General features: G+C 66.4%; 87 protein-coding genes and 10 pseudogenes (2 of these 97 running past the window's edge). 49 read left to right on the top strand and 48 right to left on the bottom strand.

The features are described 5' to 3' along the window. The 3 genes from ACFYYF_RS35505 to ACFYYF_RS35495 all read left to right on the top strand — a co-directional run. On the top strand, positions 1-10 hold the end of the coding sequence (locus ACFYYF_RS35505; protein WP_388782184.1) for a hypothetical protein. It extends 266 nt beyond the left edge of the window; 10 of the gene's 276 nt are visible here — the last part of the coding sequence; the start codon falls outside the window, past its left edge; its stop codon occupies positions 8-10. After that, entirely contained in the window at positions 10-408 is a 399-nt protein-coding gene (locus tag ACFYYF_RS35500) for a hypothetical protein (RefSeq protein WP_388782181.1), read from the top strand. The genes ACFYYF_RS35505 and ACFYYF_RS35500 overlap by 1 nt, the downstream gene beginning before the upstream one ends. 339 nt (positions 409-747) lie before the next feature. Beyond that, positions 748-1,779 (top strand): YrhB domain-containing protein, encoded by a 1,032-nt coding sequence (locus ACFYYF_RS35495; protein ID WP_388782178.1) that lies wholly within the window; start codon positions 748-750, stop codon positions 1,777-1,779. 228 nt (positions 1,780-2,007) lie between these two features. On the opposite strand, the gene ACFYYF_RS35490 is transcribed toward ACFYYF_RS35495, so the two are convergent. After that, positions 2,008-2,910: a hypothetical protein gene (locus ACFYYF_RS35490; protein WP_388782175.1), complete on the bottom strand. Its 903-nt coding sequence runs from the start codon at positions 2,908-2,910 to the stop codon at positions 2,008-2,010. A 138-nt stretch (positions 2,911-3,048) separates the two neighbouring features. Between ACFYYF_RS35490 and ACFYYF_RS35485 the strand changes: the two genes are divergently transcribed. Continuing rightward, positions 3,049-3,801, top strand: coding sequence for a transposase family protein (locus ACFYYF_RS35485; RefSeq protein ID WP_388782173.1), 753 nt, complete (start codon positions 3,049-3,051; stop codon positions 3,799-3,801). 989 nt (positions 3,802-4,790) lie between these two features. Then, entirely contained in the window at positions 4,791-5,411 is a 621-nt protein-coding gene (locus ACFYYF_RS35480) for a hypothetical protein (protein ID WP_388782170.1), read from the top strand. Between the two features lie 379 nt (positions 5,412-5,790). On the opposite strand, the gene ACFYYF_RS35475 is transcribed toward ACFYYF_RS35480, so the two are convergent. Next, positions 5,791-5,982: a hypothetical protein gene (locus ACFYYF_RS35475; RefSeq protein ID WP_388782236.1), complete on the bottom strand. Its 192-nt coding sequence runs from the start codon at positions 5,980-5,982 to the stop codon at positions 5,791-5,793. 284 nt (positions 5,983-6,266) lie between these two features. After that, on the bottom strand, positions 6,267-6,725 hold the full coding sequence (locus ACFYYF_RS35470) for a MarR family winged helix-turn-helix transcriptional regulator (RefSeq protein WP_388782167.1): 459 nt from the start codon (positions 6,723-6,725) through the stop codon (positions 6,267-6,269). Positions 6,726-6,795: 70 nt separating this feature from the next. Between ACFYYF_RS35470 and ACFYYF_RS35465 the strand changes: the two genes are divergently transcribed. Further along, positions 6,796-7,437 (top strand): maleylpyruvate isomerase family mycothiol-dependent enzyme, encoded by a 642-nt coding sequence (locus tag ACFYYF_RS35465; protein ID WP_388782164.1) that lies wholly within the window; start codon positions 6,796-6,798, stop codon positions 7,435-7,437. Positions 7,438-7,869: 432 nt separating this feature from the next. Here the strand turns inward: ACFYYF_RS35465 and ACFYYF_RS35460 are convergent, their stop codons facing one another. From ACFYYF_RS35460 to ACFYYF_RS35445, 4 genes are all read right to left on the bottom strand, one after another. After that, on the bottom strand, positions 7,870-8,670 hold the full coding sequence (locus ACFYYF_RS35460; protein WP_388782161.1) for an anti-sigma factor domain-containing protein: 801 nt from the start codon (positions 8,668-8,670) through the stop codon (positions 7,870-7,872). After that, a complete protein-coding gene (locus tag ACFYYF_RS35455) occupies positions 8,657-9,220 on the bottom strand; it encodes an RNA polymerase sigma factor (protein WP_388782158.1) in 564 nt (187 codons plus the stop codon). The genes ACFYYF_RS35460 and ACFYYF_RS35455 overlap by 14 nt, the downstream gene beginning before the upstream one ends. A 47-nt stretch (positions 9,221-9,267) precedes the next feature. Continuing rightward, positions 9,268-9,738, bottom strand: a complete 471-nt coding sequence (locus ACFYYF_RS35450) for a class F sortase (protein ID WP_388782155.1) — start codon at positions 9,736-9,738, stop codon at positions 9,268-9,270. A 412-nt stretch (positions 9,739-10,150) separates the two neighbouring features. Further along, complete coding sequence (locus tag ACFYYF_RS35445; RefSeq protein ID WP_388782153.1) at positions 10,151-11,023, bottom strand: DUF4397 domain-containing protein; 873 nt, start codon at positions 11,021-11,023, stop codon at positions 10,151-10,153. 182 nt (positions 11,024-11,205) lie between these two features. On the opposite strand from ACFYYF_RS35445, the gene ACFYYF_RS35440 reads away from it, so the two are divergent. After that, the gene (locus tag ACFYYF_RS35440) at positions 11,206-11,802 is read left to right on the top strand and encodes a hypothetical protein (protein ID WP_388782150.1); all 597 of its coding nucleotides are present in this window, start codon (positions 11,206-11,208) and stop codon (positions 11,800-11,802) included. A gap of 2,839 nt (positions 11,803-14,641) precedes the next feature. Here ACFYYF_RS35440 and ACFYYF_RS35435 read toward each other — a convergent pair. Then, positions 14,642-15,154 (bottom strand): annotated as a pseudogene (locus ACFYYF_RS35435) (carbonic anhydrase); the annotation flags it as partial. Positions 15,155-15,446: 292 nt separating this feature from the next. Here ACFYYF_RS35435 and ACFYYF_RS35430 point away from each other — a divergent pair. After that, on the top strand, positions 15,447-15,692 hold the full coding sequence (locus tag ACFYYF_RS35430; protein WP_388782147.1) for a DUF3761 domain-containing protein: 246 nt from the start codon (positions 15,447-15,449) through the stop codon (positions 15,690-15,692). 820 nt (positions 15,693-16,512) lie between these two features. Here ACFYYF_RS35430 and ACFYYF_RS35425 read toward each other — a convergent pair. Next, entirely contained in the window at positions 16,513-17,499 is a 987-nt protein-coding gene (locus tag ACFYYF_RS35425) for an ArsR/SmtB family transcription factor (RefSeq protein WP_388782144.1), read from the bottom strand. Positions 17,500-17,625: 126 nt separating this feature from the next. Here ACFYYF_RS35425 and ACFYYF_RS35420 point away from each other — a divergent pair, with 126 nt between their 5' ends. Together ACFYYF_RS35420 and ACFYYF_RS35415 are read left to right on the top strand one after the other, a co-directional pair. Beyond that, positions 17,626-18,582, top strand: coding sequence for a hypothetical protein (locus ACFYYF_RS35420; RefSeq protein WP_388782141.1), 957 nt, complete (start codon positions 17,626-17,628; stop codon positions 18,580-18,582). 178 nt (positions 18,583-18,760) lie between these two features. Continuing rightward, positions 18,761-19,526 (top strand): annotated as a pseudogene (locus tag ACFYYF_RS35415) (IS5 family transposase); the annotation flags it as partial. A 39-nt stretch (positions 19,527-19,565) separates the two neighbouring features. On the opposite strand, the gene ACFYYF_RS35410 reads toward ACFYYF_RS35415, so the two are convergent. Next, positions 19,566-20,033, bottom strand: a complete 468-nt coding sequence (locus ACFYYF_RS35410) for a DUF1348 family protein (RefSeq protein WP_388782138.1) — start codon at positions 20,031-20,033, stop codon at positions 19,566-19,568. A gap of 401 nt (positions 20,034-20,434) precedes the next feature. Between ACFYYF_RS35410 and ACFYYF_RS35405 the strand changes: the two are divergent. The 4 genes and pseudogenes from ACFYYF_RS35405 to ACFYYF_RS35390 all read left to right on the top strand — a co-directional run bounded on the left by ACFYYF_RS35405 (position 20,435) and on the right by ACFYYF_RS35390 (position 24,588). Then, positions 20,435-21,119, top strand: a pseudogene (locus ACFYYF_RS35405) (transposase family protein). 253 nt (positions 21,120-21,372) lie between these two features. Next, positions 21,373-21,876 (top strand): MarR family winged helix-turn-helix transcriptional regulator, encoded by a 504-nt coding sequence (locus ACFYYF_RS35400; RefSeq protein ID WP_388782135.1) that lies wholly within the window; start codon positions 21,373-21,375, stop codon positions 21,874-21,876. Positions 21,877-22,579: 703 nt separating this feature from the next. Further along, positions 22,580-23,971, top strand: a complete 1,392-nt coding sequence (locus tag ACFYYF_RS35395) for an ISL3 family transposase (protein ID WP_388782132.1) — start codon at positions 22,580-22,582, stop codon at positions 23,969-23,971. 29 nt (positions 23,972-24,000) lie between these two features. Next, positions 24,001-24,588, top strand: a complete 588-nt coding sequence (locus ACFYYF_RS35390; RefSeq protein ID WP_388782129.1) for an SMI1/KNR4 family protein — start codon at positions 24,001-24,003, stop codon at positions 24,586-24,588. 172 nt (positions 24,589-24,760) lie between these two features. Here ACFYYF_RS35390 and ACFYYF_RS35385 read toward each other — a convergent pair whose 3' ends face one another. After that, on the bottom strand, positions 24,761-25,135 hold the full coding sequence (locus ACFYYF_RS35385) for an STAS domain-containing protein (RefSeq protein WP_388782126.1): 375 nt from the start codon (positions 25,133-25,135) through the stop codon (positions 24,761-24,763). A 177-nt stretch (positions 25,136-25,312) separates the two neighbouring features. On the opposite strand from ACFYYF_RS35385, the gene ACFYYF_RS35380 reads away from it, so the two are divergent. Then, positions 25,313-25,801, top strand: coding sequence for an ATP-binding protein (locus tag ACFYYF_RS35380; RefSeq protein WP_388782123.1), 489 nt, complete (start codon positions 25,313-25,315; stop codon positions 25,799-25,801). Between the two features lie 143 nt (positions 25,802-25,944). Here the strand turns inward: ACFYYF_RS35380 and ACFYYF_RS35375 are convergent, their stop codons facing one another. Continuing rightward, positions 25,945-26,187: a hypothetical protein gene (locus tag ACFYYF_RS35375; RefSeq protein ID WP_388782120.1), complete on the bottom strand. Its 243-nt coding sequence runs from the start codon at positions 26,185-26,187 to the stop codon at positions 25,945-25,947. Positions 26,188-26,252: 65 nt separating this feature from the next. Then, positions 26,253-26,483 carry a hypothetical protein gene (locus ACFYYF_RS35370; RefSeq protein WP_388782117.1) on the bottom strand — a complete coding sequence of 77 codons (231 nt, stop codon included), beginning with the start codon at positions 26,481-26,483 and terminating at the stop codon, positions 26,253-26,255. A gap of 898 nt (positions 26,484-27,381) precedes the next feature. Here ACFYYF_RS35370 and ACFYYF_RS35365 point away from each other — a divergent pair. Continuing rightward, positions 27,382-27,595 (top strand): annotated as a pseudogene (locus tag ACFYYF_RS35365) (transposase); the annotation flags it as partial. A 387-nt stretch (positions 27,596-27,982) separates the two neighbouring features. Here ACFYYF_RS35365 and ACFYYF_RS35360 read toward each other — a convergent pair. Continuing rightward, positions 27,983-28,555 carry a hypothetical protein gene (locus tag ACFYYF_RS35360; protein ID WP_388782114.1) on the bottom strand — a complete coding sequence of 191 codons (573 nt, stop codon included), beginning with the start codon at positions 28,553-28,555 and terminating at the stop codon, positions 27,983-27,985. Beyond that, on the bottom strand, positions 28,555-30,753 hold the full coding sequence (locus tag ACFYYF_RS35355) for a DnaB-like helicase C-terminal domain-containing protein (protein WP_388782111.1): 2,199 nt from the start codon (positions 30,751-30,753) through the stop codon (positions 28,555-28,557). The genes ACFYYF_RS35360 and ACFYYF_RS35355 overlap by 1 nt, the downstream gene beginning before the upstream one ends. Positions 30,754-31,600: 847 nt before the next feature. On the opposite strand from ACFYYF_RS35355, the gene ACFYYF_RS35350 reads away from it, so the two are divergent. Next, a complete protein-coding gene (locus ACFYYF_RS35350; RefSeq protein WP_388782108.1) occupies positions 31,601-32,122 on the top strand; it encodes a peptide deformylase in 522 nt (173 codons plus the stop codon). Positions 32,123-32,489: 367 nt separating this feature from the next. Then, positions 32,490-32,687, top strand: a complete 198-nt coding sequence (locus ACFYYF_RS35345; RefSeq protein WP_388782105.1) for a hypothetical protein — start codon at positions 32,490-32,492, stop codon at positions 32,685-32,687. Positions 32,688-32,761: 74 nt separating this feature from the next. Here ACFYYF_RS35345 and ACFYYF_RS35340 read toward each other — a convergent pair whose 3' ends face one another. After that, complete coding sequence (locus ACFYYF_RS35340) at positions 32,762-33,082, bottom strand: hypothetical protein (protein ID WP_388782102.1); 321 nt, start codon at positions 33,080-33,082, stop codon at positions 32,762-32,764. Between ACFYYF_RS35340 and ACFYYF_RS35335 the strand changes: the two genes are divergently transcribed. Then, entirely contained in the window at positions 32,981-33,217 is a 237-nt protein-coding gene (locus ACFYYF_RS35335; protein WP_388782232.1) for a hypothetical protein, read from the top strand. The genes ACFYYF_RS35340 and ACFYYF_RS35335 overlap by 102 nt on opposite strands. Before the next feature lie 195 nt (positions 33,218-33,412). Here ACFYYF_RS35335 and ACFYYF_RS35330 read toward each other — a convergent pair whose 3' ends face one another. The 9 genes from ACFYYF_RS35330 to ACFYYF_RS35290 form a co-directional block, all read right to left on the bottom strand. Next, entirely contained in the window at positions 33,413-36,076 is a 2,664-nt protein-coding gene (locus tag ACFYYF_RS35330; protein ID WP_388782099.1) for a hypothetical protein, read from the bottom strand. After that, entirely contained in the window at positions 36,073-36,843 is a 771-nt protein-coding gene (locus ACFYYF_RS35325) for an N-acetylmannosamine-6-phosphate 2-epimerase (RefSeq protein WP_388782096.1), read from the bottom strand. Before ACFYYF_RS35325 ends, ACFYYF_RS35330 begins: the two co-directional genes overlap by 4 nt. Next, positions 36,840-38,618 carry an FAD-dependent oxidoreductase gene (locus ACFYYF_RS35320; protein ID WP_388782093.1) on the bottom strand — a complete coding sequence of 593 codons (1,779 nt, stop codon included), beginning with the start codon at positions 38,616-38,618 and terminating at the stop codon, positions 36,840-36,842. Before ACFYYF_RS35320 ends, ACFYYF_RS35325 begins: the two co-directional genes overlap by 4 nt. Next, positions 38,615-40,219 carry a DUF4127 family protein gene (locus ACFYYF_RS35315; protein ID WP_388782090.1) on the bottom strand — a complete coding sequence of 535 codons (1,605 nt, stop codon included), beginning with the start codon at positions 40,217-40,219 and terminating at the stop codon, positions 38,615-38,617. The genes ACFYYF_RS35320 and ACFYYF_RS35315 overlap by 4 nt, the downstream gene beginning before the upstream one ends. Before the next feature lie 96 nt (positions 40,220-40,315). Continuing rightward, on the bottom strand, positions 40,316-41,257 hold the full coding sequence (locus ACFYYF_RS35310; RefSeq protein WP_388782087.1) for an ROK family protein: 942 nt from the start codon (positions 41,255-41,257) through the stop codon (positions 40,316-40,318). Continuing rightward, on the bottom strand, positions 41,254-42,027 hold the full coding sequence (locus ACFYYF_RS35305) for a GntR family transcriptional regulator (RefSeq protein ID WP_388782084.1): 774 nt from the start codon (positions 42,025-42,027) through the stop codon (positions 41,254-41,256). Before ACFYYF_RS35305 ends, ACFYYF_RS35310 begins: the two co-directional genes overlap by 4 nt. Further along, on the bottom strand, positions 42,024-42,947 hold the full coding sequence (locus ACFYYF_RS35300; RefSeq protein ID WP_388782081.1) for a carbohydrate ABC transporter permease: 924 nt from the start codon (positions 42,945-42,947) through the stop codon (positions 42,024-42,026). Before ACFYYF_RS35300 ends, ACFYYF_RS35305 begins: the two co-directional genes overlap by 4 nt. Next, positions 42,944-43,822: a carbohydrate ABC transporter permease gene (locus tag ACFYYF_RS35295; protein ID WP_388782078.1), complete on the bottom strand. Its 879-nt coding sequence runs from the start codon at positions 43,820-43,822 to the stop codon at positions 42,944-42,946. The genes ACFYYF_RS35300 and ACFYYF_RS35295 overlap by 4 nt, the downstream gene beginning before the upstream one ends. Positions 43,823-43,903: 81 nt before the next feature. Then, positions 43,904-45,214, bottom strand: coding sequence for an ABC transporter substrate-binding protein (locus ACFYYF_RS35290; RefSeq protein ID WP_388782075.1), 1,311 nt, complete (start codon positions 45,212-45,214; stop codon positions 43,904-43,906). Between the two features lie 213 nt (positions 45,215-45,427). Between ACFYYF_RS35290 and ACFYYF_RS35285 the strand changes: the two genes are divergently transcribed. Beyond that, a complete protein-coding gene (locus ACFYYF_RS35285; RefSeq protein WP_388782226.1) occupies positions 45,428-46,762 on the top strand; it encodes a DUF3370 family protein in 1,335 nt (444 codons plus the stop codon). Positions 46,763-47,076: 314 nt separating this feature from the next. Here ACFYYF_RS35285 and ACFYYF_RS35280 read toward each other — a convergent pair. Both ACFYYF_RS35280 and ACFYYF_RS35275 read right to left on the bottom strand, forming a co-directional pair. Further along, a pseudogene (locus ACFYYF_RS35280) lies at positions 47,077-47,277 on the bottom strand (RNA-guided endonuclease TnpB family protein); the annotation flags it as partial. 323 nt (positions 47,278-47,600) lie between these two features. Continuing rightward, positions 47,601-47,900: a WhiB family transcriptional regulator gene (locus ACFYYF_RS35275; protein ID WP_388782223.1), complete on the bottom strand. Its 300-nt coding sequence runs from the start codon at positions 47,898-47,900 to the stop codon at positions 47,601-47,603. Positions 47,901-48,500: 600 nt separating this feature from the next. Between ACFYYF_RS35275 and ACFYYF_RS35270 the strand changes: the two genes are divergently transcribed. Continuing rightward, positions 48,501-49,295, top strand: coding sequence for a MerR family transcriptional regulator (locus tag ACFYYF_RS35270; protein WP_388782072.1), 795 nt, complete (start codon positions 48,501-48,503; stop codon positions 49,293-49,295). A gap of 852 nt (positions 49,296-50,147) precedes the next feature. Beyond that, on the top strand, positions 50,148-50,333 hold the full coding sequence (locus ACFYYF_RS35265) for a DUF6480 family protein (protein ID WP_388782069.1): 186 nt from the start codon (positions 50,148-50,150) through the stop codon (positions 50,331-50,333). A gap of 192 nt (positions 50,334-50,525) precedes the next feature. Here the strand turns inward: ACFYYF_RS35265 and ACFYYF_RS35260 are convergent, their stop codons facing one another. From ACFYYF_RS35260 to ACFYYF_RS35245, 4 genes are all read right to left on the bottom strand, one after another. Beyond that, positions 50,526-52,058: an FAD-dependent oxidoreductase gene (locus tag ACFYYF_RS35260; protein ID WP_388782066.1), complete on the bottom strand. Its 1,533-nt coding sequence runs from the start codon at positions 52,056-52,058 to the stop codon at positions 50,526-50,528. 53 nt (positions 52,059-52,111) lie between these two features. Continuing rightward, positions 52,112-52,843, bottom strand: coding sequence for a class I SAM-dependent methyltransferase (locus tag ACFYYF_RS35255; RefSeq protein WP_388782063.1), 732 nt, complete (start codon positions 52,841-52,843; stop codon positions 52,112-52,114). Between the two features lie 40 nt (positions 52,844-52,883). Further along, complete coding sequence (locus ACFYYF_RS35250) at positions 52,884-54,077, bottom strand: lycopene cyclase family protein (protein WP_388782060.1); 1,194 nt, start codon at positions 54,075-54,077, stop codon at positions 52,884-52,886. 884 nt (positions 54,078-54,961) lie between these two features. Further along, the gene (locus ACFYYF_RS35245; RefSeq protein ID WP_388782057.1) at positions 54,962-55,582 is read right to left on the bottom strand and encodes an RNA polymerase sigma factor; all 621 of its coding nucleotides are present in this window, start codon (positions 55,580-55,582) and stop codon (positions 54,962-54,964) included. Between the two features lie 312 nt (positions 55,583-55,894). On the opposite strand from ACFYYF_RS35245, the gene ACFYYF_RS35240 reads away from it, so the two are divergent. The 15 genes and pseudogenes from ACFYYF_RS35240 to ACFYYF_RS35170 all read left to right on the top strand — a co-directional run bounded on the left by ACFYYF_RS35240 (position 55,895) and on the right by ACFYYF_RS35170 (position 72,053). Further along, positions 55,895-57,244 (top strand): polyprenyl synthetase family protein, encoded by a 1,350-nt coding sequence (locus tag ACFYYF_RS35240; protein WP_388782054.1) that lies wholly within the window; start codon positions 55,895-55,897, stop codon positions 57,242-57,244. Further along, complete coding sequence (locus ACFYYF_RS35235) at positions 57,241-58,785, top strand: phytoene desaturase (RefSeq protein WP_388782051.1); 1,545 nt, start codon at positions 57,241-57,243, stop codon at positions 58,783-58,785. Before ACFYYF_RS35240 ends, ACFYYF_RS35235 begins: the two co-directional genes overlap by 4 nt. Then, positions 58,782-59,819: a phytoene/squalene synthase family protein gene (locus ACFYYF_RS35230; RefSeq protein ID WP_388782048.1), complete on the top strand. Its 1,038-nt coding sequence runs from the start codon at positions 58,782-58,784 to the stop codon at positions 59,817-59,819. The genes ACFYYF_RS35235 and ACFYYF_RS35230 overlap by 4 nt, the downstream gene beginning before the upstream one ends. Beyond that, positions 59,816-60,838 (top strand): DUF5914 domain-containing protein, encoded by a 1,023-nt coding sequence (locus tag ACFYYF_RS35225; protein ID WP_388782045.1) that lies wholly within the window; start codon positions 59,816-59,818, stop codon positions 60,836-60,838. The genes ACFYYF_RS35230 and ACFYYF_RS35225 overlap by 4 nt, the downstream gene beginning before the upstream one ends. Positions 60,839-62,247: 1,409 nt before the next feature. Next, entirely contained in the window at positions 62,248-62,982 is a 735-nt protein-coding gene (locus ACFYYF_RS35220; RefSeq protein WP_388782220.1) for a DUF4142 domain-containing protein, read from the top strand. Then, positions 62,940-63,355: pseudogene (locus ACFYYF_RS35215) on the top strand (IS5/IS1182 family transposase); the annotation flags it as partial. The gene ACFYYF_RS35220 and the pseudogene ACFYYF_RS35215, both read left to right, overlap by 43 nt. A gap of 377 nt (positions 63,356-63,732) precedes the next feature. After that, a complete protein-coding gene (locus tag ACFYYF_RS35210) occupies positions 63,733-64,032 on the top strand; it encodes a hypothetical protein (RefSeq protein WP_388782042.1) in 300 nt (99 codons plus the stop codon). A 488-nt stretch (positions 64,033-64,520) separates the two neighbouring features. Continuing rightward, complete coding sequence (locus ACFYYF_RS35205; RefSeq protein WP_388782039.1) at positions 64,521-65,702, top strand: ATP-binding protein; 1,182 nt, start codon at positions 64,521-64,523, stop codon at positions 65,700-65,702. After that, the gene (locus ACFYYF_RS35200; protein WP_388782036.1) at positions 65,699-66,541 is read left to right on the top strand and encodes a roadblock/LC7 domain-containing protein; all 843 of its coding nucleotides are present in this window, start codon (positions 65,699-65,701) and stop codon (positions 66,539-66,541) included. The genes ACFYYF_RS35205 and ACFYYF_RS35200 overlap by 4 nt, the downstream gene beginning before the upstream one ends. Further along, the gene (locus tag ACFYYF_RS35195; protein ID WP_388782033.1) at positions 66,534-66,917 is read left to right on the top strand and encodes a DUF742 domain-containing protein; all 384 of its coding nucleotides are present in this window, start codon (positions 66,534-66,536) and stop codon (positions 66,915-66,917) included. Before ACFYYF_RS35200 ends, ACFYYF_RS35195 begins: the two co-directional genes overlap by 8 nt. A 3-nt stretch (positions 66,918-66,920) precedes the next feature. After that, complete coding sequence (locus tag ACFYYF_RS35190; RefSeq protein WP_388782030.1) at positions 66,921-67,481, top strand: ATP/GTP-binding protein; 561 nt, start codon at positions 66,921-66,923, stop codon at positions 67,479-67,481. 11 nt (positions 67,482-67,492) lie between these two features. Then, the gene (locus ACFYYF_RS35185) at positions 67,493-68,875 is read left to right on the top strand and encodes a cytochrome P450 (protein WP_388782027.1); all 1,383 of its coding nucleotides are present in this window, start codon (positions 67,493-67,495) and stop codon (positions 68,873-68,875) included. Positions 68,876-68,968: 93 nt separating this feature from the next. Then, on the top strand, positions 68,969-70,216 hold the full coding sequence (locus ACFYYF_RS35180) for a cytochrome P450 (protein ID WP_388782024.1): 1,248 nt from the start codon (positions 68,969-68,971) through the stop codon (positions 70,214-70,216). Further along, positions 70,213-71,007, top strand: a complete 795-nt coding sequence (locus ACFYYF_RS35175; RefSeq protein ID WP_388782021.1) for an enoyl-CoA hydratase/isomerase family protein — start codon at positions 70,213-70,215, stop codon at positions 71,005-71,007. The genes ACFYYF_RS35180 and ACFYYF_RS35175 overlap by 4 nt, the downstream gene beginning before the upstream one ends. Positions 71,008-71,474: 467 nt before the next feature. Next, positions 71,475-72,053 carry a hypothetical protein gene (locus tag ACFYYF_RS35170; RefSeq protein WP_388782018.1) on the top strand — a complete coding sequence of 193 codons (579 nt, stop codon included), beginning with the start codon at positions 71,475-71,477 and terminating at the stop codon, positions 72,051-72,053. A gap of 688 nt (positions 72,054-72,741) precedes the next feature. On the opposite strand, the gene ACFYYF_RS35165 is transcribed toward ACFYYF_RS35170, so the two are convergent. From ACFYYF_RS35165 to ACFYYF_RS35150, 4 genes are all read right to left on the bottom strand, one after another. Next, positions 72,742-73,506, bottom strand: a complete 765-nt coding sequence (locus tag ACFYYF_RS35165; protein WP_388782015.1) for an ATP-binding cassette domain-containing protein — start codon at positions 73,504-73,506, stop codon at positions 72,742-72,744. After that, positions 73,503-74,570, bottom strand: coding sequence for an ABC transporter permease (locus ACFYYF_RS35160; protein ID WP_388782012.1), 1,068 nt, complete (start codon positions 74,568-74,570; stop codon positions 73,503-73,505). The genes ACFYYF_RS35165 and ACFYYF_RS35160 overlap by 4 nt, the downstream gene beginning before the upstream one ends. Next, positions 74,567-75,706: a sugar ABC transporter substrate-binding protein gene (locus tag ACFYYF_RS35155; RefSeq protein WP_388782009.1), complete on the bottom strand. Its 1,140-nt coding sequence runs from the start codon at positions 75,704-75,706 to the stop codon at positions 74,567-74,569. Before ACFYYF_RS35155 ends, ACFYYF_RS35160 begins: the two co-directional genes overlap by 4 nt. A 173-nt stretch (positions 75,707-75,879) precedes the next feature. Further along, positions 75,880-76,827: a U32 family peptidase gene (locus tag ACFYYF_RS35150; RefSeq protein WP_388782006.1), complete on the bottom strand. Its 948-nt coding sequence runs from the start codon at positions 76,825-76,827 to the stop codon at positions 75,880-75,882. Positions 76,828-77,355: 528 nt separating this feature from the next. Between ACFYYF_RS35150 and ACFYYF_RS35145 the strand changes: the two genes are divergently transcribed. Next, positions 77,356-78,429: a hypothetical protein gene (locus ACFYYF_RS35145; protein WP_388782003.1), complete on the top strand. Its 1,074-nt coding sequence runs from the start codon at positions 77,356-77,358 to the stop codon at positions 78,427-78,429. Positions 78,430-78,639: 210 nt separating this feature from the next. Beyond that, a pseudogene (locus ACFYYF_RS35140) lies at positions 78,640-79,337 on the top strand (transposase family protein). 193 nt (positions 79,338-79,530) lie between these two features. On the opposite strand, the gene ACFYYF_RS35135 reads toward ACFYYF_RS35140, so the two are convergent. Further along, positions 79,531-80,304: a pirin family protein gene (locus tag ACFYYF_RS35135; protein ID WP_388782000.1), complete on the bottom strand. Its 774-nt coding sequence runs from the start codon at positions 80,302-80,304 to the stop codon at positions 79,531-79,533. 39 nt (positions 80,305-80,343) lie between these two features. Beyond that, positions 80,344-80,514 carry a hypothetical protein gene (locus tag ACFYYF_RS35130; RefSeq protein ID WP_388781997.1) on the bottom strand — a complete coding sequence of 57 codons (171 nt, stop codon included), beginning with the start codon at positions 80,512-80,514 and terminating at the stop codon, positions 80,344-80,346. A 106-nt stretch (positions 80,515-80,620) separates the two neighbouring features. On the opposite strand from ACFYYF_RS35130, the gene ACFYYF_RS35125 reads away from it, so the two are divergent. Continuing rightward, entirely contained in the window at positions 80,621-81,283 is a 663-nt protein-coding gene (locus tag ACFYYF_RS35125) for a hypothetical protein (protein ID WP_388781994.1), read from the top strand. A 264-nt stretch (positions 81,284-81,547) separates the two neighbouring features. Here the strand turns inward: ACFYYF_RS35125 and ACFYYF_RS35120 are convergent, their stop codons facing one another. After that, positions 81,548-85,201 (bottom strand): S8 family serine peptidase, encoded by a 3,654-nt coding sequence (locus ACFYYF_RS35120; protein ID WP_388781991.1) that lies wholly within the window; start codon positions 85,199-85,201, stop codon positions 81,548-81,550. Positions 85,202-86,218: 1,017 nt separating this feature from the next. Then, positions 86,219-87,193 (bottom strand): helix-turn-helix domain-containing protein, encoded by a 975-nt coding sequence (locus ACFYYF_RS35115; RefSeq protein WP_388781988.1) that lies wholly within the window; start codon positions 87,191-87,193, stop codon positions 86,219-86,221. Between the two features lie 692 nt (positions 87,194-87,885). Here ACFYYF_RS35115 and ACFYYF_RS35110 point away from each other — a divergent pair. Together ACFYYF_RS35110 and ACFYYF_RS35105 are read left to right on the top strand one after the other, a co-directional pair. After that, entirely contained in the window at positions 87,886-88,752 is an 867-nt protein-coding gene (locus tag ACFYYF_RS35110; protein ID WP_388781985.1) for an LLM class flavin-dependent oxidoreductase, read from the top strand. 151 nt (positions 88,753-88,903) lie between these two features. Beyond that, positions 88,904-89,284, top strand: a complete 381-nt coding sequence (locus ACFYYF_RS35105) for a hypothetical protein (RefSeq protein WP_388781982.1) — start codon at positions 88,904-88,906, stop codon at positions 89,282-89,284. Between the two features lie 302 nt (positions 89,285-89,586). Here ACFYYF_RS35105 and ACFYYF_RS35100 read toward each other — a convergent pair whose 3' ends face one another. From ACFYYF_RS35100 to ACFYYF_RS35060, 9 genes are all read right to left on the bottom strand, one after another. Further along, entirely contained in the window at positions 89,587-89,919 is a 333-nt protein-coding gene (locus ACFYYF_RS35100) for an Lsr2 family protein (RefSeq protein ID WP_388781979.1), read from the bottom strand. Between the two features lie 758 nt (positions 89,920-90,677). Further along, the gene (locus ACFYYF_RS35095) at positions 90,678-90,974 is read right to left on the bottom strand and encodes a hypothetical protein (RefSeq protein ID WP_388781976.1); all 297 of its coding nucleotides are present in this window, start codon (positions 90,972-90,974) and stop codon (positions 90,678-90,680) included. A gap of 270 nt (positions 90,975-91,244) precedes the next feature. Continuing rightward, a complete protein-coding gene (locus tag ACFYYF_RS35090) occupies positions 91,245-92,108 on the bottom strand; it encodes a universal stress protein (RefSeq protein WP_388781973.1) in 864 nt (287 codons plus the stop codon). Between the two features lie 164 nt (positions 92,109-92,272). Beyond that, entirely contained in the window at positions 92,273-92,707 is a 435-nt protein-coding gene (locus ACFYYF_RS35085) for an Rrf2 family transcriptional regulator (RefSeq protein ID WP_388781970.1), read from the bottom strand. Between the two features lie 320 nt (positions 92,708-93,027). Then, a complete protein-coding gene (locus ACFYYF_RS35080; protein WP_388782217.1) occupies positions 93,028-95,436 on the bottom strand; it encodes a glycoside hydrolase family 65 protein in 2,409 nt (802 codons plus the stop codon). A 372-nt stretch (positions 95,437-95,808) separates the two neighbouring features. Continuing rightward, on the bottom strand, positions 95,809-97,581 hold the full coding sequence (locus ACFYYF_RS35075) for an MOSC domain-containing protein (RefSeq protein ID WP_388781967.1): 1,773 nt from the start codon (positions 97,579-97,581) through the stop codon (positions 95,809-95,811). 156 nt (positions 97,582-97,737) lie between these two features. Then, a complete protein-coding gene (gene wrbA, locus ACFYYF_RS35070) occupies positions 97,738-98,340 on the bottom strand; it encodes an NAD(P)H:quinone oxidoreductase (RefSeq protein ID WP_388782214.1) in 603 nt (200 codons plus the stop codon). Between the two features lie 385 nt (positions 98,341-98,725). Continuing rightward, complete coding sequence (locus ACFYYF_RS35065) at positions 98,726-101,578, bottom strand: AAA family ATPase (RefSeq protein WP_388781964.1); 2,853 nt, start codon at positions 101,576-101,578, stop codon at positions 98,726-98,728. A 10-nt stretch (positions 101,579-101,588) separates the two neighbouring features. After that, positions 101,589-104,390: an AAA family ATPase gene (locus ACFYYF_RS35060; RefSeq protein ID WP_388781961.1), complete on the bottom strand. Its 2,802-nt coding sequence runs from the start codon at positions 104,388-104,390 to the stop codon at positions 101,589-101,591. Between the two features lie 626 nt (positions 104,391-105,016). Between ACFYYF_RS35060 and ACFYYF_RS35055 the strand changes: the two genes are divergently transcribed. The 7 genes and pseudogenes from ACFYYF_RS35055 to ACFYYF_RS35025 all read left to right on the top strand — a co-directional run. After that, positions 105,017-105,223: a hypothetical protein gene (locus ACFYYF_RS35055; RefSeq protein WP_388781958.1), complete on the top strand. Its 207-nt coding sequence runs from the start codon at positions 105,017-105,019 to the stop codon at positions 105,221-105,223. Then, a pseudogene (locus ACFYYF_RS35050) lies at positions 105,184-105,465 on the top strand (WhiB family transcriptional regulator); the annotation flags it as partial. The gene ACFYYF_RS35055 and the pseudogene ACFYYF_RS35050, both read left to right, overlap by 40 nt. 96 nt (positions 105,466-105,561) lie before the next feature. Next, positions 105,562-105,882: pseudogene (locus ACFYYF_RS35045) on the top strand (transposase); the annotation flags it as partial. A 13-nt stretch (positions 105,883-105,895) separates the two neighbouring features. Further along, entirely contained in the window at positions 105,896-106,891 is a 996-nt protein-coding gene (trxB, locus tag ACFYYF_RS35040) for a thioredoxin-disulfide reductase (protein WP_388781955.1), read from the top strand. Between the two features lie 323 nt (positions 106,892-107,214). Then, positions 107,215-109,530 (top strand): SpoIIE family protein phosphatase, encoded by a 2,316-nt coding sequence (locus ACFYYF_RS35035; RefSeq protein WP_388781951.1) that lies wholly within the window; start codon positions 107,215-107,217, stop codon positions 109,528-109,530. A 582-nt stretch (positions 109,531-110,112) separates the two neighbouring features. Next, positions 110,113-110,376, top strand: a pseudogene (locus tag ACFYYF_RS35030) (IS701 family transposase); the annotation flags it as partial. A 1,428-nt stretch (positions 110,377-111,804) separates the two neighbouring features. Beyond that, on the top strand, positions 111,805-115,343 hold the 5' portion of the coding sequence (locus ACFYYF_RS35025; RefSeq protein ID WP_388781948.1) for a S8 family serine peptidase. Its footprint extends 100 nt past the window's final position; only the first 3,539 of its 3,639 coding nucleotides appear in the window; it begins with the start codon at positions 111,805-111,807; its stop codon lies beyond the right edge, outside the window.

Genomic DNA, 115,343 nt, shown 5'->3' with positions numbered 1-115,343 from the left:
GGCCGCATAGTGGCGGTGATCGCGGTCGTTTTGGACCACACCGCCGCCAGGGCTCTGTACGACCCGAAGGATCCGTTCAACGAGGCGGTCGCCGCGTTCTACGTCCAGGCCTCCGGCGGGCTCGGTGATCTGTATGCGCCGGTGCTGTCGCTGACCGCCGGCGACGCCGAGCGACCCGGGCTGCTCGGCTACATCAAGGGGCTGCGGTTCATCCGGATCGAGGCATTCGACACCGACGCCGCGGTCACCGCGACCGAACTGCTTCGCTTCGGGCACTCCTGGGCCGCCGTCCACGCCATCCACGCCGCCCGACCCTCAGCCACCCACCCCGCCGGACGGTTCCTGCTCACACTGACGCCCAAGGCGTACGCGGGAACCGGCGTCCAAGCCGTCCACCCCGACCAGTAACCGCAGGCGCCTGGACGCTCTCCAGCCCGCCTGCGCCGCCGCGGACCGGGCCCCCCTGAACGCGCAGGGCCCGGCGCTGTCCAGCGGGAGGAGTGCCGCTCGATCAGGGCGGTTGCGATGTCTGTCTGGTATGCCCGGCCCTCCTCTTCCCGTGCCGGAGCAGGCCTTCCTGGTCCGCGACAACTGGGATGACTGCAGCTTCAAGACGACCCTCCAACTGCTCTGTCTCGATCCAGGCGACGAGATCAGGAGGACCGGACGGGGGCGGGCCGGGGCGCTGGGTACGGGGAACGCTGAAATTCGGTGGTGGGTCTGGACCGGGTGCCTGATGCTGTCGGGATGATCAGCCGCGAGTCCGCCATCTCCTGCGCCGAGGCCGAGCTGGAGCGCGCCTACCTCGCCGAGGTCGCGGCATACGGCCAGTCCGTCCCTGCGCAGGTGACCCAGGTCCTGGAACACAAGCTCGGCTGGATCGTCTCCTGGAACGCACAGGAGTACGTTCGCACGCGCGCCCCACGCCACTCGCTGCTGGCCAACGGCCCCTACCTCGTGGACAAGCAGGACGGCAGTCTCCACCAGATTCCGGTCGTGGACGCGGTCACCGGAGCCTGGGAAAACGACTACCTGACCCGGGTGAAGGGGCAAGTGCTGCCCGGTCCGGTCGACGCCCTGCACGAGGAGGTGCGCTCGACCGCCGGCACCCAGGGCAGGGCACACGCCCTACGGCTACTCCGACGACGCATACCCGCTCTCAGCATCCGCGCGGCAACAACCTATGCGGACGCTCTGGCGGCTGGTCAGAGCCCGCCGGCCGACCTCCTCGCGCTGGCCGTCGAAGCCCTGCCACGTCGCAGGGAACCTGTAGCGCTCGGCGTGCGAACCATCACCAAGGCTGGCAGGTCCGCATCAGCGCCTGCTCCACTGTCCAAGCAGTCGAACAGCACGACACCGCGGCGCAAACAAACCCCGCCACCGTGCCCCACCAGGCACCTCGGCGCATACCGTGAACTCGAGTCCGGCCGCCCCGGCGCGCCGAGCATCCATGACTCGATCGCCACCGAACCCCGCCCTGACGAAGGAAAGTTGATCGCCTACCTGCGTGCAGGAACCTGGCTGGCCGTGTGCGGCACAGCCTCCTACGACGAGCTGCGCGGCGACGGCACGACGATCGGGAAGAACTTGCTTCAAACCGACGGAACGTGGTTCTGGAACTCGGCCCTGGCCTACTACGTCAAGACCTACCACCTGGCCCTCGACGACCGCTTCATCACCCACGCCGCCGAATCCGGCTGGAAACCACGCCCCCTCGACGACGCCGAAACACTCGCCCTCGGCGATCAACTCTACGACGCCGACCCACGGCCATGGTGATACCGGAGCCGACCCGCCAGAGCCGGCCATCCCGGCGCAAGAGGGTCCTGCAGCGAACCAAGTAGCCACTGAGCCTTTTCCAACCTCATCCCTGTACTGCTCATCGGCCTGCTGACGACTGAACCGATCTGTAGCGGCGTCATGACCAGCAGATCCGCAGTCTGTCCCGGTGGCCCAGACGCTTCGCCAAGCATGGTCAGCGGCGCTGACAGCCGGGTTAGCAGGGGCTTAGCCCTCCGGCAGCTCCCATGAGGCGAACCAGTGGGGGAACGGTCCGGCGGAGGGCGGGAAGGCGAACGGCGGGGTGCGGTCGGTGAGCAGGCGCAGCACGAACTCGCCGGTGCCGCAGTCGAAGCGCTGCCACTCACCGTCCAGGTACTGCACCAGAACCGGCCAGTCGTTGGGATCGGCCGGTCCGGTCAGCCAGTGGAAGGTCAGCTCCTGCTCGGAGGTCCCCCATATGAGCACGCCGCCGGGCGCGGGGTGGACCGGGTATGGCCGGTACAGGTCGGCGTACCGCGCCATGTCCTGGCCCCAGGAGACTAGATCCGTGCCCAGCGCACCCGGCACCAGCAGGTCCAGGTACTCGTCGAAGCTGCCCGCGCCGAAGGCGTCGACTATGTCCTTGTAGTCACCGGGCAGCGCGGTGCCCAGCGCTGACTCCGTCGCGGCCCAGTCGACGCCGCACCGATCGGGCTCCGCCCACCCGGTGGCCTCCCGCAGCAGCGCCACCCATCCGACCCCGGGCGGGCGGGTGAACGCGCGCCGGGCGAGGATCACGACGCGGCGCGGGCCATCGGTGGTGGCCGTCACGCCGTATCCGAACCAGTGCTCGGCCAGCACCCACCCACGCAGCTCCAGCAGCCCGCCCTCCCCGCCGATGGGGAGCCCACCCTCCCCGCCCACCGGCGGACCGTCGGGCACCCCTGCCGCCCTACCCCCGACGACCCAGGCACGTACCGGCAGACCCGCCCCGTCAACCACGTCCGCAGCGACGCGCTCCAGCTCGGCCAGATCCTCCGCGTCACTGGGCACACAGACATGCCCTGCCCCATGAATGGGCAGCGGGCAGTGCAATTCGGGCGCGCGCCAGGCGTCGTTCAGACGGGCGCGCAGAGCTGATGCGTCCACGCGGCCAAGTGAACAGCACGGCACTGACATTGAGCCTTTTCAACCTGCATCAGCAGTACGCCGTTGGGCTGACAACAGGATGAAGCCCCTGGTAGGTGGGTTTTCAACCAAGATCACTAGTCTGTAAGGAGCTTCCGCGTGCTTGTCTACCCGTCCGGTATCGACCTGTCCAGCCGCTCTCTGCAGCACCTATCCGGTCTCCTCGCAGGCCACCGTCGACGGATCGCCTCCCGCTGGCGTCGCCTGACCTGTGGCCGGCAGGCCGTGCTCGTCCTGGCCCACCTGCGCTGCGGCGACACCTACGCCCGCCTCGCAGCAGGTTTCCGCGTCGGAATCGCGACGGTCCACCGGTACATACGCGAGGCCGTGGACCTCCTGGCCGCTCTCGCGCCCACGCTGGAACAGGCCATAACGATGGTGCGGAAGAAGGCGTACGTGATCCTCGACGGCACCGTACTGCCAATCGACCGCATCGCCGCCGACAGCCCGTACTACTCGGGGAAGAAGAAGCACCACGGGATGAACGTGCAGGTCCTCGCGGATCCAGCCGGCCGCCTGATCTGGGCCTCGGACGCGCTACCCGGAGCCGTGCACGATCTGACCGCGGCTCGGACCCACGGCATACCCGCCGCTCTCGCCACTGACGACGTCAAGTGCTGGGCTGACAGGGCGTATCAGGGCGCAGGCCCTGCTGTCCGCGTCGCGTTCCGGGGCAAGAACCTGCGCGGCTGGCGTCGTCGTTACAACCGCGATCACGCCAAGATTCGCAGCCTCGGCGAACGCGCTATGGCCACCCTCAAATGCTGGCGCCTCCTGAGGAAGCTCCGCTGCAGCACCACCCGGATCACCGCCGTCGTCCGTGCCGTCGTCGCACTCGAACTCGCCGCCTGATCACGATGGAAAAGGCTTACTGTCCACCCGCCCAGTCCACGAGCCAGCCAGGCAAGCGGCTCCGTCGCTGCTTGGCTATTGGGGAACTCTCTGCGCCGCTGAGGTCGCATGCACGGGTAGGTGGAGGTCCTAACCATCCCGTCCTCGCAACCGGCCCCACGCTCCGGCGTGTGGGTGGCATGGTCACACGAGCGGGGCGCTGTGAGTAACGCGGCACGTCTCGGCATACCAGTCCGCCTCGGTGGTGGGCCGATGCGGCACCCCCGGCCAGGCACCGGCACACGTGGCAAGGAGGGGCACCAGTGGCACAACCACGGTCGCCTTGCCAGGGTTACGAAGCGGCGGCTGGCTTGCCTGGTCCCGGGCTGGGTGTGCCGTGCGATGCAGGTAGGCGCATCGTCTGTGCCAGGTGGCGGTGTATGCGGTCGGCTTCACCGCGTACCCCGGCGGGGACGTCGCCGCGCTCGGCAACGAGGCGGCTGTAGATCGGGGTCTCCTGGAACATGGGAAGTCTGCTCTTTTCGTCTGGGTGGGGCGGTTGTTGGGAAGCTCAGGAGCTGCGGTTCGAGGCCGAACTGGCCCATCACGTCCGGGAACAGCTCCTGCAGGGCTTCGGCCTCGTCGACCGGGTCAATGTGGCGGTGACGGGCCGGATCCAGCAGGGGTGGCAGGCGTGGTCGGGAACGTCGGTGAAGCCGCCGAAACCGATAGGGACCGGGACCAGGACCAGCGTCTGCGTCGCGGGAGAGAAGGGCGAGAGCAGCGAGCGTCGCGCCATGCCGAAGTCGGAGGGCCGGGCAGGGTCAAGGTATTCATGCAGTCGTGTCCAGGAACGGGCCATGCCTGGCGCCCTAGAGTGTGACACTGACAACCCGAGCAGACCGAGACACCCCTGCTGCGCACTGTCCGGAGGCTCCACAACCGGGCGCAGCTTTCCGCGGGACCGCTCATGGGTCTTCACCCACTCCCGGTTGTGGCAGGGTGCTCGGATGTCCAACCCGATCTCATATCCCGTCTTCCGTACCACCGACCCGGCAGTGGCTTTGCGCGTGGCGCGAGAGCTTGTGGAGGTCGGTGACCAGCAGGATGTGCGGGTGTCGGTGGACGTCGAGCTTAGGACGGTCCGGGAAGTGCTGCGGATACGCGAAGCGCTGCCCGACTCCTGGTTCAGAAAGGAGGACGCCGAGGACTGGGCACGGGATCCTTCCGACCCGACAGGCCTGCACGTCGGTGTCCATGCGTCCGAACTCTCCGATGACCCGGACTTCCTGTCCGGGCACCTGCCGCTGTGGGCATCGATGCAATATCGGCCCGTGGGCAGCATCGAGGAAGAGTTCACCGCCTCGGTGGGATCGAACATCGGGGAGATCTGGTGGTCCGGTCTGATCTGGCCCGACGCACCCGACAGCAACATCCATGGCGAAGCAAACAACGCCCGGGTTTCACTGCTTTTCCACTGCCGTACCACCGGTCTCGACGAGCGCGCCGATGACCATACTGTGCTCGTCCACGTGCTCCGCAACAGCCACGACAGGGAGTCTGAGAAACGGCATGCCTCCTGGCTGGCGCAGCAGGTCGGCCAGTCCGTCATCGGGCCTCGACAGGAGTAACCGATCAGGACGACCCCATGGGGTCGATCACGCGCCTACCTCGCCTCAAGGGCGTTGGGATTGATACCGGGCGGGGCCAATGAGTGGGAAGGGGCTACGGTAGTTCCTGCCGGTCAGCAACAGGCGCCGTGGCAGGAGGTGGGCGGCCCGCCTGCCCTACCGCCGCAAGGCGGGCCGCCCGCGCCGTCAGGATGTTCAGTCAACAGCCACGACCGGGACGGTAACTCGGGTACGGGGACCGGACGGACGAACCGATGAGCAGGGCGGCGCTGCCTAGGACCACGGCCGAAAATCCAACAAGCCCTGAGCTCTTTGAGAGTGACTACCGATCAGGTGACAGCTTTGGCCCCATGGCCTCAAGCACTCGCCGAGGAGGCAGTCAGTTGAAGGCGTCGGTCATACAGTCCACCCGGCAGTCGGCGGCCCCATAGCGCTGTCGGAGTGCGGCAGCTGCTTCTTCGCGCTCCACGAAGAGGTGTCCGTAGTACTGGCAAGCCACCGTGGTCTCGTCCCCGACCGTGACGATGGCCGGTTCGCCCCGCTCAGCCCGGCGACGCGCTTCGGCGAGCATGCCCGCGCCAGCGTGACCCAATGATATGGCCGTCTCGGACGAAGACATGGTTCCAGGAGCCACTCCTATCGGTCGCGGGGCGGGGGCCCGCTTGCGGAGCAGTGCGAAGCCAGCGCGACCGAACATCTGAGGCTTGAGCATCTTGTTCCGGTTGACGTGTCCTTCGACGACTCTGGTGTGGGGCTGGGAAAGTCGTCCGCTGTGCCCCTTGCCGACGAGTTCGGGGGCCAGGGAACAGCGGACACGGCAGCCGGTCAGGGCCGCGGCTGCTGCCTGGAGGCCGATCAGCGGATAGGTGCTGCGGGACGGTGGGGATCGGTGATCTCCCGTAGCGTTTCGAGCGCCTGCCTCAGCTGCCGGGTGCGCTCGGGGCCCAGGTGGGCCGTCCACTTCTCCTGAATGTCACGGACGACGGGCAGACTCAGTTCGACGAGTTCGCGGCCTTGGGCGGTGAGTGTGACCAGTCTTGCCCGCGCGTCACGCGGGTCGGGCGTGCGCCGGACGTAGCCGGCCCGTTCGAGCTGGTCGACGATCGATCCGATGGTCTGCTTGCTGACTTGTGACGCTTCGGCCAGTTCGGCGAGACGGGAGCCCTCCGGGCCGATCCGCTGGAAGACCCGGGCCTGGGTGAGCGAGATGTCGTGCCCGGCGGACTTGAGGGCGGCCATCACGGCCGACTCCATGAAGCGGTACGGGATGAACATCAAAAGGCCCAGGTTGAGCTCGTCGACGTCGTCGGTCATGTCCCCATCCTTGCAGAAAGTCCGAACCACGGACTAATATGGTCCGAGGTTCGGACCATTGGAGGTTGTCATGGATGACCCGGCCCTTTACTGGTCCGCGGTCCGCGCGACCCGTCTGCGGATCGCCGACCTGCTGGAGCAACTTACCCCGGCCGAATGGGAGCAGGAGTCGCTGTGCCAGGGCTGGCGCGTACGGGACGTCGCGGGACACCTCGCCCTGGTACCCACCGTCACCACCTGGAACATGATCGCCGCCGCGCCGCGCGCACGGTTCAGCCCCGACCGGATCAACACCGCGCTGGCCCGCCGTCACGGCTCCCGCGATCCCGCAGACCTCATTGCCACGATCCGCGCCCACGCCGACACCCGGCGGACGGCGAAAGCATTGGACACCCGCAACGCGCTGTTCGACGCCGTCGTTCACGGTCAGGACATCGCCCTTCCGCTCGCCCGGCAGCTTCCCGTACCGGCCGAACACAGCCGTGACGCACTGCTGCGAGTCTGGTCGATGGGCTGGCCGTTCCACGCCGAGCGCCGTCTGGCAAGTTTCACTCTCCGCGCCACCGACACCGACTGGACAGTGGGCGACGGACCAGAGATCACCGGGCCCGCCCTGGCCCTGCTACTGCTCTCGACCGGACGCACCGCCCGTCTGGACGCCCTGCAGGGCGACGGCATCGACCAGCTCAGGACCTCACCCGCGAACCACTGAGACATCCGCCCGCGAGGAACACCCGAGCCACTGCAAGCAGATGCGCCTGCCATGGTGGAGCTGCCCGCCAAAGACGTCCCAGGGCCCTTCCGCTGGCGTTTGACGAAGCTAGCGGGCCAATCTCGCTGCCGATATCGTCGCTGTGCGGGTCCGTGGAGTCGATCCGCTGCCGAGTGAAACCGTCGTGTCGACGCACCGCATGATGTGCGTGCCCGACCGGAGCGAGGCCCGGCATCGTCGGGCACGCTCGATACGTCCTGCATCGTATGTCATGAGCAACGAGACACAGCGGCCCGTGCCGACAGAGTCCTTCTTGGCCCAGCCTGCCCATGGCCCCCGGCGGACTCCGTACGGCGCAAGACGGAAGGCCGCCAGCCGACCCACCAGGGCAGCCAGGCCCGTTGCTCCCTCTCCGTGGTCGGTGCGGCAATTTCAGCCAGCGTAGGGACCCCGGACGATGCTCTTCCCGGAATGATCGGGTTTCCCGTTGTAGGACTGGATGGAGACGTCGACGACGGAGTATTCGCTCAGGTCGATGTTCTCTGGGACTGGGAGCGTGGCCCGCCCGTCCGGGTCGAGGACGCCCATCGAGACCAGCTTGGTGTGAGAACGGTTCATGAGCCAGACCTCGAAATAGCCCGAGGTTGAGGGAAGTCCCCTGACGTCTATTGTCAGGCTGCGGTGTGTCTGCGTTCCACGCAGGCTGGCATAGCCGGTGGATGCGGACCGAAGCGAGTCGAGCGGTTTGCCGCTGGCCACTGCCGCTGTGCTGTCACTGTGCGTGGCCCACCACGTGACGGCGCTGCCCGCAGCAGCACCGAGCAGGGCAGCACACGCAGCCAGGACAACACTGAAACGCGCCCGTCGATGAATACGCAGCCGCTGCATCGCCCCTGACGTAACTTCAGTGAACTCTATCGGCGAACGCGCTCCGTCGCGCTGGCGGTCGCCTGTGACGATCGCGTGGAAGTCGTCGTCGACCACGGCGGAAGACTCGGAGAAAGGCCGTTCAGAGATGGAGAGCTCGGCTGCGATGTCCGTCCACAACTGTGCGGGCGGCTGCAGCAGCAGGCCTTCGTCAGGTTCCAGGGCCTGGGCCGTTGTTACCACGCGGCGAAGGGAGTCGAGTTCCCTCTGACAGGCAGGACAGTTCTGAAGGTGGAGTTCATCGCTGGCGGCAGGCACCTCTCCGAGGGCCATCAAGACCAACGTCTCCTCGTCAGCGTGCTTCACTGTCCACCTCCAGTCGATGCTTCAAGCGCATCATCCCGCGCCGTGTATGACTTTTGACCGTCCCCAGCGGCATACCCGTCCGCTCGGCGATCTGCGCTTGGCTCAAATCCTCGTAGAACGCCATCCTGAGGACCGCCTGCTGGGGAGCAGGCAGTTGTTCAAGTTCGTCCATGACCACGATGTGGTCAACAACCCTGTCCGCCGTCGTGGCCAAGCTCCCCGCATGATCCGAAACGGTGACGGCGACTACGGCCTGCTGGTCGCGCAGGTGCCGCGAGCGCCGGTCCAGCGCATCGATCGTCTTCTTGTAAGCAATGCCCACCAGCCACGTCTTCAGCGAGCCCCGGTCACGGTTGAAGTTCTTCCGGCCCTTCCAGGCGCCCACAAACACCTGCTGCGTGACGTCCTTGGCCTCTTCCGGATCGCCGAGTTTGCGGGAAGCGATCGTGAAGATCAGCGCTCCCCAGCGCCGGTAGGCCTCATTGAGACATGCCTCGTCCCCGTCGGCGAAGCCGTCGGCGAGCAGGTCATCGGACAAAGGGGTGGTCACCGGCGCTACTGTAGCGGCGAGCACACGGGATCCGCCCCAAAGCGCCGTCATCGGCTCACCAGTTCCGCCGTGACAACCAAATTGTTCTGATATCCACCCTCACCGGCGTCGTACGGCCCCGTGCATGTGATCAGCGTCAGCACCGCCGGCCCGTCAACACGGAATGCCCCCACAGCACCCAGGCCGTCCTTCGCAACCGTCTGGCGAGACACCACCCGATAGTCAGCGATACGGCCAGCAGACCGCGACACCCGCACGACGTCACCGCGGCGGACATCGTTCAGCGCCACGAGGACACCCAAGCCGCGCCCCCGAGAATCGACATGCCCGACGATCACCGACGACCCGGTCGATGCTCCCGGCGCAGGTGAGAAGCGGTACCAGCCAACCCGCTTCGGATCACCCGGCACCTCCACCTGCCCCGCGCTCGTCACCCCCACCGCGTCAATCGCAGCCCTCACCCTCAGCCGGGCAATCGACAACGACAGCGGAACGGAACCGGCAGCCGTCGAGGCCACTCCCCCGCTGCCAGTCGCTGACGCGACGCTCGAGGACTCTGCAACGGACCGATACGGCGACACCGCACGTGAAGCGGGCTCGGACAAGGCGCCGGCCTGTGGTGACACACCGAAGTCGGAAGCGCTGCCCGTATCCGTGACCCACGCTCCAACCGCCCACGCCCCTGCCGCAAGCACACCCACGAGTGCCAGCAAGAGCGCCACCCACACGGAACGCCGCCGCCAGGACCTGCTCATGAAATATCGCCACTTTCACCGTCGGAACGAGAAAAGCTGTACGAAGAAGACGACCGATCAACACCGGCAGGCCGCGCGGATATGGCCTGCGCAGCGAGTGCTGTCTGCTGATGCTCGCGGCGGGGGCGCCAACTACAGACCACACCCCCGCCGCCGCCGTGCAGTGCGTGCCGTTTCAGCTGCTGGTGCGCAGCCTGCGGACAAGCAGGGCAGCAGCCATCGTGGACATGCCGGCCAGGGCGAGTGCGCCCACCGGGACGTTCTCGTTGTGCGACGCGGCCTGCCCGCTCGCACCGGCCGGAACTCCGCCGGGAGCCGAGTGCATACCCGTCAGCGTCTGCATTTTGAGCGCCAGGCTCTTGTCCTTGGCACTGCCCCACGCGTAGACGACCGTGTTCGTGCCCTCCGCGAGGCTGAGGTCCGCCGGACCGATGGCCACAGTGCCGGTGCCCGCCAGAACCACGTCGGCGGAGATCGTTCCGGCCGCGACCTCGCCCTTGGCTTCCTCGGCGTTGACCAAGTCCTTGAACACAGGCTTCTTGCCCGCCCGCACATCGACCGGCGGGGCGGCCGCGACGTGCCGCACCGTCAGGCGGGCCTTGCCCGCCGCAACCTTCGAGACGTCGTTGACGAACGCGTCCAGGACCGGCTTGCCGGCCTCGGACAGGTGCGCGACCAGCGTCGCGTTCGCGCCGGCCGGGACATCGACCGTCTTCTCGATGGCCGGTGTCCCCTTCGGACCGTCACCGTCCTTGAAGATCTTGATGTCGTAGGAGCCGGCATCCAGCTTCATCGGATCGGTCAGCGTGCCCGGCTCGAAGTTCGGGATCAGCTCCTTGCCGCCCGCATACACGTCAACTGTCAGACCAGGCACGGCATGCAGGACCGACACCGTCGCCTGACCGGCGGACTGCGGAGCGGCCGCCGCGGCTCCGCTTCCGATTGCGGACAAGACCAGGGTTGCGGCCGCGACAGCGGCACCCGTAACACGAACGCTCATGACACTTTCCTTCCGACCAGGAGCACAGCGGATGAGTCGAGGACGCATTCCGCCGCCAACTCCAGATCGGTTGCACAAAAACTGATGCCTTCCACGAAGGGTCAAGGACCGCAGCGCGACGCGAAATCGGTGCCGCGGAAGCTGCATCCACTCCCAGGGGAGTGCCGGAATGCGTCCCCGTCACCTGCTCCAACCCGTATCGCTTCGTCTTCCTTCAGGAGTGAACTGCCATGACTCGCACCGTCCTTGCCACCGCCGCCGCGTCCGCTGTCGCGGCCCTGGTGATCGCAGCTCCCACCGCGTCCGCCACCGCCCACCCCGTGCACGTCAAGAGCGGCCACACCTCCGTGACCGTGAACCCGGCGATCGCCAAGGCCCTGCTCTCCAACGGAATCGCCCCCATCGTCACCCGTCCCGGCAAGCCGTCACTGACCACCGTCGGCGACCAGCCCACCCTCAAGGCCACCTACCCCATCACCGGCGGCTCCCTGACCACCAGCCCCCTCGGCGGCACGATCAAGCACAAGGGCGGCCTGAAGTTCACCAACGTCTTCAACGGCCGATCCCTCGAGGTTAAGAACTTCACCATCAACCTCACCAAGGGCCAGCTCACCGGACGCGTCGCCGGCACCACCACCCGCGTCCCTGTCTTCAAGCTCGACCTCACCACCGCCCACGTCAAGCTCACCAAGCACGGCGCCGACGCCACCAACGTCACCCTCAAGCTCACCAAGGAAGCAGCCGGCGCCCTCAACACCACCCTCAAAACCGACCTCTTCACCACCGGCCTGACCGTCGGAACCGCCGACACCTACCCCCGCTTCTAACCCGGGACCAGACCCGACGCGGCGGCACAGGCGGTGCCCCTGTCTGGGGCACCGCCTGTGCCGCGTCGATGCGTACATCGACAAAGACGTCGCCACCCAGCTCGGACGGACCGGCCGCTTCCTCAAGCTGCCGCGCACCCGGCCAGCAACAAGCAGCGAGCCAGACACCGGGCGCCGGCGGCTGCGAAGGATCACCCTCGGAGACCCCTTCGGCTTCCTGGAGGGCGCGCCCGCCCAAGGGCGGGCACCCTGACCCCGGGGGGCAGGCAGTGGGACGTCGCCTGGCGCCGCCGCCGCTTCCACTCGCGGGATCATGGTTTCCAGATGAGCGCCCTTGACCCAGGAGCCCAGCAGGTCGCGGTGGCAGGGCCACGATGCCCTGGGGCGGGCCCCGCCGAGCGCGGTCTTGGTGAACGTGCGGGAGGTGGTGACGAACAAGGCGATGTCGGCGTCGTGTTCGGGGCGGGCAGTGCCGACGAGCTTCTGCACGTCCTGCGAGGGCACGCTTCGGTGCGGGGCATACTTTTTTGCACTGGACGACCAGTTTGCGACCATCAGCCAGGTAACCGACGACGTCCACGCCGAGGTCGCCGCTCTTGCCGCTGACGACGACTTTCGTGCAGCCGTCCCGCCCACAGATCGGCGACATACGTCTCGAATCACGCCACGACAACGCGTCAACCTCGGCCATCGCCAGCTCCCGTGCCCTGGCTTCCCCCCTGAGCTCGCCACTCGCGGTCCTGGCCGACCGCAAGACGGTTCGATCGCAGCAGCACCCATCCGGCCGTGCTTGCCGCAGCTGCGGCAAGCACGGCCACCAGGACGGGCCACACTCAACAGTGCCCGAAGCCGAGGATTCCGAGGCAGCCGGGACAGACGGTGGGGGGGTGCGGTGGGAGGGTTTGCAGGCGGTCGCCTGCGCAGCGGCGACCGCCTGGTCCTGCCGTGGCTGACCATCACGGCAGACAGCCGCCCTTGCCGGAAGCGAGCGAGGGGCGACGTGACGCCTGATCGTCCCTCAGCCCTCTGCCGCCAGGACAGCGACTCGCCCGGAGCCAGTCGCCACCGGCAACAAACGCCCCGTCTGGGCGCAGGAAGACCGCCGCATCGTGTCGTACCCGACGCCGCGTCGTTGAACGGATCGGCGCGCGGACATCGACGCTCTTGAGACCCGTGCGTCCCATTCGAGGGCCCGAAGCACTGAGGAGCCCGCTTCGGGCCCTCACCCCTGTGCGGCACCCGCGCAGCGCTGGCGTCCGCGCTGGTGCAGGATGGCATTGCGGCCCGGCGCCGACTCACCCGCCGATGCCGGGCCGCCTCACCGAAGTCGGTGCACAGCCAACCACCGGCCACGCGGGCCCGCCCGGATCATCTAGGACGGCCCGCGTGGTCACAGACGGTCTCCCCCGCACCGATGACGGAGTCCTCGACCATCCCGCGCACAGAACCCGCCCTTCACCGGCGACCCGGGCTCGTAATTGCGGCTCTGCAGGCCCGGGTCGCACCACCCCTTCAGCAATACCGTCACCCGTCTGGCCCGCCGGTATCGCGGCGCTGGGCCTTCAAGACAAGACTGATCCTGACAGGCGGCCCGGAACGCCCCTCCAGTGCATCCCCGGGCCGCCTCTCCTATGCCGCGCCCGGTGGCGTCTCTTGGTCCGCGCCTAGCGTGACCGGATTCCGGCACATCATGCAGTGGCGGCCAGGGGCGGTCGTCCCGGCGGGGAGACGACCAGACGACCGTCCCGCCTGCCACGACGTACCACACCAGGCCGACCCGCCTCTCTCATACGAGCCCACAGGACGAAAGGCGGATCACCCATTGCGCACGACTTGTTGCCTCAGGTGATGCGGTGGGCCGGCAGCACGTCCCGGGACGCCCGGTAGCCTCAGGGACGGTTCGGCTCTGACAACGCTCTGGCAAGGCCGGACGACCCACCCCTCCCGGGTCGGGGCAGTGAACGGACATCGGGTCAGACATATACGCGATCAAGGACCGCGAGATGATGCGGCAGCGCGGTAGGCAGAAGTGGGAGATGCTGCCGTGCTGCTGCAACGGCGCGATGCTGCTATCCGTGCTGGTGGAGATGTTCGAGTGCCTCCAGCAGCACAGTGGGCCGATACCAGGAGCGTTACGTGGCGCCATCCGGGAGCCGGACCGCCTGCGGGAGGCGCGGGGCGGCTGCGGTGATACAGGTGCTGCTGCTGCCGTTACGGCCGCCGAACCCGACGATTCAGCCGAGCGGCGACCTTGAGCCGTGCTGCCGTATGACTGTTCGCGCCGATCGAATACCCGGTGACGGACCGGCCACGACTGTCACGGTCCGGTGATCAGGAGGCAGCATCGCCCCGAGGAGGCTGGCCTGCGGTGCATGACCGCGTCTACGGCTCACTGAGGGAGGCTTCATGCAGGCGTGGCCCCGAGCATCCTGCGACCGGGCAGGGTGACGCGTGAGGACTGGAAGCGGTGCTGGGCGGTCCCGTCCACGAGCGGTGTCCGGGTGCCGGGCAGCACCCGTCGCACTACGCGCCGGGTGCGGGGATCGTACTCGTCGAGCCGGAAAAGGTCGTCGCCGAAGCCGAGCTCGCCCGGGAGGCCAGGGGGCGTCTTGCTTCCCCCGTACCTCGCCGACGCTGCGGTGAAGGCGCACGCAGTGGTGGCCCTGCCCGGCTGGCTGGACGCCTACTCGCACGTGCTATACGGGTTCGTGCGCGAACTCGACCAGCAGGACCTCATCGTCGCGTCCCTGCCACTAGAGGAAGGCTGGGGCAGGCGGTTGCAACCTTCACCGGGCCGCTGGGCCCCGGCCCTCCGCGTGAGTGTCACGCCCGGGGGCGGTCAGGACGCGGTGGGGACCACCGCGTCGAGGCCGCGGGCGGCGACCAGCTGGGCACTGCCGTCGGACAGCCCCACCACGGCGAGGCAGCCGGCAGCCACCGCATCGGCCAGGACACAGGAGCGTTCCAACAGCAGGTCCACGGTGTGCTCGATGTGCTCGGCCAGAATCTCCTCGGTCATATCGCGTCCGGCGGCGCGGGCCGCCAGCACGCTCGGAGTCACCCGTTCGACAATGTCCCGGACGAAGCCGTCCGGCGTCCGCCCGTTCTCCAGGGCGGAGGCCGCGGCGACCGCGCCGCACGAGTCGTGGCCAAGGACAACGACCAGCGGCGCCTTGAGGACGCTCACGCCGAACTCGATAGACCCGAGGACTTCGCTACCGGCGACGTGCCCGGCAGCGCGGACCACGAACAGATCGCCTAGGCCACGGTCGAAGATGATCTCGGCAGCCAGCCGGGAATCGGAGCACCCGAACACCACGGCGAAGGGCTGCTGGGACGGTGCGATCTCGGCGCACTTCCCCGACTTGACTACTGCCTCCAGCGTTTTGCTTCATGCCGGCTCCGTCAGCCTGCTGTGGTGATAAGGACACCGCCAGCCCTCGGTCACGGTGCGGCTCTCAAGTCGCGAACGCCGAAGCTCAAGCAGCACGCCTCCTCGCGCGTGTTCGTCCGCTTCGAATGTGCGGCAACGACCGGGCCACGTCTGTCACAGACCGGTGACCGCTGACGCCGCCGGGCGCCTCCTGCGGGCCGCCGGATCCATGATCGCCTTCCGACATCAAGACCCGGAGGGGGAAGCTCTCATGCTGACCACATTGCGCAGCGCCATCATGGCGGTCGTCCTGGCGGGCGCGCTTGTTGCCCCGGTTGCGGCAGCGACCGAGGCGGCCGCGGCAACCTGCGCCCGGCACACCACTGGTGTGTGCAAGACCAGCTCGCCCCACCCGCGCGGGGCGACAGCCAAGTGCAAGGACGGCACCTACTCCTACAGCGCCCACTTCCGCGGCACCTGCTCGCACCACCGGGGCGTCAAGTACTGGTACCGCTGACCACCGGCTGCAGCTGCACGGAGTCCGAACCCGTGCGAAGACCGGCGTTCCGTGCAGCCGGATGGGCTCCTCGTGTCCAGTCCTCTCGCACGTCGTTGAACGGGACAGCTCCCGTTTTCCGGCCGTGAACCGGAGGTGGGAGGGCTGAGCACTCGACTTCCGCTGCCCGGTCTAGGATGCTCAGCCGTAGCCCCGGTCCCGGCCGCGCTCTGGACGGAACCGGGGCTGCCTGCTGTGCGATCGGCGCCCGCATTGTGCCTCGCCGCAACGCCGTCAAGGACTGGCGCATGTCATGTGCGGCAGATGGGGGCAGTGTCGGCCCTCTTCCGGCGGGGCGAGCAGCGTGTCGTCCTTCCTTTCGGGGCCGGTGACGGGCTGCCCGCAGCGCTTGCAGGACGACCAGTACTGATCTCGCAGCCGTCTGCCGATGAGCAACGACTTTTTACGGGCAGTCGCCACGCGAGAACTCAGTCGTTTGCCAGCGGGAAGGCAGTGGCCGCGCTCGTACCTGGCCTCGCCATGCCGGCCACCAGGGTTCAGGCAGTGGCCTGATCGCTGTCCGCACCGGCCGCCGCTGATCTGCTCCAGGGCCAAGTCTTCGTCTTCGAAGTGGCCGCACTCAGTAGAACCATCGGCCGAACATTTCTGCTGAACATCGGCAAGGGACGACAGATAGAGCACCTCAAGATAGGTAGCCTGTTCGTTGCCTAAGGGCAGCCGCTGATGTGGCGAGAGCGCCGTACTGGCCGGGAGACCGTACTCACGGTCGTTACGCTCACGCGGCTCGACAAGAAGCTCCTGATGAACGGCAAGCCTTTTTCTACCGGGGCGCGGACTCGCCCTCGAGGAGGGCCAGTCCGAGCGGGGTCGGGCTGTGCAGGACGGATTGCCCCGTCCGAGTGGTGCCGACGAGTCCGGCGGCCCGCAGGACACTGGCGTGCTGACTGGCAGTCGCCAGGGAGATCCCCACCCGTTCGGCGAGGGCGGTCGTAGTGGCCGGGGTACGCAGGGCCAAGAGCACAGCCGCCCGGGTCCGGCCGAGCAGAGGGCTCAGGACATCGGACGACGATAAGGCGTGCGCCTCGCTCGCCGTCATGGGATAGACCAGGGTCGTCGGCCGGTCCGGCCGGTAGACGACCAGGGCTCCCGTGGCGAACCAGGACGGCACGAGGAGCAGTCCGTTCCCGCAGAGCGGGATGTCGTACCGGGCCCTGGAGGGAAGGCTGAGCACCGGTGCCTGCCAACTCCACGTGGGACTGAGGGTGGTGAGCAAGGCGTCGACTCCCCCGCGCAGGAGGGTCTCGGCGCGCACCGCCCGGTCGGCCAGGGCATCGGCTCTGATGCGCGGCCACAACGAGGCCGTGGAGTAGGTGAAGTACTCCTTGAGGTCTCGGTGCAGGGTCCGGCGCGCCTGCGAGGAGCCGCGCGCGAGTTCCCGCACCCACCGGCTCGGGCGATCCGGAAAACCGTTCAGCCCGTGCTCGTCCGCCAGTCCCAGGTCAAGGGCGAGTCGTTCGGCGGGGGCGCCGGTGACGAGGTCCAGTGCGGTGGTGAAGTCCCGTGCATCGGGCTGGTGCAGGAAGTCGGGCAGGAAACCGGCGGAGGGAACGAGGTCGAGCAGCACGCCGGCCCGGGGCCGTACCGTCCTCATGTCCTGGCGCCAGCGGGCGAGGCCGGGCCGGGCGGAAGGAGCGGCGGGCGTGCCGCTCCGTAAGCGGCGCAGGCCAAGGACGGTCTCCAGCAGGACGTCGGGTTGCCGCGCGATCGTGATCCTGCCCATGTCCGCGGCGGAGAAGTGTATGCGCATCACAGCGAGGATTGTCCGGCAGGCTGCGCCTTTTCACGAGGGCCGAAAGGCGGTGCGGTCGGCCCCCGGACGCGGCGAGGCTTGCGGTCGCCACATCGATCCGAGAAGCCCCGGAGGTCCGTCAGGATGCGTGTCAGGCTCCGTACGTCCTGTCTTGTTGCCGCCGTCCTGGCGGCCTTTCCCGTCACTGTCGCTCCCCCGGTGTCGGCGCACGCACTGCCCGACACCTATGTCGTCTCCGACGCGCCGGGCGTCCTGCCCGAGGGCATCGCCGTCGATCGGGACGGCACGATGTACGTGTCCTCGGACGGCACCGGCACGCTGTACCAAGGCCATGTCCGCGATCCGCGGATGAGAGTGTTCCGCGCGCAGGAGGGACAGCACCGTCCCAGCACACTCGGGGTCCACGTCGACAGACGGGGACGGGTGTTCTCGGTGGGCGGCGCGGTCCTGACCGTCCACGACCGTTACGGGAACCTGCTGGCAGAGCGCACCGCTGCGCCCGGTCCCCTCGGAGCACCCGACCTCAACGACCTGGTGATCACCGATGATGCGGTGTACGTCACGGACTGGGCCAACCCCGTAGTCCTACGGGCTCCGCTGCGCAACGGCCGGCCAGGACGCCTCGAACCGTGGCTGGACATGCGGCCGGCGTTTCCCGGATTCCCCGCCCAGTACTGGCTGCTCAACGGAATCGTCGCGGACCGCTCCGGAAGAACCGTGCTGGTGTCGTCCAACGGCACCGAGGCCGTGTGGCGGATCGACACCACCACCCGTGCAGTCTCCCAGGTGGATCTAGGGGGCCAATCGTTCGGCGCCGACGGCATGGTCCTGGCGGGCCAGACCCTGTACGCCGTACTCAACTACGGCGCTCCGCACGGGGTGTACATCGCAAAGCTGGACAGCGAGCTGCGCGCAGGAACGGTGACCAACCGCATCACCGCAGAGCCCTTCGACCTGCCCACCACGCTCGCCCGCCACGGCTGCCGCCTCTACGTCGTCAACAGCCAGCTGGACGATCCGCCGGGAAGGCCGCCCTACACCGTCAGCGCAGTCGACGATCCCAGCTGTCAGCGCCGCTGACGTACCGCTCAGCAATCTTGGGGGCTGTCGATGTCTCTGGGTGGTGGGAGGTTGTGGATGGGGCAGAAACGGTCGTAATCCTGTTTCATCCCAGGACGCCCGGCCCTCGGGGCTGTGTGCTTCGAGCGCCGATTCGGTGCGACTGGGCGCATTCACTTCGGGGCGGTACGCCGGAAGCATGGCCAAGCGGCACCCTTACCCGAGTGATCTGTCCGATGCCCGCTGGGAGTTGGTCGAGCCGGTGCTCTCAGCTTGGCGCTTTGAGTGCCGCGGCAGAGCTCTGGACTTCGGCCAGCCGCCCGAGCACGACCTGCGCGACATCATGGACGCGATCTTGTATGTGGACCGCACCGGCGTCCAGTGGCGCTATCGTCCGCATGACTTCCCGCACTGGAATACGGTCTACGGCTGCTTCGCCCGCTGGCAGCAGGAAGCTGTTTTCGCCCAGCTCAACGGTCAACTCTTACGACATGAGGAAGGACGGGGAGCCGAACCATCGGCCTGCGTGATCGACGCGCAGAGCGTGAAAACCTCCGCCAGCGTGCTGGCCTCCGGTCAGGGTGTCGATGCGGGGAAGAAGATCGTCGGGCGGAAACGGAGCATCGTCACCGACACCATCGGCCTTCTGCTCGCCGCGCTGGTGACCGCGGCGAGCGCGCAGGGCTCCGTCGCGGCACCCGGCTCCTGGACCAGATCGCCGCCGAACATCCCCGCGTCCGCAAAGCGTGGGGCGACGGCGGCTACCGCCAGCACCTCGTCGAGCACGCCGCCACCCTCGGCATCGACATGGAAATCACTCAACGCAGACCCGGGACCAGGGGATCACCACGATCCCGAAACGGCGGGCGGTCGAGCGGACCTACGGCTGGCTCATGCTCCACCGCCGCCTGGCCCGCGACTACGAAACCCTGCCCACCCGATCCGAAGCCATGATCTACATCGCGGGCGCGCCCGAAGCCAGGCGATCCCGCGGATGCGGTCGCTTACAGGCCGAGGTCACTGAGACCGGGATGGTCGTCGGGGCGGCGGCCGAGCGGCCAGTGGTAGAGACGGTCGGACTCGCTGATCGGCAGGTCGTTGATGCAGGCGTGCCGGGTGTGCATCAGGCCGTCGTCGTCGAACTCCCAGTTCTCGTTACCGTAGGAGCGGTACCAGTTGAAGGAGTCGTCGTGCCACTCGTAGGCAAAGCGCACGGCGATGCGGTTGCCTTCCCAGGCCCACAACTCCTTGATCAGCCGGTAGTCCAGTTCCCGGGCCCACTTGCGGGTGAGGAAGGCGACGATCTCATCGCGGCCGGTGGCAAACTCGGCGCGGTTACGCCAACGGGAGTCCTTGGTGTACGCCAGCGACACCTTCTCCGGGTTGCGGGTGTTCCATCCGTCCTCAGCCAGGCGGACCTTCTCGATGGCCGTCTCCCGCGTGAACGGCGGAAGCGGAGGACGTTGGCTCATGCAATCTCCTCAAGACGGGCGCGGCAAGGCCGCACTGGGTTCCGGCCGCACAAGCCGCGGAAGAAGCAGAGGCGGGCGGCCGTTCATGCCGGCAAGGACGTCCCTGCTGCCAGGGAGGTGGGAGCTGTCGGGTACGCCCAGCGGTATCCACCGTAACGCGGGCTGCAGGCGATGGTTGCGTGTGAACGCACGGCGGGTCGACGGTCTGCGCCCGGTCGTGGACGGTCAGATCGGCGCTGGCCTGGTCTGCTTCAGCGCGTACCCGGCCGCTGCCAGGGGGCCAGCACGGCGTGAACAGTCCCGGTTCCTCCACCAGCCAGCCTCGCTCGACCGCCGTTCTACTTTCAACCAGAAGCCTTCCACTTGCTCTTGTCAGTTCCCAGGTTGCCCGGTCAGGCCGGATGCTTACATCGCATGGGCCACTTCTGAGCCGAATCCTTAAAAGCCCGCGCCAGTTCGGCAAGCTGATCACTGCGCTGCGGCGCGAGGGTGCGGATCCGGTGCGCAAGGGCCGGCGGTGGAGCCTGCCGCTGGAGGACCGCGTGCTGCTGGTCGCCGCCTACTGGCGCACCAACCTGACCCTGCGCCCAACTGGCGCCCTGTTCGAGGTGTCGAAGTCCGCGGCCGACCGCATCATCGACCACCTCGGACCCACGCTCGCCCTCCAGCAACGCAAGCGGTTCCGCAAGGACACCGTCCTGATCGTCGACGGAACCCTGGTCCTCACCCGCGACCACACCGTCGCCGAGCAGTCGAAGAATTACCGATACTCCACCAACCACCAGGTCGTCATCGACGCCGGCACTCGGCTGGTGGTGGTTGTCGGCCTCCCGCTGCCCGACAACCGCAACGACTGTAAGGCGTGGGAACTGTCCGGCGCGAAAGCCGCCGTTGGCAAGACCACGGTCATCGCAGACGGCGGTTACCGGGGCACCGGCCTGGCCATCCCGCACCGCCGCGAGAAGGAAAACCTGGAAGATCCTCCGCGACTGCCGCCTCAAGGTTGACGGCGTCTACCACGACCCTCGCCGGGTGACGAGGAAACAAACAGGTCAGCATGCACGTCGTAGATCATTTACGGGATAACGGTCAGACCTGGGGCCAGTCGTAGCTTCTCCGCCCCTGGGCTCCCTCGCCAGGGGAACGGCGTTCTACGTCCGCCGGGGCAGACTGGCAAACAGGTCGTGGAGCGCTCCGTCACCTGACCATGATCAAACCTCACAGGCCTCAGCTTCTCACCGCTTGTCACGCATGAGCCCGTCAGGGCGACCTTCCTCCCGTCTCGCTCGCATTGATGGCGCAAGTAGTTTAAATTTTAAATAATGTTTAGGATACTTCTATGATCCCGCTTTCTCCTGACGAACTACGCGCCTGGCGCTCGTACACCTCTGCAAGCACACTCCTCCAGGACGCTGTCGACCGCAGAGTCCAGGCAGACGCGGGCATGCCCCACCTCTACTACTCCATCCTGGCAACGTTGTCCGAGGCGCCAGAGCGCCGACTACGGATGATTGACCTAGCCGCAACACTCAAGATCACGCGTAGCCGCCTGACGCACGCAGTGGCTCGGTTGGAGAAGGACGGCACAGTACGCCGCGAGAGCTACCCGACCGACCGGCGCGGCCACAAGGTCGTGCTAACTGACGAGGGCATGAGCCTTGTGGAGCGGATCGCGCCCGGACACGTAGCGACTGTGCGGGCTGCGGTCTTCGACCGACTGACCGCAGAGCAGGTAGGCCAATTGGAAGAGATCTGCGATGCAATCACCCTGGCAATCCAGGGTAGCGACCCCGCAGCTGGCGGGGAGGATCTGCCGTGGCAACGGCGTACCCGTTCGACGTGATGGCGCATCAGCCGCACAGGCCGAGTGGTACGCCAGTGCAGAGACGATGCCTCAGCCAGATCATGAGTTGGCCATAAGTCGCCGAACCTTGCCCGGTCTAGCGCGGCGCTCACGCGGCGCGGGTCTACCCATTCGGCCAGTCGCACCGGCGCGTCGGACTGTTCGGCCAGCGGTTATCTACCCCTCGAACGCAAGCAGTGGGCGCAAACGCGCCGAGTCAGCGTGTAAGTAGCGTGGAGGTGGTCGGCCCTCCCCTCCAGATCGCGGCCCCGCTACAGGCCACGGCCGAGCCGCTAGCCGACACGACAAAGGTCGGTCCGGACGATCAGTCGGTGAGGTGGCTTCGTTCACTTCTAAGGGTTCTGGCTCAACTTCTGTGACGCGGCCACGCTGAGTGATGGCTGAGCTTCTCCGGGTAGTAGGTGAAGTCGCCCGAAAATCAGCCGTGGTCAAGGCGGTTGGGATGACAGTTCGGGGCCGTGGAAGAGATTGTGCTCCGGTTGAAGGAGCTGTTGTTCCCGTCGATCGCGGACGTTGCGGTGCTGTCGGCGGACGTGAGCATCGCGATAGTGCGGGTCGACGCGGAATGCACTGCGAATGGTGCCGCTTGCCCGGCGTGCGGGGTCTGGTCGAACCGGGTTCATGGTTCCTACCTGCGGTTTCCCGCTGATGTGCCCAGCGCCGGACGAAGCGTTGTTCTCAGTTGAGGGTCCGCCGGTTCGCCTGCGGGAACTCGGGGTGCACCCGCCGCACCTTCGTCGAGCAGATACCCGGCCTGACCCGTCGGCACGGTAAGCGGACCGAGCGGCTGCGCGCGACGCTGGCCGCGGTCGGTCTCGCCCTGGCGGGCCGTGCCGGCGCCCGCCTGAGCTCCGCGCTCGGGGTCTGCGTCAGCCGGAGCACCGTCCTGCGCCTGGTCGACGCCCTTCCCGAGCCGGAAGTGCCCGCCCCGCGTGTGGTCGGCGTTGACGAGTACGCCACCCGCAAGGGCCGCCACTACGGCACCGTTCTCGTCGACGTCGAAACCCGCCACCTTGTCGATCTGCTGCCTGACCGGGAGGCATCGAGCCTGGCGGCCTGGCTCGCCGATCGGCCCGGCGTCGAGGTCGTGTGCCGGGACCGGGCGCCGTTCTTCGCCGAGGGCGCCACCGCCGGTGCACCGCAGGCCGTCCAGGTCGCGGACCGGTGGCATCTCTGGCACAACCTCAGCGAGGCCACCGAGCGGAGCGTCGCCCAGCACCGTCGCTGCCTCCGCGCTCTGGTCCCCACGGTCCCCGAACCCGAACCCGAGGCTGTTCCGGCCGCGGACTCGTCCGGTTCTCCTTGGCCGCGCGGGCACCGATTCGCCGACCGGACGCGAGCCCGGCATGCCGGCGTCCACGCACTGCTGACGGCGGGACATAGCCGGCGCTCGGTCCAGCGGCAGCTCGGGATGACCTACCGCACCGTCAAGCAGTTCGCCGCCGCCACGACGCCGGAAGAGCTGTTCACCGGTCAGTGGCAGAACCGGCCCTCCGTCCTCGACGACTACAGGCCCTACCTGGACGACCGCTGGAGCGAGGGCTGCACCAACGCCTGGAGGCTGTGGGAGGAGATCGTGCCACTCGGCTACAAGGGCAGCTACCAGCGCGTTCGCGCCTACCTGCACGACAAGCGCACCTCACCGCAGCCGGTGACCGCCCGGCCGCCCTCGCCCCGGACCGTCGCCGGATGGATCCTCCGCCGTCCGGACACCCTTACCGAGACCGAGCAACTCCAGCTCAAGGCTGTCCGGACGCACTGCTCCGAACTCGAGGCCCTCACCGGGCACGTCCGCTCCTTCGCGACCATGCTCACCGAGCGCCAGGGCGAGCGCCTGCCCGACTGGCTCGACGCCGTCCGGCAGGACGACCTGCCTAGCCTCCACACCCTCGCCGCGGGCATCGACCGTGACCGCGACGCCGTCATCGCCGGCCTCACTTTGCCGTGGAGTTCTGGCGTCTGGGCACGTCAACCGGATCAAGATGCTCAAGCGCCAGATGTTCGGCCGGGCCGGCTTCCAGCTGCTGAGGAAGCGAGTCCTGCTCGCAGGATGAGCTCTGGTGCCGTGCGATAGATTGCGGGCGACACGAGAGAAGAGCTCGCATGGACTCCCGCATGCCGCGGTTGCGACGCAAGCTGGCACGCATCCCCTACGCGCCTGACCGAAGCCACTCCTTTGGGGAGGAGCGGCACGAATTTCGTCTCGGCCCCCGCCTCACCAACGGTCAGGCAGATGCCTTTCAGGCCGAGCATGACGTGGAACTCCCGCAGCCCTATCGAGACTTCCTCACCAACATGGGCGGCAGTGGTGCGTCTCCGTACTACGGACTGATCCCGTTGGAGGACTGCACGCTCTTCACGATGAACTCCAGAAACGCCAGCACGGTCTCAAGAGGATTCAGCCGGGCCTACCGCCCCACCCGCCGTGGTGACCTGTTCCTGCACGTCATCGAACGCGGCTGCAGCGATCTCGTCCTCATAGGCATAACCGGCCCTCTCACCGGGCGCATGCTCATCGGCAACGCAGACGGCTTCTGGGGCCCGAACGTCTCCTCAGTCCCGGACTTTCTCACCTGGTATGAACGGTGGCTCGACCACATGGCTGCCGGACAGGACAACCGGGCTCTGGAGCTCACCTCACCCCAGCTCCGGGCGCATCCGATTCGGCAGCGGCTCGCTCACTCGCCGTGACCACTCCACAGAACCTGAGCCAGAACCACTCGGGTTCTGGCTCAACTTCTGTGCAATCGAGCCGAGCCCCGGTGGCCGAGGCCGGCGCTCCGTGAACTGGCAGGTCGGCAGCCCGGCCCGAGGCAGGCATGAACCAAGTCGGCGCCAGTTCACAGAACCTGTGCCAGAGCCGCTACTCGTGAACAAAGCCAGTGAGGGCATGGCGGAGGGTTTCGCGGCAGTCGATGATGGCGTCGACGCCGACGATGTTGATGGTGCGCATAACCGCTTCACCGGCGTCGGCCAGACGCAGCCAGCCGCCGGCTTCGCTGAGGGTGCGGTGGGCGGCGATGAAGATGTTGATGCCGCTGGAATCCATGAAGGTGACCTGGCGCAGGTCGACCACGATCCGGGGACAGGGGGTGTCAGAGGCGTCCAGGGCCTGGCGGAGGGTGTCGCCGGTGTGGTGGTCGATCTCTCCGGCCAGGATCAACACGCGGACGCCGTCGGTTGCGGTGGTTGCGACCGACAGCTGACCGGTCTGCTCAGCATGTTCGGTGTCCGTCATTTTTCCCTCAGACATGCCATCGATCCTGGCACACTCAAGCCCTCGTGCGCAGTGCCGCCCGGCACGGTACAGGCAGCGCCGTGGTGTGGCCCAGTCAACAGAAGAGGCACGACATGATCGGGAGATGTGCGGGTAGACGCAGGCTTGTTGTGGACGGGGAATGAATGGACGGCCGTGATGGAACCAGACGTGGCGCTTAAAGGCGACGCTGTGCCGGACAGGCCGGTCCTCCAGACCAGCGTTGCCCTGGTCGGAGACGGCACGGACATCGCCCAGGGCCGCCACCTGGCAGCCGCCTTTCTCACCCGAGCCAAGGCCGACCACGGCCTGCCCGTCTCACAGCGCGCCATGGATCTTACTCAGCTGGTGGTCAGCGAACTGGTCACCAACGCCCGCAAGTACGCTCCCGGCCCGGTCCTATTGGACCTACGAATCCTCGGCGACCTGGTGGAAGTCGTGGTGTGGGACTGCGAGCCGGTCCTGCCGATCGCCCGGGCCGCGGACGCCGGCCGGGTCGGCCAGCACGGCTTGGAGATCGTCATGGCCGTCGCCCAGGGCTTCGAAGCACACCGAGAGCCAGTCGGCAAACGCATCACCGCACGCATCGCCCTGGCCAGCGACCCCGGCGACACTGTCACCGGACACCAGCCTGTGCACAACGGCTGACCACCGCCGCTCAGCCGGGCCGGGAAACCGGCAACGCGGCAGGTCAGAGCCGCATACAGTTCCCGGACCGCAGAACTGTTCCGAACCTGATCTACCCTGCCGCTAGATACCCTCGCAGTCCCGCCGCCGAACGGCGAGAGCGTTCACGCAGGCGCAACCCAGATCAGGTCACAGATCCTGATCTGCTGTTGTTCCGGATAGACGCTGTAGTTGAAAAAGACGGGCTCGTTGGGCACAGGGAGGCTGTACCAGGTGACACCGCGAATCATCATGGGCAGGCCTGGAGGCGAGTTAGCGGATTCCACTGCGCTGCCTACTTCCAGTGCCAGCGCTTGGAGAAACCGCACGATGTTGTCGTGGAGATCGGCGTAGCCCGCGTCACTCATCTGTCTGAGTACCTTGGAGGCAGTCACCTGGGTGACCGCCGTCCAGCCTGTCGAAGCTGGCTGCATCAGTCGTCCGCCCCCGGGAGTTCGACGAGCCCTACGGCGGCAACGGTGTCATCCAGGCGTTGATCCCGGTCGGGCACAGCCTCGAACATGGCCTCAAGCCACCATGTGCTCATCACCGTATCCAGGGCGTCGCCTTGCTCGGCGTGCGTCACGGCGGCGTGAAACTCTTCGCGTCGCACACGGGGCAGGGCGTCATATATAGCGGCGATGGTGCGGGGAATCGCCGTCACGCAGGGACCGCCGTGCCATGGAGCAGCTCCATTGGCGTTCACTCGAATTCCGCGCCCTTCCGGCTCGAATGGGTCAGATGGCCACGCTACGCGGCAAAACATATCGGCGGGCCGAAACAGATCATGTTGCTCCCGATTCTGCTACGGCCAAAGCTCGTGTCCGATGCTCGCGCTGCCGGCAGGATCGCGTAGCCGAAGGCCCGCCATCACCGGTCGGTGCGGACGGTTCGGCACGTACACCGGTCGCCTGTCATGCGCAGCCGAGGATGCCCACCGGCTCTGCGGCCTTCACGGTCAGCACCACGATCGGCAGCATGACCCCACACAGGCGCGACAGAAGGGCATCTCCGCGCGCTCCCAACAGCGGTGCGCGACGGCCGCGAAGCGGCTGCCCAAGCCCCCTTGATTTCAAGGGATTGTGTGCTTGATCTGTCTGCACCGCTTAGCGTCTCCCTCTGACGCCTCCTCAACGCGCTGCCTGTCCCCGGAGGTGCCGGGACGGCGCTGTAGGGCGCGCGACTTGACGACTTGCAGGCGGTCGCCCTGACGTGGAAAGGCGACCGCCTGGTCCTGCCGCCGCTGACCACAACGGCAGAGAGTCGCCCTCGCCGAGTCCGAAACGAGAGGCGACGTGACGCCTGCATCGTCCCGCAGCCGTCTGTCGCCAGGGCAGCGACTCGCCCGTCGGCAGTCGCCGCCAGCAAGAACCCACTCATCTGCCCGCACAAGACCGACGCATCGTGTCGTACCCGACGACGCCGCCGCCTCGTTGAACGGATCGGAGCGCGGGATACCAGCGCTTCTGAAGCAATGCGCCGATCGAGTACCCGAAGCCCTGAGGACCCGCTTCGGGCACTCCCCCCTGTGCCCCATCCGCGTGGCACCATCGCTCTCAACCAACAACGCGGAGATCGCCTACACCCCGACCAACAATTCCTGGCTCAACCGCATCGAGGCCCAGTTCACCGCCCTGCGCTACTTCACCCTCGATGGCACCGACCACGCCAGCCACAGGGAGCAGAGCAGCATGATCCGCCGCTCCGTCATCTGGCGGAACAAGCACGCCGCCGACGAGCGCCTCCGCGATCATGAACAGGGCGAACGTTGCTTGATGAGGCACTAGCTATGCCCCTGCCGGCGTCGAAAACCAGCCGGGCAAGATTACGGCCTGAGATCAGCTGCGAACGCGCGACGAGGTCGGCCAGGAACCTGTAGGTCGCCACGACGGGAAGACCTCTCTTCACGGCGGAAGTCGCTGAGCGCGCCACTGGCCTGGGGCTTCCGTTCGAGGTAGCCAACACCAAAAGGGTTGACTACAAACGGAAGGCGCAAACGCTGACAGCAGTCTGGGAGGCCGAGACCACCGCCCCGCCGCCGCCAAACCGCAGGTGGGACGACGCTGAGGGTAGAACCGTGGCCGCCGCTCTCGACCCGCCCGCCCACCGCCTCCGAGAGCAGCGTGCATGCTCACGGCACACAGAACCCAGCTCATGGACAGGTCACCTGAGCTCGACGGCGTAGGAGTCGCCGCTGAATTCCCAGCCGTCGGTGCCTTCGCCGATGTCGGCGACGATGATGTCGTCGATGAAGCGGTCTTCGAAGTCGTCGTCGCGCAGGTCGCCGGCCGCCCAGAGCCTTTCGATGTCGCTCCAGTCGCCGCGGCGTCCGTCGATGCGCAGTGGGGCGGCGCGGCGGGTGCCGCGTTCACGTTCGTCCGCGCCGGTCTTGACCAGGCCGCTGATCTCGAACTGACCGTTCTTGACGTGGTCGGGGATGGGGTCGGCTGGGACGATGGCGACGTTCTCGTAGGCGGTGTGGATGAGATCGCGGTAGCTGCGGCGGACGTTGTGCTCCGGATCCGACAGCCACTTGAACAAGGTATCGGGCCGGACGTCGAGTCCGGCGCTCTCGAGGGCCTCGTAGCCGCGGCGGGTGCCGGTGAGCTGGCTGAGCTGGGCGTGCCAGTGCTTGGCGTTGTAGGTGGACAGCCGGTGACGTGGGGTGACTTGGGCGCGCAGGAGGTCGCCCAGGGCGGCGCCGAGGGAGGTGCCGCGCCCGGTGGGTCCGGCCATCAGTCGTCACCTTCGGGGATGAACTCGCCGGCCTGGAGGAACTTGGCCTTCACTTCGCCGAATCCGGTCCCGATCCGGTAGGTGTCGGGCGGGGTCTGGTCGGGGGTCCAGAAGATCGCGGCGTCGACCTTGCGCAAGGCGATCAGCGTGTGGCCCTCCTGGACGGCCTTGAAGGCCGCCATCCAGTGGCGGACGGAGGCTTCGGCGACCATGCTCATGCGCCAGTCCGGCCGCCAGAACGGGGAACGCTGCTCCTGCCGCTTGGGCCACAGCAGGCGCAAGGCGATGGACACGCGTGTCTTGTAAGCCGCGTACGCGTCGCCGCCGACCTGGACGAGGTCGGTGCGGGCCTCGCGCGCCGCGGTGTAGAAGGGCTTGAACAGGCTCTCGTTGGCGCGGCCGGTCCAGGAGTCGTGGATGGTCACCTTCTGGGTGAGGTGGCCGTCGCGGTGCAGGCGTTCCAGCTGCTTGATGTGCGGGGTGGTCACCCACACCCGGCCCTGGTCGTCGGTCCGGTCGATGAGCTGTCCGAGCGGGTGCGGCATGCCCGGAAAGTTCCACTCCGGGATGTCGATGAGGTAGATGCCGGCTTGGCCCTTGTCGAAGGCGTTCAGGGGGCCGGTATGCAGGAGCTTGTTCGGGGCGAGCGGAATCGCTGAGCAGGCGGAGGGGTAGGAGCCGTTGCGGTCGATCAGGCACATCAGCCCCTCTCCGAAGGAGGCGGGGACATCGAACTTGTCGCGGCGTACCCGCTTGCCGTTGTCCCGGATATGCGCGACGCGGGTGCTGGTGACGTCCGGGTGGACCCACTTCGGTTCGCCGGACATGTCCTCACTGATCAGCGGCCACGGCCCGCCGTCCCGGTCCTCGGTACGGATGACCGGGATCGGGTGCATCTTCGAACGCGCTACGGCGTCCTTGAGGATCTTCAGACCGGGAAAGACGACGCCCTCCGGCTCCTCTTCCTCATCGCCCGGCACCAGGCCGTCATCGTCGTTCCGCGTCGAGTCCTCGTCCTCGTCGTCGCCTTCAGCGTTGATGTCGACCCCGGCCAGCGGGGTGCCAGTGACTGCGGCTTCGGCCGGCGGCTGGGTGGTTGCAGCGGCAGGGGCGACGGCGTTGTAGGCGTGCAGTGCTGCGGTGAGGCGGCGGCCCTCGGCACTGTCGGGTGTCTGCACTCCGGCCGCGGCCATCGCCTTGAGCTGGGTGTGGAGTTCTTCCAGGTCCTTCACCTGACCGCCTGCGAGGGCCGTGCGCAGGGCCGCCAGCAGGTGGGCCGCCTCTGCGGCCAGTCCCTTGACGGCCCCGGAGGTGAAGGGCAGAGCGGCGTCGGCTAGTTCACGGTCGGCCGCAGTGCCCACACTGTCCGGCAGTCCACTGCCGGCATCGGCAGTGGTGGTCGACGGGGGCGCGGGCGCAATGTCTAGGAACCGGGCGTGGGCGAGGTCGGGGCGCAGCGTCGTGATGCCGATGATGCCCAGGTCGCGTTCGGCGACGGTCACGCTCGTCCCCTGCTGGCCGGGCGTCGTGGTGAGGGTGAGGATGACGTCCGCGTCTAGGAGGTTCACGATGGCCGGGTCATCGGTGTCCAGGACCGCGAGGACCGGTACCTGCTGGGTGCGGGCCAGTTCCCGCAGGATCTGGCTGGCCTCGGGAAGATGCTCGCCCGACAGCGGCAGGCGCGGGTTGCGGCACCGCTGCAGCCGGTCCACGACCACGAGCGCCAGACCGCCGTCAAGCGGCGCCGTGTCCGCAGCCGTGCTGGCGATGGCCTCGGCGGTCAGGTCGCTGCCGTCGTCGATGAGCAGCGGCGCGTGACGCAGCCGCTCGACGACCTGCTTCTCGTCCTCGGTGAGGACGCCGGTCTTGAGGCGGGCGTAGTCGCCTCCTGCCTCCGCGGCGATGATGCGGCGGGTGATGTCCGCGCTGCTCGGGCCCGAGGCGGCATACAGGACCCGGGCGCCTCGGGCGAGCGCGGTGCGGGCGGCGGCGAGACCGATCAGGCTGCCGCCCACCTGAGGTTCGGCGGCGACCAGGACTAGGCGGCCCGGGTGCATGCCGCCGGTCGCCTCGTCCAAACCTGCGAGGCCGAAGGACAGACCGGGAGCGGAACCGGAGGCGAGAACGTCGCCGATGGCGTCGCCGAGGGTGGCGAGGCGGCGGCCGCGCTCACGGGTGGGAGTGGGCTGGCTGGTCACCGCACCTCCTGCGGTCGCCACGCCCGAAGGCACGGCTGTGTCGAACGAGAGGACAAGCTCGTTCGGGTCAGCGGGGAGCAGGACAGCGATCGGCGTACTGTTGCGGCGGAGGACCTGGGGCTCTCCGTTTGCCGCCCCGGAGATCAAGGTGCCGAAGTCCTTCTGCGCCGCACTGAGCGTCCAGGTAGGGAAAACGTGGGCTTTCCGTGCCGCAGGGAACCGGTCCAACGGGACCAGCAGAACCTGCTCGGCCTTGGTGCCCGACTTGTGGATCAGCGTGGTGACCCCGTCATCCTCGGCACCCTTGACTAGGCCGTACAGGTCTCTGCGCGCGTCACTGGCCGACATCGGCCTGTGCGCCCGTGGCGGCTGACTCACTGACCCTCCCGGGCATTCAACTCCCCCACAGAATATCAGAACTAACACCTACAGCAGAGTAAAGTCACACATCAGAAGGTCCAACTTCACTAACTTGGCGAGTTCAAGGGTGAAAGGGGAAGCCGTGCCTTCTCCGTGTGGCAGGAGAGCATTGGAGGCCGGGGCGACGTCGTACGGGCGTGACCGCTTGAAGGAGGCGCAGTTGGGCCGTCTCCCCCAAGGCGTTCGACGCGGTGGTGTGGGGCCCCGAAGCCTCGATGATCGCCGACGCCTCCCCGCTCTGCACCGCCCTGGCACGAGAGCGGGATACGGATCTTCACGTGGCCGACCGGCCCCGATGCCGCACATTCGATATCGTCTGGAGCGGCGCTTCCGCGACCTGGCGTCCGAACGCCGCATGAACCAGGGGGAGTTCACGTGACCCAGGCACGGCCTAGCGAGCAGATGCGCACCCTGGGGATCGTCCAGCATGGAGCCCCCATCCTCACCGAGCCCGCCCGCCCGCCGTTTCGAGTTGCCCACCGAGCGCGAGACCGCTGAACAGGCCGTGGAGATGCTGTTCGCCTCGATGGAACGCATCACCCGGGTCCACCCCTTCGCCAAAGGCATGGGCATCGCCGCTCCTCAGATCGGCAAACCGCGGTCGGCCGCTGTCGTCCAACCCGCCAAAGCAGGCGCCGATGCCATCGTCCTCCTCAACCCCCGCATCACCGCGTCCTCCCAGGACAGCGACGAACAGTACGAGGGCTGCCTCAGCTTCTTCGACGTCCGCACCCTGGTCCCCCGCCCGCTGACCATCACCATCGAGACGACCACACTCGACGGCACCATCGTCACCACCGAATACACGCGCGGCCTGGCCCGGCTCATCACCCACGAGATCGACCACCTCAACGGTCTGCTCACTCTCGACCGTATGCGTCCGGGCGTCGACGCGATCCCGATCGAGGAGTACCGGCAGACCGGCCAGTCCTGGGCGCACGACTCCTGAACTGCGGCATATCGCCCTGCCGGGTCTCATCCACCCCTCGGACGGGCTCAACGCTGCTCACGCGCGCCATCCGCAAACCAGGCTGCGGCCACCGGTACAGGCGGGTCGTCACCGTGGTACCCCCGTTCAGGTCGACCTCGATCTGAACGTGCACCGAACCGTCCGCCCAGATCTGGCGTGCGCTGATCTGGGCGCAGCGCCAGGCTGTCGGGGACCGTACCCACAGGGCGGGGCGGTCGGTGCTCGGCCACGTCCATACCTGAGGGAGAGCACCGTCCAGCTCGCGCCGCCATGGCCGCGCCTCTCCAGCCACCAGCACCGTGCCCATGGCGCTCAGGACACCTTGCCCAGCGTCGCGGCCGGCCCGATGGCACCAAAACCGTACTTCCGGCGGACCTGGTCCATGATCCCCTCGGCCCGCAGCTTGTTCTCCCGCCGGTCGTCCAGACTGATCTGCTCGGCGACCGCATCGGCGGCGACAAGGCTGTCCTACCAGCTGTCCGACGGCAGCGCCGAGATCGTCGCCACCCTTTGCCTGGATGCGGCGCTCCCCACCGCGTACTGACCGCACCACCCGCGGCCACTCCCGCGTGGGAGCGGGGCACAGCCAGGCGGAGCCGGTTGACGACCGCCAGCCGCTCAGGCGCCGGCAGGAAGGCGACGATGAGGTCGCATCCTAGTTGGTCGAGCTGGCGCAGGCACTGGCCTGTAGGCGTGAGCCTCCAGCGAGCGGGTGAGGCCAGTACGGTATGGACCTGACCTCAGCGTCTCCTGGGCACGAGGAAAAGGGACGCCCACACAGAGTTCTGCCCGGAGGTGGCACGACGTGCTGAGCCGAAATGGTTGGCGGAGGTGGCCGTGACGCGTCCGCAGAAGGCCGACAGCAGCGCGAGAGGCTATGGGATGGTCGGGCATGCGCACAGCCACCGTTTCCAGGCCTTCCGTCGCTTCGAGCGGCACGCTGTGGCCACGTTGCAGAACAAGCGTCAGCGGCCCGGCCAGAAGTGTTCGGTCAGCAGGCGCGTGGTCGCGGGCACCTCCTCGACGCAGCTGGCCATCTGGTTCGAGGCAGCTAAGTGGACGATCAGCGACTGAGAGGGCGGCCGACCTTGACCTGAAAGGTACGCGCGACGGCGACGGGGCCTTGCTGCAGGGTGCAATGGGCTGGTCAGTGGGATGGTGACGTTGGTGTGGTGATTTCACTGACCGCACCAGCGGCCGAGGGGGGCCTGTTGGTTGCCGCTGCCGTCCGGTCCGCCTCGAACTGCGCGAAGTGTATGGCCGGATCCCTCAATGCTCACCTTCAAACAGTATGCGGAGGGTGAGTGTGCTGTATGGCTCCAGCGTCCACCTGCCGCTTTCCATTCCGGCGACTCTCTCGGGCTCACCGGTGGGGTGCTCATCAAGGCGTGAGGGCACCAATCGGGTTCCGCCGGGCGCGTGGATCATGATGTCGACGGGCTCGGCGACCGGATTGCTCAGTCGGAGAACGCAACCAGCACCGTTCTCCGCGGGTTTGAGAGCGCTGAGCTCGCAGCCTCCTTCGACGTGGAGCCCTCCGGCTGCGTCTGCGACATAGGTGCCCGGGCGAGCTTGCCAGGCGCGCAGCGGTGTCCGATACCGGGCGGCCGTACGGGCCAGGTCGCGGTCAGCTGCAATGTCTGAGCCGAAGGCCATGGCGACGGTGAATGCGTGCCGTCCCGTCATCTGGGCGTCGGGGACGGCCAGCATGGGGCCGGCGCCCGTGGTGCGGCTGCGTAGGTCGAAGCGGGACAGCCAGCCGACCGAGCGGAGCAGGGTAACCACGATTTCCTGTTGCGCCCCGCTGGCGGTCTCATCCCCCGCCAGCGCGCGCATCTCAGGCAGTCCGGGAGCGAAGAGCGCAGTGCGGTGATCGTCGCGACCGACGGCACCGAGGCTTTGGACCGGTGCGGAACCGCAGACAGCCTCGCGCCCACGCTCCTGCGGCAGCGGCCCCAGGTCGGAAACCACCGGACGCTCGATGAGGGACCAGTGTGCGTCGCCGGTCCACGTGGGTGAGCCTGCGGCGGTGGGCACATGGAGACGAAGCCGGTGGTCGTGCACCGTGTTGTCAACCTCGATGTGCCAGCGCAGGAGGGGATCGTCATGCCAGCGGGCCACGGAGATGCGAACAGGTACAGCGCGTGTCTGATCGGCTCGGCGGTCGCGCTCCGGCGCCAGGGCGATCGGGAGTTCCAGGACGGCGTCGATGTCGAGGACTTCACGGACGGCTGACCTGCGAGCTGTGCAGGCCGTCAGTCGGGGGCGGATCAGTCGGTCGTGCACTGGCGGGTCGTAGTTGTAGGTGTCTCCGCTGTCGCCGCCGTCGGTGAGGAGCCCGATTTCTGGCAGGACGGTGCCGTCGGCGCGGTGCCAGCTCAGTGAGGCGTCGGGTTGCACCTCAAAGTGTCCGCCGTCTGATGCGGTCATACGACGTTCCTCGACGCTGAATGCCCGTGCTGCAACGGGTGGTTGTGACGACAGTCGGATGCGCAGCACGGTTCGCCCGAGTCCGGGCACGCTGGGCGTGCGCAGCCACAGGCGGTGGCGCAGGGAGGGGCGCGAGTCGGGCAGGAGGTCCAGGTCTGCTTCGAAGGAGGTTTCCTGGCCGAGTTCCTCGTACTCGAAGGGGATGAGCGTGCCGTCCGCGGCGGCTATTTCCGTGGGATAGCGGCCCGGCGCCGTCAGAATCTCTGTGCTCAGCAGCTCCTGGACGGCGTAGGGGTGCGGGTTGATGATCACGAGATCGGTGTGCTCTTCGGGCCGGTCTCCATAGGCCCGCACGTCAATGCCGGCATCCGCGAGGGCGCGGAGAAGGATGTGCTCGCCGACCTGGTGGACGCGTTCGTAGCGCACGGCGTTCTCTCTGTGTACTTCGTCCACGCTGCATCCGCACAGGGAGTCGTGCGGAGCGTTGCGCAGGAGGAGGTCCCAGGCGTGGTCGAGGTCGGCGCGCAGGGTGGCCGAGTGTGGCGCGTGCAGGGCGATGAGGGGTTCGGCCCAGCGCTCCAGCAGGTTCTGGCCTGCGGTGTTGGCCTGCTTGAGGTCGGTACGGGCGGACAGGGTGCCGGGCAGGATGAACGTGAGATAGCCGGCCGGGTGACGCAGTTCGCCGTCGATCAGAGGCAGAGGCTGCTGCTCGGCTGCGGCACGGGCTGCGGTAAAGAAGTCCTCCAGGCTGCTCTGGTGCAGCACGGTGCCCTTGGGGGTACTTTCTGACAGGGACAATTTCGCCAGGCGGTGAGTGGGATCGGTAGGCGCGAGGTGGTCTCCTCCGTTCATCAGCAGCCACGGACCGTGGGGCAGGCGGGCTCGCTCCGCGGCCAGGAAGTCCGCGACGCGGCTGGCCGCTGCCTGGGTGTCATCGCCCCAGAGCAGTTCAGCGGCGTGGTAGCCCTGGTTCACGGCGAATACTTCGGAGCCATCGGGTGACCGCCAGCGGAAGCGCGCCACGCCGTCGGGGGCTCCGCGCCAGACCAGGGCGGTGTCCATGCCGAAGCCGCGCAGCACTCTCGGCAGGTCTGCGGGGTGGCCGAAGGCATCTGGGGAGTAGCCGACTTGGGCCAGCGCGCCATCAGCGGGGGCATGGCGGCGTGCGGTGAGAAGGTTGCGGATCAGGTTCTCGCCAGACACCAGCTGGTTGTCGGCCAGGACGTGCCAGGGTCCAACCGTGAGACGGCCGGCGGCCGCGTGGGCGCGCAGCCGGTCGGCGAGGTCCGGCCGCAGGGCGGCAACGTCGGCGAGGACGATTGTCTGCCCGTCAAGATGGAAGGCGCTCATCCGGCCGTCGTCCAACTGGGTGCAGACGTGTTCGGCCAGTTCCACCAAGCGGGCTCGGAAGGCTTCGAAGGGCCGGTACCACTCGCGGTCCCAGTGGACGTGGGTGACCACGTGGCAGACGGTGCTGGTGGCGTCGGCGCCGGTTGTGGTCATGCCGGGAACTCCTCGGAGGTGGTGGTGTCGGGCCTGTGGGTGCCCGAGCGGTGCAGTGCTGCGGTGAACCGGGCGGTGATGGACGTCGGGCGGGTGATGGCTCCCCCGACAACAACGGCGTGAGCGCCAAGATCAAGTGCGTGGCTGGCTTGTTCGGGAGTGGTGATGCGGCCTTCCGCGATCACGGGAACGGTCAGGTGTGCGGCCAGTCGGGCCAGCAGATCGAAGTCGGGTCCCGTCTGTGCGGAGCTGTGTTCGGTGTAGCCGGACAGGGTGGTGGCTACGGCGTCGGCTCCGGCGTCCTGCGCGGCGATGCCTTCCTCGAAGGTGGCCACGTCCGCGAGGACCGTGGCGCCTTTGTGGTGCAGAGCGTTGATCGTCGCGGTGAGGCTCAGGCCGTCCAGGCGGGGCCTGGCGGTGGCGTCGAGGGCCACGATGTCCGCCCCGGCCGAGGCAACCGCGTGCGCGTGGGTGAGGGCCGGGGTGATGTAGACGCCGGTGGCGCCCACCTTCCAGAGCCCGATGACGGGGACGTTCACGGCTGCCCGGATCGCCGTGATGTCCTGAGGGGTGTTGGCGCGGATTCCGACAGCTCCCCCGTCCACCGCGGCACGGGCCAGGCGCGCCATGATGTCGGCGCCGTACAGAGGTTCGCTTTCCAGCGCCTGGCAGGAGACGACCAGGCCGCCGCGCAGACGCTCCAGGACGCTGGTCGCGAAGGCGGGGGCGATGAGCGGGGTCTCCACAGGGGGCCTTTCGTTGGTCATGCGGGCCTCGTGAAGGTGAGCGGCGTCAGGGCCTGTTCGACGGTGCGGGACAGGGCGGTGGCTGTCTGCGCCCAGGTCAGTCCCTGCTCGAGGTCGGGAAGGACGCCGATGCGCTGCTCTTCGAGGAGACGGGACGCCGCCGTGCTGAGCGCTTGCCGGTCCGTGCTGTCGGCAGGATCGTTGGGCCGTATCTCCAGTTGCCCGGCCCGGCTGCCGGTCAGTGCGCCGGCGGCCGCCAGGAGCTGGGTGGGCACGTAGTCGCTGTGAGTGAGGGGCATGTCGAGTGCCCAGGCGAGTGGGATGCCGGTGCGCGCCAGCAGAAGCTGCAGGGCTGTCAGTTCGCGCCGGTCGCTGATGATGCGGGCGGGTGGCAGGGAGCGGGCGCAGGCCTGGGCGGCCAGAGTGCCGGCTGCTTCGCCGACGGCCCATTCGCCCTGGTGGACGCGGTAGGCGGAGGCGGCGACCTGGGTGGCGCCCAGGTTCTTCGCGCCGGCGAGGAGGTTTCTTGGTCCGTCGGCCAGCAGCGTGGACAGCGGTACTTGGAATGGTGCGGTGGGAGCGTAGGCGCTTTGGGGGTGGCCGACTCTGCTGTGCAGGTCCATGTGGTAGAGCGCCAAACCGCCGCTGTCGTGGACGTGTTGGGCCCGGGCGTGCCCGGCAATGGGTTCGAGGTCTTGCTGACGCACGGGACGTGCGATGCGCAACCGGCGGGATTCACGTAGGTAGGGTTCCTCGGCAAATCCGTCGGGGGTGCCCGCGATGTGAGGTGCGAGGACGAGTTCGGGGTAGCCGTGGCCGTCGTCGTCGCGGGGGCACTCGGTGCGCAGCCAGTGCAGGAATGCCCTAGACAGGGCTTTGGCCTCACGATAGGCGGCGGGGTCGTCAAGGGCGGAGCGGTGGGCGTAGTCGTTGCTCGACCAGTTGATCAGTGCGGCGTCCGGTCCGCCGAGGGCGGCGCCGTCGCGCAGGCGGCGGTAGGTCCAGAACGGAAGGTGGCCGTCGGGGCCGTGGGCGAACATGCGGTAGCGGTGGGTCTGCTGGTCGAAGCCGTCGATGTCGAGGCTGAAGGGCTGGTTTGCCCGCCAGTGCTCGTAGCCCGGTGGAGTGTCGCCGGTCGGTGGGAGGGATGCCGTTGCGGGCAGCCGTTCGACGACGAAACCGACGGTGCACGACTGCACTGCTTCGGGACGGGGGCCGCCCGGCAGGGCGAGACTTTCGCCCCAGGCGTCCTGTCCTTCTGAGCCGCATACCCAGGGTGTGCCGGACAGCGGAAGCAGGTCACCTGCTTCCGTGGCGTCGCAGAAGACCTCCCCGTGCACGGTGGTGGTGCGTCCCAGCCGGTCGCGGAATTCGATGGCGGTGATGCGCTGGGTGTCCTGATGCACGACGGCGGGTTGCAGTTGCGTCAGGATGCTGAGTTTCCCTGATTCCACGGCCGGGGCGAGGAGCTCGTGGAGTGCAGCCTCGATGGCGCCGGGCTCGCAGCACAGTCGGCTCACCCAGCCGCCCCCGGGATTGGCGAGACCGTCGTACCTGGCCCGGATCAGTTCGCGCAGTGTCCGGTAGGCGGCGGAAGCACCGGCCGTCTCGATGTAGGGGTGCTCGTCCAGAGCCGGCACGAGCTGAGTGGTGGCCTGACCGCCGAGCCGGACGTGGGGTGAGGCCAGGATGACCGACCTGCCGGCGCGTGCCGCCGCGAGGGCCGCGGCGCAGGCGCCGAGTCCCGACCCGGCCACCACGACATCAGCGGTGAGGGTGTCTTGGGACAGGATCATCGCTGCTCCTGGGTATTGGCGTGGCTGGTGCCAGGCAGGTCGCTACTTGGGGCGGGTGCGGTGTCCTGCGCGGGTTGCAGGTCGAAGTCGGCTTCGAAGGTGCGCTGCCAGGGCAGCCGGAGGCTGTTCGGTTCGATCTCCATGCCCATGCTGGTCAGTTCGCGGGCGCACGCGGCGAGGCCGTGTTCGATCAGGGTGTGTACGGGATGCCCGGTAGGTACGTGGTCGTGGCTGCCCAGGATGCTGCCGAGGGCTGTGCGTGCCTGTGCGCGCACGCGGGTCATGTAGGCCCAGTCCTCCAGGAAACGATGGGCCAGCAGGGTGCGGTGGGCCTGCGGGTCGAAGGTGCCGGCGCGGCGGGCTGTCACCGCGGTGACAGCGTGGGCGGCGGCAGTGCCGAGAGTGTTGCCTGCCGTGTTCCAGCCCGCGTAGGCGGTCAGGCGTGCGGCGGCCCCGGTGCGCAGCAGTTCGGTGACGAGCAGGGGGTCGGCGCCGTTGGGCTGGGCGCAGTCCGCGACCGCGACGGTGCGTCCGGCGTCGAGGAGGGCGCTGGCCCGCTCGGCGAGGGCGGCAGCGGTCGCGGCGGCCTGCGGTGAACGGGCGGCCGGTGGTGCGACGGCCCAGTCACCGGCGCCGTCCGGGGTGTGGACGAGCAGGTAGATGTCGGCGTCCGGCGTGGTGACCTGACGTGCTCCGCAAGCACCGATCTGTCCGGCGGCTGTGCGGGCGACGGTCATGTTCTCGTAGGGGGCGGTCTGTTGCAGGCCCTGCGGTACGACGGATTCGACTCGGACGGTGACCGGACCCTGGTCGAGGTGGTGGCCGAGGAAGCGGGCGACCAGCGTGGTGACCGCTTCGTCGGCGCCGGGCCGTACCGCGACGCGGTCGCCGAGGTCTAGGCGGGCGGCCCACCGGCGCAGCTGGGTGAGTTCGGCGGTGGCCAGACCCCACACCGCTGTGTCGTCGGCGCCCACGACCATCGCGTCCAGAACTCCGTCGGCGACCAGCTGCAAGGCAGCCAGGTTCAGGGTGTGATTGCGCAGCCGTCGGCCAAGAAAGTCATCGTGTACGGCCCGGGGCAGCAACTGGCGTGACGGCATTTCGGCGGGACCGGCCGACGCGGTCTCTTCAGCGCGGTGCAGGGCGGCCGAGAGGTGGTGCAGGGCGGGGCCGTGGGGGTTCCAGTAGTCGGGCTCCTCCAGCGCGTCCGCGGAGTCGGGGGTCCGGGTCACCAGCGTGACGGCCTGTACGGGCACGCCGGCACGCGCGTAGGCGTCGAGAGCGGTCCACCGGCGCAGCACCCGATGCGCTGGCACGCGGGTGGTCCGGGAGGCGATGAGGCCGCCGTATCCCAGCGTTTCCAGGCTGACGACCGCGCCGTCGACCTGGCCGAGGCATCCCGCGAGCCATGCGCCCAGGCCCTCTGCGTCCCCCGGGGTACGCAGGCGGGGCATGAGGGCGGCGGGCGGCACCAGAGTGCGCGCTCCGGCCACGGCGGCAATCTGCTGGGGCAGCCGTGTGCAGGCGGGGCGCTCGTCGAGCGGGAGCAGGGCGAGAGTGGGAGGTCTCTGGGACTGGGGGCGCAATGGTTCGGCGCTCACGTAAAGGGGTTCCTAGGAAGCGGCCGGCAGCGGTGCCGGGTGGCGGGGCGGACGCGCGCGGTGCAAGGCAGATCCGCGCGGTGGAAGCAGGGCGGTTTACAGGAGGCGTGTGGCATGTACGGCGGCTCCGAGGGCGACGGCGTCGGCGCCGAGGGCGGCAGGTACGACGGTGACGTCGCGCAGCAGCGGTAGCGCGCAGGAGGTGATCCGTTTGCGCAGGGCCTGCCCGTACCAGGGGCCGGAGTGCAGTACGCCGCCCTCGACGATGATGACGTCGCAGTCGACGACGGCGGTGACTGCGGCGAGTGCCTCGCCGAGGGCGGTACCGCCGGCGGTCAGGACGCGCTGGGCGAGCATGTCGCCGGCTGCAGCGGCTGCGGCGATGTCATGGAGGTTGGTGGCCGTGGCATCGGCAAGGTCGTTGTAGCGGGCGGTCATGGCAGGCCCGGAAGCGACGGCTTCGACGTGTCCGCGCGCGCCGCATGGGCAGGTCAGTCCTGCTGCGGTGGGAACGGGAAGGTGGCCCAGGCTGCCGGCCGCGCCGTGGGAGCCGAGCAGGACGTCGCCTCCGACGGATACGGCGCCGCCGATACCTGTCCCGGCCATTACGGCGACGGCGCTCGCCGCCCCGGTAGCGGCGCCGGCGGCGATCTCGCCCATGAGGAAGGCCTGAACGTCGCCGATCAGCTTGGCCGGCAGACCCAGGCGCTGTTCCGCGAGGTCGGCGAGCGGTGTGCCGGCCCAGCCCGGCAGCGCGCTCGTAGCGAAGGTGATGGTGCGGCTGTCGCGGCCGACCGTGCCCGCAGTGCCGATGCCCACGTTGGCCACGCGCAGTTCGTGCTCAGTAGCGCGTGAGAGGGCCTGGGCGGCCAGTTCGAGGGCCTGCGCGGCCACGGCGTCGGCTCCCCGATGTGCGGGGGTGGGCGCCTGGAGGCGCACGCGTGGCCGGTGGTTGGCGTCGAAGAGGACGGCGGCGGTCTTGGTGCCGCCGATGTCCACGCCCAGCAGGGCCGTGCGTTCTTCGTACGGTTGGGTCATGTCCGTGGCTCCCTGGTGATGCTGAGCCGGTAGTCGTAGCGGTCGCCGCGGTAGATGCCGACGGCGCGTTCCACTGCACGGCCCCGGATGTCGCGGGTGACTCGCTCGACCTGAAGGGCAGGGAAGTGAGCAGGCACGCTCAGCAGTTCGGCCTGCCGGGCATCGACGACGGTGGCACGGATGGTCTGGTCGGCATGGACGGGCGCTGCGCCCACGCTCTCCAGCCACCCGTACAGGGAGAAGGGCTCGCTGACCTCGAGGAGCCCGGGGACCAAGTCCTCGGGCAGCCAGACGTTCTCCAGGCACATGGGCTCGTCGTCGGCGAGCCGGAGCCGCTCGAGGTGGATGACGGGGGTTCCGGGGGTCAGGAAGAGATCGCGGGCGCAGGCGAGGTCGGCTCCGGTGCGTTCCATAACCAGCAGTCGGCTGCCCGGCACCATGCGGCGGCTGCGGATGTCCTCGGAGAAGGAAGTCAGATGCAGGGATTTACTGATGGTGGCGGGGTCGGCGACGAAGGTTCCGGCGCCCTGCACCCGGTACACGCGGCCCTCTACGGCGAGACGCTCCATGGCACGCCGCACGGTCATGCGGCTGACGCCGTAGCGCTGCATCAGTTCACGCTCGCTGGGCAGCGGGTCGTGGGGGTGCAATCCCTCGTCGATGAGGGCGAGAAGTTCGCTCCGGAGAGTCTCGTGCTTGGGCTCTCGTTCGCTTGACCGGGCCTTGTCGTGCTCGCCGGCACCGGCCGCGTGTGTTGCCCGCGTGTTCATCCCTTGACCGCCCCTTCGCCCACTCCGCGGAAAAAGTGCCGCTGCAGGCTGAAGAAGAGGACCAGCAGCGGGACCACCGCCATCATGGTGCCTGCCGCGATCACGCGTTGATCGTTGGTGAAGGTGCCGGAGAGGTACTGGATGCCGACGGTGAGCGTGTAGTGGGCCGGGTCGGACAGGACGATAAGCGGCCACAGGAAGTCATCCCAGGCGAAGACGAAGCTGAAGATGGCGACCACTGCGATGGTTCCGCGTACCGCGGGAAGAGCGATCCGCCAAAAGCGCTGCCACTCCCCCGCCCCGTCGATCAGGGCGGCTTCCTCCACCTCCCGCGGCAGATGCTTGAAGGCGTTGCGGAAGAGCAGGACGGACAGGCCGGTGACGGCGGTCGGCAGGGCGACTCCGAGCAGCGTGTCGTTCAGGCGGAGCGAGCGCATCATGAGGAACTCCGAGACCATGATCGACTCAAAGGGGATGATCATGGTTGCCAGGAAGATTCCCACGGCCAGGCCGCGGAAGCGGAAGCGCATGCGCGCGAGCGCATACCCGGCGAGGGCCCCGAGCAGACAGTTCGAGACCGCACTGCCCGCAGCGACCAGCAGGGAGTTGAGGCCGTAGCGCAGCACAGGAACGGTCTCTGCGGCCTGCCCGTAGTGCTCCAGCGTCGGATGCGCCGGCAAGAGCTGCGGCGGGTAGCCGAATACGGAGTCGCCCTGCCCCTTGAGCGAGGTGGACAGCTGCCAGAGGAACGGGCCGACCGTGACAGCCATAACGGTGATGAGCAGCAGATAGCGAGCGGTGAGGCCAATGGCCGGGCGCAGGCGCGGACGCGGGTCGGTGGCTCCAGCCCTAGCGGCCCTCGCGGCCCTTGGCGCGCGGCCGGTTTCACCGGGTGCCGCTGCGTTGATGGTGAGCCTCATGCCTGTTCCTCCCGCGAGTTCAGACGCGTGACCAGTACGGACAGGCCGAGCGTGGCCACGAACAGGGCAAGGCTCATGGCGGAGGCGTAGCCGGCCTCGCCGCTCAGTCCGAGGCCTGTCTCACGGATGGTGTAGACGAGAGTGCGTGCCTCGCCGCCGGGTCCGGCACTGCCGTCGCTGAGGGTGTAGACCTCTGCGAACACCTTGGCGGAGGCGATGGCGGCGAGCGTCGCCACCAGGACCATCGTCGGCCGCAGCAGCGGCACGGTGACACTCAGGAACCGTCTGGCAGGACCCGCTCCGTCGACTTCCGCCGCTTCCAGCAGGGAACGCGGCACGTTAGCGAGGGCGGCGAGGTAGACCACCATGTAGTAGCCCAGGCCCTTCCACACGGTCATCGCCATGGCACTGACCAGGAGCCAGTTGGCGTCGGTGAGGAACGGCACCGGCTCGGACACTGCGTGGGTTGCCCGCAGGAAGGAGTTGACGATGCCGTCGCTGGACAGGAGCCACGACCAGATGAGCCCCGCGACAACCATGGAGGCGACGACGGGCGAGTAGAACACCGCCCGGAAGAAGCCGATACCGGCCACCCGGCGCTGGACGAGAACGGCCAGCAGCAGCGGCAGCGCCACCAGCATGGGCACGACGACCACCAGGTACAGCGCTGTGTTGCGCAGGGAGAGCCAGAACTGGTCGTCCTCGATGAGCCGCTCATAGTTGGTGAGTCCGGTGAACTTGCCGCCGCCCAGAGTGCTGGCGTTGGTGAGCGAGAGAATCGCGGTATTGCCGAAGGGGACGATGAAGAAGGTGACCGCGACGGCGAGCGCCGGGGCGAGGAACAGCCAGGGTATGTACCAGCGTCGGCCGGTCACGAGATCCTCCGCGAAGGTTCGAACGGTGGGGCCGAGCGGCGTCGGTGCACCGCTCGGCCACCGGTGGGACGGCAGGCTTGGTCAGTTTGCGGTGATGGCGTCGGCAGCGGCGACGGCCTGGTCGAGCGCTTCCTGGGCGCTCAGCTTGCCCTGCAGGGCAAGTTCGATCTTGCCGATGACGGCCTGGGTGACTCGTGCGTCGTACTGGACGGGCACCAGATTCCGCGCCTTGGCGATCTGTTCCGCTGAGATCCGGCGGGCTGTGGCCTTGACGGAGGTGTCATCGGCCGCGGTGATGTAGGGGTCCTTCAGGGCGTCCGCGACACTGGGCAGCACGGTCACGATCTTGCTGAAGGCCAGCTGGTTCTCGGCGTTGGCCATGTAGGTGGCAAAGGCGACCGCGGCGGGCTGGTTCTTGCTGGACTTGGGTACCAGCAGGCCCATCACCGACATGTTCGTCACTCCGGACTCACCGGTGATCTGCGGTCCGACACCGGTCTGCTTCGCGATCTTCGGCGCGTTCTCCTCGATGATCGTCAGGAAGTTCGGGCCGGAGGGGAACAGGCCGATCTGTCCGCCCTGGTAGGCCTCGGTCTCCTTGCTGTGGTCCTGCGTGAGGGAGTCCTTGGGGTAGACGCCGCTCTTGTATGCCTGAATCAGCTTGGTCAGGTACGCGGCGGCCTCGGGGGTGTTGAAGGTCCACTTCTTGCCGCTGTCGTCCAGGATGGGAACGCCCTGCTTGGCCAGGTCGGTGATGAACCTGTTCTCCAGGGCTGGGTGGATGCCGTAGAAGCTGCCCTTGCCCGCCTTGGAGAGGGACTTTCCGTCGGCGAGGAGTTCGTCGAACGTTGCGGGTGGTTTGCTCGCGTCCAGTCCTGCCTTCTTGAACAGGTCCTTGTTGTACATGGTCACTTCGGACGTGAGGTACCACGGGATGCCGAAGGAGCCGGCCTTGCCGGGCACCTGGAAAGCTTCCCAGGCACCGGGTATGTAGTCGGCCTTAACATCGGCGGCGGCCTTGTCCATGTCGACGAACTGCCCCTTGGCGGCCAGCGCCTGGGCGAACTGCGGGTTGAGGTTGATCACGTCGGGCAGCGTGCCGGCCGCCGCGTCGGCGGTGATCTTCTCCTGCGCGCCTTGGAAGGGGATGTCAATCCACTTCACGTCGACGCCCGGGTGCTTCTTCTCGAAGGCGTCGATCACACCGTCGATGTAGGTGGTGAACGTCGGCTTCAGCTGGAGCGTCGCGAACGTCACGGTCCCCTTGAGGGGCCCGTCAGTTTGGGGGCTGCTGGCGGCGTTGTCGTTCGAGCCGCCAAGACCGCAGGCAGTGGTCAGGGCACCGAGGGCCAGGACTGCCGAGGCGAGGCGGAGGCCTCTGTGGGAAGGCATGGATCTCCTTGCGCATCCGAGAATCGTGCGGTCCGGGACGCAGCGGAGCCTCCAAGACCAAGAAGTGGTCCGTACCACTTCGGAGGAGAGTCTGTGCCCCGACCATCCCGTCGTCAAGATCTCGACGCAAGGTTTCACAACGGCCCCTGCGCCGGCATCCCATCGGCAGACATCGCGTACAGGGTCTTGCCAACTCAACCGTGACATGGGTTGATGTGCGGCGTCTCTCGACGAAAGGATGCACAGATGACGTTGCAACCCTCCCGGCGCAGCCTTGTTCGACTCCTCTCAGCGGGACTGGGTGGAGGCATCTTCGCCCTCGGGACAGGCAGCGCACAGGCCGCGACATATACGGACCAGCGATCGCTTACACAATCAGAGGACCGGACCACTGCCGGGTTCGATGAGAGTGCTTGGACGCCCGGCGCGCCCACGGCGCCCGGCCCGACCGTCCCGCGTGAACAGCTGCTCCAACTGCCAGGAGCCCTCGGCGGCCCCGAGATGGTCGTCTCCAACAATCCCGAGACGGTGACAGGGCCGGGATGGCTGATGCAGCACAGCCGCACCTCGGCAGCACGAGGAGGCGCCGCGCGCTCCCTGTCTGGAACGTTTCCGCTATACCTCTACCACCAGAACAGCACAGGAGGCGCCGCCTACCTGCACGTGCTGGCCTCCAACCCGGGCGCCACTGCGGTCACGGTCTCCGCACGCGGCGCCGCCTGGACCAATGCCGACAAGCCCCTCGTCCAGGATCCGGCTATGCGCGCAGGCACAGGCCCCTGCTACGCCACCTCCTCGGACTGGCTCACAGGTGGGACACGCGTGTTCCTCAACCCGACCCAGGTGGCATCCAAGAAGATGGTCGAGGTGGCCCGCCTGCCCATGACCGGATCCATTCTGGACGGCCGTCTCGAGATCACGGCAAGCTCAGGCGTTTACACATACGCCGTCGTCACCACCGACGGCAGTACGCAAACAGCTATGAACCTGTCGCAGACAGACGGAGCCTGGGCGCCGGGAAACATCGTGTCCCAGACCGCGACGACTTACGGGCGGGAAGCGGGCGTCTACGGCGCCTCGGCATGGAACACGGGACAGGTGACCCTCGATGTACCCGCCGCTGGCCACCACGTGGGCTTCGCCGTCAACACGACCCACCGCCAGGTCGCAGCACTCGACCAGACAGCGCCCGCCACGGCCGCCCTGACGGACTCCTCCCAGCGCAGCTGGGGCAACTACGGCTCGTGGTACAACATCGACCTGCTCCTGCGTAACAACGGAGCCGAATCTCGGACGGTCCAACTCACCTTCGGCTCCAATGTCACAGGCACTACAGATGTCCCGGGCAACACCTGGAACGGCGCTGTCGCAGTGTCCGTCGACAACGCACCGGAAGACATCGTGACCACCTACGTTCGGCCGACCGTTCCGCGCGACACCCTCCAGACCGTTACTGTCGCGACCGGACAATCGCGAGCAGTGTCTCTTCGCTTCCTGGTCCCCGGCCTAATCACGGCTGGATCCCAACTGCTGCTGGAAAGCATCTGACGCCTCACTCGTCCTGAACCGCGCACTGCCAGCTCATAGAGCCTTTACAGAAACGGTAGTCAGGTCTCTGCCTTCCGGGATTTCCGCCCGGAAGGTACCGTCACATCACCGGAGCATGAGGGCTTCGGCTTGTGCGGGCCGCCGCTTCCGTCTCTGCCGCTGCCGCGGCAGGGTTGCACCACCACCTGCCGCCCCACCCCGGCCTTGCGGCGGGGACGGATGGCGCGGGACTTGCGGTCGGCTCCACGAGGCTTCGACCGCGTGGACGATGTCCTGGTCTCCGCCACTCCGGGAACAAGACAATCTGTGGCTGGGTCCCGCCCCTGCGGGATGTCCACGGACATCACCGAACGGACGCGGGCCTTGAAGCCCGACGCCCCGGCACAGCCATCCAAGCAGTTCTTCCATACCTGGAAGTACGTCTTCAGTACCGCTTACGCGGCCTGGGCGGGCAGGACAGCGAGCCAGCCGATCTCGCCTCTGGCCCGGCGGATCGCCGTATCCGCTGCGGCCAGGTCGCCTACAACCCTGACGCCCGAGCTCTGCCGTGGCCTGCAGCCCGGACAAGCTGAACAGGCGCCGCGCACCACTCGATGCGCGCACGGTGAGGGGCCCGACCCCGGGTCCCTCACCCATGCCTCCCAGGCTCCACCCTCCTCGACCGACCACCCGGCATCCGGGCACTCCCCCAGGCTCCGGCAAACAGATCGAGCAGTGCGGTCCCGCGCCCGCCTTCCGCGCCGATGTCAGCCTCGCGACGCGAATGGGACAGACCGGGCCCGATGTCCTCGGCTTACTTCGGGATACACCCCTGATCACTTGCCGCTGTCGATCACTGTCACCCGTTCGCTGACAGCCAGTTGCGTGGAAGCGATTCCAACGAGGCTCGCCGGATGGCCCTCCTTTGGCTAGCCGTGGTTGCACCCCAGATCCCGTCGTCCTCGCCCTGATCGATCGCCCAGGCGCGGCACAAGAGGAGAACTGGGCACCGGCGGCATACAGCACGGGCCTGCGAGGCCGACGACTCCGCAGCGGGAGAATCACTCAACGGGAAGAACAGTTCTGGATCCTCGCCGACACACGCAGCCTTGCCACGCCAGTTGGAGTCGGACTGTGATGCAGGGGTTGAGCTGTTCATCATGCACCTCTGGTAGCCCGACCGGAACAGTCAGGACGGCTGCATCAACACCCTTGAGGTGCCGATGGCCCGGCAGAGGTTTGGACTAATTTATAGTCTTTCTTACAGCGAGTGCATCTCGAGATTCCTTCACGATGCGCCAGGTCAGTCATGCAAGCCCCGGACCGCTAGCGCGGCGGTCCCGCACACGTTCCCACGACGCATGCTCGGGGTCACGAGGTTGTGCAGTTGCTAGGCGACCTCGGCCGGCCAGGCAGTCACTGCACCCACCGATCATCTCAGCCTCAGCTTTCGCCTGACCCCATCGGTCATTGACATCGGTGTAGCCGATGTCAATGATCCACAAGGCTCCCCTCACGCTTGTCCGGCTTCCCAATAGACCAAACTGCCGCATCCGCCCGACGGAAAACCCTTCCAGCCCGGCTGAGAACGGCGCTCAAGTCCGTCCCTCCCATCCGTCGACGCCTCCGGACTCGGAGAGCCGATCCCCGCATCGGAGTTCTCCCAGAACTTCACGGCTCTTGCCGGGCGCATCTCTTTGACGGACAAATCGGGAACATCTCATGAGCATGCATGCCCACACAAAGGTGGAGGAACTGCATGGATGCATACGAGAAAGTCCCTGTCGGGACTAACGTCACAACAGGTGCGCTCGCGCGTAAGCTCGGCATCTCCCCCACCACCCTGCGCTCATGGGACCGACGCTACGGACTCGGACCGGCGGCAAGGACCGAGGGACATCACCGCCGTTGGTCCGCCGAGGACGTCGCGATGGTGGAGGAGATGTGCCACCTGACGGCGCAGGGCGTACCACCGGCCGAGGCGGCCCGCGCGGCGAAAGACTGGGCTGCCAAGGTCCGCACCGCCACAGATGTCTCGTCCATCACGATTCCCCACCGCTTGACAGCGATCACCGAGCCGCCATCCGACTCTCCCCCAACCTCACCCACCACCCCGTCCAACCCAGACTGGCGCCGCCGGTCCAAAGGAATTGCCCGGGCAGCGCTACGCATGGACGCCGAGGCAGTGCATGAGCAGATCACGGCGGCCATCGGGTCCTACGGGGTCATGACCGCGCGGGAAGAGGTGATCACCCCGACCCTGCTCTCGATCGGTCGCAAATGGGAGTCCTCCGAGGACACGTACGTCGAGGTGGAACATCTACTGTCCTGGCACATCTCGGCAGCACTCCGCCACACCTATGCCCGCGCAGTCGCTACAAACAGGCCCGCCGAAATCCGCCCCATCCTCTTGGCGGTGCCGTACTCGGCGGTCACGGCGGTGGTGAGCCTGCATGCCCGACGAACAGCACACCCTCCCGCTGGATGCGCTCACCGCAGTTCTGGCGGAACGGGGGCAGCGCGTGATCACGCTAGGCAGTTCGGTACCAGCTGAATCCATTGAAGCCGCCGTCCGACGGATCGCTCCCGCCTCAGTGGCTCTATGGTCTCAGTCCCGCAGCACTGCCAACTTTCCTCTCTGTCACCACCTCGCCGCAATCCGCTGGGGTATCCACGGCGCCCGAACCCACAGTCACATCTTGCTGTGCGGACCAGGCTGGGGCCGGCGCTGTGAAGCCGAACTTCTGCACCCCCAGACCTTGAGCGACACAGTCCACATTCTTGTCTCCGCGCACTGACTTGCCGGCGCCGCAGTCGGGACCACGATGAAAGACACTCCCGAGTCCGTGTGGAGCGGCGCAGAGCGAGAAATCCACCCAACGCGGCAAGGAGGGAAAGGCTCACGATCGTACGGATGTCGGATAGGTAGGAGGTGACGCCTCACCGTGCAACGCCGAACAGTCACGACGACAGGACAACGTCCCCGCGAGCGTTGATCCGTTGGGATGTTCAGCGCCGGCTCACGCCGCAGGCGCCGTTGGTGCGATCGACCGTCGTGTCTGAGCTGTTCCTCAACGCCATCGAGGAGCAGCTGCTGAGCGGAGGCGCAGTTGAAATAGGCAGTACGCGGTTGCCGCAGCATCACCTGCCCGTGGACCCTGCGAAGCCAACTGCCCAGATGTCCACGAAACTAGTTCGCTGCGCATCCAAACGACCTTCAGCAGTTGAATCAAAGTAGGACATAGATACACTTTTATGGCGCTTCACGAGAGGTATGCATGGTCATCAGGAAGCAGTTCACGACGCAGGCACGTAGCGGGAACTCGATGCCGCCAACGCCTCCGACGATGAGGGTAATGCATTCATATGACCCTACTTCGACCGGTATCGAGTCAGGCAGGGCGGTGTGGCTGTGAGTGAACCACTTCATCCCCCGGGCGAAACTCCTCCTGTGGAGGGTTCAACGGCTGAGGCGCACGAGGAACGACCCGATGGCGGAATCTGGGAACATCCGCGCGCATGGCTGGCCTTGATCGTGATCGGCTGTGTTCTCGTAGCGGGATTCTTCTTGGTGCGCGTGATCACGATGTGAGGTCGATCCCCGACTCAACAAGTTCCGGCTTCGTCGCTGTTCGGTTATCGACGCCCCGGTCAAGAGTCGGGCTCAGCGGCGCCCGTCGTCCTCGTCGGCTCAAGCGTCGTAGCAAGCGCAGGGGTCCAGCAGCTGGGACGCGCACGGGCGCGGCGCAAGCTGGGCGTCATCCTTGCCTCGTTGGTCGGCTCCTCAACCTGTCCGATGGGGCATGTCTGTTGTGGATGGCGCACCCCATCGAGCCAGTCCCCGTAGGACGGCGCTGCGGCCTCGGTCCGGGACGGTCCAGAGGGTCTGCCCCTGGACGCCCCAGCGTTGAAGCAGAGCATTGGCGGCAAGAAATCCGCTCGTAGCTGCGCGTTCCATGAGCGCCACGGGCAGGTCGGTACGGGTGAGATCACCGGCGACCATCAGGCCCGGATCGGAGGTGCGAACGGTCGGACGGTTGGTGTATCCGCCGACTGGGAACAGCGGACAGTCGGAGCGCCATTCGTGCCGAGCATCAACGACTTTCGCGTTGCGCGTCTCGGGGAAAACGGCGTGCAGCTGTTCCAGGAGGCTATCTTCTTCGGCTTCCCGGTCTGCGTTCTCTGGGCGCGCGTAGGCGTGCAGTTCGACTACAGAGCCACCGGTTTGAGCCGTCCATCGCGCCGCTTGGCCCTCCCAGTGCTCCAGCACGCTGACGTTGTCGAGAGTTCCATAGCCACTGGTGCCCAGGAAGCCTGGCCGGTGGCGGGCGACGGGCAGGTCCAGCCAGAGTCGAGAGACCAGGAAGGGAGGGGCGTTGCGCAGCCCGGAGATCTGCTGGCGCCACTCGGCATCGGCCAGTTCTGGAGAGTGTTGCACAACGGACCGTAGCCCGGCCGTATCCATAGCCAGCACGACAGTGTCGTATCGCCGCTCCTCGTTGGAGGTGGCGACGAGGAAACCACCGTCTGCGGTGGGCAGGACTGTCTCTACCGCCGTGGCGGTGCGCAGGTCGACATGATGACGGGTCAGGTAGTCAGCGAGCGGATTCCAGAGGGCGTCGGGGAAGGGTTCGTCGGGCACGTCAAAAAGCAGGCCCTCGGCGGATCCGAGGAAGTAGATGTGGAACATCAGCACCATCTCAGCTGCCGAGAGATGCCGCGGGTCCGCGAAGAAGCTACGGGAAAACACCTCGAAGGCGAGATGATGCGCAGCTTCGGGAAAGCGGACTGACTGGAGAAAGTCGTAGGCGCTGACGGCGTCGAGACGCTCGTACACATCGGGGACGCGAACGTCGAGGAGGGGCAGGGCAGCACGGGGGTTCATGCGGAGCAGATCATGAACGCCGAAGGTCGGACTCTGGGCGACGAAGCCCAGAGCGCTCCAGGGCGGGGTTCGTGGAATCCTGCGAAAACTGTCCTGGAGTCCCGTGCTGTGACGCAAAGGGTAGTCGGCCAGAGCTGTCAGATGCTCCAGTCCCGGATCGGTCCGCCGCAGGAGTCCCCGTAGGTTGTAGTACTGACGGAAGAAGGCGTGGAAGCCACGGCTCATCGTTACGGTGGTGCCATCGTGCAGAGCGGTGGGCCAGCCGGCAAGACGCCCGCCGAGAGTCGGCTCGCGCTCGTAGAGCGTAACGCGGACACCTCGCTCGGCCAGTGCTGTTGCTGCGGCCAGGCCCGCGATGCCGCCTCCGACGACGGCTGTCGTCGGAGGCAGGTCCTCGCGAACCCTGGGTGCGCCGGGCGGCGGGAGAAGCATGCGAGCGCGTCGGTCTCTGCCGCGCCGTGCGACCTCTCGTCGCTTGGGGGCCCTCACCGGGCACCGCCTACATAGCCGGTCGAGCGCCTGGCAACGATGGTGTGGGTGATGCCGGTCTGCCATCCCGGTAGTGGAAGGACACGGACACGGTCGAAACCGGAGGATCGCACGCGCGCGGCGAATTCGTCTGCGGTGTCGAATTCCACGACGCTGCGCCACAGGTGCCGGTACAGCTTGCCGTCACCCAGGGCGGTGGCCGCGGGCAGAACAATGGCGCCGCACACCGCCGTCCACACCGCTCGGTGAATGGTGCTTCCGCTGAGGGTGTAGTCGTGCACGGCCAGGCGTCCGTGGGGGGTGAGCAGGTCTTGCACGGTGGCGAGCACGGTGTTGGGGTCGGCCGCGTTACGGAAGAGGTATGCGGCGAAGACTGCGTCGAAGGGGCCTTCGACACCTGCTTCCGTCAGGCGTTCTGCCGGCGCGTGGACGAGGGAGACGTTGTCGGGCCAGGTTTTCTGGGCAGCTCGCTGGAGCATGCCGATTGAGGCGTCCACTGCGGTGATCTGGGCGTCGGGGAGTTGCTGGAGAAGGGCGGCGGTGGAGGCGCCGGTGCCGCAGCCCAGGTCCAGGACGCGCATATTGCGTCCGCCGTCGGGCAGGCCGAGGCGGCGCGCCGATCGGCGGAGGTGGGCGTGGTAGCCGGGGTTGGCGGCTACCAGCGTGTCGTAGCTGCGAGCGGCGTGGTCGAACGCGGTGGCTAGGTCCGCGTCGCGCAGCAGGGTCATACGGGTCTCCTCAACTGGATACGGTGGCAGCCGCGACGAGTTACGGTCCGGGGAAGGATCGGCGGGGCAGGTGGGTGAGCTCGGCGGCGGAGCGGAGCATGGGCAGGACCGGGGTGCGGAAGCCGACGCCGAGATCCTCGGTCAGTCGCGTACGTCCGTCGAGAAAGCGCAGCAGTCTCTCCATGGGCACCTGAGTGAAGAGATGCGCGAAAAAGGCGGCCCCGTCGACGCGACCGCTTGCAAGTGCCCGGAGCATCACAGCGTCCATGGCGCGGGATCGCGCAGAGTGGGCGGGGGGTGGAAGTGGAGTGCGGCCCCTGGCAAGGGCATCAGCGACGGCCGCGGTCTGGCGCTGAATGGCGGCGAAGGTGTATCCGGTCGATGGCCTGGTCGCTCCTCCCGCTGCGCCGATGCGGAAGACCGAGGGTGCCGTCTGACGGGCGAACACACCGTCGGTCATGGGGATGACGCCTGTCTCGGTTGAGACGATCTGGAGGTTGCTGAAGCCGAGAATGTCCTTCGTGTAGTGGTGCAGGGCGGCTTCGTACTCGTGGCGTGAGAGGGTTTGGGCGGAGAACTCGGTGTACTCCACGAGGGCATGGTGGCGGCCGGTGGGCAGGATGTAGCCGAAGGACAGGCCACGTGGCGGCTGCGGGGTGCGGAAATCCATGAGGTCGACGACATCGGGTTGCGAGATCGGCTGTTCGGTGTGGACGAACCAGCCATGGAAGTGCTGGAGCAGGGTGGTGCGGGCCGCGGGAAGGCTGCCGAGAGGGCGCGAGTCGAAGACCCAGCGGGCCCGGAGGGTCTCGGGATAGCCCTCGGCGGTGCGCGTGTGAAGGTGGACACCGTTGGAGATGCCCTCGATTGCTTCAACGCTCGCCTCGATGCGGCAGATCGTGGAACTTTGAGCAAGGTAGTGGTCGATGAATGCCTCGAAGTTGTCGGACGCAATCATCTTGTAGCGCAGGGGCGCGATGTTGTCTTCGATCTTCTGCCCGATCGGGGTGTGGACCCGAAGGTGCTGCCAGGCAGCAGTGACGGCTGCATCGAAACGTCCGCGGCCGCGCTCCCAGAAGCACCAGGTACGCCGCGGGGGTCTCAGAGGTCCGGGCGGGGCGCTGATCAGCAGCACGGAAGGCCGGTGCGTCCCGGTCGCGGGGTATGCCAAGCGGTGGGCCAGGGAGAGTCCGGCGGCTCCCGCGCCCACGATGGCAACGTCCGCTTCAAGCACCAACATCCCCTCCTAGCGCGCCGTGATGACACGCTTGTGAAGCATTCCAGCTCGTGTGCTCTTACGGATGCAGGCCCAAACGTCGACACGCGGGTCCGCGCAGATGATGCGAGACGGGTCCCGGGCGTTGATGACTGAAATACTTCGGGTGCAGGAAGCGGCGACAGGGATAGATGCGGGCGGGTGCTCGAGAGGCGGCCGGCCCTGCGCCTATGCCTCGCTCCCACTCTGCGACCCTTGCGCACGGCGTAGCACACTGTGACTGCCAGCGGCCTCAGGTATGTGATGACAACAGGTCGGGTTTCCGCTGGACAAAACGCCTGCGCTTTTCTCGGTGCCGCGTTACAGCCGGTCAGGTTCGGCGGGCGGGTTGAGGAGCCTGGCTGCCGCAGGTCGATGGTCTCGTTGCGCGCTCCGCCTGGACCTCGGCTCGAATCGCTTCCCAGACATGGGGCGGTGGGCTGGGGAAAAGCTCGCTGATGTCGGCGTGACGTCCAGCTGTCATCACGCGTTCGAACTCGGTGAGCTGCTCGTGGCATTGCCGGCAGGCGGACAGGTGGAGGACTTGCTCAAGGATCCTGGTGCCATCAGGGCCGTCCAGGGCGCAGGCCGCGAGCTCCTCCGGGGGCAGGTGAGAGGTCATCCGGTATGCGGTCACGGCTCGGCCCTCCTGCTTCTTGGCGACGTCGCCAACCTGTGGTGCTGCTCGGCGACTGGTGCCAGGACGGGTCGGGAAGCCGCAGTCGTAGGTGCGTCACTTACTGCCTACTTGGGCGCATGAGCCCCGATTGGATGCATAGGGGTGGATGGAGGGGCACGGCGGAACGACTTTTGAAGGCCTCCCCGGAGATCAAACATCGCACCGATGATGCAGCGAATTACTTTTAGTGACCATAACTGCTGTCTTCCTGCAGGCAGCGGCTGAGCCGCTGCAGACCACGTCGAGCATGGCTCTTTACCGTGCCCAGGGGCCACCCAGTAAGCTGCGCGATCTGTGGCTGCGTCAGGTCGTCGTAAAACGCAAGGCCCAGCACGCGGCGTTGCGCGGCAGGAAGTTTCGTCAGTTCGTGGCCGATCAGAACGCGGTCGAGTACGGCTTCTGGCTGGGCGTTTTGTCCGCCGGCATCGAGGGACATCATGCCCCCGGCAGCTGCGGCGATTTCGGTGCGCCGGGTCCTGGCGCTGAGAGCGTCGGCAATCTTGCGGCGGGTGATCCCGACCAGCCAGGCGCCCATAGCACCACGCTCGGGCACGAACTTCTCGCGCCCCCGCCATGCTGCGATGAAGACCACCTGGGTGACATCCTCGGCCTCCCGGGGATCGCCCAGAGAACGCCGCGCCAAGGTGTACACCAGCGGGCTCCAGCGATGGTAGGCGGCAGCCAGGCAGTCTTCGTCGCCAGCGACCAGGCCTGCGGCAAGATCCTCATCGCTGAGTGACTCTTCGGCTGGCGCCCACAGCGGAAGATTTTCGAGAGTCTGCTCGGTGCTGTGCCGTGTCGTCATGATGACAGCTCCTCGACGGGTCTTGACGTCTCCTGCGCCAGCGGCCACAACAAGCCGGGTCATCCCGGGGATTCCAGGTGGCCGTCGCTCAGAGCGACTGTTTCTCCGATCATGCGGAGCAGTGCATTGAATCGACAACCTGCATTGACTCTGCATCGATAAGCGACCTCGGCTGGTGCAGCCCGCGGCGCACCAAGTGCCACCAACCAAGTCAAGATCGTTCGCGTTCCGTCAGATGGCGCATCCGGCTCAGTCCCGGCCGGGGAATGCGTATCGACACGGCCACAACCGATCTCGACGAGAGGATCAGGGATGCGCCCCACCAAGGCGAAGGACTACCCCGCGGCCGGGGCGCCGTGCGGCCCGCCCTCCGCCTCCCCGCAGGCTTCCGTCTCGGCGGAGGAAACGCAGGCGAGCACATCTCCAGAGTCTTCCCAGCAGCCACTGCAAGACAGCCGGCGCGCCTGCTCCCCCGCAGACCCGGCCAGCGTGCACGCCATCGATGCCGACGTCCCCGCGGCCGTTGGCCGTGTCCTTGGACAGATCCTGTCCGAGCGTACGGCGCAAGCCGCGACGCTCGACCCGGCATTCGCGAGCGATCTCGCCGATCGCGTCGCGCGTTTCACCTTGGAGGGCGGCAAGCGCACCCGCTCGCAGCTGGTGTGGTGGGCTCTGCGAGCCTGCGGCGGCACAGCGCGGCAGGCTGAGGCAGCCCTGCACATCGGTGCCGCCCTCGAGATCATTCAAACGTGTGCCCTGGTCCACGACGACGTGATGGACGCCTCCCAACTGCGCCGCGGACGGCCTTCCTTGCACGCGGACGTCCAGGCCCAGTACGCGGGCCCGGCCACGATCGAGCAGGTCGCACGCTTCGGTGAAGCAACTGCGATCCTCGCCGGAGATCTCGCTCTGGCCTGGGCCGACGATGTTCTCACCGAGACCGATCTGACCCCGGACATCCGCAATCAGGTGCGCGACCTGTGGAGGGCCATGCGTACGGAGATGGTCGCCGGCCAATATCTCGACCTCCACGGTCAGATCACGTCATCGCGTTCACTGGCCCGCGCGATCCGTGCCGCCTGTCTCAAGAGCGCCGTCTACACCGTGGAGCGGCCGCTTGCCCTCGGCGCCGCACTGGCCGGAGCAGACACTGCCACCACCACCGCCCTGTGCTCTGCCGGCCGATGCTTCGGCATTGCCTTCCAACTCCGCGACGATCTCCACGACGTCTTCGGCAGTCCCCAGCACACCGGCAAGCCTTCGGGCGGCGACATACGCTCGGGCAAGCCCACCTACCTCATGGCGGTGGCGCAGGCGCGCGCCGAGGCTGTCGACGACCGCCATGCCCTCACGGTGCTGAAGAGCTCTCTCGGCTGTGCAGAGCTGACCGAGGCAGGCCTCACGGCGGTCAGGCGCGTCCTGGTCACCACTGGCGCGCAAAAGACGGTTGAGTCAAAGATCGACCGGCTTGTCGCACAGGGCATGCGTCACTTCGACTCGGTACTGCTCGAGCCCGTGGGCAACCGACGCCTTCGTGCACTACTCCTCCACGCCGCCGGGGTGCTCCCGGCCCCCTCCTCATCCTCACGCCCGTCCGAAGCCGAAGACGGCCTGTCAGTGCCGCTGCTGCTCGCCGCTGCGGGCGAAGGGAAAACCCGATGATCCAACGAAGCATTCCTGGGCGCACCGACCACATCGTCGTAGTCGGTGCCGGGCTCGCAGGACTGGCGACCTCACTGCACCTCCTCGGCTCCGGACGCCGGGTCACCGTGATCGAGCGTGACCCGCTGCCCGGCGGCCGTGCCGGCCGCATCAACCGTGGCGGCTACCACTTCGACACCGGCCCGACCGTGCTGACCATGCCCGATCTCGCCGACGAGGCCTTCTCCGCCGTCGGCGACAGCCTGCGGGCACGTGTCGACCTCATCGCGCTCCATCCGGCCTATCGGGCCCGCTTCGCAGACGGCAGCAGTCTCGATGTGCACACCGACGCCGACGCCATGGAAGCGGAGATCGAGCGTTTCGCCGGTGCGAGCGAGGCAGCGGGCTACCGGCGTCTGCGTGGCTGGCTCGAGCAGCTGTACCAAGTGCAAATGCGCCGCTTCATCGACGCCAACTTCGACTCGCCTCTCCAACTACTGACCCCCGATCTTGCGAGGCTCGCCGCACTGGGAGGCTTCAGCAGACTGGACGCGCGCATCGGCCGGTACTTGGATGACGAACGTTTGCGCCGTGTCTTCTCTTTCCAGTCCCTCTACGCAGGCGTACCGCCGGCCCGCGCTCTGGCCGCCTACGCCGTCATCGCCTACATGGATACCGTCGCCGGTGTGTACTTTCCTCGCGGCGGCATGCACGCCCTGCCCCAGGCCATGGCCGACACCGCGGTACAGGCCGGCGCGGACCTGCGCTTGGGACAGGAGGTGACCCGGCTCGAGCGCTCCGGGAACCGCGTGACCGCAGTCGTGACGAGCGAGGACCGTATCGCCTGCGACGCAGTCGTCCTCACACCCGACCTGCCCATTGCCTACCGGCTCCTGGGCCGCGCGCCCAGCCGTCCTGTGCGTATCAAGAACGCGCCGTCGGCTGTCGTCCTGCACGCGGGCACCGACCGGACCTGGCCCGGCCTGGCTCACCACACACTCTCCTTCGGCGCAGCGTGGCGCCAAACCTTCGACGAACTAACCCGTACCGGCGAGTTGATGAGCGACCCGTCGCTACTCATCACCCGCCCCACAGCCACCGACCCAACACTCGCCCCCACAGGCCGCCACCTGCACTACATCCTCGCGCCTTGCCCGAACACGGCCATCGGCCCCAACGCCGTCGAATGGAGCGACCTCGCGCCGCGCTACCGCGAGAGCCTTCTCAAGGAGCTGGAGCAGCGCGGTCTCGACGGTATCGGCTCAGCCATTGAGGAAGAGTGCCTCGTCACTCCTGCCGACTGGCAGGCGCAGGGGCATGCAGCGGGCACCCCCTTCTCGGCGGCTCACACCTTCGCGCAGACCGGTCCGTTCCGCCCGCGCAACCTGGTCCGAGGCACCGAAAACGCGGTGCTCGCCGGCTGCGGCACCACACCCGGTGTGGGCGTGCCGACCGTTCTGGTGTCCGGCAAGCTCGCCGCGGCCCGTATCACCGGGCAAGCCACCCCCAGCCCAGGCCGTGCGCGCAGGACCAGGGCCATCTCCGAAGGGACGCCCTCATGACCGACCGCGAACTCGACGCGGCGGGCATCACCACTCCAGCCCTGCGCGCCGCCTACGCACACTGCCGCCGGCTCAATGCGCAGCACGGAAAGACCTACTTCCTCGCCACCCGGCTCTTGCCGATCGAACGCCGCCCGGCCGTCCATGCTCTCTACGGCTTCGCCCGGTGGGCCGACGACCTCGTGGACTCGCTGGATCCGACAGTCACCACGGACCAGCGCACGGCAGACCTAAAGCGCCTGCAGTCAGACATGGAGCGAGCTCTGAAGAACGCCGAAAGCACTGAACCGGTCGTGCTCGCGCTCGCCGACACCTCACGCCGGTATCGCATCGACCAACAGCACTTCAGCGACTTCATGAACGCCATGCGCGACGACTTGCACGTCACCGACTACCCAACCTACGAGGACCTCAGGGCATACATGCACGGCTCTGCAGCAGTCATCGGACTGCAGATGCTGCCCGTCCTTGGCACGGTCGTCCCTCGCCAGGAGGCCGAACCGTACGCGGCAGCCCTGGGCGTAGCCTTCCAACTGACCAACTTCCTGCGGGACGTGGGCGAGGACCTGGACCGAGGCCGTGTGTACCTGCCGGCAGACTTGCTGAAGGAACACCGTGTCGACCGAGAGCTGCTCTACTGGAGCAGGAGCACCGGTCGCCGCGACACGCACATCACCAAGGCTTTGATGGCATTCGCGGACCTTACCCGCGACGTCTACCGGGAAGCAGCCCCGGGACTTGCCATGATCGACCCGGTGTCCCGCCCCTGCATCCGCACCGCCTACGTCCTGTACGGCGGCATCCTGGACGCCGTGGCCGACGACGGATACGCAGTGGTACATCGCCGCGCAGTGGTCCCTCGCAGACGCCGCGCCGCTGTTGCCCTGGACGGCATCGCCCGGGTCATGGCAGCCCGAGCTGCATCACGGTCCGGCAGACGACACGATGCCCCGAGAACCTCGACCCTCCACCGGTGGCCGACCACGTCTTCCCCGCAGGCACCGTCCAAACAAGGCCGCGAGGAGGTCGCATGAATACCGGTCGTTTCCCCTCGCGCGCGCGCTTCCCCCTGACGCTGCGCAAGCGTCCAGTGGCCTGGGAGCATCAGCGTCCCACATGGCGTGAGGCCCGGCCCTCACTGATTGCACAAGCACTGAAGCAGGCCCAGGCACGCCCGTCGGGCAACTGGTACGTCGTCGGCGCCACCCAGGATGTAGTGGACAACCGGCTGGTCGCACGGAACATCGCCGGCCAGGAGGTGGTCGTATGGCGCGACACCGAAGGCCGCATCGTCGCCGGTCCCGGCTCCTGCCCGCACCTGGGAGCGCCACTCCGCGACAGCCCCGTGCGATGTGGCACGCTCGTGTGCCACTGGCACGGACTCGCCTTGAACGGCACGCCCTTCGCAGGCTGGGAGCCTTTCCCTGCACACGATGACGGGGTGCTGGTGTGGGTACGACTGGACGGCATCGGGGGTGAACCGCCCCTGGACGCTCCTGTAGTGCCGATCAGGCCGACCCTCTCCGGCGCGCTCTCGGCCGTCTACTCAGCCGTGGGAACCTGCGAACCGGAGGACATCGTCGCAAACCGGCTGGACCCGTGGCACGGTGCCTGGTTCCACCCCTACTCCTTCGTCGACCTGGCGGTCGTGGACGTCACCGATACCGGCACATCGAATGGTGATGGTCAAGACGGCTTCGCCGTCGACGTCTCCTTCAAGCTGGCAGGACGACTCGTCGTGCCCGTACGCGCGGTTTTCACCGCCCCCGAGCCGCGAACGGTCGTCATGCATATCACTCAGGGCGAGGGCCAGGGATCCGTTGTCGAGACGCATGCCACCCCCCTGGAACCTGACGAACGCGGTAGGCCCCGATCGGCAGTCATCGAGGCGATCATAGCCACCTCAGACCGTCGCGGGTTCACAGCGGCACGCGCTCTCGCCCCATTGCTGCGACCACTCATGCGGACCACAGCGGGAAGATTGTGGCGCGACGATCTGTCGTACGCCGAGCGTCGCTGGCAACTCCGCTTCACCGGCCGCTTTCCGGGATAAATCCCTAGCACCGCAACAACACTTTCGGCCCCTCGAACCGCGTGAGTGGTGAAGCCCGACTCACAGTGCAGCTTGCCTCCCGTACCCGGAGAAATCACACCGTTTGCCGCACAGGCGTATGCGTTGGAAACCGCCCGGCAGCTCATCCGGCAAGGAGCCGGCGAGCGGCATCAATGGCCGGTTCCGGGCCAGTGCCAGGCTGTATGGGAAAACCACCATGCACAAAATCCTGTGACAATCAGGGCAGAGAACCCAAGAAAGGACAAAAGGCTGCACGCGACGACTACCTGCTTGACTTGTTGGACACGTGCTGACAAGCCGCATTGACGGATGCGGCGATCATCGTGCTCAAGAGGTCGAGCCTCGCGCGGCTGATTCGGATCGGACACACCCCGATGTTCATCCAGATTCAGCGACGCTGCATTCCCAGCAGGAGCACGGGACTCTCGCTTGTGCGGCAGGAAAGGCGGGCCTGTAGCATGGCGCGGCCTGGGGCGGCGGGTGTGGGCGAAGCCGATCGACGTGCGGTAGTAGACCTGTACGAGACCGCGGCAACCAGCAGGGCGCCCTCCTCATCGTGGGCCCGGTCCATGAGCAGCTCCCGGTCATCGAGCGCAGGCCGAGCACGGTCTCCTCCAGGCGTGCGCGGAGTTCCTCACCGGCGCGCCACATCCGCCGGCGCGCGTCGGAGCCGTAGGTGCTGGCGAGGGTGATCCCGGCGCGTGCGGCGGGATCGACAGGCACGGCCGCGGTGAACGCCAGTCGCGGCCGGCAGTCGATCCCGGTGCCGACGTTCCCGTCCTCGGCGCCGACGCCGGGGCGCCAGCAGCCGCCTCTCCACCACCCCGTCCGCGATCTGCCCCCGGCCTGCCGCGCAGTACCGGAAACGCCACTCTGGTCGCTACGCGGAATCGATTACGTTACGGTGGTGCCACAGGCCATAGGCCGCGCAGACACCAAGCGTTGATCCACCTACCAGCAGCTGCTCCCCGGCCGCGCGGCAATGGATTCGTACTCACTTGGATGCCTGCACGCTGTGCAGCCCGCACGGCACCCCAGACGCGTCCACGGCGGCAACTCCAGGAGCGGCCAACGCCGCCGTGGACGCACTCTCCGCGCCGACCATTGCACGCGGCCTGTCGCGTGCGCTGCCGCTCCCCATCTCCGGCCGAGAGTGGCGAGGACGACCATCGGCTTCCAGCGCCACGCCACGTGCTCCCGGCTGCCCCAAAGGTCGTGTGGGACTCGACGCGACCATCCTGTCTATGAAATGTCGGTGCAATTCTCGTCAGTCTGCTGAGTCTGCGCAGTGCCCGGCACGTACTTCTCTTCGGCCGCCCACATCAGGTAACAAGAGCTCGGCCGCGAGCCGACGGGCAGGAGAAGCAGTGAAGCGTTCGAGCAATGTGATGGGAACACTCTTCGTGGGCGGCGCTCTGGCACTGACACTGGGCGCCCTCGTCTATCCAGCGATGCTCGGCATCAGCACGACATCCGCCTCGACCGACCGAATCATCGCCAACACGCAATGGGGCCCGCTCACAGAGGGCGAGCGGGACTTCGTGGTCAAGGTGCGTGCGGCAGGTCTATGGGAACACCCTCTGGGCCTGATCGGTTTGCAGAAGGGGCAGAGCAAGGCGGTCAGGATCGCAAGCCAGCACCTCGTGGACGGACATGCAGCTCTTGACGTCAGTTGCCGCAAGATTGCGCCGCTGTTGAACATCACGCTGCCCAACGTGGCAAGCCCTCAGCAGCAAGGTTTCGTCAGCCAGTTGAAGGCGGAGTCGGGGCGGCAGTTCGACACGGACTTCGCCAACATCCTGCGCATGACGCATGGTTCCATTTTCAACGCCATCGCGAAGGTACGCTCAACCACCAAGAACACCCTGGTCCGTGCGCTTGCCGATCAGGCGAACAACACCGTACTGGACCACATCACGGTGATGGAGAAGACCGGCCTCGTCGACTTCGACACCACGGTATTCAATCAGACCACTCCACCCAAGCTCCCTAAGTCGGACATGACGCCGCCTCCGCCAGTTCCCGGTCAGCCACAGGTCGTCCTCAACCCGCCTCCCAACCCGACCTCCACAGCACTGGACCTGAGCGCCGCATTGAACGGCTCCCAGGCCAACGCGGGTTAATACGCATGAGGGCCCGCCTCCAACTCGAATGGCAGGCGGGCCCCTCCTACGTGCTGTGGACCGGTGTCGCCTGGCGTGACGTCCCCTCAGTGACCGTGGGCTGCTCTGGGGTGACGGCCTGGCGCAGACTGCGGGACTGGACCGGGGCGGCGTCTGGCCTCCCCTGCTGACCAAGTTGCGTCTCGCTGACCTGCTGGACCTGGACGACTGCGCCGTGGACGGCTCGCACATCCGGGCTCTAAAGGGGAGATCACGTCGGTCCCTCACCTGTCGACCGGGCCCGCCCCGGCTCCAAGCACCACTTGATCATCGACCGTCACGGAACCCGCTCGCTGTCACGCTCACAGGCAGCAACCGGCACGATGTGATCCAGGCACGCAGGCGCGGCCACGTGTGGAGGCGGGCACAGAACGGCCGGACCGCTGAACGGGAGCGCCCACCCGGCGTCGCGGATGCCGTGACCGTAGCGCAGATGCGACCGGGCACGATTGCAGGAGAGTTCACCGACCAGCACTTGGATCTTGTCCGTGCTCGCCGTCGACAGGAGAGTTGTGAACACGCGCGTGTACTGGTCAGGAGTTCGGGAGCGCGTGATCGCGGTGGAGGGAGCCGAGCGTCGAGCCTCGCCTAGGTGGAAGCACAGTTCGGTGTCGCGCTTCCCGACGAGTACGACACATTCCTGACCGAGGTCGGGGCCGGCTGCCCCGGACCGGCACTTGAGCTCACGTCGTTGCGCCGAATCGACGCGAAGTGGGGACGGGTCTGGGACAACGACGAGGAGGGCCGTTCGTCGAGACGGCGGACTGGACCGACCAGGAGGTAGCAACCCTTCGTGCCGCCGGGTACGAAACCGCCACCCGTGACCAGGACGACGACTATCTGGGCGGCTACCGCAAGTCCTTCGGCGACGCCGACGAGGATGTCTGGTTTCCTGGAACGAGTGCGGGGCGCGATCCCCATCAGCAACAACGGATGCGGGATGAGTGGCTGGCTCATCGTCGTCGCCCCATACGCCGTGGAGCGAGCGTGGTTCCCGAAGCGCGCAACTGAACGAACGGCCTGGGCGCCAGGGGCCGTGTTTGCTCGGCTCTGCCTGGGTCGACAGCAGACGGGATGGGAGCTTCCCCCGCACACCACACTCGGCCGGCACCCGCGAACGGCGTCCCCTCTTGGCCAGGACCCGCCCAGCGGGCAGGTCGAACCACTCGGCGACGTGCTGGAGCAGGTCTGTGCAGCACAAGGAACGGCCAAGACCCGGCGGTGGGCTCGGCGACCGGTCTGCCCGTGACTGATGAGACATCAACAAACCTGCGTGGACGTCGCGTTGACGATGCACTCGGTCAGGGAGGCGCGATTCGGAAGGCATACCGCAGTGATAGCATTCCCGCGTCTTCGACCTTGATCAACTCAGCTCACGTGGTGGTCCGAGGTCAGCCTGCTCTTCGTGTAACAGCGGTCATGCAGTTAGCGGATGTGTCGCGGGTCCTTTCGGGGTGTATCTGGTGATGCCTGCATGCCTCGCACCAGGAAAGGTTTCCATGAATCAAGACACGCTCATATGGTGTCTGGCTGCAGCAACGGCGCTCGCCGTCGGCACAGTCGTGGTCCTCGGCATCCGCACCAGGGCCCTCGGGGCCAGAAGGAAGCAGGTCGAGGCGGAGCTCACAGCACGGTTGAGCGAGTCCGACGGCAAACTCGAGCACTCACGAGCGGAGTTGCGGAGGTTCAGGGATCAACAGGCCGCCGTCATCCAGGAGGCCGAGCGGTCGGCGGAGGAGAGCACCAAAGCCGTCCTCAAGGGCGCGGCCCGTTTCCTGCAGAGTCTCGCCGCCGAGCAGACGACGCTGCTTGACAGCATTCAGCACAAGTACGGCGGCCACGCGGTCCTCTCCGACCTCCTGGACGTCAACCACGCCAACGCGCAAATGGCGCGCAAGGCCCAGGGCATCGCGGTCATGTGCGGCGCGCCGCTCGGCCGCCGCAACCAGCCCGCCAGCGTCTATGACGTGGTACGCAGCGCCCAGGGGCAGATCCGGAACTTCCACCGCGTCCAGATCATGCAGCAGAACCCCATCGCGCTGAAGGCGTCCGCCGTTGCGCCCGTCGCGCTCGTGGTCGCCGAACTGCTTGACAACGCTGCCAGCTTCTCGCAGCACGACGCACCCATCGAGGTGACGTTCCAGCGGGTACAGAGCAACCTGTGCATCGTCATCGACGACGCCGGCGTGAGCATGAGCGACGAGGACCGGCAGAAGGCAACCACGCTGCTGTCCGGTGAGTCCGTCGCGAGACTGTCGGAGCTCGGCACCCAGCCGAAGTTCGGCTTCCCGGTGATCGGCCTGATTGCCCGTCAGTACGGCTTCAAAGTGGACGTCACGGGAGTCTCCCGGTACGGCGGCGTCCGGGCCGTCGTCCTGCTGCCCGAGGAGCTGTGGACTGTGGAGGAGACCCCGCCGGCCCCGAAGGAAGCTCCCGTCACAAGGATCCGTCGGGTCGAGAAGCGTGAGGAGCAGCCCGCGGCGCGCACGCTGCATGGCCTGCCCAAGAGGGGGGACCGTCAGGAGCCCGTCGCCACTGTCACCGACGACGCCGACACCCCTGAGGCACGGGCGCCCAGGCGGGCCTCTCGTGGCTCCGGCGGTCTCGGTGCCCTCCAGCGTGGCACGCTTTCCGGCCGCGACCTCGCAGTTCCCTCGCCCGAAGGGTCCGAAGACGTATGACCACAGATATGTCGTGGATGGTCCGGGACATCGTGGACAACGTTCCTCGGGCGCGGCACGCCGTGGTGCTGTCCGCGGACGGGATTGCCCGCGGGTCAACGGACGGCCTGACCCCGAAGGACGTCAAAACCATCGCCGCCGCCATGGCCGGCATGCAGTCGCTGAGCCGGGCCACCGCGCACTTCGCTGGGCCGGCCGAGGAGCGGGGGTGGAACCAGACAGTCATCGAGTTCTCGCACGGGTGGACCTTCCTGATCGGTGCGGGGCAAGGTGCCTACCTGGCTGCCGCTGCGGAGCCCGATGTCGACCTGCAGCAGATCTCGTTTCGTATGCACCGGCTCGTTGCCCGGCTGGGTGACAACCTCACATCGCCGCCGCGGGTGAGCGCCGGCGGGGCCGGAAGCGGCGAAGCCGCTGTCCAGCGCGAGGTGACGAGCTCCTCGGGGTTCGTGCTCGCCGGACTGGACCAGGCGATCGCCGACGTTCCCGGCGCCCGACACGCCGTGCTCCTGGGAGCGGACGGTCTCCCGCGCGGCGCGACGTCCGGGATGAGCAAGGACCTTGCGGACACGATCTCCGCGGCTATGACGGGCATCCACGCCTACAGCCGTGTCACCTCACAGTTTGTGGGTGACCTGGAGGATGCCGAGTGGCGTCAGACGGTCATCGAGTTCCAGCACGGCTGGATCTTCTTGATTGCGGCCGGCGATGGCGCGTTCCTCGCCGCGTCCGCTGATCACGACTGCGACATCGAAGCGTTCACCGCACGCCTTGAGGACGTCGCTCCCACCCTGCTCGCGAACCGGACACCCCAGCGAGAGAGGACCGACGATGCATGACGGACCGGACGACGAACTGGAACTGACAGCGCCATTAGTCCCCCTGTTCGTGATCACAGGAGGACGCAGGCTCCCCGCGGACCACAAGTACGAGCGCACCACTCTGGTCACCGCCGACGAGGGTGCACCGGGCGCAGCCCCCGTGCTGCCCCCCGAGTCCCGCAGGGTGCTGGACCTCGTCGCCGACGGGTTCCTGTCCGTGGCCGAAGTGTCGGGCCACACTCACCTGCCGCTCGGCATCGTGCGCATTTTGCTCGCGCAGTTGGAGGAGAGCGGCCTCATCCTCGTGAGGAAGCCCGTGCCCCGCGCCGAGCGCATCGACCGCGAACTGCTCGGCGCCGTGCTCGACGGCCTGCGCACCCGATTCGGAGCGTGACGCATGTATCTGGATCCAACCGTCTCCAACTCCGTAAAGATACTCATCGTCGGCCACTTCGGAGTGGGCAAGACCACTTGCATCGGCAGCATCTCCGAGATCGAACCGCTGCAGACCGAGGAGGAGATCACCGAGGCCAGCGAGGGTTTCGACGACCTGTCGGGCACCCCGGACAAGACGACCACCACGGTCGCCATGGACTTCGGCCGCCTCACTCTCAGCGAGGAGCTCGTCCTCTACCTCTTCGGGACTCCCGGGCAGGAACGCTTCAAGGAGATGTGGGAGGAACTGTCCCGCGGCGCACTGGGTGCCCTGCTGCTGGTCGACCCCACCCGGCTCCACGAGAGCTTCGCCATCTTGGACTTGGTCGAGCAGTTCGGCCTGACGTACGCCGTCGGCGTCAACCGTTTCGACGACACGCCCGACTACCCGCTCGAGGAAGTACGCGAGGCGCTCAACCTCTCCGAGGACACACCCATCGTGCACTGCGACGTCCGTGACGAGAAGTCCTCCGCGCAGGCGCTCATCGCCCTCGTCACCCACCTCATGTCAGTCCTCGGCTAGGAGACACACAAATGCAGCAGCCCTTCAACACGCCCGGCCCACCGCCTGGCTGCCCCGCGCACGGGAGCATCCAGCTCTTCGGCCCGGAGTTCGGCTCCGATCCCGCGGCCCACTACGCCCAACTGCGCGCGGCGGGCCCCAGCGCCCCCGTCGACATCGCACCGGGCGTCGAGGTCGAGCTGGTCACCAGTTACGACGCGAGCCTGTACATCCTGCAGAACCCGGCCTGGTTCGTCCGCGACTCCCGCCGCTGGAACGCACTGAACGAGGGGCGCGTCCCGGCGGACAGTCCAGCGCTGCCAATGATGGGCTACCGGCCCAACGCCCTGTTCAGCGACGGTGCGGCCCACGCCCGGCTCCGTCAAGCCGTCACCGACAGTCTGGCCACCGTCAACGAACTCCAGCTCATCCGGCAGGTGCAGCAGTCCGCCGACTACCTCATCAGCCGGTTCAGTTCCGAACTCCGCGGCCAGGCAGAGCTGATGGCGGACTACGCCCAGCCGCTCCCGCTGCTGGTCTTCAGCGACCTGTTCGGCTGCCCGCCCGAGATCGGTGACCGCATCATCGTCGGCATCAGCGGCATCTTCGAGGGTACTCCCGGCGCGGACGAGGTCCTCGGCGGCGCTCTCGCCGAACTGATCGCCCTCAAACATCGCCAGCCGGGCGCGGATCTGACAACCCAGCTGATGAGACACCCCGCGGGCCTGACCGACGAGGAGGTTCTGCACCAGCTCGTCACCCTCCTCTCCGGCGGAACCGCGCCTCTGGCGGCGGCCATCGGCACCAGCAGCGCGCTGTACCTGGGAGAGGACTGGCAAACTGGTCTGCCCGTCGAGGACGCCGTCGTCCAGACGCTGTGGAACTACGCGCCGATCGCCAACTACGCGGCCCACTACCCGACGCACGACGTCGAGCTGGGCGGCAGAACACTCCGCGCCAACGACCCAGTCCTCATCTCCTTCGCCGCAGCCAACACCGACCCGAAGCTGACCGAGCACCGCAAGCAGCTCAGTGGCAAGGCACATCTGGCCTTCGGCGCCGGACCGCACGCCTGCCCCGCCAAGGACCCGGCGTTCATGATCGCCGTCACCGCCGTGGAGTCCCTGCTCAACCGTCTTCCCGACGTCGAGCTGCGCGTCCCCTTCAAAGACCTGTCCTGGGTGCCCGCGCCCTGGATGCGTTCCCTGGTGACCGTCCCGATTCGTTTCACCCCGCGCGCGGTCCCCTCGGCAGCCACGCAACAGCCGCACTCTCCGTCCGCCCAGACGGCGCAGACGTCCTCGTCGGCCCCCCGGCGCTCCGGTGCCCCGGCCTCTCGCCCTGCAGCTCACGCCGCATCCCAGCACAAGGGGGGACTCTTCAGCCGCTTCCTGGCATGGACGCGAGGCGAGTGACGTAGGTAACCCTACGAGAACACAGTGGTATTGGGTGTTTCGATCATCCCCCGGGTATGCATGGCGGCGTTTGCTCAGAAAGGAGCCGTCACCGTGGGGACAGCCACGACACCGTCCACCGACCGGCGGACCGCCGTCACCCTCTTCTCCCGTCTGCGGACCGCAGAGGGCCAAGCCGACCCGTTTCCGATCTACACGAAACTCCGGTCAAGAGGCGGAGTCAGCCACGCACCCTGGGGAGGCTTCCTCGTCACCAGCTTCACCCTCTGCGACCAGATTCTGCGCAGCCCCAACTGGCGTGAGCCAGACAAGAACTGGCGCGAGAAGCAGGGACCCCGCACCCGTTGGAGCGCGTTCTCCTCACGCGAGATCAGCCGCACCCTGCCGGCGCTCAACCCGCCGGAACACACCAGGGTGCGGCGAGCGGCCGGCAGCTTCGACCGCAGCACCATCGAGCAGATCGGGCGGACCGTGAGCCGGGTGACCGACACACTCATCGGCACCCTCGAGATGCACCTGCGCGACGGCGAGGCCGACTTCGCCGCCCTGGTCAGCGAGGAACTCCCGATCGCAGCCATCGGCGAATGGCTGGCCCTGCCGCCCGCGGACTGGCCGCGCCTGCGCGAGCTGACCCACGACCAGGTCTTCACCCAGGAACTGCTGCCCTCCGCCAGCCAGTTGGCACGGTCCGACACGGCCATGGCCGAACTACGCTCCTACCTCACCGAAGTGGTGCGGCACCGACGCCGCCATCCGGGCAAGGACCCCGTCTCCCAATGGATCAGCACCTGGGACGCCCTCGAACCCGACCAGGAGAAAGCGGACGAGGGCGTCTACCTGCTGGTCCTGTTCATCCTGCTGGCGGCACTGGAGACGACCTCCACTCTCCTATCGACCACAACACTCCTGCTCCTCGAACATCCCGAACGGTGGGACATGGTCGCCGCGAACCCGGACATCGTCCCAGCGTTCGTCGAAGAAGCACTGCGCTACGACTCGCCCACGCATGTGATCAGCCGGATCGCGGCGCAGGACTGCGTCCTGGACGGCGTCGAGATCCACGCGAACGACATGGTCCACCTGATGGTGGGAGCGGCCCACCGGGACCCTGCCAAACACCCCCACCCCGACCGGTTCGACCCCCACCGCAAACCCGCCCACCTCGCCTTCAGCGGAGGCATCCACTACTGCCTCGGCGCCCCACTGGCCCGCCTCGAAGCCCAGACCCTTCTCCGTCAACTCGTCAGACGCCTGCCACGCCTCACCCTCGTGCGGCGCCCCCAGAGGGCACCCCGTGTCGCCTTCCGGCGTCTGCTGACCCTGGACGTCACCTTCGCATGAACGACATACTCCCCGCCCCCGCAGAGCACTCCCCCGGTTCCATCGGCACCGAGCAGGACGGACCCGTCCTCCACGTCCGCCTGAACCCCGCGCAACGGGACGACCAACTGAGCGTCGCCGCCCTCGACAACCTGACAGCCCTGCTCGACGACCTCCACGAACGGCCCGACATCCGCGTCGTGGTCCTCTCCTCCGCGGGCGAGGACTTCTGCCTTGGAGCCGACCGCAAGGAATACCTGGCCGCACTCGACGCGGACCGGACAGGCACCACCATGCGCCGGATCGCAGACAAGGCCCACCGCCTCTGCCAGGCCCTGGAGAACACCCACGCCGTCACCATCGCCCGCCTGCACGGGAAGGTCATCGGAGCCGGTCTCGCCCTCGCCGCGTACTGCGACCTGCGCGTCGGTGCCGACACCTGCCGCTTCCGTATGCCGGAAGTCGGCCTCGGTCTCCCCCCAGCCTGGGGCGGGGCCATAGGACGGCTCATCTCCGAGGCCGGCGTCGCAAGGATCCGCGAACTCGTCCTCACCTGCGAGGTGTTCGATGCGGCCACCGCCCACCGGCTCGGCCTCCTCCACAAGGTCGCCCCCCTCGACCAGCTCGACAAAACAGTTGCCGCATGGACCAGACCGCTCGCCAGACGATCCCCCGAGAGCCTTGTCATGACCAAGCGCATGCTCACGGGCTTCTCCCAGGCCTCCCGCACCGCCGACCTTTCCGCGCTCGACGCCCACCTCCTGACGGCCCAGCTCACCCGACCACAGAGCCGCGACCTGACGACATTCTGAAGGCCACGCCCCCTGTGCAGGACGGGGCTGCCGCGCAGGGGGCTCGGATCCCGGGAACGCGCGTCAGGCTCAGCGACAGCAGTCCTGGGCCGGATCACGTACTCAGCGCCGATGCACCGGTCACCCTCATCCTTCGCCTGCGGAACCGAACCGGGTGCACGGCCGGTACGAACGGCGTCTGGCGGACGCCGTTCGTGGGAACCACACCGGTGGTCATCCGGCTGGTCGTCCGCAAGTTCAAGTGCCTCAGCCCCAGTGTCTGACGGTGACTTTCGCCGAACAGATACCGGGCTGAAAGGCCGGCGCGGTGCGGGTCCTCGGGATCGACGAGTTCCCCCTGCTCAAGGGGCACAACTACGCCACGCTGCTTGTCGACCTCGAAGCCCGACGGTGGCAGAAGATCGCCGCTGGCGACTGGGCCGCCTACGCCGCCGACGTCAGCAACCGCACTCGAAAGGCTCCAGCCCGTGACCTTCCAGGACCATCTTCGGACCCTTGCCGAGCGAGCGATCAGCTCGATCCCGGCTGGCGAGGCAGAGGACATCTACGTCATCTCGTTCTTCATCGACGACGAGAGGGACGACCCACGACAGCCCACCCTGACCATCGGATACAACACCGAAGCCCAGTTCCGGCGCACCATCGCGGACGCCTCCGACGAGGCGGAAGCCCGCTGGAACTACGCCTTCTGGCTGCAGAACGAGCTCACGGTCATCGGAGACCTCACTCGAGACCCCGACGGAGCCGCGGCACGCCGCCAGTGGATCAGCGAACTCGGACTGTGGTACGACGAGCCCACACATCCTGAAGACTGGATGACAACCGTGGGGCCGACCGCCGTGCTGATCGAGGCCGACTTCAACCAGGCATGCGTCCAGCTCGCTCGCGACCTCCACAATGATGGCGTCATCAAGAGCGCCATCGGCAGGCCAGTACCCGTGATCCTCCACGAGCTGGAGTACTACGAGGGGATCGCTCGCCGCACCGAGGCGGCCAACCCGCCCGGGCTCGCCAACGACTTCACGACCTGGGTCCGTACTGGCTGAGGCATTCGGGCAGTTCCAATGCCCAACAGACGTATAGCACCTCTGGAACCACCTCACCAAAGCCGCAGAAAGAACTCTCACCAGCCACTACGCCTGCATCCGCGCCGCCGTGAAGCCACCAGGCAACCTGAAGAAGAGGCCGCAGTGCCGCCGCCGGACGGAACACTCTGCAGACACCTGCCCCATTGCAGAGAAGCACTCACCGCCTCGAATACTGTGTGGCACCATGCTGGGCAAGCTCCGCAGCCATACAGATTCAGCAGGTTGCCGACGAACCCGCATAGCCTCCTGCTCCGCCATCCCCGTGCGCAGTGGAGGGCCTGGTCTGCTTCAGCGCGTACCCGGCCGCGGCCAGGGGTCCAGCACGGCGTGAACAGTCCCGGTCCTCCACCAGTCAGCCTCGCTCGACCAGCCGTTCAGCTTCGACCAGAAGCCTTCCACCCTGCTCTTCTCCGTTGACAGACCAGCGCGGCATTAGGGGATGCGCTCGCGTCGGGTGCACCGCTTCTTGGAGGACCTCAGCAGGGAAGGGTCGACGTTAACGGGATCTGGCACTGCGGGTCAGCGAGGGCGAGCAGGTCCTGACGGCCTATGCCCGAGGTGTCCGCGAAGGATGCGGAGATCCTGGTCCGGCGGCCGGGTCCCGTGTCCGGCGCAATCGGCGCGGCGTGGCTGCGCCCGAAGTTGTCTATTTGGTACGCGACTTCCGGTACTCCTCAACCACTATGTCGGTCAGCTCAGCCACCGACGTCTCCGATGTGCGCTTGTCGAAGGTGATCTCGCCGTGCTGCAGCAGGTTGATCCGGTCGCAGACTTCGAAGACCTGGGCGTAGTTGTGGGCGATGATGATGACGGAGACCTCGCCGCGGGCTTTGAGGTCGTTGACAAGGTCGAGAATGAGTGCGCCTTCCTTGGCGCCCATCGCGGCCAAGGGCTCGTCGAGGAGGAGGACCCTGGCCTCGGAATAGACCGAGCGAGCCACGGCGATGGCCTGGCGTTGGCCGCCAGAGAGCTTGGCGACCTCGACATCGACCGACGGGATGTTCACTCCCATCTCGTCCAAGTGTTCCTGGGCGATCCTGCGCATCACACGGTTGTTCAGCAGCCGGGTGAGGCCCATCTTCTCCCGGTTCAGGAACATGTTGTGGTAGACCGTCAGCTCGTTCACCAGTGCCAGGTCCTGGTACACCGCGTCGATGCCGAGCGAGCGGGCATGGTCGACCGACTTGAGCGTCACCTCGTCGCCGTTCAGGAGGATGCGGCCGGCATCGGGCCGGTGGAATCCGCAGAGGATCTTCAACAGGGTCGACTTTCCCGCGCCGTTGTCTCCGACGAGGGCGAGGACCTCACCTTTGTCCAGGCGCAGGTTCACGTCCCGTAGCGCCGTTACCGCGCCGAAGCCCTTCACTATGTGCTCTACGAAGAGCGCCGGCGCCGGTGTCGTCCCGCTCATCGGCGGCCTGCCCTTCGCAGTCCGGCCAGGTGCACGTTGAGCACCATGGACAGGATGATCGCCGCACCGAGGATGATGTTGAACGGATTGGCGTTGATGCCGATGAAGTTGAATCCGTTGCGCAGCTCGGCGAGGACGAGTGCGCCGAGCAGTGCTCCGACGACCGTCCCCGAGCCGCCGGCCAACGCTGTACCGCCGATGACCGCTGCGGAGACGGCGGTGAACATCGGGGACGCGCCATCTGCACCCGCAGAGGTCGGGTCGATCGAGTCGACGCGGAACGCCTCGAGGATGCCGGCAAAGGCGCCGAGGGCACTGGTGGCCATGAAGTTGCCGAACTTGATGCGGCCGGTTTTGATGCCGGCTTCGCTCGCGCCGAGCGGGTTGCCGCCGGTTGCGATCGTATGCAGGCCCCAGCGCGAGCGGGTGAGTACCACGTGGAAGTACGCGACGATGATGAGGCACCAGATCAGTTCCGACCAGTCCGACTGCCCGAACCATCCACGCACCCCGTGCGCAGCCTCGGGAATCTGTGCCGGGTACGCGTGCGACGTGGTCAGCATGATGCCCAGGACGAGGAAGAGCATGCCCAGCGTGGCAACGAACGACGGTACCTTGAGCACGACCACTATGAAGCCGTTGGCGAGGCCGATGAAGGCGCCGGCCAGTATCGAGCCGATGATGGCGATGATCGGGTACGTGCCGTAGTAGTCGATCATGTAGTGCATCAGGAACGGCGAGAGCGCGGAGACGGCGCCCACCGACAGATCGATCTCCCCGCTGACCAGCAGCAGCACCATGCCCGCTGCGATGATCGCGTACGGCGCCGTCTGTTGGGAGAGGTTGACCAGGTTGCTGCGGGCCAGGAAGTCGGAGTTGTTGGCCCAGAAGTACAGCAGCAGGCCTGCCGCGACGATGAGGATGGTGGCCTCGCGGCGGATGACGAACGCCTCGAAGGCGAGGCGCAGCGGGCCGTGTCGCCTTACCGGCGGGGTGCCGGCCGTGGCCTTCCCGTCGGCCGTGGTCTTCTCGCCGGTCGCGTTCTGCACGGTCCGCTCGCTCATGCGTGTCCTATGGCGCCGGAGCGCTTGATCAGCTGCTGCCTCGTGCTGGAGCCTTCGTACCGGGTCCTGGTCTGCAGATACGGGTCGACGTTGTCCTTGCTCACGAAGAGCAGGCCGGTGTCGGTGACACTCGGCATCACCAGGCCACCGGACAGCTTGTACATCCACAGGTACAGCACGCTCAGGAAGCCCTGCAGATAGGGCTGTTGGTCGATGGTGAAGTCGAGGTCACCCGCTTTGATCGCGGTGAGGGTGTTCGGGTTCAGGTCGAAGCCTCCTGCGACCACGCCCTTCTTTTTGAGGCCGTACTTTTTCACGACCTTCCCGATGCTTTCCGTCGAGCCGGCGTCGACCGCGAACAGGCCCTTGAGGTCTTTGTGTCCGCTGGCATACGCATCGATGGTCGACAGCTCCTGAGGAAGCTCCGCACCGCTGGCGACCGACTTGAAGTTGATCGACTTGCCGGATGCTTTGATCGCATCGGTGGCCCCATCGATGCGCGGCTGGATGTTGAGTGCGCCCGGGGTGGCGATGAACCCGACCGCGTCCCCGCCGGAAGGCATCACCGAGGCGATGCGGCGGCCCAGCTCGACCCCGGACTGGTAGAGGTCCTGGCCGATGTAGCAGAGCCGGCTTGTCCCCGGATCGCCTTTCGCGCCGTCCGCGTTGTACGAGACGGTCGGGATTCCGGCGTCCAGGGCCTTGTCGACGGGTGATTTGAAGGCGTTCTTGTCGACGACTGCTACCGCAATGCCGTCGGCCTTCGCGGAGACGGCCGCGGACATGGTGCTGACCATTTCCGGGACACTCGAGTCCTTCGAGCCGGTCCACTGGAACGAGGCGCCCAGGAGCGCGCAGGCGTCTGCCGCGCCGTATTGCGTCGGAGTGAAGAACGGGTTGGTCGTGACGTGGTTGACGAACACGAACCTCCACTTCGGGGTCGTGGGAAAGTCTCCGACACCGTCACCGGGTTTGTTGTTGTCGCTCTTGTTGTCAGCCGAGCAGGCGGACAGTAAGGCCGCCGCGGCAGCCGAGGCGCTCATCATTCCGGCGCCGCTCAGCAGCCGTCGCCTGGCCAACCCGTTCAGGCCGAGCGTGTCGAAGGCCTCTTCCAACTGCGGATCGATCCTCTTCATGATCACTCCGGTGTGCTCGATCCAAGCTGCCCGATATTTCGAACGGCGTTCGGAACGTTTGGTGGGGGTGAACGTAGAACTGCCCCGGTAGGTCGTCAAGGCCCTCAGCGCGCTACGGTTTCGCCGGCATTCATCCGCGGATCGACTGCCCCGCCAGGCCCGCGCCGTCCCGGTCAGGGGCTGCCTTTGGCCTCTGGATAATGCCGTCGGAGCACGGACAGACCGATCGCCGCCCGCCGTACACGCTCACGCGCAGTCGCCAAAGCCGCGTCGGCAAGGTGCGTTCCAGAGGGGTACAGTGACGGCGCGTTTCGCACCGTGAACTTGAGGTGGACAGGAGCCGCCACGCGCACGAGGGCCGGGATCTCGTAGTAGCGGACCACACCACCGAAGTCGTCCGCGCTCTCCACATAGACGTCCAGCGGCACGTCGACTGCGGCCCGGATCGCCGCCATCTGGGCGAGAGTGAGATCGACCGGCAGGTTGATCGTGGTAACCCCGAGGTCCTCAAGCACGCGTGCGGCCGCAGGATTGGCCGTCGGCATTGATATCGACGACTTGATCTCCAGGTCTGGCGGCAGGTCGCCGGACCGCCGCATTCGGCCGAGGACCCACAGTTGGCCGATGTCGGCCACAAGCACGCTGCGCACGCCGAGGTCGCAGCCACGGATGACGTCCTCGACCCCGTACGCGAGCTGATCGGCCCCGCGCAGCACCGCCGCCGCACCGCCACCCGCGACGGACGAAGCCTGAATACCGACGTCCCAGCCACCGCGCGGACCGACAAAGAGACAGACCTCCACGTCGTGTTCGCAGCCGAGTGCCACCATGTGCTCGATCTCCGATTCGGCGAGGAGCATCATTCCGCTGCCCTGGCTGATGCGGTGTATCCGGATGCCCTGCCGCTCGGCCTCATCCATGACTGCCTGGAACGGCCCTGGGCCTTCGACCGAAGGGATCTCCACCCGGTACTGCGCACCGGCCGGGAAGCGCTTGGAGGAGTCGGGCAGTTCCCCGAGGTCCCGCTCCGGCAGCCCGAGCGTGGACAGCGACCGCCGCGACTTTTCCATGCCGTCCATTCGGACCTTCTCTCGATCGATATACCGAACCTTGTTCGACATCGCTGCGCTTGGACGGTAGGCAGCCAATGACGGCCCGTCAACGGTCGTCCAAGCCATCTGTGGGGCGGGCTTCCGGCGACGTCATGTCTCACGTGCCGGTTGCTCCGATCCAGCACTGCCGGTGCTGCCCGCCTTTTACTCAGCAGCTGACACCAATCCGTCCGCGCACGCGGAGTCCACCTGAGGAAACTGCAGGTCCGGTCTCCAACCTCGAAACCCGGTCCGGCAGACTCCAAGGCTCGTATCCCGGCAGGCATTGCCCTATACCGAACGCGGGGGTTGCGCCTTCACCGAACTGGGCTTCAGCTGACTTGTGACCTTCCGAGGCATCTGCCAACAGTGAGCTATTTCAGAGTGGCCACTGATCGAGTGATGGCTGAACCGAAGAACGGCAGGTGTCACACAGGCAGACCTGCTGTCGCTGTGGCCGAGGCTACGTGCATTGGACTCGACCAGCTGAACGCCCGTGTCACTGAAGCCGGTTGAGGCGGCCAGAGGTTGTCAGTGGCTGGTGACAGGATCACCGGCATGGTCTTTGTACGTACTACTCCGCCGCGGCCCGTGGACGTGACCGCGGTCTTTCCCGAGCTCGCACCGTTGGCGCGTCCTGCGATTCGGCTGCACCCGCGTCCCGGGTCGCCTTCGGTCGGTGAGAGCTCGGTCGGGGGGCCGTTGCTGTGGCCGGCCCATGAGCCGTGGCCTCACTGCGAAGCCTCGCACCTGCACGTGGACAGCGGGTTCCGTGAGTCACCGGACGACGTGCGGCTCTTGAGGCGCATGCGGGTCCGGTGGCACGGCGATCACGGTGGTCCTGGGACAACGCCCGAGGAGGCGGCGGTCAAGGAACGGAACGCCACGAGGCTCGCGGAGCGACTCGCCGCCGGCCCGCCGCCCGCGGACTGCCCGGTCCCCATGCTGCCCGTGGCCCAGCTGTATCTGCGCGACATACCCCTGCTGCGGCCGCCCGGACAGGCCGATCTGCTCCAGGTTCTGTGGTGCCCCTACGACCACGATCCGCATCACAAGCCTTCAACCGCACTGTTCTGGCGGTCCGCCGCCGAGGTCGTCGACATCCTCGCCACACCGCCCGAACCGTACGAGGTGAACCATTGGGGCTATCTACCGGAGCCGTGCGTACTGGCACCGGAAGCGATCACCGAGTACCCCAACAGCCTCGATCTGAGCCCGCAGATGCGGCTCATGGTGGAGGACTGGAGCAGATGGCAGGCAGCCGGCGCCGGCGTGGACAGCTCCTACGCGGAGTATCCGCGGGAGTTCTATGGCGTCCATCTGGCTAACGCGCCCGGCTGGAAGGTCGGTGGCTGGCCTCCGTGGGGCCGTACCGACCCCTACCCCCGGTACTGCACGGTCTGTGATGTACAGATGGTCCCGCTGCTGACCATCGCCTCCCGCGAATGGGACGGCGGCGAGGGACGAAGCTGGACGCCTCAAGAGGACCAGGCCGCCGCCAACGTCGCCGGTCATTGCTGTGGTCAGAGCCCCTCGGGGCCGACCAAAGTCGAAGTCGGCAGCACCGACAACATGCAGATCTACGTATGCCCGACCTCTCCCGAGCATCCGCACACCGACCTGATCCAATGAGCTGCCGGGCCTGTCACGCACTCTCCCGCAGCCGGTGACAGAAGTGCCGCCGCGTCAGGGTGTGTGAGAAACCGTTCGCCTCACGGCGGCGGGGCCCGCAACGCACGAGGCTCCTGTGCCGTTGGGAGAGGTGTTCGAAGTCTCAACCCGTCGGCACAGGAGCCTCGTTGGTTTCCCAACCTGCCGCACGCGCTGGTCGAGTGGGTCACCATGCTCATGGTCACCCGTGAGGGTGACCGCCGATGCAAGCTCCCACCGCACCAGCGCGCGCTGGTCGCTCTGGTGTAGCTGCGCAAGCAGGACCCCCTCGCGCAGATCGCCGCCGGCTTCGGCATCTCGGTGGCATCGCCCACGCCTACACCCACACCGTGGTCGACCTGCTCGCGGCCCGGGCCCCGGCCTGCTCAAAGTCCTGCGTGAAGCCGACCCGGACTTCGTCTCCCCGTGAGGCGACGGCACCCTCGCCGAGTGCAACCGCGTGGGCGACGGCCGGGCCGACTACTCCACCAAACACCGCCGCCACGGCGTGACCGTCCAGGTCGTCACCGACCCGGCGGCCAGGTGTTGTGGATCTCCCCTGCATTGCCGGGCCGAACCCACGACCTGACCGCGGCCCGCACTCACCGGATCATCCGGATCTGCGAACGCCAAGGCACACCCCGGCCCTCGCCGACCGCGCCTACCAGAGCGCCGGTCCCTGGGTGACCACCGGACGCAAACGGCCGCCCGGCAGGGAACTTACCCCGACCCAGCGCACGGTCAACCGTGCCCTTTCCCAAGCGCGGGCGCCCGTCGAACCCGGGAGGGCAATCCTGAAGTCATGGCGGATCTTCCGCAAGGCACGGGTCAGTCCGAATCGGATGACGTCCATCGCCGCAGCCGTCCTCACCCTGGAGAGGCAACGCTGAAAAGGCTTCACGAGGCTTCCGCGGGCTCGTCAACAGCGAACACGTAGGGTCCGGCGTCGCCCAGGTCCGAGAGCGCTAGCCACACACCTGATGGATCGGCACTGCGTCCGACGAGTTGAACCACGTACTGCCTTGTGACGCCAACGCGGCATCACCCGTCACACGTGCGTTGTCGCGGATGCATGATGTGCCCTTACCATCCCTGGACCGTGGCGTGCATCTCCCAGACGAGAAGTTCGGACGACTTGAGTGCTGTGACCTTCTGTCCCCCAGTGGCGGTGAAGCGGACAGCGTCACCAGCAAAGAGATCACCCGTACCTTCCAGCGAGACGTGCCCTGCTGGCAGAAAGAGATGAAGGAACGGGGCGTCGGGAAGCGTCACCTGGTCGCCCTTCTTCAAACGTGCGGCGTGGAGGGCAGCATAGCGATTCTTGATCTGAATGGCGGCATCGCTTTTATGTCGCTTAATACCGGACGCAACGACAGCGAACTTTCCATGGAGTGCCGCGTCTTCGATCTCCATCTGCTGATATCCCGGCTTGATTCCGTTCTCGTCCGGAACTACCCACATCTGGACGAAGTGCACAGGTTCCGTGTGACGGCTCTTCGTTCCTTCTAGGCGCCAGGAGTCATTCTTCTCACTGTGCATAATTCCGGTACCGGCACTCATGCGCTGCGCAAGACCTGGATAGATCAGGCCATTGTGACCGACCGAATCCTGATGCACGAGCGATCCCCGGAGGACCCAAGTCACGATTTCCATGTCCTCGTGCGGATGCGTCTCGAAACCCTTGCCCGCCCGGACAATATCGTCATTGTTAACCAGTAGCAGCCCATGATGAGTATTACGAGGGTCATAGTTGTTCGAAAAGGAGAATGAATGCTTCGAATCTAGCCACGAAATCTTGGTCCTAAAGCGGTCAGCTGCGCGTCGCACATCGACCGTGGGATGCAGAGATTTTGCCACTAGCTTGTCCAATCAGACGGAATGAGGATATGCGAAGTTTCAAGCATTGCTCGTGACATGGATCTCGGGAACGGCCGGCATTCCCACGTGCAGCTGCGAACAGTGCTGGTCAGCAACCTCTGCGCAAATCGCGGCGATCTGTTCACACAGAGGGTGCCCAAGATCGGCGGCATTGAGAGCCATGATCATTTTATAAGTCAGCTCATCCACCGGAAACTCCCTGTCGGGTCAGTCGCGAGCGCGTAGAACGCCAAAGGCTTTCGAGCTCTGGCCGCCTCCGGGCGCAACGTGTCAAGACAAGGGGCAGCAGCGTCTCGTGAAGGCTCAGGCTATAGCGAGCTACATCGTTCTCGTCGACTTGGCGCGCCGCTCTGCTTCTATTTCCAGACTGAACTTCATCCTTCGGGCGGCGATCGGAACGCCGCACCGAGCTCCACGACGCCTTCGTCTCGTTGGCCTGCGGCCTCATCTGCTGGAGGCGGCTTCAAAAGCCCAAGAACAGCTGACCGGTGTCAGGGCAGGCCAAGGCCCCAGCGGGCTGCTTCAGAGCGTTGGTACTCTCCGCTTCCATGGCGAGACAGGGGAGATGAACGTGGGAGCAGAGCCGTCGAGTCCTCCGAGCCGCTGGTCCAGCGGAATTGGCTTTGGTGTCCTCTTCGGCGGGCTGACCACAGTGGTGACCATTGCTGCGATTGGGAGGGCATGGGCTGCTTGTGACATCGGCGTCAACGCAGCAGCCAACAGCATGACTCTGCTGTTTCTTGCGCCTCTCATATGGATCGCCACTACGGTTCCGTTGGTGATCCTGCACAGCACCCTCGGAAAACGTCATCGCAGGACAGCCCGGATGGCAGGGCTCATCTTCACTCTGTGGTTCACCTGGTTCCTTGTCACATGGCTCGGGATGCCGGACTCCTACCCCGCCCCGTTTTGCCCGGGCAACGTTCCACCCTGGTGGCCGAGCTTCATCCCGACATGACTCCAGCATGGCTTGTGAACGACCTTGGCGCTGGCAGCAGCAACCTACTCAGCAGCGCCCCCGACCAGCCGCTCACACCAGCAAGATCGTGTTACGAGCTCTAAGGGGCAGACGACGCGACTTTGCGGACACGTCCTGGGCACGGTATGACCTCGGCATGGCTTCGGTGCTGCGGCGTGGAGCGTCTGTGGCGCGGAACAGGCCGGAGCCCTTGTCCGCGTCGGCGCGGACAAGGGCTTTCTCAGACTGTGCAGGGGTTGCGCCCTACCTGAGCCCGAAGGCACGGACCAGCGTCTGGCTGACGCTGTTGCCGTGTACGTCCCGCGCGGTCGTGCGCAGGCTGGCGAATCTGGCCTTGGAGGGCGCATCAAGAGATGTTGTCCACGTCATGCCTGACCGGCGCAGTGTCGACGTGTGCCAGGTGGCACCGTCGTCGTAGGAAATCTCCAGGCGAACGTTGTCGACGGTGCCGGCGCCTGTCCCGTTCTCGAACTGTGTCGGAGTGACCTGCAGCGGGGTCCGGCGGGATGCCTTGCCGGAGAGGTCTGTAGCCACTGCGTAGTCCAACTGGATCAGGGGCAGCGGGCTGAGGACCTCGGATGGTGTGGAGCTGGAAGTGAATGCCCATTCCGTGCGGGTGTGTGTCGAGTACGGTCGCGTCGGTGTGTCCCGCTCCCCCTCGACGACGATCCGGTAGGGCATCGGTGCGGTGGGCAGGTCTTCGGCGGTGACGAACTGTTGGTTGACGCCTTGGGCGAGGAGCCGCTCTCCCTGGTAGAGGGAAACGTTCGATGTGATCCCATCGATCCAGACGACGCCGGAGTGACGGCCGGAGTCTCCCCAGGCTGCGATTGAGGCCGTGCTCATGATGTCGCCGACCCGGAAGGGCGCAATGTGGGTGTCATCGCTGAAGAGGCGAGGATGCTGGATGGGTGCGAACCAGGTCTCGGTCGATGTACTGCGTGCCTTGTAGGTGCGCGGCGGCCCCGCTTGGCCGAGGTCCTCTCTGCTGGCGGCCGCGGCCCACAGCGCGTCTGCGCTGACCCAGGAAGTGAGGGTGCCTTGAGCCTTCACAGGCGTTGACAGGCCGTTCATGGTCTGGTGCGTCTCCGGGGTCAGGTCGTCGCGTCGTTGAAGCGCCTCTCCCGGAGCGGTGTCGCGGAACGACTCGTCGATTCTGGCGAGTTCGACGGTACGTGGCCGGTAGGTGAGGGTGCGGGGGATCTCGCCGTTGTAGTGCCGGACGAGATCGTAGAGGTAGCCCGCCTGAGGGTGGGAGACCACCTTCAGCTCCGTCGTCCTGGCCTTCGTAAGGATGTGCATCAGGCGGAGGCTGTCGTCGGTGCCAAGTGAGGTGACCGGTAGGGGGGCCGCGTCGAGCAGGTCAGCCCAGGCGTCGAGCTTTCCGTAGCCGTCGTTGAGGATCAGCAGGAACTTGGCGCCGGCCTTGGCTGCAGCCTTCGCCTGATCGGGTGCGGACACCGTGTCGCTGCGGCGGACGACGGCGGCTTGGCCGCGGACCTTGATCTTTGTGAATTCCGCGGCGGAGCCGTTCCCCGCCCAGACTGCTCGGTAGGTGGCATTGCCTTCGGGCAGGGTGGGGGCCAGGCTTTGCGGGACAGTGCTGCGGTAGGTCTCTGAGCCGGTGGACAGCGTCAGGGGAGGCTGGATCTGGCGCCAGCGTGTGGTGAAGCTGTAGACGCCATGCGTGACCTTGGGCGTCGGCGTTGCCCAGAGGCTGTCGTATCTCCAGTACTGCGGCATGTAGCTGTCCAGGAACGGGTAGTGGCTGCCGTTGGCCCGGTACTGGTCCACTCGCATGAAGCTGTTGGCGGTGGGGTGGGGGGTGATTGCCGCTGCCCTTTGAAGGTCAGCGGCGTTGAAACGCAGAGATCGGTCCTCGCTGAGGTCGACCTGGGGTGCCGAGAACAGACCAAGACCCAGCGTGTGCGTGCCGTCGATGCCGGGAACGTCGGCGTACAGCCAGGCCGCGTAGTTGCTGGGGCTGAGGCTCAGTTCAAGGGTGCCGGAGGAGCCAACGCTGTACACCTTCGGAAAGGTGTCACGGTCGACGTCTTTCACAATGAGCGTTCCCGACAGGGCGGCGCCCTTGCGGTCCTTGGCAGTGACCGACAGCGAGACGCGCTTGCCGACCTTGTTCACGCCCACGGGGATGCGGGCGCGAACGGTGCCGTCCGGGTCGGTGGCGGTGAGCTGGCTGGTGTAAGCGGATTCGGCTGCGGCCTGGTCGAGATGGCTGATCACGCCGACCGCGGCGGTGCCGTGAGCTGGCACGGTGACGCGGGTGTCGGTGAGCGTGAAGAGCCCATCGGGAATGTTGCTCGCCGCGAGGCTCAGGTCCAGGGTGATCGGTGTGGCTTCGGTGTTGCTGTAGGTGACGTCCCTACGGATCGTTTGCCCCGGCGTGTAGGGGTAGTGGGCTTGGGCGAATGCCGGCCCGGATGCGACGACAGTGGCCTTGACTGCTGCAGCGATGTCGAGTCGGCCGCTTCCCCCCTGGTAGGGGCTGGCCTGCCGTGTACCCGTTGTGGAGCTGACCAGAGTGTCCTTGAGCTGTTGTCCGTCCCAGTCCGGGTGCTTGGCCGCCAGCAGGGCGGCGGCGCCTGCGACGTGCGGCGTCGCCATTGATGTGCCGCTCATGTACTGGTAGGCGCCTTCACCCTCTGGTGCGTACTGCGAGCGAGCCGCGAGGATGTTGACACCGGGAGCCGTCAGGTCGGGCTTGATGGCGTTGTCGCCGACTCGAGGCCCACGGCTCGAGAAGTTGGCCAGCTGGTCCACGCCCTTGCCAGGCCCGTTCACGGCGCCCACGGTGAGCGCGGCGTCCGCTGCCCCTGGGGCCCCGATGGTGTATGCCTCCGGACCGGAGTTGCCTCCCGCGATGACGAACAGGGCACCGGTCTCTTCGCTCAACCGGTTGACTGCCTGACTCAGCGGGTCGGTGCCGTCGCTGGGGGCGCCCCCCAGACTCATGCTGACGATCTTGGCGTGCTGGTCGCGGGCTGCCCACTCCATGCCGGCCAGGATCCAGGAGTCCTGTCCGCTGCCGTCGTTGTCAAGAACCTTGCCGATGTGCAGCGAGGCACCTGGAGCGACGCCCTTCTCCATGCCATCTGAGGCCGCGCCGGTGCCGGCGACAGTTGAGGCAACGTGAGTTCCGTGGCCGTGCCGGTCGGTTACATCCTGACCAGGTACGAAGCTCTGGGAGGCTGCGATTCGTCCCGCGAAGTCGGGGTGTGCGGCGTCGATTCCCGTGTCCAGCACGGCGACGTCTACGCCCTGGCCCGTGTCTCCGCCTGACCAGACCTCAGGAGCGCCGATCTGAGCGGTGGTGTCGGAGAGGGTGGCCTTGGCTTTGCTGTCTAGCCACACCTTCGCGATGCCGTTCGCCAGGTGCCCGGCCGATGTCGAGTCCGCGGCCTTCGCAGCTTCGTTGATGCCGGTGAGCGAGGCCCAGAAGTCGGTTGTCCGGGCATGGTCGGTGGCTATCGCGGCGCCCTGGATGCTGCTGAGCGTCAGGGTTTTGTGCGCGCCGTCCGGAGTCTGTGTGCTGCGACTACGAGCTGCGGCATTGGTATAGGTGACGATCAGAGGCAGTTGCTTGCTATGGCCGTCGTCGTAGCCGTCTTTGAGGAGTGTATTGACGTTGAACAACTGCTCGTCGAGCACCCCCGACGCGAGGTAGGGCAGCGCTGCATCGGGGTACACGTAGGTGTCCGCGCCAACGGACATGACATGGGCGGCGCTGGGCCTTCCCTGAGGGTCCGTCACAGTTGCACTGGTGTGGCCGTTGTTGGCCGTCACCACGACTTTGTCACCCGTGATCAGTGTGAGGGTTCCCGCGGTGGTCAGGGATCCGCCGACGGCTGTAGGGGCGGCAGGCGTCTGGGCTGACATGGCCGGGCCGGTGACCGTCAACGCCAGGAGGCACGTGGTCGCAACTGTCAGTCCGCGTCTGGGCGATGGAGGTATGGGCAAGAGGACCTCAAGAACTAGGCGAGCAGAAGATGCTCGTAGTCAGACATCCTTTTCCGGTGCTGTAAAGAACTCTCTATGTCCCTTAAAGGCCATTGTCCTCAAGTGGACAAGTGTCGGCCCAAGGGAGAAATAGTCGCCGGGAGGGCACGTTGCTGACCCGCAAAGCGTGATGTCGTCACGGTCACTGGCGTCGAGGACCGGTGCCGGTGAAACAGCCGTCGAGGACCTCGTGGTGGTGCTGACTGTCTGAGATCCCTGTCGTTGCTTCTGAGGAGCGGGGTGCGAGCGGTCTGGCCCTTGCTTCGCGTTATTGATAGATTTGAGCTGCTGTTACACATACCCAATGCTTCGGCACGTCACTGTGGCAGAGAGCATGGCTGATCGGGACTGCACTCGCTGCGGCGTGCGTCGGCCGTACCTCGGCGCGATGCTCACTTTGCTCCTTCCGTTCGCTGCACGGCGATGAGCGTCCGGTTGGAAATCCGCCCAGCCGGCCACCAGGTCCTCGTCCCGCTCGAGCGTACGCCGGGCCGGCGGCCAGCGTGGCGGCCGCGGCGACGCCGGGCCCTTCGAAGCCAGGGCTCTCGGTCCGCCCCACGACCAGGCCTCGCGCCTGCGCTGTACTGACCGGACGCTGACTCGCCGGTCGTGGGCGATAGCCGTGTTCTCATCGCCCTGTCTGAACCGCTCGGCCGCCTCCAATCTCAACTTCTCGTGGAAAAGGCGTCGTTCGTCGGTCAGCCCACCCGCTTACGCATACCTCATGTTGTCGGCATACCGCAGAGATCACGAGACGTCAGCGTCGACGACACCGAGCTCTGAAGGTCAGTAGGTGGCCCTCAGCCAGCTGATGTTGTACCGAGACCGGCGAGGCGACCCTGTAGCTTCGGCCTGCTGGGTACTGAGTGCACGTAGGCCGGTGGCCTTGATGAACGTTCAGACCCAGTTGCGTCGCGCCGCCGCGACACCGGCGCCGAAGCGGTTTGTCGCACCCAGTTCCAGGTAGAGATCCTGGATGCGCCTCCGCAGCGTCCGCGAGGAAATCCCGAACTGGCGGGCTATGGCCTCGTCTTTGACGCCGGCCGCGAACATCGCAAGCAGATTGAGTTCCCTGTCGGTGGGTTCACGCTCCCCCGACACACGATGTCCGGATGGCTGAACGGTGGGGTGAGATGCCGTGGCCAGCGGGGACGCGAGCGCCCAGTAATGCTCGAAGAGCTCGGCAAGAGCCTGCAGGAGAGGAGGTGCCTCCGTGTAGAGGCACTCGGTGCTGCTGGCCGTCAGACTCAGCGAGACCAGCGCCGCAGTCCGATCGGCCATGGTGAGCTTGATTGGCAGAGTCGCCGTGATCCTTGCTTCCTCTCTTCTCGACACCAGGCCGTCTAGCTCTTCGGCGCCGCAGGCAGCGGTGAAACTGGAGGCTGCGTACACAGCACGGACGCGAACGCCGCGGCTGACGGCAGCCTCGACGAGCGGTTCGTTCGGAACGAGGAGAAACGGGGGTCGAGCCAGCTCGAGGATCTCTGAACGCGCGGACCGCTTCAGCCGGTAGTAGTGGTCGCCGACGACTTCCGGACTGCTGATCAATGTCGTGCCGGATTCCCCGGACGTGGGGTGCTTCGCAGTGTCGAAGATCGTCCCGAGTGAGCTTGCTACCTCACGTATGACGGCCAGTTGTCGTTCGCGTGACTCCACCAGTGTCCGCAGCGCGTGCCGTGGATCGACGGTGAGGAACTCTCCCGAAGCACGACGACTGACAAGCCCAACGCGGTGCAGTCGTTCGAGCAGATCAAGGCTTCTTTCGTGCGGCACTCCAAGGGCTTCGGCCACATCGTCGACGGTTCCACCGCCACGCCCCATCAGATGGCGATAGACCGCCTCTGTCTCCGAGTCGACTCCGACCAGTTCCAAAGGTGCAGCGTGCTCCACCAAGTCCTCCAAGACACCGGACCTTGACAGCGATGATCGATCGAGAATGTAACAGCTTCTGTGACAAGGGATCCCGACGCCTCAACGCTCCAGGCTCATGAGCCCTACTGTTCTGCTGCTCCTTGACGGTTTCCTCCGCGCCGCGGCCTCGGCGCCACCTACTCTCCGCTTCACGGTGGAGTCCGAGATCGCAGAACGGAGCGCCGCACACCGCGCGGAACTGGACGAACTCGAAAAACAGCTGGTCAAGCAGCTTGATCAGGTGCGGGACGAGCGAGACGAACTCACCGTCGCCGAGCGGGTCTGGCGGCGCACGGCCGAACAGTTCGCCGACGAGCAGGCGGCAGCCGCACCGACCGCGGTGCAGGTGGCGGGACGTGCAGTGTTGCTGGTCCCGCAGCGTGAGGGCGGCGTGAACGAGGCCGTGCTGCCGCCGGAGTACACCAGCGCACATCCTCGCCGCGGTCCGCCAGGCCGGGGCGCGGGTGGTGACCCGGGCCCTCGGCGAGACGTTGGGCCTGGAAATCGGGGTGCAGGGCATACTGGAGCCGCTGCGGGGGAAGCTGACCCGGCTCGCCGGGCGGGGCTGGCTGCGCAAACAGCCAGCCAGCCGGTACGCCGTGCGCCTTTGATAACCCGTTGCCTGGCAGGTGGGGATAGCCCACGATGCCCGGATGCGCTTCTCGATCAATATCCCGAACTTCGGCGACTTCGCCGACCCCCGAAACGTGGCAACCGTCGCGGCAGCAGCCGAGGAGTCCGGGTGGGACGGGCTCTTCGTCTGGGACCACGTCCATTACCGGGGGTACTCGGGGCGGCCCTTCGGGGACGCATGGATGCTGCTGACCACGGCCGCACTCGCGACGTCACGAATCCGGGTGGGGACGCTACTCACTCCAGTAGCTCGATATCGGCCGCAGCAGCTCGCGCGGCAGGTGGCCACCCTGGACAACCTCAGCGGAGGCAGGGTCGTCTTCGCCGCGGGGCTGGGTGGGCCGGTCGAGGACGAGTACGGCAGCTTCGGCGACTCCACCGATCAACATGTGCTTGCCGAGCGGCTGGACGAAGGGCTGGAGTTGTTGGGGCGGTTCTGGACGGGCGAGGCCGTCGACCATCACGGTCGGCACTACCAGGCGCACAACGTGAGCCTGCAGCCCGCGACCGTGCAGCGGCCCCGGCCGCCGGTGTGGATCGGAGGATTCTGGCCGAACCGTCCGCCCATGCGACGGGCCGCGCGGTGGGACGGCGCGGTGCCTCTGTTCAAGAACGCCCTGCATGGATACCCGCCGGAGCCCAAGGACGTGCGGGAGTTGATCACTTATGTGCGCGGGCATCGAGAAAACGACACCCAGCGCCCCTTCGACCTCGTAGTCGGCGGCGCCACTCCGGCGGACGCTGCCAAGGCCAAGGATGTGATCGGCCCCCTGCGCGACGCGGGTGCCACCTGGTGGGACGAACGGCAACTCGATCCCGGCCCCGATGTGGACTGCCTGGCTCCGGTGCTGCGGCGCATCGAGGCGGGGCCGCCGGTACTCAATTAGCTAACCAGCGCCGCGGGCCCTCCGACCCGGGTGAGGATGGCCGGCTGCGGAACGCAACTGCGGCGCCCCCGAGGGTCGTTGAGATGGTGTGAGCAATAACAAAGAACGCGCCGGGGACGCCGTGTCCCTTGTGTATCAGTGCCACCTCCCCATGTCCACGAGCACGGTTATCCACCTCGCCGACCTGCTACGGTCCCGCCTGAAGGCGATCCGCTCCCCGTTCTGGTCTGTGCCGCGGGGCCGGATCGCAGTGCTCGTGATGGCGATGCTGCGGCACGACCAGCGCCTGCTGGATCTGGCCGGCGGCAACAACGTCGCGGAATCCACGTTGCGCCGTTGGCACGATGAGATGATCGGCCTGCTCGCCGCGAAGGCCGAACGGCTGGACGCCGCCCTGAGCAAGATAGCCCGGCAGGACGGTGAGGTGGTGCTGATCGACGGCACCCTGATCCCCACGGTGCGCCGCCGGGAAGACGACCGCCCAACTACTCGGGCAGGCACCACCGCCGTGGCCTACACTTCCTCGCCCTGACCGACGAGAAGAGCAGACTGATCTGGATCCCCTCCGACCGGCCGGGACGCACCCACCGCCCGCTGCGACAAGATCGTCGAACACCTCAAGGCCACAGGCCTCGGCGACCTGGCCGACCTCGGCTTCCTCGGCGTGGACAAGCCTGACGACCCCGACGACCTGGTCATCGTCACCGGCTTCAAGGCCACGTCTGCTCCCGGATGCAGTCCGGGGCTTGGCCATGGCCACTGCGTGCGCGGCAGCCGACCGAAGCCGAGGTGCGCAGCCTTCCATAACCTCGGGGCGAGAACTCCGACCTGCGTTCAGTTGGCCTTCGCGTAGGCCTCACGGATACTGGCGGGAACACGGCCGCGGTCGTTAACGGGGTAATTGTTCTCCCGTGCCCACGCTCGCAACTGCTCGGCGCTCGGCCCGTCCTTTGCCTGCCTGGGCGGCTTGCTCGCAGCCTTGGTGCGGCCCACTTTGCGTCCACTGCTGATGAAGGGGGCGAGCGCCTCGAAGAGCTTGTCGTAGTTATCCGACACAAGGTCGATCTCGTAATGGACCCCGTCCAGCGAAAAAGCGTGGGTCTGCACCTCTCCTGATTCCGTGCCAGTGAGGTCGTCCGTGTATACGGTCACAATTTTTTGAGCCATGGTCGGATGGTACCCGCTTTCGTCATCCTGTAAATACCCGACTGGGAAATCCCGGGCACTCACAAGTGAGCGGCATGCGGATGTCGCAGGGAAGGGCAAACGCTCATCTCTGCTGCCGCAGCTAGCGTCTCTGTTCACGCAAGCTTAAGCCGAGAGCATACTGAGGCAGTGGGTCCCGTCAGTACCCAGCGGGCCAGAAGCGGGCAGTGGCACCGATCCGGACCGCACGCGACAACCGGCTCGGGCTTCATCCATTGAGCAGCGACCGAGGTCCAGGACAAGCCTTGGAGCAGGCCGGATCCATCGGGGCCACCAGATTGCCGGTCCGGCATTGTCGTTGACCGATGCCCGGTGGGCACCCATCGAGTGGCCGCCTGCCCACGAACCGACCGGTTTCACGGTAGGACGAGGGAATTCAGATACCGGTTGGCTGCCCGGACCGGGAGCCCGGGCCGCAAATCCACAGGTCATGGTCTGGGGCTGGGGCACTTGGCGTTCCTTTCTCACTGCCCCGGAGTGCCCTGCGCCCGAACCGTCCCGGCGTCTGGGCTGACACCGCAGGGTCATGGAGCGCACCGCGTCCTGACCGACTGGGAGCCGACGCCCGCCTCCACCGTCGCTACGAGCACAGTCGGAACACTTACTCGTCATAGCCGCGACCCTCATATGCCACCACGGACTCACCAAGCGAAATGGCATCTAATCATCCACGTCTCCTCTCAGTTGAAGTCCTCCTTCACTCCCCCGATCCGCCGGTGTTACCGGGGGCTACTGATGGAGGCGGTGCCCCAACTGGCGCCGAATACGGCCCCCGCGACTCCGAGCACCACGCCGACGATTCCACCGATGAGCGCACCAATTGCCCCAATGATGTCGTCGTAGGACATCCCGATGGAGTCGGTGAAGGTCGCCGGGTTGTTGGCGGCGGAGGAGTATCTGTTGAGCTTCTGCGGGTTCTGCGGTTCGAAGCGTTGCGCAAGTCGTCCGGCCAAAAGCGGCTGGGCAGGATCATCGCCTCGTCGCAGGTGGATGGATAGGCAGCCGGAAGGGTGCATGCTTGAGCCTTCCTGCCTGCCAGTGCCGCCGGACCAGCCGCCACAGCGCAGCTGGCAACCGGGACCGCGGCGCACTCAACGTTGCCACGGGACTTGAACAGCCGAAGGGTTCGGCGGCCATCAGCTGCCCGCGCTCGCGGAAACGGCCAGCTACAGAATGTCTGCCTTCCCGGGGTGGCCTCGCCGAAGGCGATGAGCTGACTCCGCAGCCACTGAGCCCCGTCAGTCCCGTTCTCAGAGCAAGAGGTACCCTGACGCGCTGAAGGAACCTCAGTGAGTAGGAACGAGCGCGACAGTAACGTCAGCGAAGTGAAGAGTCGCCTGGGCCACGTGGCCGAGATAGCGGCTGACCGGTCCGGTGCGCCTACCGACCACCAGCAACTGTGCTGTACCGGTCAAAGCCATCAGCAACTCGGCGGCTGCTCTCCGCTCGACGTGCTCCACAACTGCGACCTGAGGGTAACGCTGCCGCCACGGCTTCACGAGGGCAGTCAGTTCATCACGGTGGAACCCGTCCAAGCCACCATGCTCGTCTGACAAGCCCGACAGGCCAGGTTCGAAAGCAAATTGTGTCGGAAGGCTCCAAGCCCGCGCGGCGCGCAGCGTGACACTCCGCTCAGCAGCGGCCCGGAACGCGAAGTTCAGGACCACGTCGGCTTCGTCACGTCGCTGGGGCACACCTACGACAACGTCCGAGCTCTCAGGGAGCTGTCCCGCGTTCTCGCCCCGGATGAGCACCACGGGCCGATCGACTTTTCGCAGAACATGGTGGCCGACCGACCCGAGGAAGAAGCCTCGCACGGTGCCTGATGGGCATGATCCGAGAACTACGAGTTGCGCCTCGCGGGCACGTTCGATGAGGAGCTCTGCTGCCGGCTGCTCTGCCAGTACGCCGCTGACGTCAAGATCGGTGTGCTGCTCTCGCATCCTGGTTAGCGCGTCATCAAGCAGATGCCGAGCGGCATGGCGTTCTCGAGCGACGCCTCCGGGCAACTCGGACGCTTTAGTTACTGGAACATAGCCGTGCACCAGCAGGAGAGGGACTGCTAGACGTCGCGCCTCGTCCGCCGCCCATGCGGATGCACGGAGGCTGTGGGGTGATCCGTCTACTCCGGCAATGATGGGCTGTTGCACGGCGTCTCCCTGGGCTGGTGGCGCTTACCCTGAAGACCGAGGGAATCTCCAACTTCTGCGACCTTAGCTGGCTGTGCCAACGAGGTGGGCGGTCCATTCTGGGACAGCGGTTTGGGGTCGCTCTCGGTTGATTTTTGACCTCAGTTCAAACGCAGCGCAAAATTTCAATTCTTTTGCTGTGCAAGCACGTCCGCAAGAACATCGGCAATTGTGGTGCGAGCAAGGACTTGATGTATCTGTTCTTCCAGCTCGTCGTAGACCTTGGTCAACGTCGGTCTGATGCCGAATCCGATCGGGCAGTCCTGATTCGGAGGACTGTGATGAAGTCCGAATCGATTCCCGGATTCTACGGCCGAGTGCACATCGAGCAAGGTGATTTCTTCCGGCTCACGCGCGAGGGACCAGCCGGCGCCACCTCCTCTTTTCACCTGAACCAACCCGCCTTCCCGGAGCTCGCTCAGGCAACGGCGGATGACGACGGGGTTGGTGTTCACACTCACTGCGATTCGATCCGAAGTCGCCACTTTATTCTGCTGCCTATCCAGGGCCATCCAAGCCAGGACATGAACGGCGATCGTCAGTCTGCTGTTCGCGCTCATCCCTGCCATCCTCCATCAAAGTAGAGCAACACGTAGCACCTGAGTCGAGGATGCATTGTAACAGAACTTATTATATAGGCCTTTTGCCCCTGCTTCTCCCCAAAGTCCGCCACGCTCGCTCCGGCCTGCGCTTCGCGACCTCGTATAGCACTGCGACCGGCGTCGCCTTTGCCCAGGGGTCCCGCAGACCGTGAAGCCTGGGGATGGCTCGCCGCCCCCTCTTGCACTGCGCTTCTTGTACCGAACGTAGCGCTCGCTGCCACACCCTCGGCTCGCAACGCGCCTGGTCTCGGGCTGCGACGGCTTGCTGGGCCGGCATGTCACGGTCCCTGCTGTTGCATTGCAGTGGCGGATCGACCACCAGCGTGAGACGGCGCGGCTGCAGCTGAACGCTCCGCGGCCCGTCGCCAGAGAGGCTGGGCAGGCGCACGCCCAGGAGATTCCGACGGAATGGGTTGCAGAACTGATGCACTGTCAGTGATTTCAAATTCTACCCCATAGTGCCGGAGAGTCATACGCGCTCCCTTGAGCAGCGTGTAGACAGAATGGTTGGGGTAGACCTCCACCCGTAGCCGACGATCAAAAATCTGCATGTGAAAGGTCAGCTTTTTCAAAGCATCTGGCAGGCGAGGCGCGAATGACAAAGAGTGTCCAGCGTGTCGCATGCCGCCAAATCCGCACACCAATGCCATCCACGCTCCAGCCAGGGAAGCTATATGCAGCCCGTCTTTGGTGTTGCGCTCGAGATCGTTCAAGTCCATCAGTGCCGCTTCGACGGCATAGTCGTAAGCGAGCTGAAGATGGCCAGTTTCAGCTGCCATCACCGCTTGACAGCATGCCGAAAGTGAAGAATCACGCACTGTGAGGCCTTCATAGTAGGCAAAGTTTCGCTTCTTCTGTTCAGCGGTGAAGGCATCACTACAGGTATACATCGCCAACACGAGGTCGGCTTGCTTTACCACCTGCTTACGATATATGTCAAAGTAGGGGAAATGCAGCAGGAGCGGGTACTGTTCAGGACTTGTTGATTCGAAATCCCATCGTTGACGACTGGTGAATCCTGCGTTCTGCTCATGAACCTGCAGTTCGTCGCTGTAAGGCATGTAAACGCGTACTGCGAGGTCTCGCCAGGTGGCCATTTCACGGATGTCCACCCCGAGCTCGGCGGCTCTTCCCGGGTGGCGTTCGCAGGCATCTGCAGCGCCTCGGAGATTCTCCCCTGCCATCAGGTTGGTGTAGATGTTGTCGTCGGTGACGGCACTGTATTCGTCGGGTCCAGTCACGCCGTCGATGTGGAACGCGCCGCGGTTGTCGCGGCGTCCCAGGGAGACCCAGAGGCGGGCTGTTTCCACGAGCAGGTCGATCCCAGTGCTGCGTTCGAATTCCTCATCGTCGGTTGCCGACACGTATCGCATGACGGCGCAGGCGATGTCCGCGTTGACGTGGAAAGCCGCCGTGCCGGCGGGCCAGTAGGCACTGCATTCAGCTCCGTCAATGGTCCGCCACGGAAATGCTGCCCCGCGCAGCCCCAGTTCGCGGGCGCGGGTACGCGCGGTCGGCAAGGTGGCGTGCCGCCATCGGAGTGCCTCGGCCACCGCACTGGGTGAGGTGTAGGTCAGCAGTGGCAGCACGAATGTCTCGGTGTCCCAGAACGAGTGTCCGTCGTATCCCGTGCCGGTCAGACCTTTTGCGGGTATGGAGCACTGCTCCGCGCGTGCTCCCGCTTGCAGTACGTGGAAGAGTGCGAACCGCACGGCCTGTTGGACCTGGGTGTCGCCTTCGACTTCGACGTCGGCGCGTGCCCAGAACGTGTTCAGGTAGCGGCGTTGTTCGTCGACCAGGCCCTGCCAGCCGGTGGCTTTCGCCGCGGCGAGTGCCGCCTCGACCTGATCTCGGACTGCCGGCAGGGAGCGGGTGCCCGACCAGCCGTAGGCGATGAACTTCTGCAGCTGCAGTGACTCGCCTTGGGCAAGGGTCGAGATAACGGTCAAGCGTGCGACGTCGGCGCTGCTTTCGCTAGTGACACGAGGTTCGTGCGGACCCTGTACAACGTGCTCGGCAGCAGCGGCCACGCGCAGCCGGCTCCCGCGCGTGCAGTGGATGAGCCGCAGGCGCGTGTCTTGGGCTTCGTCTTCCTCCGCTTCCAGGGGTGACGCCAACACTGCGGCTGCGCGGGGGTCCCCGCTGGATGTGGGGAGGGCTTCGTTGGCGACGAGTTCGGACTGGAGCACGATGCGTACGGGCGTATCGACCGCCTGGACCTCGTAGGAGACGGCGGCGATGGTGCGTTGGGTGAAGGAGACCATCCGTGTGGAACGCACTTTGACGGTGCAGCCCGCGGGTGACGTCCATGTGGTCGTGCGGTGCAATAGGCCGGATCGCAAGTCAAGTCGACGCTGGTGGCTGTGCAGATGTCCGTTGCGCAGGTCAAACGGCTCGTCGTTGACGAGCAGGCGCACTGTCTTGCCATTGGTTACGTTGATGACGCTCTGACCGGATTCCGGGTACCCGTAGCCGCCCTCGGCATAAGGCAGGGGATGGAATTCGAAGCACCCGTTGAGGTATGTGCCCGGCAGCCCGTGCGGCTCGCCCTCGTCGAGGTTTCCCCGCCACCCGACGTGCCCGTTCGAGAGGGCGAAGACAGACTCGCTCTGAGGCAGAGTTGCGAGGTCGAGCGAGGTTTCGCTCAGCGCCCACGGCTCGACGGTGTAGGAGTCATCGACGATCATTTCGGACCTCGTTTCGGGAAGTCGCGGGGCGACGAAGGCCTCTTTCAACGTAATTCCTCCTTTCTGGTCACGCCAATTGAGTCCGCCTCGATGCGCGCGAATACAAGTGGACGCGGGCCAGGCGTAGTTATGAGAGTCGACGTCTGTTCACCGGCTGGCCGCTACCATGGGGATCCCGAAGCGCCGCAACGACCGAAATGTGAAGGCGTAACGATCTCTAGGCCGAACGCTCGTGTCGACTCGCATCCGAAATCCCAACACGGTTGTGGCTCACATGTAATCCAGCATGTGCGTTGACCGGCCGCGTGCCCTTCACCGGTGGCCGTATTTACGTCCCTCGTTTGCGAGCTTGACCGCCGTGGCGGGACAAGTTCACAAATCGAGGGTGACATCGTCGTGGGGCTGCGCGGAGCAGATAAGAGCCCTAGTGGCCGGGGGCGGATCGATGAGGTCAAGGGTGTAATCGACCGTGCCCGAGACGAGGGATGTCTCGCAGGTATGGCAGACGCCAGTGCGGCACGACCACCGAACAGGAACATCACAGGCTTCCGCAAGATCCAGCAGCGTTCCGTAGCCGGCGGCCCATGGCACAGTGATGTTGCTGCGGGTGAACGAGACCGTCAGACCTGACGGGGGGCCAGGAGGGGCAGTCGGCAGGTGGGGCGGGACAGTATCCGTGGGAACGATGCCCGGAGTGATGGCCCCGGTCGACCCGAAGACTTCCGTATGAACCATGGTCGGGTCATAGCCTGCATCGGTCAGCGCCGCAGTCAGGCCATCCATGAACTTGATGGGCCCGCACAAGTAGGTCTCGCTGTCAGCGGGCACGTCCAGCGACTGCAGCAGAGCGAGATTGACTCGGCCCACACTCTGATAGTTCACTCCCACCACGTCGACGTCCCGCGGCTTGCTGTACGCGATGTGGCAGTGACCTGCTGGCAGATCTTTGAGCAGGGCCCGAGTCTCGTTCATGAACGGGTGCTCACTGCCGTTGCGTGCTCCGTGGATCCACCACACCGGTCGGGGATCTTTGATCGCCGCCAGATGGTGGAGCATCGCCAAGACCGGCGTGACTCCAACGCCCGCGGAGACAAGTACCACGGGACTGCTTCTGTCCTCGAGGACAAAGTTTCCTCGCGGAGCTGCGACACCCAGCGTGTCGTGGAGTGCTACATGCTGGTGCAGGTAGGTACTGCCCGCACCGTGGGGCTCCTGCTTGACACTGATCCGGTAGGTGTCGGCTCCCGGCGGCCCGGACAGGGAGTAGCTGCGGATTATTGGAGGGCCGTCCGGGACGGGCTGCATGCGAATCGTGACGAACTGGCCGGGCAGGGCGGGTGGGAGCGGGCTGCCGTCTTGGGATTGAAGTACGAGAGACAGGACGCTTGTGCTCTCGGCGGTCATTTCAGAGACCGTGAGGGGGCGAAAGCCCTGCCATGCCGGTGGCGGTTGGCTGGCTGCTTCGGTCAGGCCGCTGTTGCCGCTTCCTCCACCTGGCTTGTCGAGGTCATCCAGGAGTGAGCGCATGGAGCCTTGCCAGCCCGGGCTCAGGGCAGAGATGCGCAGGGCGCGCTCGAGCTGGTCGCGGGGATGCGCCGACTTGTAGAGGAGTTCGTCGATTTCCCGCACGGTCATTGCTTCCGGACCGTTGCGTGTCTTGATGATCTCGTCGCCGGCCTCGACAAACCCTTCGGTCAGCACCCTGAGGTAGAAGCCGGGCCTGCCGTGAGCCACCAAAAGTGCCGGCATCTGGGGCTCATCCATGCGCAGAGCCACGCGGTAGCAAGTGACACGCGGCTGGGTGACTTCGAAAAGAGCACCCCCGATGCGGTACTGGTCTCCGATGCACACCTCGTCGTCCGCAAGTCCTTCGACGGTGAAGTTCTCGCCGAACTGCCCGTGAACGAAGTCGTCGCGTTGCAGGTGCTGTTGCCAGTAGCGGTAGGAGTCGAGCTGATAAACCAGTACGGCCCTGTCCGGTCCTCCATGGCCTTGGCGGTCCCCCTGGCCATCGCCCTCGATGTTGAGGCGGCGCACCATCCGCCGCCCTGTGACGGGGCGTTTCCAGATGCCGGTATGAGTGGTCCGGCCCTTCCACGGCACATCCTCGGGCATGCCTACGTTCACTGCGATCAGCCTGGCCATGGGCCCGTTCCTTGCTTTGGCTGTCACCCGATGCCGCGCCGGCACTGCAGTACGGCTGTGACGCCGGAGGGTGAGCGATGCCTTCGCCCTCACCTCGCGCCGCTCACTTCCCTGCTCTGTGACGTCGCTTGCCGGGAGGTTTGCGCCCGTGCCCGATCAGCCTTCGAGGCGGCCGGAGATGTCGGCGAGATGGCGTCCCTGGTAGTGGGCGGCGTTCAAGACGGCTTGGCTGGGAAGTTCGCCCTGGCCGCTGGGCCACGAAGTGCCGTACGGATTGCCTCCGGCCTCGAACAGGAGCGGATCGGTGTAGCCGACCGGGACGATGATGCATCCCCAGTGGTAAAAGACGTTGTTGAGCGACAGGATGGTGGATTCTTGCCCACCATGCCGGTTCATGGACGAAGTGAAGCTCGTCACCGCCTTGTTGTGGAAAACACCCGCCTGCCACAGACCCCCGGTCTGGTCGATGAATTGCTTCAGCTGCGAGGAAACGTTCCCGAATCGGGTCGGAGTACCAAAAGCGTAGGCCGTGGCCCACTCCAGGTCCTCGAGTGTTGCTTCGGGGACGGTGTCGCGGGTCGCATCGACATGCGCCCGCCAAGCAGGGTTGGCCTCGATCGCGGAGTCAGGTGCGAGCTCTGGTACGCGACGCAGACGCACCTCAGCGTTGCGGCTGCTTGCACCTTCGGCAACCGATTGAGCTAGCGCGTGCACATTGCCCGTAGCACTGTAGTAAATGACGGCAACTCGTACATGCATCATGTGCTCTCTCCTTGCGCAGTACAGAGCAGAAAGCTGTCCCTGCTTCCCGCACGCGGTTATGGAACACGCCCTCTCACAGCAGGGCTTTCTCTGGATACTGTGACTGGCGGAGCACGCCAGATGCATCGGTCATTCGACTCTATGCGGCATCTCTGTACTGGAGTCGCTTGTAGAAGCGGCATTGCTGTCTTGCCCTGTGAGGGGCGCACCTTGGACATCTCGTCGCCCAGCTGCGACTCTTTGCAGCTGGCATCTAGTGCGGCGGGTGCAGGGCCGGGCGTCTCAGCTGGCACTCACAGTCTCAAGGGCTTGGGCTCTGAGAAGCTCTGCGGCGTGCCCGGTCGAGCCTGCCGCCGGTACAGCCACGCTGCATGCAGTCGGGTCACGGTGCGGCGGTCCGGGGCTCTTCGGGGAGGGTCAGATCGATCCCGGAGGCGACCAGTGCGTCGTGCAGTGCTGCTCGGGAGGTGATGCCCAGCTTGGGGAACAACCTGTAAAGGCGGGCTCCGACTGTTCGATCGGAGAGATAGAGCTGCTTCGCTATGTCTCTGTTGGTGAAGCCTGCAGCAGCGAGGCGGGCGATTTCGAGTTCCTGAGGCGTCAGCCGCGCGTCGGAGTGCGGAGGAGAGTCCTCCGCCAGGCCGGCCGCGCGCAGTTCGTCGCGTGCTTTTTGGGCCCAGGGCTGGGCTTGGAGGTGATCGAATATGTCGAGAGCCTCCAGGAGGTGCGAACGTGCTTCTGGGACGTTGCGGCTGCGTCGCAGGTGTTTCCCGTAGAGGAGTTGGATTCTGCCGAGATCGAACGGCGTGCGTTCTGCGCCCGGGGTTGAGACGGATTGTTCGAACAGATGCTGCGCCTTTTCCGTGTCGCTGGTGAGTGCGGAGCATGCGGCGACGACCATGGCGACGCGCGGAGAGATGGCACTCGCCTCGGCCTTCTTCATAGCGGCGACGTGGGCGTGGGCATCGTCCAGTCGGCCGCTCATCACGGCCGACTCCACTAGGTCAAGGAGTACCCACAGGGCGTGCGGAGTGTAGCGACGCAGTTCGCCGGGTGGGCTGATCGCAGACGCGTGCTGGAACGCAGTGGTGTAGTCGTCTGCGGCAAGAGCGTGCAGGATGCGCACGTGATGCGCGAAGTCGGAAAACATGCCGACGTGTTGGGACGCACCCCAGGCGGCCATGGCGTCCGTGGCATCGAGACCGTTGTTCGCTTCTCCTCTGGTGACGAGTATCAGGGGCCGGATGTATCCGCTCAGCATGTAGGTGAACCGGCGATATCCGTGCACCTGGCTGACGTTCACACCTTCGGCGGCGAGGTCGAGTCCTTCGTCCCAGTGCCCGGACAGCCAGTCATCGACGCAACTGGAGGTGATGGCGCTGAGCGAGAGCGCGACGGCTCCGCCTCCGCGGCCGGCCTCAATGACGCGCCACAGCCCCTCTCGGCAGGCGCTGGTCCGGTCCGTGTAGACGCACGATACGGCGGTCCGTGCGATACGGCCGGGGTCGAGTTCTGCGTGCAGGGCTGCCGTGGCTGCATCGAGCTCGTCCCACGTCGCCGGGGGCTGCTGCAGCGGGGCTGCGATGCACTTGGCCGCCAGCGCCAAGAGCTTCGGCGCCGCTGGGCGGATCTGTTTCATCAACTCCTGGAAGGGGTCCCAGTGCTTCGCGCTGCCGCTGTACCAGCAGACCATGAACAGGGCGTAGAGGGCGTCGATGAGGTCGCCGTCGTCGGCACTGTAGGGCTCGTCGTGACGGCGTATGGCTTCCAGAAGCAGCCGGTGTGCCGAGTCCACGTCACACGTGGTGTTGAGGATGAGGCTGGCAGTGGCGATGGCGCCGCGCAGAGTGTGGATGCTGGCCCGATCGGTCTCGCGTGCCGAGTGCAGGAGCGAGGAGGCCTCGGCTAGGGCTCCGGTGACTACGGCACAGATGTAGGCCGCCTCCACCAGCCGGCGGCCTCGTGCGTCGCGGTCCTGGCTGAGCTCGGCGGCTCTCGTCAGCCTGCGTACGGCGCCATGAGGGTCGCCGTGGGCGAAACTGTCAACGCTGGCTGCATCAAGGGCCTGTGCAACCTGCTCGTCCGGTGCGGTGGCGGCTCGAGCCAGGTGCCAGGCGCGAAGGTGCGGATGATCGATGGCGACTTCGGCCAGTGTGCGGTGGGCACGCCGCACCTCGACATCCGAGCTGCGTCTGACCAGCGAGGACCGCACCAGTGGGTGGCGGAAGTGCAAGTAGCGGTTTCGGCGGATGACAACCACGCCGACCCTTTCGGCGGGGGCCAGGGCATCAAGAACTTCCAAGTGCGGAAGTGCCGTGGACAGCCAGGAGAGATCGCCGGCAGTCTGCAGGGCCGAGAGGAGAAGAACTTCCTGCGTCGAGGGGGGAAGGCCGTGCAACTGCTCGGTGAACAGGCTCACCAGGTCATCGGAAGCAGGCAGGACTTCGGGGAGCAGCTGCTGCGCGCCGCCCAGGTTGATGCCGAGCGCGGACGACAACTCGATCAATGCCAGCGGGTTGCCTCGCGCTTCTGCGAGGACACGTTCGCGTGCCACTGTCGACAGATCCGGGAACCTGCTGGTGAGCAGCTCCGCTGCGGCATCCTCGTCAAGAGGGACGACTTCATAGGATGCGAAACCGGGCAGCGGAGAACTGTCGGAGGCATCGAGCTCGGGGGGGCTGTTGTGTGAGCTGGCGCGCTGTGCCGCCAGCAGCATCACTTGGCTGTCCTGAAGTCGGCGCGCCACCAGACCGAGGATCAGTGCGCTCTGCGGATCCATCCATTGGGCATCGTCGAGGAGGACGAGCAGCGGCTGGCTCTGAGTGACGGTCCGGAGAAGGGAGAGCGTCGCGTGGGCGACGAGAAGTTCTCCGGGCAGGGGCCCGCTGCCGAGACCGAGAGTCACCTCCAGCGCACTGCGTTGGTCTGCCGGGAGGCCTTCCATCCGCGTACTCAGCGGGCTCAGCAGGCTGTCCAGGGTGGCGTATGCGGATCGGGCCTGGCGCTGGGTTCCCGCTGCACGCATCACTTGGGCCCCGATAACGCTGGCCATGTCACCCGCGGTGTCGAGCAGTGCCGACTTGCCCACGCCTGGATCGCCGGCCAGCACCAGGGCGCCGCCATCGCATGCCGCACGGGTGAGGAAGCGGTGCAGGTCGGTGCCAGCCTGGTCACGCCCGAACAGGTCGCGCCGCCGCAGCACTCGCTCCATGTCTGCAAACCGCTGTGTGTTCATCAGGCTTCTCTCATCGGCTTTCGTCGTGTTCTCCGTCGGAGTCCAGGGCGTCGAGACGGTCGCGCAGCGCCGCTCGTGAGCTGAGTCCGAGTTTGGGGAAGACGTTGCGCAGGTGCGCGGCCACGGTGCGAGGGGAGATCAGCAGCCGGGCGGCGATCTGCTTGTTTCCGAGGCCGGTCGCTGCCAGTGCGGCAATCTCGCGCTCCCGTGGAGTGAGGCGACCGCGCTCTGTCGCAGGTCCGCCCTTGCTCAGCCCGGTCGCCTGGAGTTCCCGCATGATGCGTGAACGCCATGACTCTGCACCCAGGTACTCGAAGGTGGCTGCGGCGGCGCCGAGATGCTCACGCGAATCCAGGGTTCGGTGCAGGCGGCGAAGGCGCTGTCCGTAGGCGGCCTGGATACGGGCGCGTTCGAAAGGCCACTGTCTGCTTCCGGGTGTGGCCAGGGCGGCTTCGAACGCCCGAACGGCGTCATCATGATCGGCTGCCATCGCGGCAGATCCGGCGACCAGCATGGCCATGCGCGGTGACAGGGCAGCGATGCCGGCGTCCTCGATTGCTCGGACGTGCTCACGCGCCTCCTCGTGCCGCCCAATGTGCACGGCCGACTCCACGAGGTCCATGGGGACCCAGAGAGCGTGGGCCACGTAGGGAGGCAGGACTCCGGGAGGGCTGATGGCAGTGACCTGCCGGTATGCCTCCTCGAAGTCGCCGTGTCCGACTGCGGACAGGGCTCGAGCATGGTGGGCGTAGAGCTGGACGGTGCGTCCGCCTCGGCTGGTCGACCAGTTGGCCATGCCACGCGCTATTTGCGCGACGGTCGACGGGTCGCCTCGGGCAGCGGCGAGCAGAGCCTGAGCCAGACGGCCTGGCCAGGCAAGCAGGCGATAGCCATGCTCGTCGCACAACTGCACTGCCTCGTCGGCCAATTGCTGCGCCGTGTCCCACGAGCCCCGGTTAAAGTCCGCGAAGCTCAGCACGATCAGGGCGGGCAGCGAAGACGCAACGGCTCCGCCCTCGCGTCCGTTGCGCACTACTTTCCACAGTGCGTCTCGACACTCTTCGAGCCGGTCGAGGTAGAACACCGCCTCGACGGCCTGCACGATCTGTGCGGGGTCCTCTTCGTTCGTCAGACTGCTGAGAATCGGGTCGAGTTGGCGTAGAGCTGCACGTCCCGTGCGTGCAGGGTCGGGAAGGGTGTTGGCCATGCATGCCAGAACAGGCGGGACCGCGTCGTTGAGGTGGGCCAGGACCCGTTCGAACGGCTGCCACAGTTCGGGGCGCCCGCCGAAGAAGGCGGCGAGCATCAGAGTGTGCAGGGCAGATGAGAGTGTTCCCTGCGAGGCGCCGTCGATGGTGTCATCCGCTTCCAAAGCGGTGGCCACCAAGCGGTGGGCCGCCTCGACGTCCCCCTCGTTGAGCAGCACATGGGCGGCAGCGACAATACTTTGCAACGAGTCGTCAGACCCGCTGGCCGCTTCCCGTGCGGCCATCAGCATGGCGGAGGCGTCCTTCAGGCCGCCGGACACGTCCGCCTTGATGTATGCGGCGCATGCCAGGCGGCGGCTGCGCTCTGCGTCGTCAGCGCTGAGCTCGGCGGAGCGCAGAGCACAGGCCAATGCGCCTTCCGGATCTCCGCGGTGCAATGCGGCGTCTGCGGAGGCCTCCAGAAGTGCCGCAACGGCTTCGCTGGGCCGGTCGGCGGCTTCAGCAAGATGCCATGCTCGTCGATCTGGGCTGCCAGCCAGCAGGTCGGCTAGTTCGGTATGGGCGCGACGTCGTTCGGCGCTCGTCGCGCAGGAGATGAGGGTTGTCCGGATCAGCGGATGGGTGAATGCGACCGTGCGGCCGCGCGTCGTCACGAGATGCGCGCGCACGGCGGGAAGAAGATCCGTGGATGATCCTGGTATGCGGCCCAGCTCTTCGAGGTCGCCCGCCGCGACCGCTCGGAGGAGAAGCGCACGGCGGGTGTTGTCCGGCAGGGCGCTGACGGCGTTTGCGAACAACCGGCGCAGGCGTGGAGGAAGGGGCAGGACCGAAGCCGGGGCACCGTAGACGGGATTCTCAGCCTCAAGCGCTACCGCTAGCTCCAACAGCGTCAAGGGGTAGCCCTCGGACTCGGAAACCAACCGTTGCACCGCGGGTGAGCCGAGCTGGGGAAAGCGACTGCGGACCAAAAGCAGAGCATCAGCAGGGCTCAGCGGCGACAACCTCAGCTCAGACGACCCGGACAGGTCAAAGCATAGAGCCGTTCCGGTTCGGCGAGCTCCGAGGAAGCCGATGCCGGTGTCCTCGGCGCTAGCGGCGATTTCACACAGCACAGCGGCGCTTTCGGCATCCACCCACTGAAGGTCATCCACGGCAAGCAGGAGCGGAGAGCTGCCCCGCACTCTGCGCAGCAACTCGATCGCGGCTGAAGAGACTGAGGTGCTCGCGCTGCTCTCTCGGCCTACGCCATAGCCGAGAGCAGCCGACAGAACGCTGGTGTCACTCGCGGCCGACATGAGCGTCGGGTGCCGCAGCGGGTACAGCAGCTGGCTCAGACAGGCGAACGCCACCCCGGTCTCGAATTCCGCGCCGGCTCCCCGGAGAACCCGCGCGCCCTCCCGGGACGCCGACGAGGTCGCGGCGTCCACCAACGCTGTCTTTCCGGCACCAACGGGACCGGATAGGACGAGCGTCGCTCCGAGTGACGTGGCCGCCTTCACGAAGAGCTCCAGGTCGGCCAGCTCACGAGAGCGTCCGACGAGCTCGGCGTCGCTTGCTCGGTTACCCACAGGGACTGGTTTGGCATCAAAAGGTATGTTTCGCATCGCAAGGACACGCTAGCCACAAATGACCTAGTTCGCCTCCGGTGGCATGACGCTATGGCCCGTAGTCACCAGCCGGGCGGGACCGCCGAGGCTGGCGCCTGGCACTCGGGCGACACTCGAATGGCCCCAGCTTCGCCCAGCGAGACCACCGCCTACGCCACGCTCCTCGCCCGCCGCGCAGCCGTCCTGACGGGCCGGCCCGTCAAGCGACAGTATGCGGAAGCGACGCATAGGCCATTTGACTGCACCCGCGCGGCGACAGTATGCGGAAGTGACGCATAGGCCATTTGACTGCACCCGCGCGGCGACAGTATGCGGAAGTGACGCATAGGCCATTTGACTGCACCGCCAAGCGAGCGGTGAACGCAGGTGACCTCCAGCAGTCGCCAACACGCCCGTCACGCAGCGAACCACCGACCGGGCACATGACTCCGGGCCCTGGCCCGTTGTAGCAGCCGGCCAGCCGCCTTCACGGCGAGAGCTCGTAGCAATTTGGCCGATACCGTCTCGGTGAAACAAAGAAGAATCTGTTGTTAGACGCCACGAGAAGGCCCCACAGGATTCAGGGTCAGGCTCGGACCAGGATTTCTGCAAACAGGCGTGAGTGATGGACGGTGGTGGGAGCGATGGGCCGCTACGACGAACAACCGGCGAAGCGGATTGCCCAGGCGGATCAGGATGCCATCACCGACGCGCTCGCTCATCTCGTGCTCTTCATAGCCGAAGTCGCTGGCGCGTCTCCCACAGATCTGGCGGCCGGAATTGATCAGAACGTGTTCGCAAACCAGTACCTGTGTGTTCTTACGGAAATACGAACTCCTGGACTCAACTAACGACACAGCCAGCCACCCAAACCAGGTCAACGGAGGTAGTCGTGGCGGATGTATCTCACCTTCCGAAACCCCAAAGTAAGTACTGGGACTGGCAGCAGTACGCATCATGTCGCGGGGCTGACAGTTCACTTTTCTTCCACCCCGAGAACGAGCGTGGGGAAGCCCGCAAAGTCAGGGAAGAGCAAGCAAAACTACTCTGCGCGAAATGTACGGTCAGAGCCGAGTGCGCGGCTCAGGCGCTAGCCCTTCACGAACCGTACGGGGTATGGGGAGGCCTCTCGGAGGGAGAACGCAGCGATCTTCACGACGAGCCACGCGCGGGCGTGACGAGACGCCGCATCGCCCGTGGACAGCTCTACGTCGCCCCGGCCCAGACGGTACGACGTTACGAACTGACCGACCGTGCCTGGTCCGTCGTCGCACCCGTGGTCGCTCCTTCGCACCTCGGCCGCCCTGCGCGAGACCGACGCCAGGTCCTCAACGGAATGCTGTGGAAATTGTCGACCGGTTCCACCTGGCGCGAGATGCCGAAACACTACGGCCCGTGGAAGACCGTGTACGAGCAATATCGCCGCTGGTCAGAGGACGGCACTTGGCGCCGACTCCTCTCCCGAATTCAGGGACACGCTGAACTCGTGCGAGATCTCGATTGGACGATCGCAGGGGGCGAAGATGACTGACAGCGTCCGGGACGTGATCATCATCGGCTCTGGCCCGGCAGGATATTCCGCCGCGGTTTACACTGCCCGCGCCGGCTTGACGCCACTGCTATTCGAAGGCGAAACAGCAGCAGGCGGTGCGCTGATGAATACAACAGAAGTGGAAAACTTTCCCGGATTCCCGGACGGAGTGCTCGGTCCGGATCTGATGGAGAAAATGCGCAGTCAAGCAGAGAGGTTCGGAACGGATTTCGTCACGACATCGATCGTGCAAGCCGACCTCGAAGCGGAGGTCAAAACCGTCGTCGACAGCTTGGGGCACCACTACCGGTCCCGGGCCGTCATACTGGCCACCGGTTCGAAATACCGCAGAATCGGCCTCCCGGCAGAGGACCGACTTTCGGGGCGCGGGGTGAGCTGGTGTGCAACGTGCGACGGCTTCTTCTTCCGGGACCAGGACATCGCGGTCGTCGGTGGAGGCGACTCGGCGCTGGAGGAGGCAACCTTCCTCACCCGCTTCGCCCGAACCGTCACTGTCATCCACCGCCGGGACAAACTCCGCGCCTCCAAGTTCATGCAAGAACGAGCCCAACGTGACGAAAAGATCAAGTTCCTGTGGAATCACGAAGTCAGCGACATCCATGGGGACGAGAAGGTCCATGGACTTCGAGTACGTGATGTGCAGTCCGGTCAGGAAGAGGACCTCCCCGTAACTGGCATGTTCGTCGCGATCGGACATGACCCGGAAGTCGAAGTCTTCAAGGGGCAGGTCGCGCTCGATCACGCTGGATATGTGGCTGTCGAGGGCCGGACAACGCTGACCAACCTGGATGGAGTCTTCGCCTGCGGCGACGTAGTCGATCACGAGTACAGACAGGCGATCACAGCAGCCGGATCGGGCTGCGCCGCAGCCCTTGATGCCGAACGCTACCTCGCCGCCCTGGACAACTGCTCCAGTCCGGAAGAGGCGCGCATGGAGGCAACGTCCGTCGCCGAACTGGTCCATTGAGAACTCTAGGCCGTAGCACGCCTCAACAGCCCGCCCCGCACGCCGCACATTCTCGAAGGCCAGCGCGCAACACCAAGTCTCAACTCGGCATGGCAGGCGCCGCGTTGAACCCCCGTCAAGCCGTACTCGGCGTACCGCATACCTCGTCGATTGAGACCGGCACTCATCAGGTCCCACTCCCCCCGGCCAGCGTGGATTCCCGACACCTAAAAGACCTGGGCTGCGCAGCCAGAGACTCTTGCGGAACTCCCGGCGGAAGAAGACGCAGCCGGTCGTGGTGGCTGTCAGACGGGTAGCCCGTGACCGAAACGGAGGTGTTTCACGTGTCCGACGACGTGCTCCTTCTCCTCGGCCAGGACGGCACAGTGATGGGGTGGGGACAGACCGCGGCCAAGCTTTTCAGGTGGTCAGCCGCGGATGCCGTCGGCCAGTCCCTGTCCGCACTCCTGCGCCGCGCTCGCAGCATCGGCCACAACTTTCCGGGCCCGGCCGCCCTCCTGGTCAGGCCCGCCCTCTACGACGACAGCATGCTCTGGCAGGTCTTTGCAGGGGACGGCGCGATAGGGGACGGCGCGGCGCCGCTGGGAACGGCGACGCTGGAAGCCCTCTTCGCGCACCCTCTGCTGGATGTGAAGATATTCGATGCCCGACTGCGCCTGGTAAGCACAGCCTCTGGTACGGACAAAGAGCCGGGTATACCGGATCCGGCCGCGGGCGCGCCGGGCGCACCCTTCACCGCGGTGTGCGGCTGCGCCGATCCGCAGGCGGAGGCGAGTGTCGCGCGCAGTGTCCTGGACGGCGCAGGACCGGTGCTGAACCGTCTCGTGGTCGGGGCCGGGATGTCGGATCGCTCAGGCCGGAAGATCGCCTGTGTGTCCTACCTGCGTCTGGAGGACCACAGAGGCCGCGTACTCGGTCTGCTGGCCTGCGCCGCTGACGTCACGGCACAAGAGAGAGCACAGCGGTGTCTGTACCTCCTTCAAGCAGTGCGCACCGGCATGGGGCACCGGCTGAACCTTATGGACGCCTCCCAGGAATTGGTCCAGGCTGTCGTGCCGGGTTTCGCATCCACTGCGCTGGTCGAGGTGGCGGAGAGCGCGGTACGTGGCGAGGGCGCTCTCGCCACGCCCGCAGGCCCCGGTGCGCTGCTGCGCCGGGCCGCAGTCCACGGGCAGGTTCTCACAGCAGCCGGGACTGCAGCAGCAGTGCGGCCGCTGCCGGCCGAAACTCCCTTCTCACAGGTGCTGTCTGACCTGCAGCCCCGACTCGTCCCCCTGTGCACGGACAGCACGTGGCTGGCCGCCGATCCCTTCCTGGCCGACCTCACCGCGCAGCACGGGGCGCACTCCGCGATCGTGGCGCCACTGGCCGTGGACGACGGGGTGCTGGGCCTGGTCACCTTCTGCCGACACGGGAACGAGGCCCCCTTCGTCCAAGAAGACCTCGCCGTCGCCTCGGCAGTGTGCGCACACGCGGCCCTGTGCATCGACCGGGCCTACCTGTACCTGCGCGAGTGGATCATCACGTCCGCGGTCCAACGCAGGCTGCTGGCCGACCTGCCGGGTAACCGGCCTGCCCTGGAGATCGCCACACTGCACCTGCCGGGCGCCGAAGGCGGCGGCGCCTGGTCCGACGTGATCGCCCTGCCCGGCTCGCGGACCGCTCTCGTCGTCGGTGACGTGGCGGGGGAAGGTATTCCCGCTGCGATCACGATGGGACTGCTGCGCACGGCCCTGCGTACGCTCGCCTCCCTGGACCTGCAGCCCGACGAGTTGCTGGCCCGCCTGAGCGACACCACCGCCCAGCTCTTCGGTGCCCGTGCCGCGCTGCCGCCCATGGACCCGCTCGTTCGTGAGCCGCTCGCCGCTGGTGCCGTCATCGCCGTCTACGACCCAGTCGCCCTCACCTGCACAATCGCCCGGGCCGGCCTGCCGCAACCCTTGGTGATACTTCCCGACGGCACCACCTCCGTGCAGCACGTTCCCTCCGGGCCCGCTCTCGCCTCTCCAGACACCGCTCACTTCCCCGCAGCCACCGTCGCCGTTCCCCACGGCAGCACACTCGTCCTGGGCACAACTCGGACCGCCGAGGATGTCCTCTCCTCCGCTGGCCCACTGCACTCTCTCCTGAACGGCGCCAGTGCCAGACCAGTAGAGAGCCTGCGCACCACGCTCGAACAGGCCTGCCTCAGACGCAGCCGACAGGACGAGACACAGCTGCTGTTCGCGCGCACCAAAGCGATGCCCCTTGCCCAGGTGATGACCTGCGCCCTGCCGCACAGCCCGCAGGCCGCATCGCTCGCCCGCAAGGCCGCACGCGGCCGGATGAGGGACTGGGGCATGGACGAGGAGACAGCGAGTACCAACGAGCTCATCGTCAGCGAGCTCGTCGGCAACGCAGTGCGCTACGGTGCTCCGCCACTGCAACTGCGCCTGATCCGGGGGCAGACAGTGACATGTGAGGTCGAGGACAGCGCCCTGAGCGCGCCGCACGTCAAGCATGCCCGCACCGTTGACGAGTCGGGACGCGGATTGTTCATCGTCGCGAGCCTCGCCGCGCAGTGGGGAACCCGGTACACCGCCAAGGGCAAGATCGTTTGGGCGGAGCAGCCAGCCTCGGCCGCCGCATGTTCGTCATAGCCCTCCTACCGACACAGGCGGCCTTACGTTCCTAGGACGGGATGGCCGAGCCCTTCGTATGGCTGGGCCGCACAGAGGTGCCGGGTTTGGCTTCTAGTTGGCTGCCGTCCGTAGCTGCAGTGGCTTGACCGCCCGGCGCCCCACGACGACCCGGCCGCCATATCGGGAAGTGCGACAAAGATTGCTGCATAAGGTCATGCCGGCGAGGTCGTCTGCGGCAGACCGTGGCGTTCGCACCCGGGAGGAACTCGCAGCGACGACGGTCGACGCCGCCGAACAGCAGCGCACCGCAGTCCCTGGCTGGTGCGGACCCTCGCCGCGGACGTGCGGGTGTTGAACGACGAGGCGTCGGAGGTCGACCGGCTCATCGAGAAGCGCTTCCGCGCCCATGACCTCGCCGAAATCATCACGAGCATGCCCGGCATCGGTCCCCCTCCGGTGCCGAGTTCCTCGCCGGAGTCGGAAGGAACCTCACCTTCTTCGCGACCCCGGACCGGCTGGCCGCCTTCGCCGGGCTTGCGCCGGAGCCTAGTACTGCAACGGTGTTTGTTCTGACCTGCTGGACGGGGCGTTGGTGTGGTTATGGGTGGGGGCCTTGCTGATGTCGGTGTGTGGGCGAGTGAGCTGGAGGCGGTGCATGGGCGGTTCGTGCATCGGTTCAGCCGGTCTGAGCCACGGGAGTCGGCGCTGGCCTATATGCGGGGGCTGATTGCTCCGTTGCAGCGCAAGAACGGCTGGACGCTGGCCGAGGAGGCGGGCCACGGCGGACCGGACCGGATCCAGCGGATGCTGAACCGGATCGAGTGGGGCGCTGACGAGGTCCTCGACGACGTGCGGCGCTACGTGCGAACGCCGGACCTGGAATTCGACCGACTTATCTATCGCTGGCGCAACGCTGCTTCAACCAGTTCAAAAGTTTCCGAGGCATCACCGCCCGATGCGACAAGACCGCCTCCTTTTACGAAACAGCGGTCAGTCTCGCACCAGTTCCCCCGTGGCAAGAACCGCTTGAAAACGGACTAGTGCTGCAACGGTGTTTATTCTGAGTGTGGGAAGTTTCTAGCGACCGTGTCTGCACCGTCTGCAGTCAGAACAAACACCGTTGCAGCACTAGACGGCAGCCGCCACGCTCGGCGTCATGACGCTCCCTCAACAGCCTTGACGGGCAGTCAGTACGCATCATAGATTCAGCGACGCCCGGTTGATCATGGCCCAGAAATTGTGGGCGCTTTTTTCGAATGAGGAAAACCATGACTTCTCACTGACTGAAATTGAGCAACTGCTTGAAGGCGCCTGAGAGGTGCCGGCCGACAAAACCGGCCGCAACCTCGAAGTGCTCAACGAGGACTACGGCAACAACGTCCGGCACTGCTGAACGGCGAGCCGGGAGGGTCGCGGGACGGAATTAACCGACCGGAATTCCACTCGTACTCTATACCGCCCCGCTTGGCAAAATAAGTGATTCATGCCGAGGATATGTTGGGGCGTGAATATATTCCAAAAGCGCATCCTCGACGTTTCTTCACGTTTCAAATGGACTCATTTCAAAGGGATGGCGCATCACTCATGTCCTCTCGAACAGTGAGCTCCTCAGGCGAACGCCTGCACGGCTGTTCGGCTTCAGTGTCCGCCGCTGCAGATTCGGCACGCCACACGTGATTGGGACATTTGGGCTCGCCAGAAGTATTCGGTAGAAGGATCGAAACGGAGGGGCCGCAGACGCTGTCGCGGACGCTGACATCGCCGTCACGGCCCGTGAACTCGTCGGCCTTCTAGGTCCTATCGACGCCAGGGCTTCGACTCGTCATGTGGCGCGCGCCCGTGATGATCCGTCAGCTCGGGCAGTGCCCACGCCGTGCCCTGCCGACGCATCATCGCTGATCCCGCCTGCACTTGGCCAACTCCGTGAGCCTCCAGACGTCGAATCCGAGGAGGTTTCAGGCCTGCTGGAGCGGCTGGCCAAGGTGCCGACCTGCGGGATCCATGCGCGGTGCGCCACCACGCGACTCCATTGCTCGCGCCCACTGCGTCTGCCGTGCTCGCCGGGGCGCGATCTCACTGTTGGCGGTCAGCGAGCAGATCACCACGTCACCAACATGCATTTCGCCTGCGACACCAAGTCGCAGTGTTCGATTTCCGCACCACTGATTGGAGTTTCCGTTGCCAACCCGTTTTCCCCGAAGATCGAAACTGCTGGCGCTGGGGTCTGCTCTGGTGGTCCTGACAGTCGGCCCCGCGTCCTGGGCCAACGCGTCCGCCACCGTACCGAGGGCCGTGCTCACGACAGACTCAGCCGGAGCCCGTCCGGGCACGCTGCGCACCGTCACTCTGATCACCGGTGACATAGTCACAGTCACCGCGGATGGGACCAAAGCCACGCACGTTGAGGGACCGCAAGGTCAAGGCGTCGACGTCGATATCAACAAGGTAGGCAAGGACACTTACGTCTACCCCGACTCCGCCCTGCCGTTCGTGTCTGCAGGACTCCTCGATAAGAGTCTCTTCAATGTCACCCAGCTCCTTGCCGACGGTTACGACGACGCGCACACCAGCAGTCTGCCCTTGCTCGTCAGCTTCACCGACGCCAGTTCCGCCCGCGCCCAGGCACTTCCAGCCGGCGCCACGAAGCCTAGAACTCTGAGCAGCATCAGAGGCGCTGCGCTGGCTGAGAAGCGTGACAGGGCAAGTGACTTCTGGTCCGGGCTCACCGACGGCAGCACCGCGCGTGTTTCCGGGGGATCCCAGCCCTCTTTCACCCATGGCATCGCCAAGATCTGGTTGGACGGGCAGGTGAAGCCCACGCTGGCCGACACCACGGCTCAGATCGGCGCCCCGGAAGTGTGGACGGGAGGCAATACTGGCAAGGGTGTTGATGTCGCAGTGCTGGACACCGGTGCGGACTCGAGCCACCCGGACCTGAAGAACCGCATCGCCAGCGGAGCCAGTTTCGTTCCCGACGAGGATGTTTTCGACGACTACTCGGGGCACGGCACACACGTCGCCTCCACCGTTGCCGGTACCGGCGATGCCTCGGGAGGTCAGGAGAAGGGTGTAGCTCCCGGAGCCAGCCTCCACATCGGCAAGGTGCTCGCCACCACCTGCGGCGCCTTTGGCTGCGGTGCCGGCGGCAAGGAATCCTGGATCTTGGCGGGCATGGAGTGGGCCGCACGTGACCAGCACGCCAAGATCATCAACATGAGCCTCGGCGGCACTTCGTCCAGCGGCGACGACCCGTTGAGCCAGGCGGTCAACAAGCTCAGCGCGGAGACCGGCGCGCTCTTCGTTGTCTCTGCGGGCAACAGCGGCGCCCCGTCGACCGTCAGCGCGCCGGGAGCCGCCGACGCAGCGCTCACGGTCGGCGCCGTGGACTCCTCGGATCAGCTAGCCGCGTTCTCCAGCCAGGGCCCACGCACAGGCGACTACGGGCTCAAGCCTGAACTCACGGCACCAGGCGTCGACGTCCTCGCAGCGCGTTCGCATCTCGCCGAAGGTGAGGGCAGCTACCAGATGATGAGCGGCACCTCCATGGCAGCACCACACGTCACGGGAGCTGCAGCACTGTTGGCCGCAGCCCACCCGGACTGGAACGGTCAGCAACTCAAGGACGCCCTGATCAGCACCACCAAGGCCACACCGCGGTTCACCCCCTACGAGGCTGGCGCTGGCCGCTTGGACGTCGCGGCCGCCGTACGAAACACCCTCTTCGCGACCGGCAGCGCCTACACCGGCTACCACCTGTGGCCGCACCAGCCAGGTGAGAAGGCCACCAAAACGGTGACCTATACCAATACCGCCGACACCCCGGTCGCCCTCCGCCTGGAAATTGACGCTCCTGACGCTCCCTCAGGACTGTTCTCCTTGTCGTCTACACAGGTCATCGTGCCCGCGCACGGCACAAGCAAAGCCACGCTTACCGCAGACCTGGATCACGCCCCTCTGGACAGCCACTTCAGCGGCATGATCAACGCCTTCGATGCCAACGGGGAGACAGTCGCCCACACGCTGATCGGGGTCGGCAAGGAGGCCGAGCGTTACAGCCTGTCGGTCACCGCGAAGGACCGAAGCGGCAAACCGCTGTCTGGACGGCTCACCGTCGCAGGAAAGAACTTCCTCCACCAGTACCAACTCGACGAGTCCGGAACGGGTGCCGAGCGGTTGCCTGTCGGCACCTACGCAGTCTGGCTCAACGCCGATGTTCAAGGCACGCATGGCCCGCACTCCCTGGGCAGAGCCATCCTCAGTGCCCCCGAGATCACTCTGGACCAGGATCGCCAGGTCACGCTCGATGCAACGGCAGCCCGCCAAGTCAAGGCCGTCGTACCCAAGGCGACCACTGACTCCGAGATTCGCTTGGACATCTACCGCGCCTTCGACTCCGACCACTACACAGCGAGCACCGTGGACCGCTCAGTACTCCGCTACGACAGCGCGTGGGCACTCCCCACGGGCAAGAAGGTCACCAAGGGTGAGTTCGCCTTCGGGGCGCGCTGGCGTAAAGAGGAACCCGCACTGACAGTAAGTGCCGACCACCTGAGCTTCGACGACCTCAGAGTTCAACGATCCGCAGTACCGCTCCCGGACGGCCGGATGACACTCGCCGCGGTCTTCGCCGGACAAGGCGCCGAAGCCGACTACGCCAGCCTTCATACGCAGGGCAAGATCGCCGTGGTACGCCGCAACGACGCAGCCACAGTGGAGGAGCAGGCGGCCGCAGCCGCCCAGGCCGGCGCGCGGCTCCTGCTCATCGTCAGTGACGGAGTCGGTCGTCTGCAGCCCTGGCCCACTGCCGCGCAGTCCTTCCCGGCCCTGCCGCCTGTCTCGGTAGCCACTCTCACTCAGGATGAGGGCGAGAAGCTGATCACCAGGATTCAGCAGGGCAAGACTTCGCTGACTCTCGGCTCCAGCCGCGCCACGGACTACCTCTACGATCTCGTCCGTCACTTTGAAGGTGCCATACCTACCGATCCGACGTACCGGCCCCAGAAGAGCGACCTAGCCCGCGTCGACGTCTCCTTCCGCAACTACGCCCAGGCTCGAGCGTCCGACTACCGCTCAGACGTCTGGCAGGGAATGCCCATCGACGCATCGCTCCTTCACGAAACTCCCGCTCAGGGAGAACGCGTCGACTGGGTCTCAGCAGACTCGGATGTCCAGTGGGTCGACCACGCCCAGATCCCTGGTGAGATCCAGGAATGGTCCCCCACGGTCCACTACGAATCTGGCAGCACCAGCAAACTCCACTGGTTCGGACCGATCCAGCGCCCGCGCCTCAACAACCAGACGGGCAAGCAGCAGCGGACCGACGACGAGATCTACGCCAATATTCCTGGCTGGGGTGACTCCGGGACCGGACACGTGGGTGCCACTGTGGGGAACCCAGCAGCCAGGAACACAGTCACCCTCTACCAAGGCGACACGCTGATGGGCCAGTACAACACCGATTGGATCGACGTCACGGGACTCGATCCGAAGCTCCTTCCGTACCGGCTCATCTCCGAGAACTCCAGGGGCTTTTGGGCGAACCCGTACTCCACCAGTACGCGAACAGAATGGAAGTTCACATCCGCAGCTCAAGAGCCCGGCAAGGCCGCGGTTCTACCCCTGATCCAGCTCGACTACAAGATCGACACTGATGTGGCAGGCAAGGCACGCCGGGACGCCACACTCACAGTCACGCCCTCGCACATCCCCGGAGGGCCGAGCTCCAAGACCATCGGAGCCGTCACGCTCGACCTCTCGTACGACGATGGCACCACTTGGCACAAGGCAACCCTCACCCACCGCGGCGACGGCTGGGAAACCAGCCTCCACGC

Origin of the sequence: Streptomyces sp. NPDC001914, from assembly GCF_042891215.1 — a bacterium.
Classification (GTDB): Bacteria; Actinomycetota; Actinomycetes; order Streptomycetales; family Streptomycetaceae; genus Streptomyces.
Note: the sequence above shows the minus strand (reverse complement) of the source record. Positions and strands in the feature narration are given on the sequence as shown.

Excerpts from the sequence above, each read along its gene's own strand:
- ACFYYF_RS35275 (WP_388782223.1), bottom strand. The coding sequence starts at position 47,900 with ATGAACAGCTCAACCCCTGCATCACAGTCCGACTCCAACTGGCGTGGC.
- ACFYYF_RS35120 (WP_388781991.1), bottom strand. The coding sequence starts at position 85,201 with ATGTCAGCCCAGACGCCTGCCGCCCCTACAGCCGTCGGCGGATCCCTG.
- ACFYYF_RS35440 (WP_388782150.1), top strand. The coding sequence starts at position 11,206 with ATGACTCGCACCGTCCTTGCCACCGCCGCCGCGTCCGCTGTCGCGGCC.
- ACFYYF_RS35290 (WP_388782075.1), bottom strand. The coding sequence starts at position 45,214 with ATGCCTTCCCACAGAGGCCTCCGCCTCGCCTCGGCAGTCCTGGCCCTC.
- ACFYYF_RS35190 (WP_388782030.1), top strand. The coding sequence starts at position 66,921 with ATGTATCTGGATCCAACCGTCTCCAACTCCGTAAAGATACTCATCGTC.
- ACFYYF_RS35260 (WP_388782066.1), bottom strand. The coding sequence starts at position 52,058 with ATGCTTCTCCCGCCGCCCGGCGCACCCAGGGTTCGCGAGGACCTGCCT.
- ACFYYF_RS35480 (WP_388782170.1), top strand. The coding sequence starts at position 4,791 with ATGTCCAACCCGATCTCATATCCCGTCTTCCGTACCACCGACCCGGCA.
- ACFYYF_RS35285 (WP_388782226.1), top strand. The coding sequence starts at position 45,428 with ATGTGCGGCGTCTCTCGACGAAAGGATGCACAGATGACGTTGCAACCC.
- ACFYYF_RS35235 (WP_388782051.1), top strand. The coding sequence starts at position 57,241 with ATGATCCAACGAAGCATTCCTGGGCGCACCGACCACATCGTCGTAGTC.
- ACFYYF_RS35390 (WP_388782129.1), top strand. The coding sequence starts at position 24,001 with ATGGACTCCCGCATGCCGCGGTTGCGACGCAAGCTGGCACGCATCCCC.
- ACFYYF_RS35105 (WP_388781982.1), top strand. The coding sequence starts at position 88,904 with ATGTCCACGAGCACGGTTATCCACCTCGCCGACCTGCTACGGTCCCGC.
- ACFYYF_RS35320 (WP_388782093.1), bottom strand. The coding sequence starts at position 38,618 with ATGATCCTGTCCCAAGACACCCTCACCGCTGATGTCGTGGTGGCCGGG.
- ACFYYF_RS35325 (WP_388782096.1), bottom strand. The coding sequence starts at position 36,843 with ATGACCAACGAAAGGCCCCCTGTGGAGACCCCGCTCATCGCCCCCGCC.
- ACFYYF_RS35255 (WP_388782063.1), bottom strand. The coding sequence starts at position 52,843 with ATGACCCTGCTGCGCGACGCGGACCTAGCCACCGCGTTCGACCACGCC.
- ACFYYF_RS35410 (WP_388782138.1), bottom strand. The coding sequence starts at position 20,033 with ATGAGCCAACGTCCTCCGCTTCCGCCGTTCACGCGGGAGACGGCCATC.
- ACFYYF_RS35270 (WP_388782072.1), top strand. The coding sequence starts at position 48,501 with ATGGATGCATACGAGAAAGTCCCTGTCGGGACTAACGTCACAACAGGT.
- ACFYYF_RS35075 (WP_388781967.1), bottom strand. The coding sequence starts at position 97,581 with ATGGCCAGGCTGATCGCAGTGAACGTAGGCATGCCCGAGGATGTGCCG.
- ACFYYF_RS35475 (WP_388782236.1), bottom strand. The coding sequence starts at position 5,982 with ATGCTCGCCGAAGCGCGTCGCCGGGCTGAGCGGGGCGAACCGGCCATC.
- ACFYYF_RS35375 (WP_388782120.1), bottom strand. The coding sequence starts at position 26,187 with ATGAGTGACGCGGGCTACGCCGATCTCCACGACAACATCGTGCGGTTT.
- ACFYYF_RS35205 (WP_388782039.1), top strand. The coding sequence starts at position 64,521 with ATGAATCAAGACACGCTCATATGGTGTCTGGCTGCAGCAACGGCGCTC.
- ACFYYF_RS35465 (WP_388782164.1), top strand. The coding sequence starts at position 6,796 with ATGGATGACCCGGCCCTTTACTGGTCCGCGGTCCGCGCGACCCGTCTG.
- ACFYYF_RS35100 (WP_388781979.1), bottom strand. The coding sequence starts at position 89,919 with ATGGCTCAAAAAATTGTGACCGTATACACGGACGACCTCACTGGCACG.
- ACFYYF_RS35080 (WP_388782217.1), bottom strand. The coding sequence starts at position 95,436 with ATGATCGTCGATGACTCCTACACCGTCGAGCCGTGGGCGCTGAGCGAA.
- ACFYYF_RS35360 (WP_388782114.1), bottom strand. The coding sequence starts at position 28,555 with ATGGCCGGACCCACCGGGCGCGGCACCTCCCTCGGCGCCGCCCTGGGC.
- ACFYYF_RS35110 (WP_388781985.1), top strand. The coding sequence starts at position 87,886 with ATGCGCTTCTCGATCAATATCCCGAACTTCGGCGACTTCGCCGACCCC.
- ACFYYF_RS35400 (WP_388782135.1), top strand. The coding sequence starts at position 21,373 with ATGATCCCGCTTTCTCCTGACGAACTACGCGCCTGGCGCTCGTACACC.
- ACFYYF_RS35085 (WP_388781970.1), bottom strand. The coding sequence starts at position 92,707 with ATGAGCGCGAACAGCAGACTGACGATCGCCGTTCATGTCCTGGCTTGG.
- ACFYYF_RS35420 (WP_388782141.1), top strand. The coding sequence starts at position 17,626 with ATGCGTGTCAGGCTCCGTACGTCCTGTCTTGTTGCCGCCGTCCTGGCG.
- ACFYYF_RS35225 (WP_388782045.1), top strand. The coding sequence starts at position 59,816 with ATGAATACCGGTCGTTTCCCCTCGCGCGCGCGCTTCCCCCTGACGCTG.
- ACFYYF_RS35150 (WP_388782006.1), bottom strand. The coding sequence starts at position 76,827 with ATGTCGAACAAGGTTCGGTATATCGATCGAGAGAAGGTCCGAATGGAC.
- ACFYYF_RS35245 (WP_388782057.1), bottom strand. The coding sequence starts at position 55,582 with ATGACGACACGGCACAGCACCGAGCAGACTCTCGAAAATCTTCCGCTG.
- ACFYYF_RS35300 (WP_388782081.1), bottom strand. The coding sequence starts at position 42,947 with ATGAGGCTCACCATCAACGCAGCGGCACCCGGTGAAACCGGCCGCGCG.
- ACFYYF_RS35185 (WP_388782027.1), top strand. The coding sequence starts at position 67,493 with ATGCAGCAGCCCTTCAACACGCCCGGCCCACCGCCTGGCTGCCCCGCG.
- ACFYYF_RS35055 (WP_388781958.1), top strand. The coding sequence starts at position 105,017 with ATGGGCCGCTACGACGAACAACCGGCGAAGCGGATTGCCCAGGCGGAT.
- ACFYYF_RS35200 (WP_388782036.1), top strand. The coding sequence starts at position 65,699 with ATGACCACAGATATGTCGTGGATGGTCCGGGACATCGTGGACAACGTT.
- wrbA (WP_388782214.1), bottom strand. The coding sequence starts at position 98,340 with ATGCATGTACGAGTTGCCGTCATTTACTACAGTGCTACGGGCAATGTG.
- ACFYYF_RS35230 (WP_388782048.1), top strand. The coding sequence starts at position 58,782 with ATGACCGACCGCGAACTCGACGCGGCGGGCATCACCACTCCAGCCCTG.
- ACFYYF_RS35065 (WP_388781964.1), bottom strand. The coding sequence starts at position 101,578 with ATGAACACACAGCGGTTTGCAGACATGGAGCGAGTGCTGCGGCGGCGC.
- ACFYYF_RS35445 (WP_388782153.1), bottom strand. The coding sequence starts at position 11,023 with ATGCGTCCTCGACTCATCCGCTGTGCTCCTGGTCGGAAGGAAAGTGTC.
- ACFYYF_RS35060 (WP_388781961.1), bottom strand. The coding sequence starts at position 104,390 with ATGCGAAACATACCTTTTGATGCCAAACCAGTCCCTGTGGGTAACCGA.
- ACFYYF_RS35495 (WP_388782178.1), top strand. The coding sequence starts at position 748 with ATGATCAGCCGCGAGTCCGCCATCTCCTGCGCCGAGGCCGAGCTGGAG.
- ACFYYF_RS35385 (WP_388782126.1), bottom strand. The coding sequence starts at position 25,135 with ATGACGGACACCGAACATGCTGAGCAGACCGGTCAGCTGTCGGTCGCA.
- ACFYYF_RS35345 (WP_388782105.1), top strand. The coding sequence starts at position 32,490 with ATGGCACCAAAACCGTACTTCCGGCGGACCTGGTCCATGATCCCCTCG.
- ACFYYF_RS35175 (WP_388782021.1), top strand. The coding sequence starts at position 70,213 with ATGAACGACATACTCCCCGCCCCCGCAGAGCACTCCCCCGGTTCCATC.
- ACFYYF_RS35195 (WP_388782033.1), top strand. The coding sequence starts at position 66,534 with ATGCATGACGGACCGGACGACGAACTGGAACTGACAGCGCCATTAGTC.
- trxB (WP_388781955.1), top strand. The coding sequence starts at position 105,896 with ATGACTGACAGCGTCCGGGACGTGATCATCATCGGCTCTGGCCCGGCA.
- ACFYYF_RS35470 (WP_388782167.1), bottom strand. The coding sequence starts at position 6,725 with ATGACCGACGACGTCGACGAGCTCAACCTGGGCCTTTTGATGTTCATC.
- ACFYYF_RS35425 (WP_388782144.1), bottom strand. The coding sequence starts at position 17,499 with ATGCGCATACACTTCTCCGCCGCGGACATGGGCAGGATCACGATCGCG.
- ACFYYF_RS35310 (WP_388782087.1), bottom strand. The coding sequence starts at position 41,257 with ATGACCCAACCGTACGAAGAACGCACGGCCCTGCTGGGCGTGGACATC.
- ACFYYF_RS35145 (WP_388782003.1), top strand. The coding sequence starts at position 77,356 with ATGGTCTTTGTACGTACTACTCCGCCGCGGCCCGTGGACGTGACCGCG.
- ACFYYF_RS35305 (WP_388782084.1), bottom strand. The coding sequence starts at position 42,027 with ATGAACACGCGGGCAACACACGCGGCCGGTGCCGGCGAGCACGACAAG.
- ACFYYF_RS35240 (WP_388782054.1), top strand. The coding sequence starts at position 55,895 with ATGCGCCCCACCAAGGCGAAGGACTACCCCGCGGCCGGGGCGCCGTGC.
- ACFYYF_RS35350 (WP_388782108.1), top strand. The coding sequence starts at position 31,601 with ATGGAGCCCCCATCCTCACCGAGCCCGCCCGCCCGCCGTTTCGAGTTG.
- ACFYYF_RS35095 (WP_388781976.1), bottom strand. The coding sequence starts at position 90,974 with ATGCACCCTTCCGGCTGCCTATCCATCCACCTGCGACGAGGCGATGAT.
- ACFYYF_RS35165 (WP_388782015.1), bottom strand. The coding sequence starts at position 73,506 with ATGAGCGGGACGACACCGGCGCCGGCGCTCTTCGTAGAGCACATAGTG.
- ACFYYF_RS35380 (WP_388782123.1), top strand. The coding sequence starts at position 25,313 with ATGGAACCAGACGTGGCGCTTAAAGGCGACGCTGTGCCGGACAGGCCG.
- ACFYYF_RS35220 (WP_388782220.1), top strand. The coding sequence starts at position 62,248 with ATGGGAACACTCTTCGTGGGCGGCGCTCTGGCACTGACACTGGGCGCC.
- ACFYYF_RS35330 (WP_388782099.1), bottom strand. The coding sequence starts at position 36,076 with ATGACCACAACCGGCGCCGACGCCACCAGCACCGTCTGCCACGTGGTC.
- ACFYYF_RS35160 (WP_388782012.1), bottom strand. The coding sequence starts at position 74,570 with ATGAGCGAGCGGACCGTGCAGAACGCGACCGGCGAGAAGACCACGGCC.
- ACFYYF_RS35155 (WP_388782009.1), bottom strand. The coding sequence starts at position 75,706 with ATGAAGAGGATCGATCCGCAGTTGGAAGAGGCCTTCGACACGCTCGGC.
- ACFYYF_RS35430 (WP_388782147.1), top strand. The coding sequence starts at position 15,447 with ATGCTGACCACATTGCGCAGCGCCATCATGGCGGTCGTCCTGGCGGGC.